Here is a 105,530-nt window from a genome sequence, read left to right as displayed (position 1 = left end):
CAGCTCCGACAGCTCCGACAGCTCCGACAGCTCCGACAGCTCCGACAGCTCCGACAGCTCCGACAGCTCCGACAGCTCCGACAGCTCCGACAGCTCCGACAGCTCCGACAGCTCCGACAGCTCCGACAGCTCCGACAGCTCCGACAGCTCCGACAGCTCCGACAGCTCCAGCACCTCAGCCAGTGGCAACGCAGTCAGCCGCAGAATATTTGGCAAACCCACTTTAAGATTTCCGTTTAACAATAAAAAAGACGCCTTGGCGTCTTTTTTCATTTTAGGAAAATTAGGGCTTTTGCAGTTGTGTTAAGGTTTTACGCGCCAGTCCCGGATCATCTGCAAATACACCATCTACACCAGCTTTATAGAAGTTTTCAAATTCTTTGGCCGCCCCCGTATCACAGCGTTCTGTCGCCACAGAGCTACATTTTAAATAGTCAGGTAAAAAACCATTTTCAGGTCTGAGCGTATAAGGATGGACTTTCAAACCAGCAGCATGGGCATCTTTGACAAAAGTGGTTTGTTTAAATTCAGTGTTTGAAAAAATATAGGTTTTACTTGGACCTACACCATCTGCATATTTTGCCACTGATTTTAGGCCTTCTGCAGTGGCTAAACTTGCATAATTTTGAGGTGAGCTTTGTTGCTGTAAGTCACCCGGTATGGCAGTTGGGCTATCTAATAATTGAATAATTTTGCCATGTTTGAGGGTTTTCTTTTGCGTGAGTTGATCACGTAAGTACTTCAGATTGGTGGTTTCAAAGGACTGTAAATATACAGGCGCGATATCACGTGTATAACTGTATTTGGCAAGCGTTGTGAGTAAGCGATCTTCCATGGCTAGATTTTGCTGTTGGAAAAATGTTGGATGCTTGGTTTCAATATATAAACCAACAATTTTTCCAGTTTTTTTATAATGAGCTTCGGCAAGTTCAATGATTTGTTCGAGCGTTGGGATGCTGTATTGATCATTATATTGAGTGTTATTAGGGCGATATTGAGCAATACGCTCACGTGCTTTTACATTTTGAGTCAGTTCATTCAAATTAAAGTCTTCCGTAAACCATCCTGTATAGTCGATACCATCGATTTTTTTGGTGGTTTTTCGATCCTCAAATTGTGACAGCGTACTAATATTGGTTGTCCCTGAAATTTCACTTTCATGGCGCGCAACCAGATAGCCATCCTTGGTTGGCACTAAATCGGGTTCGATAAAATCCGCACCATCGTCAATCGCTTTTTGATATGCGGCAAGGGTATGCTCGGGTCGCAAAGCACTGGCACCACGATGCCCAACAATGACAAAACCTGTATCAGGCAAAATAGGGGGCTTTGTGACATGGGTTTTATCGTCATCCGAATTACATGCAGATAAACCAAAAACGCTAAAAAGGAGCAGTGAAGACACGCCCCATGAGGATTTCACTTTGCTTGTTATGGCTAGATTTAACTGCTTTGTTAATTGTTTTTGCATGGCTGCCTCTGCATCTTTTTATATAAATGAATGATGTTGCAGGCATACATTGCAGGGCAGTGGCTAAGGCTTCATGACAGAGGCGGTTTTGTCACATAAATTTACTAAAATAGCTGAAGTGGAGGCTCTCCATATTTTCTACATATTTCGCTTCAAGCAAGGTTTTTATGTAGTCTAGGCTTGTAATCAAGCACATTGTGATTGATTATCAATAAGATTTTTTGAAAAAATCAATCAACACATTTTATTTCATTAATTGAAAAGTGACATGGACTGATGCTGTCTAAGTTTTTTATTTATCGACCGATTTTTGCAGGTGTCTTGGCGATCATCGTCATGGCGCTCGGGCTATTTGCTGTGCTCAATTTACCGGTAGAGCGCTATCCAGATATTGCACCACCACGAATTACGGTCAGTGCAAGTTATAGCGGTGCGTCAGCAGAAACAGTCGAGGAAAGTGTCACACAAGTTCTTGAGCAACAAATTAAAGGAATTGATCATCTTTTATATTTTAGTTCAAGCAGCGACTCTTCAGGTCGAAGCCGGATCAGCATCAGTTTTGAAAATGGCACTGACCCAGATACCGCTCAAGTGCAAGTACAAAATGCCATAAATGGAGTAATCAATCGGCTGCCTGAAGATGTGCAGCGCCAAGGGGTAAATGTCTATAAATCTTTGGGTGATACCCATATGGTTATCGGCCTCTATGATGAGACTGGCAAGAGTTCGAATATCGAACTTGGTGACTATATGATGACTCATCTAGAGCAGGACATTGCTCGAATTGAGGGTATCGGTGAAGTCGATGTTTTTGGTTCGCAATTTGCCATGCGCATTTGGCTCAACCCACTGAAGTTAAAGCAATATAGCCTTATGCCCAGTGATATCCGTGCGGCTGTTGAATCACAAAATACGCAGGTTGCAGCCGGAGCCGTAGGTGAATTGCCGAGTGTATCGGATCAATATCTCAATGCAAAAGTCACTTCAGGTTCACGTTTAAAGTCAGTTGAAGAATTTGAAAATATTATTGTCAAATCTGCACGAGACGGCAGTTTTGTCTATTTAAAAGACGTTGCACGTGTTGAATTGGGTGCGGAAAATTATTCAGGGGTCAATACCATTAACGGATATCCATCTTCAGGGATGGGGATCTCATTGGCATCTGGGGCGAATGCACTTGAAACCTCAGCCTTAATTAAGCAAGAAATTGAACAATTAGCGAAGCAATTACCTGCCGGTTATAAAATTGTTTATCCTCGGGATAACACGCCATTTGTACAAGAATCGATTAAAGAAGTGGTGAAAACATTATTCGAAGCCGTTTTATTAGTGGTTTTGGTGATGTTTATCTTCTTACAAAATTGGCGAGCAACGCTGATACCTGCGATTACCGTGCCTGTGGTGATTCTAGGGACTTTAGCGATTTTATATGCTTTGGGCATGACCATTAACACGCTCACCTTGTTTGCATTGGTATTGGCCATCGGTCTGTTGGTCGATGATGCGATTGTTGTGGTGGAAAATGTCGAACGTTTAATGCATGAACAACAGTTAACAGCAAAACAAGCGGCTATAGAGTCGATGCATGAAATTAGTGGGGCATTAATCGGGATTACTTTGGTATTAACCGCTGTATTTATTCCCATGGCGTTCTTTGGTGGCTCAACGGGCGTGATCTATAGACAATTTTCCATCACACTTGTGGCTGCCATGGGCTTGTCACTGATGGTTGCGCTGATTTTAACTCCTGCATTATGTGCCTTAATTTTAAAACCCAATCCGAAACCACAGCGCTGGGCGATTTGGTTTAACGCCAAATTAGAGATTTTAAAAACCAAATATCTAGCACTTGCACAAGCCACGGTTCGTTATCGCTTATGGACGGTGGTTTTGTTTGCGGGGCTCATTACGGTATTTGCTTTGTTTTATCGTGCTTTGCCGACCAGTTTTATTCCTAGTGAAGACCAAGGTATTTTGAGTGTGCAACTTAAATTACAAGAAGGTGCACCGATGTCGAAAAGTCGTGAGGTCGGTGAACAAATTCGGCAGTACTTTTTAACTGAAGAAAAGCAAAATGTTGATTTGGTGATGATTCGTTATGGACGAAATTTTTCTGGTACGGGTCAAAACTTAGGGCAAGGATTTATTGCACTGAAGCATTGGGATGAACGTTCAGGACAACACAATTCAGCGCAAGCGATTCGTGAACGTGCTATGAAACATTTTAAAAAATTTAACAATGCACAAATCAATGTCAGCATGCCGTCCTCTGTCAGTGGCCTTGGGCAAACCGATGGTCTGGAATTTTGGCTGCGAGATATGAATGGTGAAGGCCGTGCTTATCTCGATGCGCAATTTAAAAGCTTACAAGAAAAATCTTCACAATTCAGCAGTTTCGAAAATTTAGACAAACGCTCAAACCCCGATAAAGCTGAACTAAAAGTAGATATTGATCAAAAACAAGCAATGGCCTTGGGGTTAACTCAAAATGCGATTAATAGCACCATGAGTAGCGCATGGGGCGGTAGCTATATCAACGATTTTATCGACCGTGGGCGCATTAAACGCGTCATGATGCAGGCAGATGCCGAATTCCGTTCTAAACCAGAAGATTTAGCCTATTGGCATGTACGTAATGACCAAAATGAAATGATTCCATTTAGTAATTTTTCAACCATTGGCTGGAGTGGCGGCCCTGAAGTCGTCAATCGCTTTATGGGATACACCGCATTACAAATGGAAGCGGATACAGCCAAAAATGTCTCAAGTGGACAAGCCATGCAGGATGTGAAAGCCTTAGTCGATCAGGTGCCTGGCGTGGATGTGGCATGGAGTGGTTTATCTTTTGAAGAGCAAAAATCAAGTCATCAAGCGATTTGGCTATATTTGGTCTCGATTGGATTTATTTTCCTCTGTCTTGCCGCCCTATATGAAAGTTGGAGCATTCCGACCGCAGTCATGAGTGCGATTCCACTCGGGATAGGCGGTAATATTTTGTTTAGCTACATGACCGGTTTTCCAAATGACATCTATTTCCAAATTGCCTTGCTGACGACCATCGGTCTGTCCTGTAAAAATGCGATCTTGCTTGTAGAGTTTGCAGCGATGGCACAAGAAAAAGGCAAACATGTAATCGAGGCTGCAATGGAAGGCGCAGCACTACGTTTACGTCCTATTTTGATGACCTCTTTGGCTTTTGGTGCAGGGGTGGTTCCTTTAGTTCTTGCTTTTGGCGCAGGTGCAGCCAGTCGTCAAGAGATTGGGGTAAGCGTACTCGGTGGGGTAATATTCGGTACGGTCTTGGTGCTGATTTTTATTCCGTTTATGTATGTGATGGTCCGCTCTATTTTTAAAATCAAACCGGTGTCTGAAACTTAGAAATAATTCACGCACAGTGTATAGCTCTAGTAAAAGCCACCGTGAAAGCTTGAGTACATCGCGGTGGCTTTTTATGTCGCCAAATTTATGTCACCAAACTTTCGACAGGGAATGTTCACAGAGAATTTTCGCAAAGAACGTTCACCGAGAACATATTGAAGAGATTTGAAACTCTTTAGTTTATCCTTCAAAATGTGCTCTACATAGAAAGATTAAAATAAGAGTGAGTTGAATGGCGGATTTAATACAAAGACAGCGTGAAATTTCCGCTTTGCTGCAACAACAAAATTATGCAGCAGCAGTTTTCGCTTTACAGCCTCTGAACTACGCTGATCAGGCTCGTTTAATTCAGCAATTTCCAATCGAAGATCAAATCGAGTTACTTTCAGGTTTAGACCATCAAGGCTTGGTATTTGAGTTTTTCCCTTTTGAGTCACAGCGACAGCTGATTTCACGTTATCCACTGCGTCTACAAATTGAACTATTTGATGATATGCATTCTGATGATGCAACGGACTTATATAAAAGTTTAACTGATGCAGAACAAGATCGGATTTATCAACAACTTGATCAAGATACCCAAGAGCATCTAAAGGCGTTATCTGCATATGCAGAAGAGTCTGCAGGTGCAATCATGAGTTCAGACTATGTCAGTATGCCTGCTGACTTTACCATGCAACAAGCTATAGAGGCCTTACGCCATGAACCGCATGACCGTGAAACCCTGTATTTAATTTATGTCACCAATGATCAGTCTCAATTAGAAGGGGTGATTTCACTGCGGCAAATTTTGCAGGCCGATCGTGATGCACGGATTCAACAGGTGATGACCAAAGATGTGGTGACCGGCTGGATAGATGAAGATCAAGAAAGCATTGCGCGAAAATTGGCAGAATATGATTTTATGGCCTTGCCGATTGTGGATCATGCCCAGCGTTTGATGGGGATTGTCACCTATGATGATGCGATGGATGTGGTACAGGCTGAAACCACTGAAGACTTTTTAAAAGCCAGTGCGGTGAGTACCGAACCAGGTATGAGCATTAATAAAGCACCGATTTTAAAGTTGTATCAAAAGCGGGTGTTCTGGTTGGTGATATTGGTCTTTGGCAGCTTATTGTCCGGATTAGGCATTTCATATTATGAAGACATCATTGCCGCACATATCGTCTTGGTTTTTTTCTTACCCTTATTGGTCGGAAGTGGAGGCAATGCAGGTTCACAGTCTGCAACCTTAATGGTGCGAGCGCTTGCCACTGGGGATGTAAAAATTCGTGATTGGTTTTATTTATTGGGTCGGGAGACGCTCGTCGCGCTTTGCCTCGGTGGAACCATGGCCATTGCTGTATCGATTTTAGGCTACTACCGTGGTGATGCAACCGTCGCTTTGGTCTTGGCTTTAAGTATGATGGGTATCGTATTGCTCGGTTGTTTAATTGGCATGAGTTTGCCCTTTGTACTCAATAAGTTGAAGCTCGATCCTGCAAGTGCATCTGCACCCTTGGTGACCTCGATTTGTGATGCGACAGGCGTGGTGGTGTATTTGATGATTGCTTCACAATTGCTCAATTTATAGAGATTAGCATTTTGCTACAGATTGAAGACTTCTAATATGTTTTAATCTCAGTGATTTACACGGTTTTTATTGGATAAAACATGACTGAACCATTAAAACAAAAAATGTCAAAGCAAGAAGTCATTCGTCTTGAACGCGATCTCGCAAAGTTTGCCAATATGATGGACTCCGTGGTTCGGATTCCATTTACTCGACAAGGGGTAGGTGCGGACGCAGCGTTGAGTACCATTCCCGTAGCTGGTGATATCGCAGGATTTGTCTTGACCTGTTATGCCGTCTATAAAGCCAAACAGATTGGCGTACCACAAGCCAAATTAAATGGTGTGATGAAACTCGCAGTTATAGATGCTGTCGTGGGGTTTATTCCTGTTGCAGGGACGATCTTTGATGTGTTTATTCGACCGAGCCGTAAAGCTTTAGATGTCGTACATACGCACATTCGTGAAGAATATCAAATCAGTACAGATCAACATGTGGTACATCCGTTTTTACATGAAAAATTAGAACAGAAACAACAGCAATCTGCTTTTTGGCGCAACCCTGTGGTTGCATGGATATGGATCCATATCCCAGATATATTCGGGATGATTTTCTTATTAGTCTTTATCTTTGCAATTTATATGGGTGGTTCATTGCTTTGGCAATGGTTAAAGGCCAATGGAGTATTGTAGATAGAAATGCCTTGTTGCTTGAGCGCGATCAATGAGAGGCTATTCAATTGAAAGATCGTTCAACTGAAAGATTATTGATAAGACAGTAAATGTTCGGAAAAAATTAGACTTAAAAAAGCCTCCATAGGGAGGCTTTTTTACGACTTACATCAGATGCTGAATTATGGGCAATCTAATTGTTGTAAAGCCGCAACACGTTGTTCAATCGTTGGGTGTGTTTGGAACAATGCAGCTAAGCTGAAACCTTGTTCTTGACCCGCAGAAATAGCAAAGGCTTTCATTTCTTTTGGCATTTGATCTGGCATTTCAGATTCTGCTTGTAAACGTAATAGGGCAGAAATCATCGCTTGTTTACCTGCTAGACGCGCACCAGCTTCATCGGCACGGTATTCACGGTAGCGAGAGAACCACATCACAATGGCAGACGCTGCGATACCAAAGACAATATCTAATACAATCGTAATGACGAAGTATGCGATACCCGGTGCTTCACCATCTTCACGACCGAAGACATTACGGTCGATAAAGTCACCTGCTACACGTGCAAAGAACATGACAAAGGCGTTGACTACACCTTGCACCAAAGCAAGGGTCACCATGTCACCATTGGCTACGTGACCAATTTCGTGAGCGAGTACGGCACGGAGTTCATCTTTGTTCATACGCTCCAGTAGACCGGTAGAAACCGCCACTAAAGCATCATTTTTGTTCCAGCCTGTTGCAAAGGCATTTGACTGGTACGATGGGAAAATACCCACTTCTGGCATTTTGATACCAGAACGTTGTGCCAGTTGCGCAACTTCGTTGAGTAACCATGCTTCAGCTTGGCTACGTGGTGCATTAGGGTCAATCAGCTCTGTACCCGTGGTTTTTTTCGCCATCCATTTTGACATGAATAGTGAGATCATCGAACCCACCATACCGAACACAAAACAGATAACGAGCAAGTTGCCTAAGTTTAAGCCGCCTGCACCGTGGTAACTACCGACACCGAAGAGTGACAAGATTATGCCAGCTACAACCAGTACCGCGAGGTTGGTCAGCAAGAACAAACCAATCCGCATCATTGGGTAAATCCTCTTATTATAGAAAAATGATCTGATTTACAAATAAAAATCATTAAACTCAATATGAGGTGAAAGTCTTAAAATTTCAAGGAAAAATTAGTAAAACAGATGCAATTTTACAAAATCAGTGATTTTATTCATTGAGATAAATGCGCGCTGAGGCAGAAGCATTTGCTGTCGCAAATGAACCTGAAGGTGCATCGGTAAAACTACCATTGTCCGTTTGAATAATTTGACGTGCCGGTGACTTGGCAACAGCAGGGGCAGCGGCATGGTAATTGTCCGAACTGGCAATAATCCGACCACTATTAGAAGTGCTATTTGAACTGCTCGAACCCGAGACACTTAAACTACCAGCATATAGGTTGCTGTAGCGGCTAGTGACACGGCGGACATAGTCTTGAGTTTCACGAAAAGGTGGGATGCCACCATATTTTGCGACATTGCCTTCACCTGCGTTATAACCAGCTAAGGCAAGTGAGGTGTTGCCATTAAAACGTTTCAGTAGCCAAGATAAATAGCGCGCACCAGCCATAATGTTCTGATGTGGATCGTAGGCATTCGATACATTGAAGCGACGTGCTGTGGCAGGCATGAGTTGCATTAAACCTTGCGCACCGACTGGTGAGCGTGCATTGGTGTTAAAACCAGATTCGGTATGCATCACCGCTTTGATCAGACCTTCGGAAACACCATGTTGGGCCGCGGCTTGTTTAATAATATTGTCAAAGGCATTTTTATTACGGCTATAGCTTGGCAACACAGACGCTTCATTTGAGCCCCAGTTACTATAAATATGGATATTACTGTCCGGATAGTAGGTTTTTTTCTCGACTTTCAGATTGCTATAGCGGCCTTGTTTATTGGTTAGTAGCGTTGTGCCGTTACTTTCACGTAATTGATAGATCGTTTGGCCGGCAAAAATGCTCGGTGCAGCTAAACTGATAGCCACACTTCCACTTAATAACAGCCCCAAAGTCCAAGTATTGTTTTTCATTTTATTGTGAAGAAAAAAATTCTGTCCCCAAACAGTTAAAATAGAGTTTATCAAAAAAAAATCAGATGAAAAGGCTTCGAGGGCTGATTTCTTCTTTACTTTGTAAAAATCAAGTCATTTTGATGATTCAATAATCAAAAAAAATATTTATTTTTTTTAATGAGCATAACTTGACACATCTAAAGCATTGATAAGTAAGGGATAATAAATTGATCAAAAAATGATCAATTTAAATAGAAGCCTTAAAATAAGGGCAGCTCACCTTGTCAAGTCATTTAAAATCCACAAAGTTATCCACAGCTTTTGTGGACAACTGTGGAAAAGTCCAAAAGATAAGCGTTTCGCCTAAAAAATGAACTCGACCGTATAAAATAATGCGCTGAGGATGACGTGATCATGACAGTATTTTTAGTTTTTTCGGAAATTACATTCTTTTGATGCGAGAAGTCTGCGAATCGGATAAAATTGCGCGGTATTTTTTTTTAGGTTTAACTCGTCTATGTTCTCGCCAGTTGAGTCCGAACAAGGATTTAATTTCAAACCAGAACTACCAACTAGCTCTGCGTATTATCGTTTATTGAAAAAGCTACGCCGTCAGGTCGGTCATGCCATTCGTGATTTTAAAATGATCGAAGAGGGCGACAAGGTGATGGTCTGTATTTCAGGCGGTAAAGACAGTTATACCTTGCTCGACATTTTGTTGCAGTTTAAGCGTATTGCACCGATTAATTTTGATGTGGTTGCGGTCAACCTTGACCAAAAACAACCGGGTTTCCCTGAAGACGTATTGCCACGTTATTTAGAAGAAAACAAAATTCCGTACTACATCTTAGAAAAAGATACCTACAGCATTACTAAACGTTTAACCCCAGAAGGTAAAACGTATTGTGCAGTGTGCTCACGTTTACGTCGTGGTTCGTTATACGGCTTTGCTCAAGAAATTGGGGCGACGAAAGTGGCTTTAGGTCATCATCGTGATGATATTTTGGCGACGTTCTTCTTGAACTTGTTCCATGGCGGTAGCTTAAAAGCCATGCCACCGAAATTATTGTCTTCTGATAAAAAGAACATTTTGATTCGTCCACTGGCTTATGTGGAAGAAAAAGACATCATCAAGTATGCAGAAATGCGTAAGTTCCCAATTATCCCATGTAACTTGTGTGGTTCACAGGAAAACTTACAACGTGCAATGTTAAATGACATGCTGCGTACTTGGGATAAAGAATTTCCAAAACGTTTACACAGTATTTTTGGCGCATTGCAAAATGTATCGCCTTCACAACTGGCTGACCGTGAGTTATTCGACTTTGAAGCCCTAGATGAACAACGCGAATTTGACTTTAAAAATAGCGAAAGTTGTTCAACTGAAGAAGGTGATTCAGAAAGCAAACGCATTAATATGGTGAACTTAGGGTTTATGGCAGATTAAGCCGAAAACCTTATCATGCAAAAGGCATTCTACGGAATGCCTTTTTTATGCTTATGATTTTTCTCATTTTGTTATTAAACAGTTAAATATTGAACGGTGCGTACAAAAAACTTTAGCCTTTTCACAAATGATCATGCTATAACAAACCTCAAGCAAAATATGCTTGTACTGATGTTGTCCGGAACGGCAACACACACGAACAAAATAAATTGAGGAAAGATCATGCCTGCTTTTTTAACTGATGATTGGTTTTCAACTGTAGAAACTCTGACAGCTCAAGCTGGTGATTTAAACTTACCACCTGCATTGGCTAATCTTGCAATTAACCTTGTGGTTGCTGACGCTGCAGGCAATACTGAATTGTCATTAGACGGTGGTGCAATTAAAAAAGGTTTATCTTCAAACGCGAAAACAACTTTGAACATGGATGCTGAAACTTTACGTAAAGTATTCCTTGAGTTTGATATGGCTGCAGCGATGCAAGCGTTTATGACGGGCAAAATAAAAGTACAAGGTGATATGTCACAATTGATGGCATTGCAAACAGCAAAACCAAGTGCTGAGCAAAAAGATTTGTTCAAAAAAGTACTTGAGCAAACTGCTTAAGTCTAAAACGAAAAAAGCTTACCCGAAGGTAAGCTTTTTTTTGTGCGCTCACATGTAAATGTTAGGTGGACGCATATTAGATATTCACCAGTTGTGGTGTGGTTTTAATATGTTCCAAATACGCACGAATACGCGTGACATATTGCACAGCTTGACGATAACGACCATTGCTGGCCTTGTTACGGTCTAGATAAGCATATAAATTCACCCACTTATTTGGGTTTTTACCCTGAGATTGGATGCGCTTTTGAATCTGACTTACAGCACCAGGACCCATGTTATAAGCCACTAAGGCATACCAATTACGATCAGGGTACGGAATGTTACTATAACGGTTTAACATTTGGTCATAGTACTTTGCACCACCTTGAATGCTTTGAGTCGCATCTGTACGGTTGCTCACACCCATGGCTTTTGCTGTACTGTTGGTCAGCATCATAATGCCACGAACACCCGTTGGGGATACCGAGTCAGGTTTGAGGTAAGACTCTTGATAACCAATTGCTGCCAATAAATGCCAGTCTAGGTCGTATTGCTTGGCCGTGTTTTTAAAACTTGCCTTATAGATCGGCATACGTTTACTTAAATCACGTTGAATCACATTCCAAGAATCTTGTTTGACCACATTACGGTTGTAGAATGATGCCAACTGTCCAATTGCGCCATTTTGTTTGGCACGGCAAATAAAGCCACTCGCGGTTTGGCTGAGTGGATCGTCTGCATTTTTAAATACCCAGTTTAAGTTGCTGTTTAAACCATTCTTTTTCAAAGAAACGGTATCACCACAACTGGCTGAAAATGACGTCAAATGCTTGGCTTCAATGGTACTCATTTCGGCAGTGGTCATCGCAAAATTGGCTTGACCTTTGGCAACCATTTTTAAAGCAGTGGCATTGTCATTCACTGTTTTAAAATCTAATTGGACATTTAAACTTTCTGCATAGTTACGTGCAAGGTCGTAACCAAAACCATGTCGATGTTTACCATCCTGAAAAACAATGTCAGGATTGGCAACGGCAACAACAGTGAGTTTATTACTGTTGACGACAGCATCATATTGATGAGCTGTTTTGCTGGCATTAATACTGTGAAAAGGAATTAAGACAGTACTAAGTGCAAGCGCTTTAAATGGGAGAGAGTTAAAAGAGTTAAGGCAAAGCCTCGACCCAGAAGTTGAACTACTGTGCATGTTGTCTCCGCTACAAGTAATTTATGCCCTAAAAAGCAAAGGCAAACACGCCTCAGACTTTTTCAAGTTTGATAAATTCAATAAGGGTTGGGCAGTCATGACGTCATTCAAAAATGACTAGGGGTTTTCGGGAAATGTGTAGAAAATCTACACTGGATAAAAATTAAACAAGCCTAAAAGATGTGCGCATAATAATAAGCAAAAAAATACTTGTCAAATTTTGTACGAAAAAATATTAAAATATGTAACATAAATAATTGATTTTGTTTACGAATAAATTTTATATACTTTGCCTGTGTAGAAATGGAGGATAAAATAGGCATGTTTTGTAAAAATCAGCGCTTGCTCAAGGCCGAAAAATCATCATGAAATCTAACTTAATTACCCGTGGTGGACACGATTTATTGGTCGCTGAACTTCAACATTTATGGCATGAAGAACGACCTGAAATTACCAAAAAAGTGAACTGGGCGGCCAGTCTTGGCGACCGTTCGGAAAACGCGGATTATCAATATAATAAGCAATTGTTACGCAAAATTGACCGACGTGTACGCTATTTGGGAAAACGTTTGGAAGAGCTTCGTATTATCGATTATTCACCCGAACAAAAAGGGAAAGTCTATTTTGGGGCGTGGGTCGATATTGAAAATGATGAAGGCGAACAAAAAACGTTAAGGATCGTGGGGGTAGATGAAATTTATGATCATCATCCACAGCATATCTCAATTGATTCACCTATGGCTCGAGCACTCCTGTCCAAGCAAGTGGATGATGAGGTCGAAGTCCTGACCCCACTGGGAAAAAAATGTTGGTATATCAATTCAATTCGTTATGAAATGGGCGAAAGTACTGAAAAATAACAAACTGCTCTTATTTTGTTCAATTGGACGTGTTTTTTACAAAATAATTTGCCATTGCTGAAATTTATTTATATGATGGCGGCCATGGAAGCGTGGCAGAGCGGTTTAATGCACCGGTCTTGAAAACCGACGAGGGCGCGAGTCCTCCGTGAGTTCGAATCTCACCGCTTCCGCCAAATTCAAAAACCCTGATGTTTTTAACATCAGGGTTTTTTTATGTGCGTAAATTTAGGCAATGCAATTTGCCTTGATCTCAATTCAATACATATTGATTGAGCATCTATTTTTCAGCTCGAAGCCAAAATTTTACAATCGCCTAAATTTTGTCTGAACGATTCGCCAAGTGTTCAAAATAAGGCAAAATAATTTGCCAATCTGAATTTTTATTTATATGATAGCGGCCATGGAAGCGTGGCAGAGCGGTTTAATGCACCGGTCTTGAAAACCGACGAGGGTGTGAGTCCTCCGTGAGTTCGAATCTCACCGCTTCCGCCATATTCAAAAAACCCCAATGTTTTACATTGGGGTTTTTTTATTGCCTAAATTTTTTGAATAGTTTTTTTCTACAGGCGAAGCTGATATACAGCATGGATATGACATGCTATTAATTATTCACAATAAACAGAAAACAAGATCAATCGATTTGGAAAAGGAATTCACCCATGCAAAAATCAGAGCTTATTCATGAACTGGAATGGCAAGCGCGTTGTCAATTGGCGGCACTGTATCGCTTGGTGGCTTATTATAAAATGACCGACTTAATTGATACCCATATCAGCCAGCGTTTAAGTCATGAACCTGAGCATTTTCTGATTAATCGCTATGGTGTGACCTTTGACAAAATGACGGCTTCGGATTTGGTCAAAATTGATCATGAAGGTAAAATTGTTGAAACCTATGATGCGGGGAAGATGGTGAATGTCGCAGGTTTTGTGATTCATTCTGCCTTACATCATGCACGTACAAATATTAATTGCGTGATTCATACGCATACTGCCGATGGCGTGGCAGTTTCTGCGCAGGAACATGGTTTATTGCCAATTTCGCAACATGCGTTAAAGTTCTATCAGAACATTGCTTATCATGAATATGAGGGCATAGCCTTTTCAACTGAAGAGCGTGAAAGGTTGGTGCAGGATATGGGTGATTATCGCTGCATGATTTTACGCAATCACGGTTTGCTTGCGACTGGGGATAGTGTGGCACGGGTATTTCATGAAATTTACTTTTTAGAACGAGCTTGTCAAATTCAAGTAAAAGCATTGTCGAGTGCTACATTGCATTATCCAAGTCCGAAGGTTTGTGAACATACGTTGCAGCAGTTTGAAAATCCGATGGCCGAGCCCATTATTCAAGCGGCTTGGCAGGCGGCCTTGTCTTTAATTGAAGATCAGCGGTCAGATTATTGTCGCTAATATAATTTTCAATCATCAAGATTGTAGATTGAAGGCACTGTGCCTTATGTGCAGAGGAATAGTCATGGCTTGGGCAACGCGTTATCATGTTTATAGTGGAACTATGAGATGAACTATGAAAATCGTTGCAGATGAAAATCTGGCATTTACTGAGTATTTTTTTGCCGAATTTGGTGAAATAAAGCAAGCAGCAGGTCGAACACTGACCCATGAAGATGTCAAAGAAGCCGATGCATTATTGGTGCGATCGGTGACTCAGGTAAATGCAGACTTAATTCAACAGACCGCACTCAAATTTGTCGGTAGTGCTACGATTGGAACAGATCATTTAGAGATTACTGCTTTAGAAAAGCAGGGGATTGCTTGGTCAAATGCCGCAGGTTGTAATGCACAAGCGGTTGCAGAATATGTGATTACGGCATTGCTTTACGTTAAACCTGAATTGTTGAATGCAAATGAACAATTTACCTTGGGCATCGTTGGTTTAGGTAATGTTGGTTCACGTTTGGCCGTCATGGCAGAATTATTCGGTTGGAATGTCATTGGCTATGATCCATTTGTGCAATCTGATCAGGTGAAACAAGTTGAATTTGCAGAACTGTTAAAAAATGCAGATGCGATTAGTGCCCATGTCCCACTGACTAAAGAGGGTGAACATCCTACCTATCATTTAATCAACGCTGCTGCACTTTCTACTATGAAGCCAACTGCGATATTGATTAATTCCGCGCGTGGGCCAGTGGTCGAAGAAGCTGCCTTAATTGCCGATATTCAACAGACTCAGCGTAAAGTGGTCTTAGACGTTTTTGAACATGAGCCAGAGATTTCAGCAGCGTTGTTAGATTTAATTTACCTGGTGACACCGCATATTGCCGGCTATAGCTTGGAAGGTAAAGCGCGTGGCACACAGATGATCTATGAAGCATTCTGTCAAACTTTCAATCAACCGATAAATAAGGCTTTTGAAAGCCAGTTGCCTGTCTGTGAACAATATTTTACGGGTGCTGACTTTAAGACGGTATTACAGCGTTACTTAAAAGATATTTATGATATCGCTCGTGATGATGCCAACTTACGTGCTTGCCTAAAAGACGGTAAGGTGGATCAAAAAGCCTTTGATTATTTACGTAAAACCTATCCTTTACGCCGTGAATGGGCTGCACATGGAGGCCCAGCAGCATGAGTCAAATGAACTTTCAACCGAGTTGTGAACTCACTGCACTTCGTGCACGTGCCACGATGTATGCTCAAATTCGCCAGTTTTTTGCGGCACGTGATGTACTAGAAGTGGAAACACCTGTGCTTTCTCAAGCGGGTGTCACCGATGTGCATTTAGCATCGGTACAGGCTCAGCGCCATGTGAATGGTCAAAAGCAAACGCATTATTTGCAAACTTCACCTGAATTTGCCATGAAACGTCTGTTGGCAAGTGGCAGTGGATCTATTTACCAAATCTGTAAAGTTTTCCGTGATGATGAACATGGACGTAAACACAACAGTGAATTCACCATGTTGGAATGGTACCGTCCGGGTTTTAGCTTAAAAGACTTGATGTTTGAAGTGACGGACTTATTGAATGAAACTTTGAAACAGCGCTTTGGTGAAGTTCGTCCAACTATTTTGAGCTATAAGCATGCCTTTATGGATCGTTTGGATTTGAACCCGTTACAAGCTTCTTTACAAGATCTGAAAGATTGCTGTCGTCGTGTGGGACTAAGCTTAGATCTGGGTGAAGACCGTTTAGGCTATATCGATTTATTGTTCTCGCATTATGTTGAGCCGAGCCTCGGTTTTGATACGCCAGTGTTCCTTACAGATTTTCCACCGGAAATGGCTTCTTTGGCGAAAACCCGTGTGGACGAAGATGGTGAATTGGTTGCAGCACGATTTGAGCTATATATCGAAGGTTTAGAGTTAGCAAATGCTTATGATGAACTGATTGATGCAGACGTTTTACGCCGTCGTTTTGAGGCGGATAATGCAGAGCGCGCTAAACTTGGCTTGCATGTGATGCCGATTGATGAATATTTGCTTGCTGCATTACCGTATATGAGTGAGTGTGCAGGTATAGCCTTAGGCATTGATCGATTGCTAATGGTGGCAACGAATCAGTTAAAACTTGAAAAAGTCATTAGTTTCCCAGCTGATATTTCTTAAAAAATGTCTTGATCGGCTGATGGTAAAATTGGCCGATCAATTTAAATGTTTAGTAAAACCCAAACTATAGGCTTCAAACCCTAAATTTTGATAAAAAGCATGTGCGGCATAGCGTTCAGGACGATTACCACTGTTGAGTAAAATACGTTTTAGACCTTGTCGCCGAGCGCTTTGCTCAATGGCTTGCATGAAGCGTCGCCCTAAACCTTGACCGCGATAACTGGCATCAATGACAAAAGCCTGAATCCGAATAAATCCTTCCTCAAACTCCCAACTGTATTGTTGGATAAAACCTGCATAACCAATGACGCGGTCATCAGCCATCATCACCAAGGTTTGATAATGCTTATCCAAATGAATCAACTGCCAATGCTGTTGGAGTCGCTCTGGTGGTATTTCATAACCCAATTGGAGTGTGAGTTGATGAATGTCGAGGAGATCTTTTGGGAGGTGTAGTGGACGAATTTGGGGATGCATATTGTCAGCTCGATGGTTTGTTTTCCTTAGAGCATAGATGAATGAGCCTTGATGTGAATGCAGATATTTTTCAAAGCTTATCTATATCTGAAAGGGCAAGGTGAAATATTGCAAAAGTTAAAGTTTTAAAAATATAGAAAAGGAAAATATAGAAAAGGTAAATTAAAAAAGCACCCGAAGGTGCTCTAATTATGCTTCAACTGCATATTGACTGGTTTTTAGTTCTGCAATGGCTTGGATACGTCGTTCAATCAGCATTTCACCAATATCCGGCCCTGATACATCAGGTGGAAGATCGGCAGCCTTAATATTACGAACCACCTGCATGGCATCTAAAACGTATTGAGCTTGCGGATAGGCACGATCCTCTAAACCTAAGCGACCACGTGAATCACATTCACAGGCTTGTACAAAGGCCTCTACGCGTTCAGGACGGCGTAGTACATCCATACGTTGTAACAGACGCCATAATGTCCCCGGTTTTAAACTCAAGGCTTGATGGCATTTTAAATGCTCTTTACATACTGAAATGGCCAATTGCTTGGTATTGGTGGGTACACGCATACGGTCACAGACTTCGGTAACCGGTTTTACCCCACGTTCTTCATGCATGATATGGCGTGGTAACTCATCTACTGGAGTGAGTGCTTTGCCCAAGTCGTGTACCAGTACAGCAAAACGAACATCCAAAGAATAATTGGCACGACAGGCTTGCTGCAATGACATCATGGTATGAATACCACAGTCTATTTCAGGATGATATTCAGGACGCTGTGGAATACCGTATAACGCATCAATTTCAGGGAATAAGACTTTTAAAGCGCCACAGGCTCTTAAGACTTCAAAATATTCATCTGCATGGTCTTCCATTAATGCACGGGATGTTTCCTTCCATACGCGTTCAGGTGTGAGGGCTTCAAGCTCGCCAGATTTGGCAAGCTCTTGCATCAGCGCAAGTGTTTCTTCAGCCACTTTAAAACCTAAAGCTTTATAACGTGCTGCAAAACGTGCAATCCGCAGAACTCGCAAAGGATCTTCGACGAAGGCATCAGACACATGGCGAAGGATGCGTCGCTCTAAATCTTGTTGACCATGGTAGGGATCATAAATTTGGCCAGCATCATCCATGGCAATCGCATTGATCGTGAGGTCACGTCGAATGAGATCTTGTTCGAGTGTGACATTGACGTCGGTATAAAATTCAAAGCCATGATACCCATGTCCAGACTTACGTTCTGTACGGGCTAAGGCATATTCGTCTTTGGTCTCTGGATGAAGAAAAACAGGGAAATCTTTACCCACAGGTTGATAACCTTGAGCAAGTAATTGTTCCGGCGTTGCACCGACAACGACATAATCTTTTTCGTGATAGGGGTGCCCGAGCAAGTGATCTCGAACTGCACCGCCTACTAAATAAACTTGCATGAAAAAACCTCTATTCTTAGAGCAATCATGCTACAGAACAGAGGTTTTCTCAAGTCACAAAGTGTGTTCAGGTCAACTAAATTAGAGTGCTAGTTTTTCGTTTTCTTGAATCTCTGCAACTGTTAATGCAGTCATATTCACTAAACGGCGAGTTGTCGCTGTTGGCGTTAATATATGAACAGGTTTTGCAGCACCCAAAAGAATTGGGCCAATTGTCACGTTACTACCTGAAGTTGATTTCAACAAGTTGAACGAAATGTTCGCTGCATCTAGATTAGGCATAATCAGCAAGTTCGCAGAACCTTTAAAACGTGAGTTCGGGTATGCGAAATGACGAATATTTTCATCCAGTGCGGCATCACCATGCATTTCACCTTCAACTTCAAGTTCAGGTGCAATTTCTGACAAAATATCATAAACCTTACGCATTTTTTGTGCGCTAGGATCATTTTGGTCAGAACCGAAACTTGAGTGAGAAAGCAATGCTACACGCGGCGTAATACCAAAACGGCGTACTTCTTCAGCCGCTAAAATAGTCATTTCAGCAAGCTGTTCAGCTGTTGGATTACGGTTAATGTAAGTATCGGCAATAAACAAGTTACGGTCTTCAAGCATCAATGCATTCAGCGTGAAGAAATTATTGCGGCCTTCTTTTAGACCAATCACATTGCTGACGAAGTCTAAGTGAATGTCGTAGCTAGAATAAGTACCACATAGCATACCGTCAGCCACACCATGACGAACCAGCATTGCAGCGATCAGGGTAGAGCGACGACGTGCTTCACGCTGAGCGTATTCAGGTGTTACACCTTTACGTTGCATGATGCTGTAGTAATCGTCAGCAAACTTATCGTAATCAGGGTTTTTCTCTTGATCGACGATAGTGATGTTCACGCCGTCTTCAAGACGTAGACCTAATTTTTTGATGTTTGCTTCAATGACTGCAGGACGACCGACAAGAATTGGTTTTGCTAAACCTTCATCAACAGCAATTTGCACCGCGCGAAGTACACGCAAATCTTCACCTTCAGCATATGCAATGCGTTTCGGATCAGTTTTCGCTTGCGCAAAAATTGGTTTCATCATAAACGCAGAGTTGTAGACGAATTCAGATAAACGTTGACGATATGCAGAGAAGTCTTGAATCGGACGAGTTGCAACACCAGAATCCATCGCTGCTTGTGCAATTGCAGGTGCAATTTCAAGAATCAAACGTTGATCTAATGGGCGCGGAATCAGGTAATCACGACCAAATGAAGCAGATTTTTCACCATACGATGCAGCATCAGCTTCGACATGCGCCATGCGAGCAATCGCATGTACACAAGCAATCTTCATCTCTTCATTAATCGTAGTTGCACCAACATCTAGTGCGCCACGGAAGATATAAGGGAAGCAAAGCGCATTGTTCACTTGGTTTGGATAGTCTGAACGACCAGTTGCCATAATCACGTCTGGACGTGCTTCATGTGCATGTTCAGGAAGAATTTCAGGGTCAGGGTTAGCAAGGGCAAAGATGATCGGATCTTTCGCCATGACTTTAACCATTTCTTTGGTCAAAATACCTGCTGCTGAAAGACCGAGGAACATGTCCGCACCTTCCATTACATCAGCAAGCTGAGAGCCTTCGATGTCTTGAACGTATGCCTTTTTCGACTCATCCAAGCCTTCACGTTTAGTCGTCAATAAACCGCGTGAATCTGCCACAACGATGTTTTCTTTTTTCACGCCAAGTGCGCAAAGTAAGTTCAAACATGAAAGGGCAGCAGCACCTGCGCCAGAAGCGACAATTTTGATTTCTTCAATTTTTTTGCCATTGAGTTGAAGTGCATTCAGTAATGCAGAACCCACAATGATTGATGTACCGTGTTGGTCATCATGGAACACAGGAATATTCATGCGTTCACGAAGTTTTTGCTCGATGTAGAAACACTCTGGGGCCTTGATGTCTTCAAGGTTGATACCACCGAAAGTTGGTTCCAATGCTGCAACGATATCTACGATTTTGTCTGGATCGTTTTCAGCAATTTCAATGTCAAAAACATCAACACCAGCGAATTTTTTGAATAGAACGCCTTTACCTTCCATAACAGGTTTTGACGCTAAAGGACCAATGTTACCTAAGCCCAGTACGGCTGTACCGTTACTGACTACAGCAACAAGATTACCGCGCGCTGTGTAAAGTGCAGCAGTAGATGGGTCGCGTTCAATTTCTAAACAAGGTGCCGCGACACCTGGCGAGTATGCGAGGGCTAAATCGTGTTGGTTGACCAATTGTTTGCTTGGTGTAACGCTGATTTTCCCCGGAGTTGGAAATTCGTGATAATACAAAGCCTGCTGTTTTAAAGATTGATCGTCCATCTGTATCTCGATTGTGTTTTGTTTATCCAATATAAAGCTGCAATGCTTGCTTTATCCGCTTGAATATAACATTAGTTGCACAGTTGGGACAGTCGAAGTCGCGTCTTTTTCAGACAATCTTATAGCTCAGGCATAGTGACTTATATTAAGTAAGTATAAGCAGGCGAAGAGATATTATTTTCAAGGAACACGGTTGCCTCTTCTTGTGGCAGTGGCTTAGAGAAAAAATAGCCTTGAGCAATGTCACATTCTAAGTCTTGTAGATACTGTAACTGCTGTTCAGTTTCAATCCCTTCAGCGACTACCGTCATGCCCATCGCTTTACCCATGGCAATCATGGCACTAACGATGGCCAATTGTTTATTTTCACCAATTTTAGAGATAAAACTGCGATCTATTTTTAAAATATCAATTGGAAAATCAGCCAGATAGGATAGAGATGAGTAGCCAGTGCCAAAATCATCAAGTGAAATATTGATTTTACGTTTTTTTATTTCGTTTAATAGTTCACGTACTGAATCTAGATTTTCGACCAAAGAAGATTCTGTAATTTCCAGTTCCAGACTGGCACCATCAATTTGATTGGCATCTATCGCTTCATCTAAATCATTTAATAATTGTCCACGGCGCAGTTGCTGTGCAACAATATTGACGGATACACAAATATTTTGATAACCCAAATTATTCCAAAAGCGAATTTGCTGCGCGGTTTTTTGCAGGACAAAACGCCCGATATCGGAAATTAAACTGGTTTGTTCTGCTAAAGGAATAAATAAGCCCGGTGGTATTAAGCCTTTTTCAGGATGATTCCAGCGCACCAAGGCTTCAAAACCGTAAATATTTTTATCACGGAAATTGATCTTCGGTTGGTAATACACCACCAGCTCATTATTTTGAATGGCTTTACGCAAGTCGCGTTCCAAGAAGATCCCTTGCTCTAATAATGCGGTATTTTCATTGGAATAATAACGTGTAGTATTGCCTCCCAAATTTTTAGCTTCGCTCAGCGCTTGTTCTGCACAGTTATTTAGATAATCTAGCTGACGGCCATGCTCAGGATAGAACGCGACGCCCATCGATAAAGTGATGACATGTTCTTGGCCAAAAATATTAAATGGAATGCTAAAGGCTTTATTGATGCGTTCACAATGCTCTTGCACAGAAGGGCGGATATGTGAAATTTCATACACAATCGCAAAATCATCGCCATTTAAATGCGCAACAAATAATGCTTCGGCATTGGTTAGACGTAAACGCTGTGCGACTTGGCGTAACAGTTCGTCACCACCATTGTTGCTGAGATATTCATTTAATGGACGGAAACGGTCGATGTTTAAACGAATGACGGCCAACTGTTTAATCGAATCTTGCTGTGAAACTAAATATTGATGCAGTTGATAGTTGTAATAAAAACGGTTCGGCAAATCCGTTAAGGTGTCATAATTTTCTAAATAAGATAAACGTTGTTCTTGCAATTTACGTTCGGTCAGGTCTGAGACAATCCCGATATAATGGGTAACGCGGTTTTGATCATCAGTAATCGCATTAATATGCATCCATAGCGTCAGTTCTTTACCTGAAAGAAATTTTTCGTGCAACTCACCATCATATTCACCAATTTTCAGCACTTGTTTAATGATCGAGTAGTGCATACTGCGTTGAATTGATTTGTAATTTGCTGTGATATCAAATAGATGTTTGCCAATAATTTGGTCGTAGTTAAAGCCGGTTAATTGTTCGTAAAACGGATTGACTTCGATATAGCACAGCTCTTCATTTAAAATGAAAATCCCTTCAGCAGCTTGTTCGAGTACGCTGGCTGCAAGTTTTAAACGTTCTTGAGACGTCCGTTCTTGATGGATATCACGACGAATACCGACCATGCGCAAGGGCTTGCGGTTATCTGGATCGCGTTGAATGACTCGCCCAATATCATGTACCCAACTCCATTTTCCTTGACTGTTTTGAATCCGATAGGTGGCCTCATAACGGTCTTTAAATCCACGAAGATGTTGAATCATCGCTGATTTAAAATGTGGGATATCATCAGGATGGATCACATGTTGTAACTGTTGCTGATGCTCTTTCGAATGTCTAAGGGTTTTTTCTTGCTTATAGTTGGTGACAACGATTTTACGGTCTTTGATGTTCCAATCCCAAGGACGTAAACCGGCGATTTCATGCGCAAGGACTAAATTGGCTTGTTGGTTTTCTAAATCCTTGTTCATTTGCTCAATGTCGAAGGTCCGCTCTTTAACTTTCTGTTCAAGGATTTGGTTACCCAGTTGTAGCTGTAATTCGATGTCTCGTGATTTGTTGACTTCATCTTGGAGCTGCTGACACAGTTCATCAGTCCATTTGACTTGTTGCTTGGCACTATCGACCAGTAGGTTATTTTTAGCATGTAAAGTCGATACACGACGATGAATGCGATATGACGTCATGGCGCACATTAGAATCACAATGAGCCCAAAATTAATACTCAGGCTAAATAAGTGATTTGAACCATCTAAGAAAAAGAACTGTGCAATCAGATAGGGCACGATAGACGGGATAAAGGCTAAACAGAAATAATTAAGTTTTTGCGTCAAATAGGTCAAACCAAAGGTTTGCGTCACGATCAAGAGTAGGGCAGAGAGTGTCAGGGCTTGAATTGGTTCAAAGCTTTGATTGGTCGCAGGTAAATAATAAAAAATTAAAAAAATACCGCTCGCAATCAGTGTGCCGACAGAAAAACACTGAAATTGTAGCCAACGATGCGCAATCATCAGTGAATATTGTTCAGGTTTAAAATAAACGGTGCTGATCAGCCAGCATAAACTGACAAAAACTTCGGTAAAAATAAACCAAATATTGAAATACAAAGATGGTGATTTATAAAAAATTTGATATATCGAAAAAATATATAAGCAAATAATCAGGATACTGACTAAAAAATAGCGGCTATGGCGAATCGTGTTCGCAATTTGAGCAGTATGATTGTACTGCTTGATATATTCATCTTGTTTATACGTCATGAATATAAAAACCCTGCCTTAACCAAATTTAGATCGTTGTATTTGTATTGTTCCTGAGAGTATTTGTTTATTCTTAGTAACAAATCATTTGTTTTTATTGACTCTAGGGTAATTGCGTTACAAATAAAAAGCAATATCAAGGATGCCATCATTGATGCTTTCAGATGAACTATCGAGTAAAAATTAAATAAATTTATAATTTAAAATTGAAAGTGCAACTACAGGTGCAGTTTCTGTGCGAAGGACACGTTCACCGATACACCAGTTCACAAAACCTTTCTCATTTGCGGCGCTGATCTCGGCTTCGCTCAAGCCACCTTCAGGGCCAATCAGTAAGGCAAAGTACGGGTCAGCATCAGCTAATACATCAACTTCATCTTTATTGGGTGCGAGTACCAACTTGGTTGTCGGCAGATCACTTTCCAACCATTTTTCAAGGGAAAGTGGCGCAAGTACTTTAGGGACAATGTTGAGACCACACTGTTCGCAAGCTGCAATAGCAATGCCTTGCCAATGGTCGAGTTTCTTTTGATCACGATCGTACTTCAAACGCATTTCACAACGTTCTGAAGTGAGTAGTTGAATTTCAGAAACACCGAGTTCCACCGCTTTTTGAATCGCATAATCCATGCGGTCGCCTTTGCTCATCACTTGACCCAAGAGCGCTGTAAAATATGGTGTGCGATTGCTTGGATTGAATTGCAAAACTTGGACGGCAGCTGACTTTTTAGCGACTTCAACCAATTCAACATGGTATTCGCCACCTTGCCCATTGAACAAAGTGGCTGTTTCGCCTACTTGAGCACGTAAAACTTTTACCCAGTGATGAAACACTGTTTCCGTTAATTCAACAGTCGTATCAACAGTTAAATCAGCTTCAATATAAAAACGTGGCATTAAAGTTTTACTCTCAAAAAGGTCGAAATGTCTTATGCAAGACCGAGGTCTTTCACAAGTTGACGTGTAGGGTCAGTGGTATTCATGGTGTAGAAGTGCAGGCTTGGCGCACCACCAGCAATCAGGCGTTCGCAAAGTTTCACAATCACTTCATGACCAAAGGCTTTGATTGACGCTGTGTCGTCGCCATAAGTCGCAAGCTGTTTGCGAATCCAGCGAGGAATTTCTGCACCTGTACCATCAGCAAAACGAATTAAATTGCTTGCATTGGTAATCGGCATAATGCCTGGAGCGACAGGAATGTTCACGCCTTCTTTTTGAATGCGCTCTACAAAGTAGAAATAGGCATCTGGATTAAAGAAGAATTGTGTGAGTGCTGCATTAGCGCCTGCATTGGCTTTATCGCAGAAACGTTTGATGTCGAGATCAAAGCTGTCTGCTTGCGGGTGCATTTCTGGGTATGCTGCAACTTCAATTTTGAAATGATCACCAGTGTGCTCACGAATGAAACGTACCAAGTCCGTTGCATAAGGCAATTCGCCTAAGCCCACTTGACCAGACGGCAAGTCGCCGCGCAGCGCAACAATACGGTCAATACCTTGTGATTTATATAAATCCAGCAATTCAGCAATACGTGCTTTGCTGTCACCAATACAAGACAGGTGAGGGGCAACCGGTGTGCCTTTACCGTTGAAGTCGTTCAATGTAGACAAAGTACGTTCACGGGTAGAACCGCCTGCACCGTATGTTACAGAGAAAAATTCAGGATTTAATAATTGTAGTTCTTGGTGTACAACTTTAAGTTTTTCCGCGCCCGCATCAGTTTTGGTCGGGAAAAACTCAAAGGAAATAGGAATCTGTTTTGACATGTTCAAATCCTTTTTTATAAATACTTTTATTTAAAAAAATCCCCTCATCCTAACCTTCTCCCAGAGGGAGAAGGGACTTCCATTATGAAAGTAATAGTGATTTGGAGTTAACATCAAATTTGCTTTCACAATGAAGAGTTCCCTCTCTTGCGCTGAGCTTCAAAGCAGTGCTTGAAGCACGCTCAGGAGAGGGTTAGGGAGAGGTATTTATAAAACTTAGTATTTATAAGCCTCAGCTTTGAACGGGCCTTCAACTTGAACACCGAGGTAATCCGCTTGTTCTTGAGTCAAAGTCGTTAATACGCCGCCGAAACCAGCAACCATTGCAGCAGCAACTTCTTCGTCTAATTTCTTAGGAATAAGTTCTACGCGGATTGCAGCTTGTTTTTGATCTTCAGGAAGATCAGCAAATTTTTCAGCGAATAGGTGCATTTGACCCAACACTTGGTTGGCAAAAGAACCATCCATAATACGTGAAGGGTGACCGGTTGCATTACCAAGGTTCACCAAACGGCCTTCAGAAAGAAGGATTAAGTAATCGTTTTCATTTTCTGTACGATACACTTGGTGAACTTGTGGCTTCACTTCAACCCACTTGTAACCACGTAAGTAATTTGTGTCGATTTCAGTATCGAAATGACCGATGTTACAAACTACAGCGCCAGCTTTTAATGAATCAAGCATTGCAGCGTCACATACGTGGTAGTTACCAGTTGTTGTTACGATCAAGTCAGTATTTTGAAGAAGATCAAGGTTGATGTCTTCTTTCTTACCCGTTTGAATGCCATTTTTATACGGAGCAACAACTTCGAAACCGTCCATGCATGCTTGCATTGCACAGATAGGGTCAACTTCAGTGACACGTACAATCATGCCTTCTTGACGAAGTGATTGAGCAGAACCTTTACCTACGTCACCATAACCGATTACAAGCGCACGACGACCAGATAAAAGCATATCTGTACCACGTTTGATTGCATCGTTAAGTGAGTGACGGCAGCCGTATTTGTTGTCGTTTTTAGACTTAGTGACAGAGTCATTTACGTTAATCGCTGGAACTTTTAAAGTACCGTCGCGGTGCATTTCGTAAAGACGTTGAACACCTGTAGTGGTTTCTTCTGTAATACCGTGGATTTTTGCAATCACTTCTGGGTATTTTTCGTGAACAAGTGCAGTTAAGTCACCGCCATCGTCCAGAATCATGTTGGCATCCCAAGGTGTACCGTTCACATTGATTTGCTGTTCAAGACACCACATGTATTCTTCTTCAGTTTCGCCTTTCCAAGCAAATACAGGAATACCTGCAGCAGCGATTGCAGCAGCAGCGTGGTCTTGAGTAGAGAAGATGTTGCATGAAGTCCAGCGTACTTCTGCGCCCAATTCAACTAGAGTTTCAATTAAAACTGCAGTTTGAATGGTCATGTGGATACAGCCAAGGATTTTCGCACCAGCAAGCGGTTTAGCCGCTGCATAGCGTTTGCGAAGACCCATTAGGGCTGGCATTTCTGCTTCTGCAAGTTTGATTTCTTTACGGCCGTAGTCAGCTAGTGAAATATCGGCAACTTTATAATCTGTAAATGAAGCATTAACCGCGTTCATCACGATCTCCTTAATAAAAACAATTGATCATTCAGTTCGCGGATGCCGTTGTTGATTGGAACGAGTGTCCAACCGAATCGTCGAGCCTAGCGATCTTATATTTAGTGCCTATAAGAAAGTCGCAGCATCCCTCGACTAGCGGAGTATTGTACTTGGAAATAGAGTGAGTTCCAATCAAAAATTGGTTAATATGTAGATGAATAATCTGATAATAAAAAGATAATAACGTACATATCATGAATATATTAAAATTTAATATTTTCCTAGTTTTACTCGTATCTTCACAAGCTGTCTCAGCAAGGCGAGGCGACTTTTCACCACAAGATATTTTTTTTCTGCCTTTAATTTTGATTGGGGTTTTATCCTTATTTAAATTTTCAGGCTTTATTGAAAATTATACGAAAGGCTTAAATTTAACCCTTAGAGTAGTCATAAAAGCAGTGAGTTTTATTATTTTGATTGGCATCATTGCCCTTATAATTATCGGGATAGGGCTAATTTCTGAGTATATTCCTGAAAAATGGTCGATGATATTCTAGTGCAATTTTAAATATAAAAAATTGGAAGCTAATAATGAAAAAATTAACTGCATTCATATGCTTGTGTTTTTCAGCACTAACATATGCCAACGATTCAACAGGCTATGTGGCAACGGGAGGGGTGCAGTACCTGAAAAATAAAGATATTCAAATGTTCGGTGAAGACCTGTTTATTAGTAAAAAAATTATTAAGGTTGATTACCAGTTCAAAAATTTAAGCAATCAAGATGTGACTGAAACGGTCTTATTTCCGCTGCCAAAAGTTGAAAACTTCTTTGAATCTGATTTTGCCAATACTGAAAAATTGCTAAAAAGTTTTAAAGTTCAGGTGAATGGAAAAACGATTCAGCCTGAAATGCACGTACGCACTTTTATTCAAAAAGATGAGAAAACAGCGCCGATTGATATGACTGAGAGTTTTAAGCAATGCGGATTTACGGAAAAAGACATGCTGAATCCGTGGAGCAGGCAAGATGTTGAATATAAAACTTTTGAGGCAAAGCTTAGAAACTGTAAAAATGCAGCGCTGCAAAAAGTATTGCCCAAAGATTTGAGTGAAGAAATTTCATGGTCATCTCAGGTGATTTATAGCTGGAAGCAAACGTTTAAAGCCAATGCGCTCACACGTGTACAGCATCAATATGCACCGCTAGTGGGTGGGTCTGTGGCTTTATATCCTGATGAATATAATAAAAGTTATTGTATGGATCAAAACTTTAAGGCAGGACTCAGAAAGGCTAAATCACAGCATGCACCATTTCAAGCGCTGGGCTATATCTTAAAAACTGGTGCCAATTGGGCAAAGCCTATTCAAGATTTTAAACTGACTATCGAGCGTGATGCAGGAGAGTTGGTTTCTTTTTGCTGGGCAGGTAAAGTGAAGAAAATCAGCGCTACGCAGTTTCAAATGGTTGAAAAGAATTTTGTGCCCAAACAAGATTTGGACATTATTTTTGTGCATGTGAAATCAGGTCTGGATTAAAACTTGCAGGCAAAACTGCTGCGATTTGTTTATCATCGTCCATAAGCAATTTTGAGTTTTGATATATGTCGATGGAAATACCTGATGAGTTGGCAAATTTAGAAGCCAACGGGGGCATTTATGCGGTGTGGATGCTGCTGCAGCACTTAGGTATAGATGCAGACATTCAGCAACTCATCGAAGTTTGCGCTTATGAAGCTGACCATGGCACAACAACCATTGGTTTAGCCGTTGGGTTAAAGAAGTTTGGCTTCCAAGTAAAGTTTTACACAGAGCATGATCCTGAGCTGCAAGACAGTGAAAAACGCAGCTATGCAGAAGCGGATCAATTGGAACTGCCTATATTACCTGCAATTGGCTATGCACAAATCCAGCAGGCTTTTGAACAAAATCAGTTTGTGATTGTCTATTACGACACCCTAGACGGAGTGGGGAATCATTCCTTGGTGTATGACATTGATGAGACAGAGATCAGTTTCTTTGACAGCTTTGATGCCATGCCAGCAGACGTATTTGAACAGCAGCGTGGTGCGGAAGGCATTTGCCGACAAGTCATTATTGTGGATGTAAATGATTATGTGGCGAGCTGAGCCATATTGTTGAATGAAAAAAGCCCATCATGAGATGGGCTTTATTTTTTAGAAAATAATTGGATTATTGCTCAGCCATATTGGCTTTTTCATTCCAAAAATCTGCTTTTTCTTCATCGGCGTCGATGCCTAATCCATTGGCATAAATAAAAGCCAAATCACGCATGGCCTGAACTTCACCTAATTTTGCAGATTGTTCAACCAGTTCAATGGATTTAGCGACATCTTTTTCCACTACATCGCCGCGACGGTAAAAATTGGCCAATTCTAAAATTGCAGCAGGATGGTCATGCTTCGCCGCTTGTTCTAACCAGCGGTGCGCATGCTCAAAATAGGTTTTAGATTCTTCAGGATCTTCTTCGAGCATATCTTTGGCATAGACTGCATAACCTTCACCCAGCCAATACATCGCTTCTACATGACCTAACTGAGCTGCTTTGAGTGCCCATTCTTCAGCAAGTTCAACATGCTCATCATTTTCACTTTGCATATAAATTTCAGCCAGTTCAAATTGAGCATCTTTATTTCCTGCCATGGCGCGGTTATATAAAGCAGGAGAGATCGAAAGTTCAGACATGTGTAATCCAAAAGAGCAGAATAGGCATAGCCTAATCGGTTGGCATGAAAAAAGCCAATCCGAAGATTGGCTTTCAATGTTTAGAGAATGTTTAGAGATCGTTGTCTAAAGAATTAAAATTTCAATAACACAGCTGACAATACAAAGACGACAACTAATGCACCGATAATTTTCCAAAAATATTCAGCGATATAACTAATACATAGCCCGACAAATAAAGCCGCAATGGTCAGCGCGCCAAACCAATAACTGATGTTATTGCTCGGCGTGCCAAGTGAGAGGCAAATTATCAAGGCAATAATCAATAGCGCCCAGCCGACTAACGTGGCTAACCGTGTTTGGCCCACACTTAACTCTTTGCTGTAAAACTGCTTTTGATGCTTAGACATGCTGCTTGCCAAGGCAAAAAAACCTAAGCTACTCAGTGCCCAAATCAGGAGAAAGAACATCATGCTTCTACCTCCTTTGTGCCACGTGCTTTTTTAACAGGCAGCCCTTTATGCTTTTTCACTTTGTAAAATGAATAGGCAAACAAGATAGCCAAAAGCCACATTGCAAGATCAAAGGATGCAATCATCCATTGGCCATTTGCCATGGTATTCCAAAGCGGTTGACCACCAGTCATGAAGTTTACAATCGGCAGTAAGGCAAAAATTGCTGTGGCAAAAGCTAAAAGTTCTAGCCACGCTTGACGGTGCGTACGGAAAATCGCATAAACGAGCGTCAGTAGCCAAACAATAAAGAAACTACGAATTTCTAATTCCGAACGGTTTTCAAGCTGTGCGGGAATAAAACGGTTGGCATAGAAAAATGCTGCGCAGGCAATCGGCAAACCAATAATCGCTGCAATATTGGTCACTTCAACCGTGCGGTAGCCAAATGATTTAAAGCCTTGTTTTTGCTGTTGCGGCGCACGTTTTACACACCACAGAATGAGACCTGTAGCGACCATCAGTGTGCCTACAATCCCTGAAATAAACAGCAGCCAACGTAGTGCTAAATCTACACCGCGTGCTTCATGCAGCGTAGTCACTACATTGTAAATACCCATCGGTACAGAAGGGTGCTTTAACTTGGCACTTTCATCAGTTAGGTCTTTGCCAGTTACGCCATCAAATTGTTTGCTTGCATAGACATTTCGATACGCGACACTTTCACCATGTAAGGCACGTAGCTCAATTTTAGCTTGGTCTGTATTTGGTGCAATGATGCTAACGGTACTAATCGGACTGGTTTTCCATTCAGCCTGAACCGCAGTCACGATTGGCGCTAAGTTGGTCAACGGCGCAGCAACGATAGGTTGCTCTTCACGTTTAGAGCGACGATCTCCTCGACCTTCACCACGGCCCTCAGCACGATTTTCACCTTGGTTTTGTGCAGAATTGGCACGGGCTTGCTGTGGGCGTTCGCCACGTTCTTCGCGTCCTTGAGCAGATTCACGTCCTTCAGGTTTATTTTCTTGAACCAAGGCACGATTTTGTTCTTGTAAAAATTGTCCCCGGTTTTCATAAATACGTTCAATCCCCCAAGGCATGATCGTAAATAACAGTAGCAACAGGCCACTAAAGGTGATCATGATGTGGAAGGGAAGCGCAAATACTGCGGTTGCATTATGTGCATCGAGCCAAGAACGTTGTCCTTTGCCTGAACGGAAGGTAAAGAAATCTTTAAAGATTTTTTTATGAGTAATCACACCACTAATGATGGCAACTAACATCAACAGTGTGGCTATCCCGATAAACCATCGTGTCCACATACGTGGCATGCCATATAGTTCGAAATGGAAACGATAGAGAAAATTACCACCACGCGTATCGCGCGGCTCAAGCACTTCACCTGTAGCACTATCAATGTAGATTTGTTTACCACCACGGCGTGCGCGAGGGTCTTCACCTTGTTCACGAACGGTAATTAATGTGGCATTTTGACGCGTATTCGGCAGCAAAATATTCCAAGCACCTGCATTCGGATGATTTTGCTGTAAATAATTCAGTGCGACTTCAGTTTGTTGGACTTGTGAACTGGCTGGAACAGATTGATGCAGCTCAGGAGTCATCCAGACATTGATTTCATTTTTAAAGAAGCTCAGGGTTCAGGTCAGGAAAATAGCATACAGCAACCAACCTAAGATTAGGCTAGCCCATGTATGCAGCCAAGACATGGACTGGCGCGGTCCCTCTACTTTTGCATCAACACGCATTTTAGCTTCCCATCATCATGTAAATGGCATACAAACACACCGCAGGGATCACAATGCCTAAAGTTGCTTTGAGGGTTTTATTCACCATAAAGACCCAAATAAATGCACAGCTCCACAGGATAAACGCAATTAAAGTTGCACTCATGGCTGCAGTTCCACGGTCTTCGCTAAACACATCTGCGATCACCATGGCAGATAGCATCGCGACAACATATCCGCCCACTAAAGCGAGGGCAAAGCGATAGAAAATCATCAAGCGATAGGTCAATAGAGAGGGGGTGTCTTTACGCGCTTTAGGCAGCGCAGATGTGAGGGGGGCACGAGTGCCTCAGGTGGTGAGCTATTCATAAAATACTTAAGCGCTTGGAAATTGTATTAAAGCTAATCTAAATGATAACAATTATTATTAATAATTAAAATAATGTATTCACAAAATTATTGATTTTTCAGCATGCTGAGTTGAAGTTGAATTAAAAAAGAGGGAAATAAAGGCAAAAAAATAGCGACCGAAGTCGCTATTTTAGAATGCAAGAATGCTTAAATGTCTACATTATTGCTCTTGTTGAATGCCTGCAACTAACCAGTCTTGATCAGAACCCGCAGGTTTAACAAAATGCCATACTTCAGCAAATGGCTGTGGCAGGCTATTTAAGTCTTCACTAACAGTACCTGTAAAACGCACACTTACAACGTATTGACCATTTTCGTTCGCAGAATCGACCACCATAGCATTTAAGTTAGAAAACTCAGCAACGTCTTCATCTTTATTCGCCATAATGTCGTTATACATAGACTGGTAAAGGTCAGGCGTTAAGTAACGCTGAATTTCAGAAATGTTGCTTGCCGTATTCATCGATTGAATGTGGTTAAAACGCTGACGTGCAACACGTAAGAATGTTGCTGGTTCTGTACCATCAGGCAATTGATTGCCGCTGTTGGTATAGGCAGAACCAAAAGGCGCGTTCGTTGCAGCAGCAGCACCAAATGGAGCATTTGAAGCTGAATTGCCGCCTACAGAATTACCAAAAATATTCGTATTGTCATTGCCTGCACGAGGTGCAGCATTTTGCTGGCCAAACGGTGCATTGTTTGCACCGCTGTTTGGCGCATACGGATTGTTAGCGGCTAGTTTTTTTTTTGCGCCCATCTTACGGAAAATGAAGAAGGCAACAGCAGCGGCAAGTAAAATCCAGATCCAGCCTGGAATACCACCTTTCTCTTCCTGTTGTTGAGCTTGCGCTTCAGAAGCTGCTTGACCATTGTTGTCATCGGCCATCGCATTTGCAGCGACTGCACCAATTGCAGCACCAGCCACACCAGCTGCAACCATTCCGCCCACATTCGAGCCAGATTTTGCTGGAGCGCCAGCAGTTGCAGGCTGTTGAACAGGAGCAGATTGACGAGGTTGCTGATAAGACTGAGTTGGAGCAGCTTGACGGCTCATACCATGGCTTTTACCACCACCGGCACGTTTCGCTTCTGCAATCGGCGCTACCAAAAGGGCTGCTGTTAAAAGAGCAGTCATCAAACCACGCTGTCGAACTTCCATCAAATTTTCCTATATCTATATAAAGTTAAAATAGCCATCTAGTTATGCCGCCATTTGTACTGAATTTCAATAGAACATCGGTAAAAAATTGAAAATTCATTCAAAATAAACTATTCAACGTGACTAAGACTCATCGGTCAGCGTAATTGCCTGACTCAATGCCTCATGTAAACGTGCGACAGAAATAATCTCTACACCTGAAATTGGTTTTTGCGGTGCATTCCCACGCGGTAAAATAATGGTTTTGAAGCCATGCTTAATGGCTTCTTTGAGTCGTTCCTGTCCATTGGGTACAGGACGGATTTCGCCTGAAAGTCCAACTTCGCCAAATACCGCCAAATGCTGTGGCAGGGCTTTAGCTCTTAAGCTAGAGGCGCAGGCTAAAAGTACCGCAAGGTCAGAACCGGTTTCTGTGATTTTTAAACCACCCACGACATTGACATAGACATCTTGTCCTGCAGTTTGTACGCCACCATGACGGTGCATAACGGCTAAAAGCATGTTTAAACGGTTTTGTTCTAAACCTAAGGCCACGCGTCGAGGTTGTCCGTGCGCATCATCTACCAAAGCCTGAACTTCAACCAAAAGTGGACGTGTACCTTCACGGCTAATCATGACAATGGAACCCGGAATGGCTTCATCATAACGACTCAGGAAAATAGCGGATGGGTTTGATACCTCGCGCAGACCTTTATCAGTCATGCCAAATACACCAAGCTCGTTGACCGCACCAAAACGGTTTTTCACCGCCCGAATCATACGGAAGCGCGAGTCAGACTGACCTTCAAAATACAAAACACAATCGACCATGTGCTCAAGCACACGAGGGCCTGCCAAAGAGCCTTCTTTTGTTACGTGACCGACAATAAACAATGCTGTGCCACTATTTTTGGCAAAGCGGGTCAGGAGTGCAGCCGATTCACGAATTTGGGAAACACCGCCCGGCGCAGACTGGAGTGTTTCGGTGTATAAGGTTTGGATCGAATCTAAAATGGCCACGGCAGGGCGTTCATGTGCCAATACTTCGCAAATACGCTCGACACAGGTTTCTGCCATGACTTTGAGTTGATCGGTCGGCAAATCTAGGCGTTGGGCACGTAGCGCCACCTGAGACAAAGATTCCTCACCTGTGACATATAAGGCAGAACTTTTACTCGCCGCCATATAGGTTGCGGTTTGTAGCAAAATAGTGGATTTACCAATGCCGGGGTCACCACCAATCAGCACAACTGAACCTGTGACCAGTCCACCGCCAAGCACACGGTCAAATTCACCAATACCTGTTGCCATTCGGGTTTCATGCGAAACAGAAACTTGATTTAAGGTGGTCACAGCAGCGGCTTGACCTGCATAGCCACCGCCCATTTTAGGCTGTGCACGGTGTGTAACGGCGGGTGCAATACTGACTTCGACTAATGAATTCCATTCACCACATTCGGTACATTGACCGGCCCATTTGGGATGATCAGCACCACATTGTTCACATCGATAGACACTTTTTGCTTTCGCCATAATATTTACTGTGCACAAACTCAAATTGAGTCACAGCATAGCGGTGAATACATCGAAAAACCAAGTTTTTATCGCATGAAATGACTGTTGAAGGTCAATTGATGTCGTTTTATTTTCAAGAGCTGCACTTTTACATAGTAAGCACTTTATAATAGCGCATTATATTTTTTGAAATGGGTCACCACATGACTGAACTATTACGACATATCGATGCCATCGCACGTGAAAAAAATCGTGATGTGTTATTTGTGCATTTTGAAGAATATGATCATCAACATCCTGAAAAAAATACGGTGCGTAATGATGTTATGCACTGGTTTGACCTGCAAAATATCGACTATTTCCCTTGTATGGGGCTAGAAGGTGAGTCTTTAATCGATAGCTATACAGGTGATTTATACCTTGACGTGCCTTTTGATGAAAGCAGCCCTGCATATAAAACCCTCAGTGAATACCTTGAAGATGAACAAGGGAACATGAAAATTCAGGGGGTATTGTTCTTTTCTTTATCTTTGGAAATTGCCCTAGAAATCGAAGCTGATCTGATGGAAGCCAGTGCTGTAGATTCTGAATATGCTGAAAATGAGTTTGGTGACCAATTTGGTGAAGGCTTTATTGAAGATACTGAATCAGATCCAAAAGATGAAGCAGCCAATGAAAGCAACACGAAAAACGACAAATTTGATGATGGTCAAATTGGTACGATTCAATAAGTAAATATTGATTTTCAGTCCGAAAAAAAAAGCCACGTGAATTCACGTGGCTTTTTGTTTAGCAGGGGATTAGTACAATTCACCTGATTTACGACGTTCAATAAAATCTTTCGATTCTTTTACAATGATGCCTGAGAGCAATAACAGTGCAATACAGTTTGGTGCAGCCATCAAACCGTTAAAGGTATCGGCAAATAACCAAACGAGATCGAGTGTTACGACACAGCCGACAAAGACTGATGCGATGTAAATTAAGCGATAAATCAGTACTGACTTTTCACCTAAGAGGTATGTACAGCATTTTTCACCATAATAGCTCCAACCCAGAATGGTTGAATAAGCGAAGAAAATAATACCGAAAGTCACGACCCAACCACCGAAGCCAGGAAGTAGTTTGTCAAAAACACTAATCGTCAGTACGGCACCCGTTTGATCACCAAAGCTTTGTCCCGCCATGATGAAGCCCATCACCAGTACGATACCTGTAATTGAGCAAACAATGATGGTGTCTAAGAACGTACCTGTCATAGAGACAAGACCTTGACGTGCTGGGTGGTCAGTTTTTGCAGCCGCAGCGGCAATGGGTGCAGAGCCCATACCTGCTTCATTAGAGAATACACCACGTGCCACACCATAACGAATCGCAGCACCAATCGCACCACCCGCAGCAGCTTCGCCCGTAAATGCATAGCTAAAGATCATTTTTAGTGCAGGGATCACCAATTCAAGGTTGGTGAAAATAATGATTAAGCCACCCAATACATAACCTACCGCCATAATTGGAACAATAAATGAAGAGGCTTTAGAAATGGATTTGATGCCGCCTAAAATAACGAGGGCAGAGAATATGGTGATGACGATTGCAGTGGTGAGTGTGCTGATCCCTAAGCTGTTTTGCACAGCAAGCGCGACAGTATTGGACTGTACTGAGCTACCAATACCAAAGGATGCCAAAGTACCAAATAGGGCAAATACCACTGCCAACCATTTCCACTTAGGCCCAAGTCCACGTTCGATGTAATACATCGGACCACCGTTCATTTCGCCATTTTCATTTTTATGACGAAACTTTACAGCGAGTACACCTTCACCATATTTGGTTGCCATACCAAAGAGCGCGGTCATCCACATCCAAAACACTGCGCCCGGACCACCGAGCACACAAGCGGTGGCTACACCGGCAATATTACCTGTACCAATGGTGGCAGAAAGTGCGGTCATAAGTGAGGCGAAATGAGAAATATCGCCATCATGTTGATCTGCTTTAGGATGCTTGCCAAAGACTTGTTTGAATGCGAAAGGCAACATGCGAAATTGCCAGAAAAGTAGTCGGAAGGTGAGGAATACACCTGTTCCGACAATGAGGACCAACATGTATGGGCCCCAGACCCATCCACTGAGTGTTTCCATGATATTTTGAATTTCTTGCATAGTATCTTCTTCTTATCGGCCCTGAGTGAGTGAATGCTACATTTTTGATATCTGTAGCAATTGATATGCCATTGTTTGAAACTTCCATGATTTTTGGCATATTTTTTTTTCGTTGGTAAAATATTTTTTGCATAAAATTTAAGTTATTACAAGTAAATTGTTGTTTTATTGGTCGCTTTAAAATGTGAACTGGCGCTAAGATTTTTATATATAAGAAAAATAAATTAACTTTGTCACTTAATCCGAAAATATAGATGATGAAAAATAATTTTGTATTTTCTGAAATTTTTACGTTAATTTGTCGCAATTGGAACGCGAAGTTGAATTAAATAATGTCAAATGAAATTCATGGATCGCACGCTGATAGTGGCGATTTGAAACGAAGCTTGTCCAACCGACACCTGCAATTGATTGCGATTGGTGGTGCGATTGGTACAGGTTTATTTATGGGGTCAGGAAAGACCATCAGTTTAGCTGGTCCGTCCATCCTTATTATCTATATGATTATTGGTTTTATGGTTTTCCTCGTCATGCGTGCATTAGGCGAGTTATTACTATCAAATCTTGAATATAAATCTTTTATCGATTTTGCAACTGACTTAATCGGCCCGTGGGCAGGTTATTTTGTGGGTTGGACCTATTGGCTGTGCTGGATCACTATAGGGATTGCAGATTTATCGGCCATTATTTATTACCTGCAATTCTTTAATGGAGGTAACCCGTTCTCGCCCGAAGAAGGGGTGATGATCAGTGTTGCCGCCATTGTATTTATCATGGGTTTAAACCTTGTTACGGTTAAACTTTTTGGTGAGTTAGAGTTTTGGTTTGCACTGATTAAGATTATTGCAATCGTGGTGCTCATTGGTGTCGGTCTTTGGATGATCTTTACCGGTTTTACCTCATCGACAGGTGAAATCGCATCATTCACACATTTATGGTCACATGGTGGTCTATTCCCAACAGGAGTAACTGGCTTCTTGGCAGGTTTCCAGATCGCCATTTTTGCCTTTGTCGGCGTAGAACTCGTGGGTACTACGGCAGCAGAAACCAAAGATCCAGAACACAACTTGCCTAAAGCTGTGAACTCGATTCCGATTCGTATCATTATTTTCTATGTGCTTGCACTTGTGATTGTGATGTCCGTTACGCCATGGAATGCCATTGACCCAAGCATTTCACCATTCGTGAACTTGTTTAGCCAAGCCGGTATTGCTGCTGCTGCGATTATTATGAACTTGGTGGTGTTGTCATCAGTTATGTCATCGATGAATAGTGGTGTGTTCTCGACTTCACGTATGTTGTTTGGTTTATCTCGTGAAGAGCAAGGTCCAAAAGCGTTTGGCCGTCTAAACTCACGTGCAGTTCCGGCAAATGCGTTATATTTCTCGGCAGTTTGTTTGTTGTTAGGTGCTGCATTACAGTATTTCGTTCCGAACACGGTTGAAGCCTTCACTTTAGCAACCACACTTTCGACGATTTTATTTATCTGCGTATGGCTCATGATTATCTGGAGCTATATCGTTTACTATAAAACTCGTCCTGAGCTGCATGCGAAATCAACCTTTAAATTGCCGGGCGGCTTATATACTTGCTGGCTCGTGATTATCTTCTTCATCGGCATGATTTATGTTTTGTCATTAGAAGCAGATACCATGAAAGCGCTCATGGTGAGCCCGATTTGGTTCATCATATTGATTATTGGCTATTTCGGTTTTTATAAGAAAAAGCACCATTAATTTACATTTTTGATCTGATGTAAAAACATAAAAAGCTGCTCCTGAGGGGGCAGCTTTTTTATTTGGATATGGACTTATTTTAAGTTAAAACAGACTGTTTATTAGCGTTTCGATTTGTATTAAACAGCATTCAAATTGATAAGCTATTTCAGAGAAATCAATAGCCTGATCGAGCTAGAAATAAAGACAAATAAGGGTTGAAAACAGCACCATCAAATTTTGCTTAAATTTAGTGCAGAATGGCAAAAAGCTCACTTGGAATTACAGGGCTTTTCTTTTATCCGCGGGTTGATCACGTTATACTCGGAAAAATCTTTTCATTAGGTACGTTTATGTATCGTTTTATGAATTATAAAATTATTGTATTAGCAAGTGCTGTGCTGTTGACAGCTTGTGGTCAGTCTGGTGCATTGCATTTACCTTCTGATGCAAATGCAGATAAACGCGCAAAATATCTGATTTATCCAGATACGCCTGCACAGCAAAAGCAGGAAAAACAAGCGGCTCCTGTTACAACTGAGTCGGAATCTTCAAATTCTAACCCTACACCTTAATGCTTTTATAGAAAGGATACTTTCATGAGTTTCACCCGTACGAATGGGGTATTGCATGCAGAGCAATGTTCTTTACAACAGCTTGCACAGCAATATGGCACACCGCTTTATGTTTATTCAAAAGCTACTTTTGAAAAGCATTATTCAGATATGGATCGTGCATTTAGCTTTATCGACCATCAAATTTGTTTTGCGGTAAAGTCAAACTCTAATCTTGCGGTGTTAAACGTACTTGCCAAGCAGGGCGCTGGTTTTGATATCGTGACGGGTGGTGAACTCGCACGTGTATTAAAAGCCGGTGGTGAAGCTTCTAAAATTGTATTCTCAGGTTTGGGTAAAACTGAAGCCGATATCCAAAAAGCATTGGACGTGGGTATTGCATGTTTTAACGTTGAATCACATGCAGAGTTGGATCGAATCCAAAAAGTTGCTGCGGCAATGGGTAAGAAAGCACCGATTTCATTGCGCGTAAATCCAGATGTGGATGCTAAAACGCATCCTTATATCTCTACGGGTTTAAAAGAAAATAAATTCGGTATTCCTTCAGACAGCGTTTTTGACACTTATGCGTATGCGGCATCATTGCCAAATCTTGAGATAATCGGGATTGATTGCCATATCGGTTCACAGTTGACTGAAACTCAGCCTTTTGTTGATGCACTTGATCGTATCATTGTGATGATCAATCAATTGAAAGAGATGGGGATTCACCTAAAACACATCGATATCGGTGGTGGTTTAGGCGTGACCTACAAAGACGAAGTTCCACCAACTGTTGAAGAATATGCTCAGGCAATGCGTCCTGCATTAGAAAAATTAGGCCTTAAGGTGTATATGGAACCGGGGCGTAGTATTTCTGCAAATGCAGGCGTGTTGTTAACCAAAGTTGATTTACTCAAACCGACCAATCATCGTAATTTTGCCATTATTGATGCTGCAATGAACGACTTAATCCGTCCCGCTTTATATGAAGCATGGATGGATATTCAGGAAGTAACACCTCGTACAGATACTGAAAAGAAAGACTGGGATGTTGTTGGCGCGATTTGCGAAACTGGCGATTTCCTCGGTAAGCAACGTCAGTTGGCGATTCAAGAAAATGACGTGCTTGCAGTATTGGGTGCGGGTGCTTATGGTTTTGTCATGAGTTCAAACTACAACAGCCGTGGACGTGCTGCTGAAGTGATGGTTGATGGTGATCAGTCTCATTTGATTCGTGAGCGTGAAACCATCGAATCATTATGGGAACGTGAACGTTTATTGCCTTAAGGAGAAATTCGAGATGTTATTAGAATTTACCAAAATGCATGGCCTTGGCAATGACTTTATGGTGGTCGATCTGATTAGCCAACGGGCTTATTTAGATACAGTGACGATTCAACGTTTGGCCGATCGTCATTTTGGTATTGGTTTTGATCAGCTTTTGATTGTAGAACCACCTGATTTACCCAATGTCGATTTTAAATATCGTATTTTTAATGCAGATGGTTCGGAAGTTGAACAATGCGGAAATGGCGTACGTTGTTTTGCGCGCTTTGTGCATGAACGTAAGTTGACCAGCAAAACCAAAATCAAAGTACAAACCAAGTCAGGTATCGTAGAGCCTGAATTAGGTGTAAATGGTTGGGTGCGCGTCAATATGGGTTATCCACGCTTTTTGCCGCATGAAATTCCATTTATTGCGGAAGAGCCTGAAAACTTATACGACATTGCATTGGCGAATAATGAACAGCTCACCATTGATGTAGTGAGTATGGGTAATCCGCATGCAGTGACGATCGTTCCTGATGTCATTACTGCAGACGTCGCTAAAATTGGTCCACAAGTCGAATCGCATGAGCGTTTTCCACAGCGTGTAAATGCTGGTTTTATGCAAATTGTGGATGAGAAACATGCACGCTTACGTGTATTTGAACGTGGTGTCGGTGAGACTATGGCCTGTGGTACAGGTGCTTGTGCAGCGGCAGTATCAGGTATGCGTCGTGGTTTATTAGCCAATTCAGTCGAAATTGAGTTGGCAGGTGGTAAGCTACAGATTGAGTGGCAAGAAGGTGGTGTAGTCTGGATGACTGGACCAACTGCAACAGTTTACGAAGGACGCTTAGATTTAAGTTACTTCCAAGGTTAAAATCAAAGCCCTGATTCATTCAGGGCTTTTTTCATAAAATAAAAAGTGAATAAAAAATTATAATTCAATTGGATTGGAATCAACATGGAACAAATAAACGAAGAAATAAAAGAAGAAATCTTAGAACAACTTTTTCATAAAGCCTTACATGAACCCGCGTATCGACCCGAATTTTTAGCTCAGTTATTGGCAGCCAATGTGTATTGTGTGGGAACAACAGGGGGACGTGATTCACGTATTGCCGAAGATTTGATCTTGGATGAAGGCGACCGTATTCAATTGAAATCATGGGAAGATGAAACATATGATTGCGTCATTCCATTTTTTACGTCCTTGGAAAAAATGCGTTTAGCAATATCTGAAGAGGAGTCGTATATCCGGCTACCAACCAAGGCATTATTTGAAATGACTTTAGGAGCAAGGCTTGTATTGAATCCACAATCACCTGATGCGACGAAGGACTTTGTACCAGAAGAAATTCAACATTTGCTGAACGGGCAGTATATTCAGCCCTCAGAAAACTATGAAGTTACGGAAGATACGGAAGTTTTAATTGGTCAGCCGGCGGAATATCCGCAGTTTATGATTGATCAATTAAGCATTTTTTTCGGCACAGAGCGTGTGGTAAAAGCTGCTTATTTAGCGCAAATGCTGAATCAAGCTCGAGATGATTCACCGACTTTGTTGATCGGATTAGATTTAGAAGCAGGATTATCTGAACAACAAATTCAAGAATTGCACAGTAAAATTGGTCGTATCACACAGGATAGTTTAAAAGAGCAATGCCCAGTGGATTTAATCCATGTCAATCCGCACAGTGTCGATGGTGTAGAAGGGTATTTGCTTAATGAAACGCAAGCTTTTTACCAACGTGTTGATGGTAAGCCTAAGGGGTTCTTTGCTAGACTCTTTTCATAAAACAGATATGTAAGATCGCTTTAGAGAACGTACCACAACGCTAAAGCACATGTTGAAATGGGAGAAGACAGGTGACGATGGATCAGAGTCAACTACTGGCTATGTGGTTGAAGGAACGTGAAATTCAAAATCAGTCTAAACATACCTTGCAAGCGTATGAGCGCGATGTCAGTGATTTTCTCCAATTTTGTACAATACGCAACTTGCCACTGCATGATGTTGAAAAGTCAGATCTGCGTGAATTTGTTGCTCATAAAGTGGAACAGTTTCAGCTCAGTCCAAGTAGTTTGCAGCGCATGTTATCTTCGATACGCCAATTTATGAAATGGGCAGAACAAGGGGATTATCTTAGTTTCAACCCCGCAGATGATTTTCAGCTCAAACGCCAATCACGTCCTTTACCTGGATTGGTCGATATTGAAACCATTAAACAAATCATGGAACAGCCTGAGCCAGAAAGTGAAACTCAACGGCAGCTTTGGATACGTGATAAAGCGATTTTGGAGCTGCTATATTCAAGTGGTTTACGTTTGGCTGAAGTGCAGGGCTTAACCATTCGAGATATTGATTTTAATCGCCAACTGTTACGTATTACGGGTAAAGGGAATAAAACGCGCATTGTACCTTTTGGTTCTAAAGCCAAAGAGGCTGTGATGCATTGGTTGCAATTATATCCTGCATGGCATGGTGATTTTGTCCCAGAAGCCCAAGTTTTTATCACTCAAAAAGGTAATCCACTGGGGGTAAGACAAATAGAAAATCGAGTTAAATTTCAAGCTCGACGTGCAGGTGTAAATGTCGATTTACATCCGCATTTATTACGACATTGCTTCGCTAGCCATATGTTGTCCAATAGCGGTGACTTGCGTGCTGTACAAGAAATGTTGGGTCATAGTAATTTAACCACTACACAAATTTATACCCATGTGGATTTTGATCGATTGGCACAAGTGTATGATCAGGCCCATCCAAGGGCACAGCATAAAGATTCGTAACAATTGCAAAAACGACTTTGGTACTCAGTGGTCTAAATTTTGCTTAAATTCACAGGCTAGATTTCACATTTTGCATCCTAAAGTGGTCTACTTCATGAAAATTAAATAAGGATGTGAAAAAATATTGGTAAAATTGACCGACATTTTGAACTATTGTCGCATTATAAAAATTCAAATTATCGGGTATAAAAATTGTCCATTATTGAATTGACGTAAGTGCTGAAGTGAAATTCGCCATTTACTAAATTGCTGTACCGTTAAAAATATATAGGCCATACCATGATTTCAGATATTCAAGAAAAATATGACCAGTTAAATGGTCAGCAAAAAGAAATTTTTGCAGGATACGGCTTACGCCAAATCAAACACTTTGTTGAAATTGGTTTGCCTGAAATAGAAGCTGTATTACCAGAAGGTTCACAGCTTCAAGGGATTAATGCCGATGGTAAAGTTCAGGCGTTTAATGCGGCGACGGGCCAATATTTTATTTGGATTTCGGATAAACAGTGGCAGCTTAGCAATAAAGCAACTGTAAAATTTGACAGCAAAGAAGATGCCCTCACCATTTGGCGTATTTTTGATTTGGCACAATATGAACTTATTGACCTAAGCCACATCCATCGTGACTTTTTGGAAAATCAGCCAGCCTAAACCATAGGGCAAATAAACTACTCATGGGCTATCTTCATTGGTTTTTGGATGTTTAGCCCTTATATCACTCGCTCCATGACATTTTGAGATGCTTGTGAGCAGAGCGTTAGAGTGTTGATCTTCTTTGCATAGCTTAGTTGCCTAAACAAAAATCTCTAAATGCCAATCCGTTTCGCTGCTCTTGATTCAATTTGTTCAGTTTTGATAGCGAGAGCCTGTCAATCCAATCAATGGTTTTCCTACTTGAGCAATTGAGCTCAAAGACCTCCTAGATATTTCCTATTCAATTGCCGCAAATCATTATTTTTCTTTGCTTAAAATATAATGAAATACCGCATAGCTAAGTATTTGCATTCGAGGCTGTGAAGGTAATCCGTCACTACATTGGCAAGCTTGTAGTATCAGCCTCGTCGTTTCTGATGCTTGAGTTGTTCCTTGGCAGACCAATTTCTGTTTATAAATCTTCTAACGGTAACTGGAAGCTTTGTTTGATGATTTGGCTTGGTAAATCAGTCTTTACACTAGTGATGCCATTTTTCTTGGTTAAGTGAGTAGACTGAAATTTACGGTAACTTTCTAGGTCAGGAACTACAACTTTGAGCATTGCATCGCACTCACCCAAAATAATGTAGCACTCCATGACTTGAGGAAGTTCTTTCATCGCTTCGATAAAAGTATCGATGGTTTCAGCATCTTGCCCAGTCAACCAAATACGAGAGAATAAAATCAATTGAAAGCCAATCTTTTGTGGATCGACCACGGTGGTGTAATTCTGAATCACACCTGCTTCTTCGAGTAATTTGACCCGACGTAAACAAGAAGAAGGAGAGAGTCCAATTTCCTTGGCTAAGTCATTATTTTGCATACGACCATTATTTTGAAGTGCGCGAATGATATTTTTATCAATACGATCCAGTTTAACTAGAATTGACTTAGAAGATGTCTTCATGAAATAGAATATAATTCTAAAAATAATATCTATTATAGAATATTTGATATCCTATTTTAAAGCGATTCAAACATACTAATTTCACTTTCAGGACATAGAAAGGGAAAATTGAAATGTCTGTATTTGCTTTATTTGCCTTAACGGTAATTCCCCTTATTTTCACACCAGGACCCGATATGCTTTTTATCCTGTCACAAGTGATGGGTAAGGATGCAAAAGCAGGCATGATGGCAACAGTGGGGGTATGCTCAGGTTACTTGGTTCACTCGATTTTGGTGGCATTGGGTATTGCTGCGATTATCGTGTCATTTCCACTACTGTTTGAAACAATCCGCTGGTTGGGGATTGCTTATCTTTTATATTTGGCAACGCATTTACTGCGTTCAGTATTTAGCAGTAAAAAATTAAGTATTGAGAAAAAGTCAGCGTCCAACCCGATTAAAAAAGGCTTTTTTACGGCTTTACTGAACCCGAAAGGAATGTTGATATATTTTGCAATTTTGCCGCAATTTATCAATAAATCAGCGAGTACCGTGAGCCAAGGTTTGATTTTGTCCTTCATTTTTATTGGGCTGATTTTTGTGGTGTATTGTAGTTTAAGTGTGGTCTTTGCACGTATTACACAAAAAACTCAAATTGATGAACGCAAACAAAAGTGGATCGATGGTACATCAGGCGGTTTATTGGCTCTTGCTGCGACATGGTTAATTGCCAATTAAAAACAGTAAATGTAAATAGAAATAAATGCCTTAACTAAAACCTTCGTGGAAGCGGAGGTTTTTTTATATGTGCTGAATATCGGCAGATATTAAGAACAAGAAAGAGAGAAAAACCCACCAATTAGCTTCAGAAAAGTGAAATGAACGCTAAATTCATTATGCTTCTATCTTAAATGACAAGTTTAGATATGTTGCCGAATGTGTAGAGGGAAAGCTCTATTTCAGAAAGATTGATCGAAAATTGATATTAAATCAGATCTTTTGATGAGCTAAATCAAGTAAAAAAATAATAAAAATCAATGCTTAAAAAATAACTGAATAATGCGTTTTTTTGGATAACTGAACCATTCTCTAAAAAATGTGAACGATAAGTTCAAGGAAATTACGCTTTTTTACAGGTCTTTCGATAATTGTGACTTGACCGAAATGCCGTACACATTGCAAGATAGGGCACCTAAAAAATTTAAAGTGAAGAGTTAATATAACTTTTCTCAACATTTACATTTGCTAAAACAGCCGAGGATTACATGAAGGCTCTTGTTGCTGTAAAACGTGTGGTTGATGCCAACGTTAAAGTTCGCGTTAAGCCGGACAACAGTGGTGTTGACTTAACGAACGTTAAAATGTCAATTAACCCATTCTGTGAAATCGCAGTGGAAGAAGCGGTTCGTTTAAAAGAAAAAGGAACTGTTTCAGAAATCGTTGTTGTTTCTATTGGTCCTAAAGAAGCTCAAGAACAAATCCGTTCTTCTATGGCGCTTGGTGCAGACCGCGGTATCCTTGTTGAAGCTGACGACAGCCAGTTAGGTGCACTTGAAGTTGCAAAAATCCTAAAAGGTGTTGTAGACGCTGAACAACCTCAATTGATCCTTCTTGGTAAACAAGCAATTGATGACGACTCTAACCAAGTTGGTCAGATGCTTGGCGCGCTTTTAGGTGCTGGCCAAGGTACTTTCGCTTCAGAAGTTAAAGTTGAAGGCGACAAAGTACAAGTGACTCGTGAAATTGACGGTGGTTTACAAACTGTTGAACTTGCACTTCCTGCAATTATCACCACTGACTTGCGTTTGAATGAGCCACGTTATGCTGCTCTTCCAAACATTATGAAAGCGCGTAAAAAACCGCTTGATACTAAGTCACCTGCTGATTATGGCGTTTCACCTGCGACTAAGCTTAAAACTGTTAAAGTTGAAGCTCCTGCAGAACGTAAAGCGGGCGTACAAGTGAAGTCTGTAGACGAGCTTGTAGATAAATTGAAAAACGAAGCGAAAGTGATCTAATACAGAAGGATAAAAATCATGAGTATTTTAGTTATCGCTGAGCACGACAACAAAGCACTAAATGGTGCAACTCTTAACGTTGTTGCTGCAGCGCAAAAAATCGGTGGTGATATCACTGTATTAGTAGCTGGTTCAGGCGCTCAAGCAGTTGCAGACCAAGCAGCTAAAGTTGCGGGTGTAAGCAAAGTATTACTTGCTGACGACGCTGCTTATGCTAATCAATTGGCTGAAAACGTTGCTAAATTAGTTGCTTCTATCGGTGCGGGTTACACTCACATCCTTGCTGCTTCTACGACAACGGGCAAAAACGTACTTCCACGTGCTGCTGCGCTACTTGACGTAAGCATGATCACTGACATCATTGCTGTTGAAGGTCCTAAAACTTTCAAACGTCCAATCTATGCAGGCAACGCGATTGCAACTGTAGAGTCTGGCGAGTCTGTTGTAGTTGCGACTGTTCGTGGTACTGCATTTGATGCTGTTGCAAGCGAAGGCGGCTCTGCTGCAGTTGAAGCTGTTGCATCTACTGGTGATGCTGGTATTTCTAAGTTCGTTTCTGAAGAAATCGTGAAATCTGAACGTCCAGAATTAACAGCTGCGCGTATCGTTGTGTCTGGTGGTCGTGGTGTAGGTTCAGGTGAAAACTATCACACTGTTCTTGATCCATTAGCGGACAAGCTTGGTGCTGCGCAAGGCGCATCTCGTGCAGCAGTTGATGCTGGTTTCGTACCAAACGATATGCAAGTGGGTCAAACAGGTAAAATCGTTGCTCCTGACTTGTACATCGCTGTTGGTATCTCTGGTGCGATTCAGCACTTGGCAGGTATGAAAGAATCTAAAGTGATCGTTGCGATCAACAAAGATGAAGAAGCGCCAATTAACTCAGTAGCTGACTACTGGTTAGTGGGTGATTTGAACACTGTAGTTCCAGAATTAGTATCTAAAATCTAATTTCTGAACGCAGTTCAAAACGCTCCTAAGCTTATGGTTTAGGGGCGTTTTTATTGTTTGAAGAATTAGTAGGTCTTCTTGGTTATGTTTAATCGATTAATTATACGTAAATGTAAATATATAAATTGCATTTAGATGTTTCATGCTTATGGGGGTAGTGGATTCTTAATTTAGTACTTCAATATTCATACGATGTGATTTCTTATTATTGGTATTAGACACTACTGTAGCGTAAGCTAAACGTATGTTGAAACTTAAATGGTAAGTAAGCAGGCGCAATCGCTTGGTAATAGGATGTAAATTAATAAATTATAACAAATACAAAGATTTAAAATAAAATAATAAAAATTTATCTTTCAAGTTTGAATCTTAAACTTAAAGCAAGCTTAAGGGATTGTATATTTTGTGTTAACATTGCTTTTTTATTGAACTTGCCTTTTAGGCGGAGTCTCCCTTTGAAATTTGATTTTCAGTTACCAGTCAGTGTATTGGTGCTGATGATCTGCTGTTTACTTTTTCCTGTTTTACAAAGTATCTCTTTTCCTTTATTTGATGGAATGACTGTTACAGCAGTTGAATCGATCCAAGCATTGTTATTGCTGTTTTTTGCGATTTTTACTTTTTTCTATATTCGACCACTTGAAATGCAAGATGGAAAGAAACAATTTTGGTTGTGGGCTGTCGCATGGTGGTTGTTGCTATTTGGTCGCAGTATTAGTTGGGGACGTGACTTTTTTCCTGATGTGCCTAAACCGTATTTTCGTTTAATTTCGGTATTCATGATTGCACCAGTCGTCTTTATGCTGTTTTCGCCTTATTTGCGTCAAGAAATTGTACATAAACTAAAAACCTTGGCTTTGCCAATTTGGCCATTAGGCTTGGTGATATTGGGCTTACTTATTTCTGATGCAGTTGAGCATAGTCGAAGTCTCAGTTTTTTCTTTTTGTACGATTTGGCTTATAAAGATTTCATCGAAGAAGTTTATGAATTTCCGCTTATTTTAGGTTTGTTTTTAACAGCATACCCATGGATGCAGCAGGATCATGTACCTCAAGAATTAGAGGTCATGCAATATCATAAAGAGTGATTTTTATCACATTTATGCGCCTAAATTTGAAGCTTCGAAAAGATTTTTTTTGAACATTAAATAACCTCTATTCGTAGAGGTTTTTTTCACAGCAAATAAAATCAAAATGCTTAAAATAAATACAAAAAATCATGGTTCTAGTGCAAGATGATTGGCACAAAAATCAGGGTTTTTATGCTATACTGTCCGACTTGATTTTTGATATTGGTTCAGTATTTTTTGAACTAATTTTTACAGATTTACGATATATAAATGCGGGCAGAATTCTGCTTGTATAACAAGGAGTATGCATGAGCGTATCGGAAATTAGACCGATTGCCATTGAGGATGAACTGAAGAGCTCATATCTCGATTATGCAATGAGCGTGATTGTGTCACGTGCGTTGCCAGATGTCCGAGATGGTCTCAAACCTGTTCACCGTCGTGTGCTTTTTGCAATGCACGAATTGGGCAATGACTACAACAAAGCTTACAAAAAGTCTGCCCGTGTAGTCGGTGACGTCATCGGTAAATATCACCCACATGGTGACTTAGCTGTATACGAAACCATTGTTCGTATGGCTCAAGATTTCAGTTTACGCTATCAATTGGTTGATGGTCAGGGTAACTTCGGTTCTGTCGATGGTGACAGTGCAGCAGCAATGCGTTATACCGAAGTTCGTATGCGTAAATTAACCCACGAACTTTTAGCGGATCTTGAGAAAGATACCGTAGAGTGGGAAGACAACTACGACGGTTCTGAACGTATTCCACAAGTCATGCCAACACGTGTGCCTAACTTGTTGATTAACGGTGTAGCTGGTATTGCTGTAGGTATGGCAACCAATATGGCTCCGCATAACATGACAGAAGTCATTAATGCATGTCTTGCTTATGCCAACGATCCGCACATTAGCATTGAAGGGTTAATGGAACATATTTCTGGTCCAGACTTCCCTACAGGCGGCATCATTTACGGTAAATCAGGCATTGTCGATGCGTACCGTACTGGTAAAGGCCGTTTGCATATCCGTGGTAAATATCACATTGAAGAAGACCAAAAATCGGGCCGTAGCACGATTGTCTTCACTGAAATTCCTTATCAAGTTAACAAAGCAAAAACCATTGAACGTATTGCTGAGTTGGTTAAAGAGAAAAAACTTGAAGGTATTTCTGAACTTCGTGATGAATCAGATAAAGAAGGGATGCGTATTGCAATTGACTTGAAGCGTGGTGAAAACGCCGAAGTGATTGTAAATAACCTATTCCAAAATACCCAATTAGAAAATTCATTCAGCATTAACATGGTATGCCTCGATAATGGTCAGCCTAAGTTAATGAACTTGAAGGATATTATTGCAGCGTTTATCCGTCACCGTCAGGAAGTGGTTACACGCCGTACCATGTTCGAATTGCGTAAAGCACGTGAGCGTGGACATATCTTAGAAGGTTTGACGGTTGCTCTGGCAAATATCGATGCGATCATTGAAACCATCAAAACATCTGCAAACCCAAGCGAAGCGCGCGAACGTTTACAAGCGGGCGAGTGGGCAGGTGGTGGTGTTGTTGCCTTGCTTGAAAAAGCAGGCGCGGTATCTGTCCGTCCAGATGAAATTGAAGGCGAAGATCCAGCACGTCCATTTGGTTTAACAGGTGATATTTATCGTCTGTCTCCAACCCAAGTAGGTGCGATCTTAGAACTTCGTTTACATCGCTTAACCGGTCTAGAACAAGACAAGTTACAAGCTGAATATACAGAAATTCTTGGTCAAATTGCTGAATATACTGCAATTTTGAACGATTTCAACTTGTTGATGAACGTGATTAAAGAAGAATTGGCTTTAATCCTTCAACAATATGGCGATGCACGTCGTACCGATATCGTGGAATCACGTATCGACTTCTCTCGTGAAGATTTAATCCCTGAAGAGCAAATGGTACTGACTGTTTCTAAATCAGGTTATGCAAAAACTCAACCATTGTCAGACTACGCTGCACAGCGTCGTGGTGGACGTGGTAAGTCTGCAACTTCAATGAAAGAAGACGATTACATCCAACATTTGATCGTGACTTCAAACCACGCAACAGTGCTTTGCTTTACCAATGTAGGTAAAGTTTATCGTCTGAAAGTGTATGAAGTGCCTCAAGCATCTCGTGGTGCGAAAGGTCGTCCGATGGTGAACTTATTGCCATTAGATGAAAACGAAACCATCACCGCTATTTTACCAGTGGTCGATGCGCCGAAGAAATTTAAAGAACGTTTGGCTGACTTTAAAGTATTTGTAAAAGCCAATAGTGCACAGTTACAAACCAATGAAGTGATTAATAGTCATTTTGCGGGCTTAGAAGCTGCACTTGCTGAGACTGAAGATGGTGCAGATGATTTATCTGACGCACTTCGTATTCAGTTGAAACAATTGGGTCTAGAGTTGTCTACGACTGATCTTGATGATGAAATCATCAATGACTTTGCACAGCAAGCGGAAGCCGTTCGTAAAAACTTCTACGTATTTATGGCAACAGAATACGGTACGATTAAACGTGTTGAGTTAGAACAATTCTCGAATGTTCGTTCAAACGGTCTACGCGCGATTGAACTCAATGGTGATGACACCTTAATCGGTGTTGCCATTACCGACGGCGAACAACAAATCATGTTGTTCTCAAACGAAGGTAAAGCCATTCGTTTTGCAGAAACTGACGTGCGTTCAATGGGTCGTTCTGCCAAAGGTGTTCGTGGTATGCGCGTGACCATTGGTGCAGCAGCTCAAGCTGAAGACGCTGAGGATGCGGATGTAGAGTCGGATGATGAAGATACCTCTGATTCAGCTCTCATTAGCCGTATTGTGTCATTGGTGGTTGTTCCTGAAACGGGTGAAGTACTTTGTGCTTCAGCTAATGGTTATGGTAAACGTACACCAGTAGATGACTTCCCAACCAAGAAACGTGGCGGTAAAGGTGTTATTGCAATCAAAACATCTGAACGTAACGGTGAACTTGTTGGTGCGGTAGCGATTGATGCGTCTAAAGAGCTGATGTTAATTTCAGATGGTGGTACGCTGGTTCGTACACGTGCATCTGAAGTGGCACAAACAGGTCGTAATGCTCAAGGTGTTCGTTTGATCCGTTTAGGTGAAAGCGAAATCTTAGTCGGTGTTGTGGCGATCGAAGCAGTTGAAGAAGACGAAACTTTTGAAGAAGTGGAAGCAATCGAAACTGAGCAGCTTGTCGATGATTCAACGATTATTGATCAAAATGACAATGAATCAGATCTCAATGAGCCTGAAGAAGACTAATTGAAGATTGAGAAAAGAGGGCGCTACGGCGTCCTTTTTTATAGACAGATAATTTTAGATTGATGAGTACAATATGAAATTAAAATATTTTGTAATGGCTTCACTTTTTGGGTTGGGCGGCTGTGACCAAATTGGTCAAAAAGCCTTAAATGCAATTCCAGACCCAAGTGCTGAACAGACTGAAGTTGCCCAAGCTGCCTATGATCAGTTGCGTGTAGGCAATTTTGAAAAGCTGTACACCTACTTTGAACCAGAACTCAAAGCCAAGTTTGAACAGAATGAAAAAGAGCTGCGTAAATTTGCACGGGGTATTCCGAAACAAGATTACTCACGCAAAAATATAGTAGCAAAGCACATTGAAAAATCAACTGAAAAACCGTCTTTATATACAGTTACTTATGAGTATGGTTATACCAATAAAAACCTTGTACAGTATGATGTAAGTTTTGATAAACCCGCAGGAAGTAACAAAATTCGAGATTTTAATATTTCAGTGTTTGGTGAAAAAAATAAATAAAGTTTGGTAAAAAATAAAACAAAGCTGTAAAAAAGGACGCCTAAGCGTCCTTTTTTATGACATAAAATTAAGCGGCATCTTTAAGATTAGCGGCATAATTTTTTTGTTTTTCAGTATCAAATTGGCCTTCCCATTTACTGATCACCAGTACCGCAAGCGCGTTACCAATCACATTCAGTACAGTACGTGCCATATCTAAAATACGGTCAATACCCGCAATGAATGCCAGACCTTCAAGTGGAATACCGACACTGCCAAGAGTCGCCAGCAAGACCACGAAAGAAACGCCTGGTACACCTGCAATCCCTTTAGAGGTAATCATCAAGGTCAGTACCAGAATCACTTGTTGGGTGATTGTCAGATCAATCCCGTAAAGCTGAGCAATAAAGATAGCCGCAATACTTTGATATAGGGTCGAACCATCGAGGTTAAATGAATAGCCAATTGGAATTACGAAACTGGTAATCGGTTTCGGAGCACCATAAGCTTCCATTTTTTCCATAATACGGGGGAGGACAGTTTCAGAACTTGCAGTTGAATACGCGAGAATCAATTCATCTTTTAGAATCTTGATAATGGCCCAAACACTGAAGCCACAGAACTTGGCAACGGCACCTAATACTATAAAAATAAAGAAGAATATTGCACCATAAACTAAAACTGCGAGCTTAAGCAGTGGCACAAGAGAGCTGAAGCCGAAATTCGCAACAGTCGCTGCAATCAGGCCGAATACACCAATAGGTGCAAACATCATGATCATGTGCGTAACTTTAAACATCGTTTCAGAAACAGCGGTCAACACTTTAATTAAAGGTTGTTTTACTTCCTGATCAAGCGCACCTAAACCTACACCAAACATCACAGAGAAAAAGATGATTGGGAGCATTTGACCACTCGTCAAAGCTGCAAAAAAGTTAGATGGAATAAGTGAAAGTATTGTTTGAATCAAACCATGAGAATGTTCACTGACTTCATGTGTTGTTTCTTGATACTTTGAAATATCGACTTGCGTCAATGCAGACATATCAATGCCGGCACCAGGTTGGAATACGTTGGCTGCAACTAAACCGACTAAAATAGCAACGGTGGTAATGATTTCAAAATAAATAATTGTTTTGAAACCTAGTTTACCTAAGTTACTACCGTGACTTGTATTGGCAATACCTAAAATAAGCATCGACACAACAAGCGGAATAACGATCATCTTAATGAGGTTAATAAAAATTGAACCCAAAGGAGTCAAAAAGTTATTAACTAAAGCATCACGATATTCAGGAGAATAGTGTAGGAAAGCACCAACAAGTATACCTAGAATGAGAGCAATCACGATTTGCCAGGCAAGGCTCACCTTAATCTTTTTCATACATCAGCTCTTATGTCAGATTTGGGAGAAAAAAGCCCACAGTCATCCACGAACAAAAGTTGCAGACAGACTGAGTCCGCCATGACAAAAAGTTCTGAATAATTTGGGAGATAAATACGACAATATTTTGCAGTTTATATGAGAATACAGCCAACGATTTTGATCAAAACCAAACTGTTTGATCGATAAATTATCATTTTTAGTTGTATAAACGATTTGATTGTTAAGTTTAATTTATAAAACGAATAAAATTGAGTTATTAATAAACACTTCACAAAATCTCTGATTTACCTAGAAAGATCGAAAAAACTAAATGTGAGCCTGTATTTTTCATTTTTATATAGAAGTTTGCTTTATACTTGTGAAGCAGATAAATCAGTGAAAATTCTATAAATCACACAGATTATCCGAAATAAATTTTAACTTTATATATTTTAATAATAAGCAGAGGGCTTGTACGGTGTTGAAAAAATTAGTCGTCATCATCGCTTTAATCTTACCTATAACGGCTTGTGAAAAAATTGGCGATTTCTTGATTGCAAAATTCGAATCAAGCCTACCAAGTGAGACAAGCTCCCAGCGTACCAAGTCAGAAAAATTATTCGCAGCACTACACCAACCCCATCAAGACAGCTTTTTGGCATTGGTTGAAGAAAATGTTCGTGATGCGATGCTAGCAGATCCAGAGCTGTTTTCACGTATGAAAAAGCTGATTCCTGCAGGTCAACCTAGCGCTGAAGCGCAAGTGATTCAGCGAATGGCAAATACTCGGCTGGGAGAAGGTAAGACCACAACAATTGTGTATAAATATGATTATCCGCAAAAAGAACTGTATATGAGTGTGGTCTTTGCAGGTCATGATGGGGACGATAAAGTGAAAGGATTCTGGCTTGAAAACGCTGCAGAAAAAGAATCAGATGATTTGGTTACTGAGATCACCTCAGATGCAGATGATTTTGATATTCAAGTGGATGAAGCATCGACTGTCACGCCAAATGCATACAGCTAATAGATGACAGCAAGAATTTAAATTTGAGACATGATTAGATACAAAGCGTTCGAGTCTATGATGAATAGGTTTGAACGCATTTCGCTTGAGACCAGACATGTCTTACAGCACAAACAGTTTTATCTTTTGGCAAACTTTAAACGCCAGACAGCAAGACATAAAAAAATCAGTCCAATACTTGTGAGGTAAAGCAGTTTTGGGATGACGATTACTGTAGGCACACCCATCTGATTGAGTTGAAGGAACATTTGAATGCCTTGGGTCGAAGGTAATGCTTGAGCGAGTATTTGCATCCATTTAGGCATAGCTGCATGTGGCCATGCCGTTCCCGAAAGTAGAAATAGCGGAATAGAACTAAAAACGATGACATGTCCTGCACGTTCTGGCAGGTCAAGAAAAGTTGCGAGATAGAGGGTCATCGCAATAATACAACTGAGGAAGATGGGTACAGCAATGAACATGCCCCACAAATTTCCACCCCGTGGATAGTCATTCAGCCAAAAGGTAAAACCAAATAAATAGAAGCACCCCAAAGTTCCAATGGTCAAAATACACAAGAAAATGCCAGCTAATTGTGTATAGCTTGGACGCCATGTGGTGTTTTGTCGATAGGTCGCAATAAGCATGCACAGACCCAATAAAATCGTCTGATGAATAATTAAGGGAGCAACCGCTGGGAAAATATAGCTGCCATAGCCTGAAAGTGGATTAAATAATGGAATCTTATGAATCGACAAAGCGGGGCTAAAATCAGATATGTTCTGGAATTTTTCTGCATATTCGACGAGGGCATTTTCCATAGAACTGGCTAAACCTAAGCCAATTTTTTGAGTCTTTAGAAAGTTTGCAGCACTGAGATATAAACCAATTCCACCGGTTTCACCACGGCGAATGCTATTTGAAAGATTACTCGGCAACAGTAAAATCCCGTCAGCTTGCTGACTTCTGAGCATATTTTCAGCCTCAGCAAAATTACCAGTCACAGCTTGAATTTCTACATTGGGACTATTGGCTACAGCACCAATAATCTTATTAGTGAGTATGCTTTGTTCCTCATCCACCACAATGATAGGGAGCGATTCTGCGTGTTCCGCTTGATAGGCAATGGGATAAAAAAAACTGTAAAGAAAAACAGAAAGCACTAAGGTGGTAAAAATCGAACTGTGCTTCACAATATCTTTAAATGTTTGAATATAGTGTCTGAGCAAAGCTGTTATAAATAACGCGATTTTATTCATATGCTTTGTTCCTTCAGTACTTTACGTAAAAAGAAGCTGGCGAGAACCAAATAGAACAGACAGTAAATGATCAGGGTGATAAGCGGTGTGATTGAAATGGAGATTGGGCTACCAATGACCCATTGTTCTGTTTGTAATTTGGCATAAGGCGTATAGGGAATAATATTGGCCCAGAACTTTGTAAACATTGGCGCGTTATTCAGCGGCAATGTCACCCCTGCAAAACTGAGTGATGAGCCACCATACACAGCGATAAAACCAAATGACTTGGTGAGATCACGTGTCGCCAAAACCACGGTAGAACTGATAAAGGCATAGGCTGTATAAAAAAACAATTGCCCGAGCAAAATGAGCAGTAATGAACCTTGAACAAACCACCCTCTAAACACAATCAGCCAGAACATCCACGCCCAAGTCCAAGCGGTAAAAATGAAAACATAACTGAGATTTTTAGCGATTAAAGCTTGAAAGACAGAACTTGGATTCACCCATTGATTTACAGTGTCATATTTGATTTCTTGACCAACCGAAAATGCGACGCAGCAGCAGAGTAATAAATGCAGAATCGCAGGAATCATGTACGGCTCTAAATAGAACTCATAATTTAAACCTGGATTATATAAAGGTGAAATTTTGACATTGGGCGTCGGTGCATCGAGGTAGGGAATGGTATTTTGTAAATAGTGATGACCACTAAAATCGGCCATGGCTTGCAATGTACTTAGCAGCATGGCTGATGAAATACTATTGCCGACACTAAAATAGCTTTGGTTATAGGCAATGCTGATTTCTGCATCTTTTGCTTGAACCAGTCGTTGCTCTGCGCCAGCAGGAATATGAATATAGCCCCAAATTTGAGTCTGATTTAAAAGCTTTTCAGCATCGTCCATACTAGGTGTAATGGTGGCTACTTTTAAAGTATGGTTGAGCTGCGCAAAATGAGTAATGTTACGGCTTAAACTGCTTTGATCTTGGTCTATGATCGCGATGGGTAAATGATCTGGTTTGCCTTGAGCAAACATATTAGTAAAGAGCAAAATCACAAGGGCAGGGGCAAGTGTGACCATGCACAAGTCCCATTTATGCTGCATCAAATAGCGAAACTCACGCAGAATGCCCCTAAACATTATTTACGCTCTTCAATTTTAAACAAAACGCTCATACCCACTTTTAAGTCAGCAATCGGCTGAGCGGGTTTCAGTTGGACTTTAAAACTACGAATGTCATAGCCGCCCGTTTGCCGCGTGGTTTTAATCGTTGCAAATTCACCTTCGGCTTCGATGTGATCAATTTTAAAATCGGCAGATTTGTTCAGTGCGGGTATAAATCCATGCATGGTCTTGAGTTGATACACTTGAGCATACTGGTCTTCACGGACATTTAAGCTAATCCATAAGCTATCATCTTGAATCAGGCTTACAACGGGCACACCCATCGCAACTAATTCTGAAACTTTGCCATAGGTTTTTGAAATGGTGCCATTGGAGGGTGCAAACAATTTGGTTTCCGCCTCAAGTGCATTGGCTTCAGCTAACGCGGCTTGCGCAATCTTGACTTGGGCATCTGCCGAGCTTTGTTGTTGCGGTGTACTGCCACGTTTTGCACGCGCATATTGTTGATAAGACGCTTCTGTCATTTGCGCAGCAGACACTGCGGCAGCTTGCATTTCATCACGGCGTTGTCGTGAAATCACACCTTCTTTATAGAGGTTTTGACCACGTTGGTAGGTGGTTTGCGCCAATTGTTGCTGTGCTTTTAGACTTTGCCAATTGGCATACAAACTATCAATATTTTCTTGTTGAGAGCCGCGTTCAGCTGTGGATTGCAGTGCTTGCGCAGATTGGAGAGCAGCTAAAGCCTGTTGTTTCTTTGCATCGACTTCGGGGCTGGTTAAACGAACCAGTGCTTGACCTGCTTGTACTTTTTCACCGTCATGCACATATATTTCTTCGATACGACTGGGTACTTTTGTACTAATGTGGATGGTTTCTGCCTCTACTCGACCTTGTAATTCAACCTGTTTAGGCTGATAACTTTTCCATAGACCAAATGCGATCAATGCCAAAAGTAGTATCAATATAATGCCAACGGCAATTTTTATCAGTATAGATTTCTTATGTTGGTCTTTTGATGGGGAGAAAGAGTGGTCTTGCTCTAGAGACGTTGAATTAACAGATTCTGTCGGCTTTTTATCCATCGCGATTTCGTCTTGCGTACTACTGTTTTCCATAACAGGCTTTGGTACAACCGTATCATTTGTTGATGTAACAGATGATTTATCCTCAGTTGAGGTGTCTTTTGGTTGATCAGTTGAATCCTGATTCATGTGCATTTCCCCAGTCTAAGTTTAACGGATGTAATCGGTGTGTGATTGATTGATATAGCTTTGGAACTGGTCAATGCTCCCGTGACTTTGTAGCAATGTTGCAAGTGACATCACGTATTTATAAGCATTGAGTGCCATTTCACTTTGTAGCCCGTTCAATGCATTTTGTGCATCAATGACTTGTGTGGCCGTACCCATATCTTCCTTAAATGAAAGCTGTTGAATTCTTAAATTTTCTTGTGCGGCTTTTAGATTTTGCTGTAACAACAGGTGACTTTGCTGAGCGCTGGTGACTTCATTAAATGAGCTATAAATCAGGCTTTCAATTTCTTGTTTGGTACGCTCAGTCATTAACTCAGATGCATAGCGTTGAAGTTCAGCAGCTTGTACGGATTTGTTTTTATCAATACCTGAAAATAAGTTGTAGCGAGCGGCAACACCAACGATCCAATTTTGTTTATCGTCGAGACTATATTCACCAAAGGCAAAGACGTTGGGTTTTTTTGCTGCGCTTTGGGCTTTCACATTAGCACCAGCCAATTGACTGTCCAATTGCATTTTACGCACCAAACTAGACTGATCCTGATAACTTTTTAGTAAGGCGGTTATATTTTGATTGTGTTGCTGATTGATAAATAATGGCGTTGTAAGATCAGTAATTTGGCTGCTTTGCATTAAGTTGTTTAACTTAAATAAGCTAGAGCGGAGATTCGCTTCAGTATTTTGAAAAGTTCTGAGTGCATTATTCTTCGCCACTTCAAATTGCATACGCTGGCCTTTGCTAATAAAACCCTGTTGTTCCATTTTGAGCGCATTGGCATAGTGTTGTTGCATCGCATTTAAATTGAAGCGGCTGCTTTCGACTAATTTTTTTTGTAATTGAGCATTGAAGTAGGCTTGGATTAATTCAAAACGTTGCACATCTTGTTGTTGTTCACTGCTTATCGCGCTGCGTTTGGCTTGAATATTGGCAATTTCCTTGGCGCTAGACGTTAACCCACCGGTATACAGCGGCATCATTACGGAAACGGTAGGGCGGATCACTTGATCATCTAAGACCACTTGGGAAGAATCTGGAATTAATCCGACACCATCACGGATTGGCTGTTGCAGACTGTCTTTTAATGGGTCTGCCAAATCACTCGGTAAGCTTTCATCAATTTTATTATTAATGCCATTACTCAGCGTTTGTTCTAAGTTGTTTTTTAAGGCGCCGAGAGGAATATCGAGTTCATTATGAAAGGCATAGGCACGGACGTTTAAATCCACACGAGGTAAACCAAGGCCTTTAATGGCCTGAGCTTGAAGTTCGGCAGATTGTTGTAGCGCTTGGTTGGCCTGAGTATTATACGAACTAGTGAGTAGACTTTGTTCTGCTTGGTTATAACTGATACTTTGCGCAAGTACCGTAGGGCTAAAAAAGCCACTGAAACAACCAAGGCCAAGCAGTAAACCTGAACGAAATGTATGTTTAATTTTTATAGAATAATCTGTTCGAGGTAAAGGCATAAAAATACACTCACAGCTAGGATGGGTTCATTATAGTCATTGTGATGAAGTTGGGTAAATTCACTAAGTTGTTGTATTGTTTCATATACATATGTAAATAAATTTTATCTTCGCAGCGCACGTCATTTTCGCACATCAAGACCTTAAATTAGCATCAATTCAAGGGATAAAAAATATCAGTAAATCTAATAATTTGAATTAAGAAGAATTAATTTTGATCTTTATTGAAATTTTGACTTTAAATGTCAGACAGCATTGGAATATTTTCAGCTTTAACTACTGCAAGCACGCGTCAGATATGGTTAAATGCCATCATTTTATTGTGTTTCACTTTGAAAGGAAAACTCATGCGCGCGTACAACTTCTGTGCTGGTCCTGCTGCATTACCCACTGCCGTTTTAGAAAAAGCTCAAGCTGAAATGCTTGACTGGCAAGGCAAAGGCCTTTCGATCATGGAAATGAGCCACCGTAGTAAAGACTATGTCGCTGTGGCAGAGAAAGCAGAAGCTGATCTTCGTAAGCTGATGAATATTCCAGACAACTATAAAGTGTTATTCCTTCAAGGTGGCGCATCACTTCAATTCTCTGCGATCCCATTAAACCTATTGGGTAAAAACAGCAAAGCAGACTATATCCACACTGGTATTTGGTCTGAAAAAGCGTTGAAAGAAGCACAGCGTTATGGCGACATTAATGTTGTTGAAGCGGGTACCACCATTGACGGTAAACTTGCGATTACTGATCAAAGCACTTGGAACTTATCTGATGATGCGGCTTATGTGCATTATGCAGATAATGAAACTATTGGTGGTCTTCAGTTTGCCAACATTCCTGAAACAGACAAGCCATTGGTTGCCGATTTTTCATCAAGCATTTTATCTGCACCATTAGACGTCTCTAAGTTCGGTTTAATTTATGCAGGCGCTCAGAAAAATATTGGTCCGGCTGGTTTAACTTTAGTGATTATTCGTGATGATTTATTGGATCAAGCGAAAGCAGATATTCCAAGTATCTTGAAATATTCAGCTCAAGCGAAAAATGGTTCAATGGTGAATACACCATCAACTTATGCATGGTACTTATCTGGCCTCGTTTTTGAATGGTTACTTGAGCAGGGCGGTGTAGACGCAATTTATAAAGCGAATATGGCAAAAGCTGAATTACTTTATGGTTATATTGATTCAAGCGATTTCTATGCAAATCCAATTGCAAAAGAATTCCGTTCAATCATGAACGTACCATTTACTTTGGCGAATCCAGAATTGGAAAAACAATTCTTGAAAGAAGCTGAAGAAAACCACTTGCTGAATTTAGCTGGTCACCGTTCAGTGGGTGGTATGCGTGCAAGTATTTATAATGCTGTTCCGCTAGAAGGCGTTCAAGCACTGGTTAACTTTATGGATGACTTTGCAAAACGCAACGCATAATCCTAAAGGCATAAAAAAACCGGCAAATGCCGGTTTTTTTATTGAATAGATTAAAAAATAAAAGTATGTAACACGTATGCACAAATCAGCATACCTAACATAAAAAATAAGCAGGACATTGGCTCGATTTGATATCGAGATTCCATGTGATGGTCAACTTGTGATAAGTTTTCTTCTTGCACGACTTTCATAGATATTCTTTCCGATCTATTTATCGTTAATTACTATTTCTTAAACGCATTTTTAACATAATTATTTGATTAAATAAAGTACTATCTGCCATAAACTTACTAAACTATTTAGTTCATTTAAAAATAAGCAACCGAATTGCTAAATTTAGTTTCATAAATTTCCTATCTTATTTATTTATATTAGATTTTTATATTTTATCTTTTGCAGATGGATTTATTTTTCGTCATTATTTTGAATTTAATATTGTGGATAAGTTATTTTAATTTGAATTTAAAAATAGAATAAATCGACTATCTTGTGGATAAAAAATATTCAATCATTTAAATATTCAGCGAATACACATGATTAGCGAGAAATAAAAAAAACCGCACTGAGGCGGCTTTTTTTATTTCTAAGTTCCTCAAAAGCAGTAGCTTATAACCATGCCTGGGTATCATCTGCAACAGCAGAACCATGAATGACATGCATAATCATCGAATGGGCGATACTGCCTTTGAAAGGAATTTCAGGTAATGCATCAAATTTAAAGAAAGCTGCATCACTGATTTCTTCTTCTTGTAATTGAAGTTCACCAGCAGCATATTCTGCTTTAAAGGCGATCATTAAATTACTTGGGAAGGGCCAAGGTTGGCTGGCTAAGTATTGAATATTTTTGACCTTTAAACCCACTTCTTCTTCAGTTTCACGACGAACCGCTTCTTCTAAAGTTTCACCGACTTCAACAAAACCCGCGATCAGTCCATACATGGCACGGACATTTTTTGCATTTTTTGCCAATAAGATTTCATCTTCACCACGGGTAATGACGGTAATGACACAAGGATTGACACGAGGGTATTGGTGATAACCGCAAGTGGGACAAACCATGGCGTATTCTGTGGCATGGACTTGAGTTGCTGTGCCGCAGTGGCTACAAAATTTATGATTACGACGCCATTCTAAGAGTTGAATAGCACGGCTGGCTTGTTCAAATTGTTGAACATTCCACAATTGTAGAAGCTGGCGAATAGGGATGAGTTGTAAGCCATCAGGAATAGGCTCATTTTCAAGTAGGTCACGGGCAATCACTCGATCACCCGTGCCAATATTTAAATCACTTGCGAGTTGTTCAACTTCGGGAAGTTGAAAGTTTTCATCGACCAGCAATTGCTGTTGTTTGAAGATATACGCAAGTGATAATTTAGACATTAGGCTGCTGCTGATTTCAGTTTTTCGCTACTGTCCAATGCTACCTTAAACATGCCCTGTAAAACAGGTTGTTTGTTCTTTAAATTGTCAATCAACATATCTGCGCTTGCCAATGAATCTAATGCTTGATTCACTTCATTTGCATCAATCGCTGTTGAAGATTCAACTCGTTTCACAATGAATTGAGCTGTTGAATTCAGCGCATTTTGAGCTGCATCTGCATTGAGGAACAACATTGCACCACCAATTTCACGGAATTGAGTTGCAGTCGCTTCAAGTTGTGTCAAATCTTGGTTTTGTAAATACTGAACCAAAGATTGGCTAGCAGCATCAATTAAAACCTTGGTCTCATTTAACAGAGCAGCGTGTGCTTCATCTAAACGGTCGAGTGAAATATTCATATTATTCACACGAAGTTGTAAGCGGCTAGAAGTGTGATGACGCTCAAGCACACCAATCGAGTTCATGGCAGACAAGATATTGTTCATCAACTGCTGGGCAAAGCTTTCATCTTGTAAAATCTCAGCATTACCTAATGACGCAGCTTGACGCGACAGGTCGTTATACGCTTCATTTAAGTTCAAGACTTTGAAAATATTTGCCAATTCGTTCAATTTCGCTTGAAGTTCTTGGGTTTTTTCAGGCGTCATATTTTGATAGTTAAATTCAATATCATTACGAATTTGTGTCATTTCAGTCGTAACCAATTCACCAATGGTATGCATGGTTTCGAAGTCAGGACCATATAAATGACGACTGAAAACTTGCAATTGGGTGTCGGTAAGAAGGTCTTCACCGATATTTAACTTGCCACGAATATGATGAGAAATGTCATCTTCTTGGCTAATGCTTAGACTTAAGACATTGGCTAAATCAGAAATGGATGCTTTAAAGCGCTCAGTTCCTGCAAAATATTGAGCTATATTGCGTTCAATGCTTACCAAGGTACGTAAACGAGCATCGGTAATTAAGATTTGATCAATTTGATTAAATGCAACAAAAACCAAGTTCCAGTATTGTTTGCTTGGATATTTGTCTGAAAGACCTGCTAAATACGTACCGACCAATTTAATCGCTTGCAAATCCAGCTCAGTTTCTTCTTGTTTAATCAATTTATTCAACGCCAACTTATACAGACGGTGAACGTATTTTGATTTTTCAAGTGCAGGCGCTTGAGGTAGGTCAAAGTCAGGGGTAATACAATCGAGTAGGGACTCAATGTGTTGGCCTTCCGACGTTAAAGGTTTTCCTAAAGACAGCTCTAGACGATTTAGACTGTCCAGCAGGAACTGTGGAATTTTAACTTCACGCAGGCAGATAAATTCGATGTAGCGTTTCAGCATGGTCGTGCCTTCGCTCAGTGCGATGACATCTTGAGTGTTAATTTGCGCAGGGTTCCCCATGATCTTGCGCATTAACTCTGCTGAATATTGAGCGATTTTTGCCAAACTTGGCATATCAACTAAAGCTAGTACTTGAGCACATTGTTCAAATTGAATCAGTGCATCATCAATCCCGAAAGGTAAAGTTTGATCTTCAACTAAGGTGCTGACTGCTGATTCGACTAACTTGATTGAGTTATCAACCTCATTTTTTATTATCAGCAAAGCCGTTGGATCAAAATGGATAGAGGTTTGGTAAGACATGTATCTGCACCTTTCCTAGATGTTTTATCTTGTTTATTAACCGCCCCTTAAGGCGGTCCATGTTTATGGTTTTACTATAGCGTATGTAAGAATTGTTTATATACAAAAAGTAACACGAAATTTAGATTTTATTTCGCAAAAAGGCAAGGTGTACCATGTTTTTCTTCAAATTGTTTGACCCATGTCTCATGGGCTTCAAGTTCATCGGCTGAAGGTAAAATCACGGGTAATTCTATTTCAACAGCGGCGCGGGTTTGCGAACTATCTTCATTTTGCGAGTGGGTCAGGGCATCGATATCAAAGGATACCTGACCACCCGTCATTGCTAGGTATACGTCAGACAGAATTTCCGCATCGAGTAAGGCACCATGGAAGGTACGGTCACGTTGTGGAATTTCGTAACGACGCACTAATGCATCGAGTGAGTTTTTCTGGCCTGGATGCTTGGCTTTGGCCATAGCCAAGGTATCGGTGACTTCGCAAACTTCAGATAAGGCCACAAAACCGGCACGTTTGAACTCCATATCAAGGAAGTTCATATCGAAGGTTGCGTTATGCGCAATGATTTCTGCGCCTTTTAGATAGTCAAATAAGACATCAGCAATTTCAGCATACAGTGGTTTGTCTTTTAGAAAGTCATCACTGATTCCGTGAATATTTTCAGATTCACCGACAGGTTTTTGCGGGTTGATATAAATATGAATTGAGCTACCGGTCAGTTTGCGGTTAATCATTTCCACTGCACCGACTTCAATAATACGGTCGCCATCTTGGAAATAGAAACCTGTGGTTTCCGTATCCAAAATTAATTGTCGTGGGCCAGATACATCGACAGTTGCTGGTGTAATGACAATCATTGGATGGATTTCAGCAGCTTGCTTAGACTGTGTAGAAGCATCTGGATTCAACGTTGATGCCGTGTTTGTTGCTTGTTGTTCTATCGTAATGTCATCAATCTGCTCTGCGTCAATAGCTGACTCGGCTGAGATTTCTTCTGCTTCATCCTCGCTATCAGCAAATTCAAGTCCAAATGGATCATTTAATAGCCAGTCAGGTTCAGCTTTTTTTTTAGGTACTTCAGCTGTAGATGATGCCGCTTGTTTGATGTGTTCGAGGGTTTTTTCAGCGCCTAGATTGGCCAATTGATCAGCCATTTCATTTCCCGGATGGCCTGCATGTCCTTTAATCCAGTTCCATTCAATTTCCCGACCCTGACAAGTTGCATCCAGTAATTTCCACAGATCTGGATTTTTAACATCTTTCCAGTTTTTCTTTTTCCAACCATGAATCCATTCGGTAATGCCTTGTTTGACATAGTTAGAGTCTGTCCAAATGATCAGTTTTGCATCGGTCGGACAGTGTTGAATACCTTCAATTGCCGCAGTCAATTCCATACGGTTATTGGTGGTTTCAGCTTCACCACCGCAGAGTTTTTCTTCTCCAGTTTCACGGATGATATACGCCCCCCAACCCCCTAAGCCAGGGTTGCCTTTACATGCACCATCAACATAAAGCGTGATTGTTTGAGACATAAATCAAATCCGGAGAAAAACAAGCATTCAGAACCGTATATTGTATAACGCAAATGACAGAGAGAAATCCATTTCTGGCGATTTTTTTAATTTCTTGTAACATTTATACTGAAATAGCGTTAAATTAACGCCTTGTGTCTGTGTTCTGCTTCACTACAATGGCATATCTAAAAAATAAATTTTATATGAGTTGTCTGGATTTTTTTATGTATAAATCAACTGCGACTGTCTGGCAGCCTACGTTACCACAAATTTTTAAATTTACAGTCTTGGGTTCTGCGCTCGCAGCTCTTGGTCTGACGGGCTGTTCTTCATCGCAAACGACTAAGCAGAACTCAGCAAGTAAACAAGTTGGCTCAAACTTTCTCGATGCCAATAGTTTAGATTCACTCGAAGATTTACTTTCTGCAACAGACATGCGTGCCGTAGAAGGCGATCGCCTTTTAGTACTGAAGCATGGTGATGTCTGGAAGCGTATGACTGTGGGTTTCAAAATGGATTTGAACCACTGGGATACGCGAATTGAAGCGCAGCGTGGTTGGTTTATTTCACGTCAACCATATATTGATCGTTTAAGTGCGCGTGCGTCCCGTTATTTATATCACACGGTTAAAGAAGCAGAACGTCGTGGTTTGCCGACTGAGTTGGCGTTATTACCAGTGATTGAAAGTTCTTATGACCCAGCAGCAACCTCAAGTGCAGCCGCAGCGGGCTTATGGCAATTTATTCCAAGTACTGGACGTATTTACGGCTTAAAACAAACCTCAATGTATGATGGTCGTCGTGACGTAGTGGAATCAACGCGTGCAGCTTATGAGTTTTTAGGTGCGCTACATAACCAGTTCGGTTCGTGGGAATTGGCTTTGGCTGCATATAATGCAGGGCCGGGCCGCATTCAACAGGCGATTAACCGTAACCGTGCGGCAGGTTTGCCAACGGATTATTGGTCGCTAAAACTGCCCCAAGAAACCATGAACTATGTCCCACGTTTCTTGGCTGTTGCTCAAATTATTAAAAATCCAAGTGCCTATGGCGTAAGTTTGCCACCAATTGCCAACCGTCCACACTTTCGTGAAGTGGCTGTAGGGCCTGCAAATTTAAATGAAATTGCATCTATTACCGGTTTAAGCCGTGCAGAACTCTATGCACTAAACCCTGGTCATCGTGGCGATGTGATTGATAGCAGCAGCCCAATGCGGATTTTAATTCCTGCGGATGTGAGTCCATCAGTTGATGCACGTTTGAAAAAATTACAATCAGGTGGTTCATCAGGTTATTGGGCAAGTAATTCAACTTATAACTTACCAAAAAATAATGTTGAAATAACACCGTCACGTGTTACTCCGCCGGAATTAAATAGTAAAACTATTCAGCCCGCTAAAGTGACGCCACCTACGCTTAAAACACAGCCGACAGTGACAGCTTCTGCCAAACCACCTGTAGTCGCTACAACGGTAACGCCGAGTGTTCCATCAGGAACGAAAGGCAAAACGCCAATAGGATCATCTGCTTTGGCTGCATTTGCATCGAATAGTGATATTCCAAGTGCGCCGCGTATTCCAGTCGCTGTAACACCTTCGACGCCTGTGAAAGCCGTATCTGTCGAGCCACCACTCAGCGCAAATGAGCGTGAGCAAATCATGGCGGCTATTAAAGCTGAAGGTGAGACCAAAACAGTCGATGAGGTATTAAAACCAGTAGCGACTAAAGCAGAACAAGAAGAAGTCGTTCAGGAAATTAAAGCTATTGCGCCGAAAGGCACTGAAATTGTCGATCCTTATGATGGCAAGATTAAGTTGACTGCGATTCAGACCAGTCAGTCAATTGCAGACCAACAAGGTAAAGAACTGACGAAAGGGTTCTCTTACCCGAAAAGCGTGGCTGAAAATACAGGTGCAGATTCCGAAGAAGCCAAACGCAACCAAGGTAAAAATGTCATTCGTACAGATTCTGAAATTGTAGTTGTACCACCTAAAGGTAAACGCAGTACTTATACAGTTTTGGCGGGCGACACATTAGCGTTGATCGCGATGAAAAATGGCGTGAATTGGCGTGATATTGCAGCTTGGAACCAAATTTCGCCAGATTCGACCTTGTATGTCGGTACGACCATCTATTTATATGATGCGAAACCGATTGTGCAAAATAATGAAGAATCGAAAGCTAAGCCTATCGCAGATAGCTATGTGGTGAAAGCAAATGACAGTCTTACAGCTGTTGCGAGTCAATTTGGTTTAAGTACGAAGCAACTCGCCGATTACAATGGTTTAACCACCACGAGTGGTTTATATGTTGGGCAGAAATTATCCTTAAAAGAAACGCCAGCATCTAAAGCAAAATTGGAAGCTGACAAGAAAGCAGCTCAAGTTGTCGAAAAATCTGCAAAAGTTCAAACCAAATCCTACACGGTAAAACGTGGTGAATATCTAAAACTCATTGCAGATCGTTATGCGCTGTCAAATCAAGAGTTGGCAGATTTAACAACTGGTTTAACGGCTGGCAGTAGCTTGATGGTGGGACAAAAAATTAATGTGCCATTACAAGCTGTAGCAGAAGTTGAGAAGCTCGAAAGCAAAGTCGTGAATCGCATTGAAAATGTCAAAGTTGATCCTGCGTATAAAGTTGAAAGCTATAAAGTGCAGCGTGGTGATACCCTTTACAGTATTGCGACGCGGTCAAAAATCAGTTTGTCAGAATTGGCGAGTCTAAATGATATGTCGGTAAATAGTGGGCTGATGGCTGGGCAAAGCATTAAAGTTCCTGCAAGTTCAACTGTTCCGGATACATATGTGGTGCAGTCTGGCGATACACTGACAGGCATTGCTAGTCGCTATGATTTAGGCATGGACTATGTCGCAAATTTAAATGGTATAGAGCGTAGTTCTGGTCTACGCGTTGGGCAGAAATTAAAATTAACAGGTGATGTCGCACCGGTTAAAGTAGAAACCAAAGCTGAGGCGACCAAAATTGAAAGCAAAACCAATACACGAACGAATTCCGTTGATGCGACCGATATTCATGTGGTGAAATCAGGTGAAACATTGGGTGTGATTGCGAAGAAATATCATCTTCAATTACGTTATTTAGCTGAATTAAATGGCCTAAATACCAATAGTGCGATTCGTGTAGGGCAGCGTTTAAAAGTAGATGGTGAACTACCTGCTGATGTAGCTAGTAAAGCAACTGAAACCAAAAAAACGGAAGCTAAATCCTCTACGAGCAATGTGAAACCAACAAATACTGAAAGCTATACTGTGAAATCAGGCGAGTCTTTAAATTCGATTGCTAGTCGGACAGGTTTAACTGTGGCAGCATTGGCTGAATTAAATAACTTGAATCCGCGTGCTGGGCTTCGTGTCGGTCAAAATTTACAAGTCCCTAAAACTATCAGTGAATACCGTATTAAACGCGGCGATACATTGATTGGTTTAGCAAGCCGTTATGGACTTGATACATCAAAACTTGCTGAAATGAATGATATACAACCGTCTGCTCAGTTACGTATTGGTGAAGTCATTAAAGTACCAAACTGAGTCCAAACATTAAGGAGTTAAGTTGAATGTATTCTGCTTCAACTTCGCGTTACGTGTTTGGTGTGACTTTGAGCATACTTTCAACAGGGGCGTGGGCTGCGTTGCAGACCACGCCTTTTCTTGCCATACATAGTAGCCCTCAATATCATCAATTACAGGCAATGCCCTATGCCAATCCTCTTGCCAATAAAGGGGGATATATCACGACCTCGAGTATTGGGAGTTTTGATAATTTAAACAGCATGAATGGAAAAGGGCGTTCTGTTGAAGGTATCAATTATCTTTTTGATAGCTTGATGAGTTCATCTTTAGATGAACCGGGTGTGATGTATCCATTGCTTGCCGAAAAGGTGACATTTGACCCGAAAAAAACTAATTTTGTTATTTTTCATTTAAACCCAAAAGCACGGTTTAGTGATGGTTCTGAACTCACTGCTGAAGACGTTAAATTTAGTTTTGATACCTTTCAAACTAAATCAAATCCCGGTCTACAAATGTACTTAGCGGATTTGGACAAAACAGATGTTTTATCTAAATATCAGGTGAGGATGAGTTTTAAATCTGGACACAACACTGATATGCCCATGATTTTGGCGCAAATGCCGATTTATTCCAAAAAAGATTGGGCAAAAAAAGATTTTACTCAAATTACATTGCAGCCCATATTAGGCTCAGGCCCTTACACAATTGAGACGATCGATGCAGGTAGGAGTATTCGCTACAAGCGCAATCCTGAGTATTGGGGGCAGAACTTAGCTGTTAATCGTGGTCGATATAATTTTAACCATCTGAAATATGTATATTACCGCAGTCCTGACATTGCCTTTGAAGGCTTTAAAGCAGGTCAATTTACGTTATATGAGGAAAAGACTGCACGTAATTGGGTGGGAGCGTACAATTTTCCTGCTTTTAAAGACGGTAAAATTGTCAAATATCGCTTTAAACATGAACGACCGATTCCCACAAAAAGTCTCGTATTTAATACTCGTCGTGCGCCATTTAGTGATATTCGCTTTCGACAAGCTTTAACCTATGCTTATGATTTTGAATGGCAAAATAAAGCATTATTTTATGGGCAGTATCAGCGTTTGCAGAGTTATTTTAGTAATAGTGTGCTAGAAGCGAAGGGGAAACCCTCTACCCAAGAGTTGGATATTTTAAAACCGATGTTATCGCAACTTGATCCTATTCAAAGACAGGGGGTCTTATCCAATTGGCAATATCCCATTTCTGATGGCAGTGGATTTAATCGAAAAAATCTGCTGCATGCACGCCAACTGTTATTGAATGCGGGTTATCGTTATCAAGACGGCAGATTGGTGGATGCAAAATCTCGGCCTGTGAAATTTGAACTTTTGATTCAGCAACAAGATTTGCAGCGAACCTTAATGCCATTTATACGAAATTTGAAACGTTTAGGTATTCAGGTGTTATTACGACAAGTCGATGGGCCGCAATACACCGAGCGTATGCGAAATATTGACTTTGATATGATCGTGGATGAAATGCCTCAATCGCTCACTCCAGCAGGTGAGCAAGCTCAACTTTGGGGCAGTCAAGCAGCCGATCAAGTGGGTAATTATAATTATGCAGGGATTAAAAATCCTGTGATTGATAAGCTCATTCAACAGGTGATCAATGCTCCAAATCGGGAGGAATTGATTGTTCGTACGCGTGTTTTAGACCGCCTGCTTAGAGCGGGTTATTATCAAATTCCAATGTTTGGGCAAAGTGAAAACTGGTTTGCCTATTGGCATATGTATAAGCAACCTTATGTCAAACCTAAACTTTCTGTAGGGATTGACTATTGGTGGAGTGATGCAGCTCAAGCCAAGCAAATAACACAATATTTACGGCAGCAATAAATACACCTGAATGACAAGGAATGTGAAAGCAACATGGGCACATATATTTTAAAAAGATTGCTCCTGATTATTCCAACATTGTTTTTCATTTTACTGATTAACTTTGTCGTGATTCAGATTGCACCGGGAGGACCTGTTGAGCAAGCTATACAGCAAGCAGAATCCTTTCAAGGTATGGGAAACACAGGTGGTGGTGAAGTTGCGACGACAGGCAGTAAATACCAAGGTGCTAAAGGCCTAAGTGAAGAAATGGTGGCAAAAATCGAAGCGCAATATGGTTTCGATAAGCCATTATTCGAACGCTTTTGGCTGATGTTAAAGGGGTATGTGACGCTAGATTTTGGTACCAGTTTTTTTAAAGATAAGCCTGTGACCGAGCTACTTTGGGAAAAGCTGCCTGTATCCTTATCCCTTGGTTTATGGAGTACCTTGCTGATCTATATGGTGTCTATTCCATTAGGTATTAAAAAAGCCCGTCAACATGGTCTGTTATTTGATAAAAGTACGTCTATTTTATTGGCTATCGGCTACGCCATTCCTGCTTTTGCCTTTGCCATTTTACTCATTGTATTTTTTGCAGGTGGTTCATATTTTCAGTGGTTTCCTCTACAAGGTTTAGTTTCAGAGAATTTTACTGAGTTAAGTGTATTTGGCAAAATTGCAGATTATTTTTGGCATATGGCGTTGCCTTTGTTTGCCATGGTGATTGGTGGTTTTGCTGGCTTAACTTATCTGACCAAATACTCTTTTATGGAAGAACTGAATAAGCAATATGTTCTTGCTGCTCGTTCTAAAGGTTTGACTGAATCACGTGTGCTGTATGGGCATGTATTTCGTAATGCAATGCTCATAGTCATTGCGGGTCTACCAGAAGCATTGATTGGGATCTTCTTTGTGGGAAATCTATTTATTGAAATTATTTTCAATTTAGATGGTCTGGGATTGTTGGGATTTGAAGCCATCGTACAGCGTGATTATCCAGTCATTTTTGGCACCTTGTTTATTTTTACCTTGATGGGGCTGATCTTAAGATTGATCAGTGATGTCATGTATCAAATGATTGATCCACGAATTAATTTTGATTCGCAGGTGGCAAAATAATGTCTCCGATCATGCAAGCACGTTTTCAACGTTTTAAAGAAAATAAATTAGGCTTTACATGCTTTATCAGTTTTGCCTTGATTTTTATGTTGTCATTAGCTGTCGAGTTTATTGCCAATGATAAACCGCTCTTGGTCAAATACGATGATTCTTTATACGTTCCCGTATTAAAAAGTTATCCAGAAACTGCTTTCGGTGGCGTATTTGAAACTGAGGCAGATTATAAAGATCCTGTGGTACAGCAACTGATTGATGATAAAGGATGGGCTGTATGGCCACTGATTAAATTTTCCTATCAAACACCGAATTTAGAGTTGGCTGTGCCTGTGCCATCTGCACCGACTGCACAAAATTGGCTCGGTACCGATGACCAAGGACGTGATGTGCTCGCACGTATTTTATATGGATTACGTGTGTCGCTCCTGTTTGGCTTTGCATTAACCTTCGCTTCAGCCATATTGGGCATCATCGTTGGGGCGATACAGGGCTATTATGGTGGCTGGCTGGACCTCATTGGTCAACGAATTTTGGAAGTCTGGGGTGGACTACCGATGCTATTCATGGTGATGATTTTGGTCAGCATGTTTACGCCGAGTGTGTATTGGCTCTTTGTCATTATGCTGTTGTTTGGCTGGCCCACTTTAGTCGGCTTGGTTCGTGCAGAGTTTTTGCGTGCTCGTAATTTTGATTATGTACGTGCAGCACGGAGTCTTGGTGTTACAGATAGCACCATTATGTTTCGGCATATCTTACCAAATGCGATGAGTTCCAGTCTTTCACAGCTACCTTTCATGCTTACGGCAAATATTACTGCACTGACAGCCTTGGATTTCTTAGGGTATGGCTTACCGCCCGATGCAGCATCCTTAGGTGAGTTATTGCTTCAAGGGAAAAACAATCTGAATGCACCATGGCTTGCCTTATCGGGATTCTTTACCTTAGCGATCGTGCTGTCTTTATTGATCTACATTGGGGAGGCGACACGTGATGCATTCGATCCTAGACGTCAATAATCATCAAGTTAATGTACATCCCATCGTGTTAGAGGTGGAACATTTACATATTTCACATGCAGCACAGGTCTTGGTTGAAGACCTGAATTTTAAATTGCATGCAGGTGAAACGTTAGCCATTGTTGGAGAAAGCGGTTCAGGTAAATCGATTAGCAGCCTAGCTATACTCGGTTTGTTGCCAAGTGATCTGCAGGTCACAGGCAGCGTCAGCCTGAATGGACAAAATATTCTTGGACTGAGTCCTGAGCAGCACCGAAACATTCGTGGACAGAAAATTGCCATGATTTTTCAAGAGCCGATGACGGCCTTAAATCCCTTACATCGGGTTGAAAAGATTGTTGGTGAGTCACTGTTGTTACAGGGATGGTCGAAGGCAAAAACTCGGCAGCGGGTTATAGAATTATTAAATGATGTTGGTATTCCTGATGCTGAAGATAAGTTAAGACGATACCCACATGAGTTATCTGGGGGGCAGCGACAACGTGTCATGATTGCCATGGCATTGGCCTTAGATCCTGATATTTTAATCGCTGATGAGCCAACCACGGCTTTAGATGTCACTTTGCAAGCGCAAATCTTAAATTTATTAAAGTCGCTACAACAGCAGCGTAATATGGCCATGATTTTAATTAGCCATGACCTGAATTTGGTCAAGCGCTATGCCGAACATGTGATTGTGATGAATCGTGGACAAGTGGTGGAACAAGGAGATGTTCAGGAAATTTTTGAGCAACCGAAGCAGGCGTATACCCAAAATCTGTTAGACCATGATTTTGGTGTAGCAATACAGGTTTCACAAACGCAGACACTTTTAAAATTACACAAATTAGGAGTGAAGTTCCCAGTCAAACAAGGCTTATTGAACCGCATCAAAGATTATGTCGTTGCGGTAGAGGCTTTGGATTTAACAGTGGCTGAAGGTGAGTCGATCGGTATTGTTGGAGAGAGTGGTTCTGGGAAAAGCTCCCTAGCATTGGCTATTGCTCGGCTCATAAAAAGTGATGGCGAAATTATGTTAAATCAACACGCCATCCATCAACTTTCAGAAAAACAGCTCAGACCTTTACGTCGTGAATTTCAAATTGTCTTTCAAGATCCATTCAGTAGTTTAAATCCACGGCTAAATGTAGAGCAAACCATTGGCGAAGGTTTGGTCTTACAGCATTTATCTGCAAATGAAATTGTACAGCGTATAGATGAAGCTTTGCAGAAAGTCGAATTAGCCAGCTCATTTAAGCAGCGTTATCCACATGAATTATCGGGTGGGCAACGGCAGAGAGTCGCCTTAGCACGTGCGTTGGTATTACGTCCTAAACTGCTGATTCTCGATGAACCCACATCGGCACTAGATCGGACGACACAAAAAGCTATCGTGAAGCTACTACGGCGTTTGCAGCAAGAATTTAATATGAGTTATTTATTTATCAGTCACGATTTACACGTGGTCAAAGCCTTGTGCCAAAAAGTGTTGGTACTGCGACATGCCAAAGTCATGGAATTTCAAGACACCGCAGATCTATTTGCACGACCACAAACGGACTATACCCGTAAATTAATTGAAGCCAGCCAATACTAAAATCAAACTTATGGATATTTTGACAAGTGTCATTGTCAAAATATCCTTGACCTTTAGAAAATAATAATTAGAGTAAATACTCAGGACTTATTATTTCATTTTGGACATTGTCATGAGCCATTTAGCTGAAAGCTTTAAAATTCGTAATACCACATTTAAAAATCGCATCATTAAAGGTGCAATGAGTGAAGCATTGGCCAATACCGCAGGCCAACCCAATCACTTACATTTTGGATTATATGAAGCTTGGGCGAAAGGTGGTTTAGGCTGTGCCATTACGGGTAATGTCATGGTGGATTTTCGTGCTAAAAATGAGCCGGGGGTTGTTGTCGTTGAAACAGAGCGAGATTTGGCGCAGTTAACACAGTGGGCTGAGCTAGGGAAAAAGCACGGCATGGTGCAATTGGTTCAACTTTCACATCCGGGTCGTCAATGTCCTAAAGGTTTAAATAAAGAAACGGTTGCGCCGTCTGCTGTACCATTTAGCCCGATGTTAGCTACAACATTTGGAACACCGCGCGAACTTCGTGAAGATGAAATTTTAGATATCATTCAGCGTTTTGCACGTGCTGCACACATTTGTGAAAAGGCAGGCTTCGAAGGCGTGCAATTGCATGGTGCGCATGGTTATTTAATTAGTCAGTTCTTGTCGCCACTGACCAATAAACGTCAAGATCAGTGGGGCGGTTCAAATGAAAATCGCATGCGCTTTTTGCTTGAAATCTATAAGGCAGTTCGTGCTGCGACGACAGATGATTTTATTATTTCAGTCAAACTAAATTCTGCTGATTTCCAACGCGGCGGAATTAGCGAAGCAGATGTGATTGAGGTCTTTAAGGCAATCGATGCCGCAGGGATTGATATGATTGAAATCTCGGGCGGTTCCTATGAAGCGCCAGCGATGGCGGGTGCTAAAGAAGAAAAACGTAAAGCCAGTACCATTGCTCGTGAAGCGTATTTCCTCGATTTCGCGGACAATATCCGTAAAGAAGTGAAATGCGCATTAATGGTTACCGGCGGGTTTAGAACCGTGCAAGGCATGAATGCTGCACTAGACAGTGGAGCTTGTGATTTTATTGGTATTGCACGTCCTTTCGCTGTAGAAGTCGATTTGGCTGATCGTTTATTGGCGGGGCAGGATGTTCGTTACGGTGTGGACAAAATTAAAACTGGCATACCGATGATTGATAAAATGGCGATTATGGAAATTATTTGGTATGCCGCTCAGTTTAAATCGATTGGTGAAGGCAAACAGCCAAATCCTAAACTTTCACCGTTAAAAGTGTTTTTTAAATATCTTAAAGGAAATTTAACAGCGGTCATTAAAGGGCAAGTCAATTCACGTAAGTCGGCTTAATCAATCATTGAATTTTTAGAATCAGGGCAATCGGCATACATCCATGTTATGGTTGCCTTCATTCATATCAATATTGCTTACAATAAAAATGTCTAAAATTTTAATATTAATAGTCATTCTTTCGGGGCTCAGTTCTGCCCTCTATGCCCAGTCCGTATTTCAGACGGGAGATATTATTTTTCATATCTCAAAGTCACAACAAAGTTTAAGCATTCAAAAGGCCACACATTCGCCCTATAGTCACATGGGCATGATCGTAAATAAAAATAACCAAACCTGGGTGCTTGAAGCTATTCAACCTGTGCAATATACCGCTTTAAATCAATGGATCGCACGTGGGGAGAATGCTCACTATGTGGTGAAAAGGCTCAAACAACCCTTAAATGTGCAGCAGAAAACGAAGCTGGTGCAACATGCGGAAAAGTACTTGGGCAAACCCTATGATATATATTTTGAATGGGATGACCGTGCAATTTACTGTTCTGAAATTGTTTGGAAAGCTTATCAGCATGCTTTAGGAATCGAACTTTCTCCATTACAACAACTGAAACAATTTGATTTAAAACAAAATGAAGTCCAGCGTCTAATGCGGCAGCGCTATGGTCAAAATATTCCGCTGAATGAGCAGGTGATTGCCCCTAAGGCCATTTATGATTCAAAACTTTTAAAAGAAATATTTAGAAATTAAGGCAATAAAAAAGCCCAAGTCGCAATGCTTGAGCTTTTTAATGAGTGATTAAAACCAACTCGAATATGGCGTCCCTACGGGGATTCGAACCCCGGTTACCGCCGTGAAAGGGCGATGTCCTAGGCCTCTAGACGATAGGGACAGTACAGAAAGCAAATTTTAAAACCGTTTATTTCAGTCTAAGTTTTTAGACTAAATAATGGCGTCCCTACGGGGATTCGAACCCCGGTTACCGCCGTGAAAGGGCGATGTCCTAGGCCTCTAGACGATAGGGACTTAATAAAATGTACTTCTGAAAATTGGCGTCCCTACGGGGATTCGAACCCCGGTTACCGCCGTGAAAGGGCGATGTCCTAGGCCTCTAGACGATAGGGACGTTTCAGAGGTGGGCGTATATTAGGGTGAAAATCGGGGGGTGTCAAACGCTTTTCTATAAATAAATTCAGTTTTTGTTGTTGAGTGCATAAAATTAAAACAATTTGCTAAAAATGTTTGAAAAATACATTATTTATGTCGGTTTTTTCAACACTTGTAAGATTGTAGCAATAACTTCTGGATGCGTTAAATATCCAGCAATATCGTGTGGGTGTTCAATCGATGTCTGAATTTGCTGGTTGATAATGGCGGGTTGAAAATCAAATGGTGCCTGACTCAGTGGAAAAGCGCTGAGAAAATCATCATGTGAATAAAAGTTTAACCAATCGCCTGAAATTGCATCAGGTCGCTGTAAAGGCTGAGGTAAGTGGGCTTGGATGACACGAAAAGCCAAAGGTGAGCCCAAGGTGATAAAGCGCTGTATGTTGAGTTCAGGATGTAACAGTAAAAAATGATACGCAATCACGCTACCTAGCGAATGTGCAATCAACAGGGTGGGTTTCGTTTGATGTAATTGCTCATGCAGACGAGTATGAACTGCCTGAATAAAGTGTGGATTGGATAAATAGAGATAAGTTTCGACCAAAAATTTATGCAAAAGTGTGGCATGTAATTTTGGGAAATAATTCATTAAAACTGCAAAATCGCGTAGGACAAGATCTTTGCCAAGTGCAGTGATCGATTTGAATGATTGGCTTAATCCAATAGCATCATTAAGGGTGATGTCAGGTAGATTGTTTTGTACGGCGTGATGCTCAAGTACTTTTGGTGATTTTTCTGGGAGTTCAGTACGATGGATAAACGGAAAATGTGGCCACGTTTGAGGCGTCAAGGTGCTGGCTTGAAGCATATTCTGCAAATGATAACGCGTGAGTAAATCTCCATAAAAAGGCATGCGCATATGGTGCTGTATATATGATAAAAAAGTCTCTTGATGGCTTTGCTTTAAGCCTTGAGACAACAGTGCAAGCCAATGCTGTTCGAGCGAACGTGCAGTTTGTTGCTGTTGATTCATGCCATGGATAAAGATGATCTGCATATTGCACCTCATCGACGGATCGATTTTTATTCTACTTTTATTAAAATATAGCCATAAAAAAGAGCAACCGAAGTTACTCTTTTATCGTGTTTGGTATGACAACGCAGATCAATCTTTGTTGTGATACAAGGTGTAGTAGCTGATATAACACGCCACAATGAAGATCATACAGCAGATAAAGCCAGTTAACATTTCTGGGTCAAATACCATACTAATACAGGTAATAAGACAAAATACAAAACCGAGTATCGGCACGATTGGGAAGAGTGGTGCAGCAAAAGCTAAATCTTTTGCAGTTTTGCCTTCTTTATACCACTGACGGCGGAAGTTGAATTGGCTTAAACAAATACTCATCCACACCACCACCATGGTAAATGCCGCAACACCTAACAAGTTTTTGAAGATGGTTTCTGGTGCAAATTGCTCAGAAAGTAAGCCTGGCATACCACCGATCATGGTCACAATCACCGCAACATAAGGAATACCACGTGAGTTCACTTTAGAGAACACCGCAGGTAATTGCTTACTATAGGACAATGACCACATCATTCGAGATGCAGCAAATAAACCTGAGTTTGCAGCAGAAAGTAGGGCTGTGATAATCACAAAGCGGATGATGTCTTCTGCATAAGGAATACCAATGTGCTGGAATACCGTTACGAAAGGTGAACTACTTACACCTTCGGCAGATAAGCCGGCTTCTTGGTGTGGCAATAATGCAGTAATAACAACAATGGTACCCACAAAGAAAATCAACAAGCGGAAAATCGCCGTATTAATGGCTTTAGGTACATTTTTCGCTGGATCTTTGGTTTCACCCGCAGCAACACCAATCAGCTCAGTACCTGAGAATGCAAAGTTAACAATCAACATTGTAGCGAAAATTGGGAACAAACCTTCAGGGAACCAGCCTTGTGCAGTGAGGTTGCTAAACAGCGGTGCAGCTTCATAGCCTCGATAGCCTAGAACACCAAAAATGGCCAATAGACCTAAAATAATAAAGGCAACAACGGTAATCACTTTGACTAAGGCTAGCCAAAATTCAGACTCGGCAAACCATTTGGTTGAAATCATATTCAGGCAGAATACAAAAGCACCAAAGATTAAAGTCCACATCCACATAGAGCTGTCTGGGAACCATTCCTGCATTAAAAGTGCAGCAGCGGTAAATTCAGTTCCTAGCGTTACTGACCATGTCAGCCAATACAGCCAAGTGATGGTATAACCCGTACCCGGTCCGATATAGCGTTTAGCATAAGCGCCAAATGAACCAGATTCAGGCATATGTACAGCGAGCTCACCTAAGCAAAGCATCACCATATAGGCGATAATACCGCCTAAAAAATACGAAATAATGGCACCTACAGGCCCCGTTTGTGCAATGACTTCACCCGAACCAAGAAATAAACCAGTACCGATTGCGCCGCCAAGCGAAATCATCACCAGATGTCGAGTACTCATAGCGCGTTTTAACGGCGCAGAATTGCCCTGATGCGAAGCATCATTCGGAGAATGAGATGACTGCATAGAGAAAAAGGAGAATCAAATAATGAAGCGAGTAATTGTAGAGAAGAATGCAATGATGATGCAATCAATTAATATAAATTATAGATAAATAAACTTTAAGTTTGTCAGAACTGACAGAAAAATTGGCGTCCCTACGGGGATTCGAACCCCGGTTACCGCCGTGAAAGGGCGATGTCCTAGGCCTCTAGACGATAGGGACGTTTTGAGGTGGGTGTATAGTACATAGCCCATCTATATTTGTCAAAATAGAGTTTCATTGTTATATTCTAAATGTATATAAATGAAACAAAAACAGAATTTTTTTAATGAAAAATAATTTTAATGAGTTTATTTCTGGAATTTTATTTGAAATCAATCAATTTAATGTGGGCAAAGTCCATGAAAGATTCTATATAGTTTTATTGAATTATTTGCATTGGTTTGAAGTTTATCCAAATAATTTTTCTTCGTATATTAGTAAATCAGAGTTTGAAAGAATTATTGATGAACTTTTATTTAGGGATTTAGATGGAGAAAGTAGAATTACGTATAATCACCTCAAATCTTTAGAAGATTCTCATTATTTTTTAGATATCCAGAGCTTTTTTAAATTATATTTAATCTTAAAGGTTCGAAGATATCAGTTGTCTAGTGATGATGTAGAACTTGAAAAATTAGAAAAAAAAATTGGATGTATGTTTTGAGCCAATGTTGTGGAGTAAAGACAAACAAGATTTATTGGTTATTAATCGTGATTTTCCTGAATTTAAAAAACAGATGAATTCAAGTCGGGTGCTTTTGCCACTTTCATTAATAGTTTTTAACTTTACTTTTGTTGAATTAATATCTAATACAAGTTTGAGAGTATCTATCCAAATATTTCTAGCAATAGTAGCTGCGTGTCTTTTAGCTAATTTTTCTAAAGGGGCAAAATCCGAAAAGGACTCATTGGAGTTGAAAGTATGGGATTATATCTTGGTGTTGAGCGAGAATAAAAATTCATTAACGAAAAGCAGTTGAACGATTTCCTTAAATTATAATCTGTACAGTGGTTTTTGTGGATTAAACTGCTCCCACAAATCATTTTTGAATTTATATGGAAACCCTAATTTTTCTCTCATAGGGAAGAGAAATAGTTTCATAAAAAAAGGTGGCTAATGAGCCACCTTAACTATTTTATTTATCGTGATATAACCAATAATAACCTGCATAACACGCCGCCATAAAGATCAGACAGCCAATAAAGCCTGAAAGCATTTCAGGATCTGCAGCCATACTTAAACCTGTTGCGGTACAGCAGACAAAGCCCAGGATTGGAACCAGTGGGAACCATGGTGTACGGAATTTAAGTTCTGACACGCTATGACCTTGTTTCAGCCATTGGCGACGGAAGTTAAATTGACTCCAACAAATACTCATCCACACGATCACCATGGTGAAAGCGGCAACCCCCATCAAGTTCTTGAAGATCACATCTGCGCCAAATTGTTCTGACAATAGACCTGGTAAACCACCGATCATAGTGACCAATACAGCAATATAAGGCACACCTGTTTTGCTTAATTTGCCGAAAGCGCGTGGCAATTGCTTTTGTGCAGACAGTGCCCACATCATACGCGATGCAGCATATAAACCAGAGTTAGCTGTAGACAGTAAAGCTGTAATAATGACGAAACGAATTAAGTCTTCTGCATAGGGAATGCCCATCAGGTTAAATACGGAAACGAATGGGCTACTACTTAAGCCTCCATGTCCACCGACATTTAAACCTGCATCGGTATAGGTCAACAGGGAACTGATGACGATAATAGTGCCGACAAAGAAAATGATTAAGCGCCATACCGCAGCATGAATGGCTTTAGGCACATTCTTTTCAGGGTTTTCAGTTTCACCTGCAGCGATACCAATCATCTCCGTACCATTAAAGGCAAAGTTCACGATCAATAGCGTGGCAAACAGTGGGAACAAACCATTTGGCAGCCAACCATGTTCAGTCAGATTGTGGAACATTGGAGCTGATTCATAGCCTTGGAAAGGGACGAAACCAAAGATGCAGGCAAAACCAAGGATGATGAAAATCAACACTGTTGCAACTTTCACCATGGATAACCAAAATTCTGACTCTGCGAATGCACGTGTAGAGCTTAAATTAGAGATCAGTACGCCAGCTGCAAAGATCAGTGTCCATAGCCAAATAGAGGTTTGTGGAAACCATTCCTGCATCAATATAGCAGCCGCAGTAAATTCTGTACCTAAGGTGGCAGACCAGCCCAACCAGTACATCCAAGACACCATATAACCCGTACCCGGGCCAATATAATTTGTCGCAAAAGCACCAAAAGAGCCAGAAACAGGTAAATGTACGGCAAGCTCACCCAAACAGAGCATGACCATGTAAGCGATCAGACCACCAATAATGTAGGCAAGTACAGCGCCCAAAGGCCCAGCTTGTGAAATAACTTCACCTGAACCCATAAACAAACCAGTACCAATTGCACCACCAAGTGAGAGCATCACAAGGTGTCGAGTCGTCATCGCACGTTTAAGCGATGGACTTTTACCTTCAGCAGACGAGTGTTGCGAAGGTTCAGAGGGAGATTGCATAGTGAAAAGAAAATTGAACGAAAGGTATATTTTATGATTGAATGCAGTGAAATGATTGATAAATCGAATTTTTCTTATAATGTGATAATACTGATCTAAAATTTAAATCTTTAGCGCTGACCATTGGATTAATGGTCAGGAGTTTGATACTCAGCTTCAGAAGTTGCAGGTACTTGAGTTTGTTCAGCTACAGGGGCTTTGTTGTCATCGCGGCTCACAATATACAGATAGAGTGCAGATGGAAATAAGATGGCTAAAACCAAGAGCAACTTTTTAAACATAGGGTATTCTTACATCAAAATAGATCAAGCTGAAGTATAAACAAAACCAGTCAGGCTGTAATTAATTAAAGTTTACGGTTTTTCTGTTCTAGATTGGATAGGATGACTTGGTAAATGTCGGGGTAGTGTTGTTTAAAGTTCCGTTGTTGCATGATTGTGATGGTTGAAGCATTTGGCTCGATACCCAGTTTTAAAATTTTTTGGGTTAAAGCGAGTTGAGGGGAGCGACCATCAAAATGTGTATTTAGTAAGTTACCATCGGTATATTTTACTGTGAGTCCGATATTCAGGAGATAATCAAAAACATCAGGCAAACCAAAACCGGCAGCTTTGTAGAGTAAATTATATGTTTCTGCACGATAGCCACGGCCGTATGTTTGATGTGTTTTTAATAATCCTAATGCATTATAAAATTCTAATTTAGCAATAATTTCTTGTTCATTAATAGAACCATCGCCATTTTTTAAAGTCCTATTGATGGTATTAAAAGTGACATCGTTTGAGCTGGGTTTGCAATTAGCAGCAATCAGTCGCTTGATATCTTGAAGTGGAAGTATAAGATGCGCTGTGTCACACATTTTTTTAACTTCTTTATTTTTCATTTTACTGTTTTGAATATTTTTATTTTCAAATTCCTGCACTATGGCTGACCAACCATATATGTTTATAAATTTATAATAACGAGATGCATCATTTGTCATCCCTTTGATCTTTTTAAAGTCGTGAATGTTTTTCACTGATGGTGCATTGGTAGCGTGATTTTGTGGCACTGGAGCATTTGCAAAGCAATGCATACTCATTAGCAGGCAGCTGGTAATAACGATGTTTTTCATGGTTTGTGTGCTTTTAATAAATTGTAAACGTCAGGATATTTGGTTGAAAAGTCATTCTGTTCCATTTGTTTATAAACGTTACTATTGGGCTCGATTCCTGCATTCAGTAGTTTTTGAACGAAACTCACAGAAGGGTTACGGCCTTTGATATTGTCTAAAATTAAATTACCATCCACGCCCGTGTAATCGACTCCAATACTCAGCAAATAATCAAAAACGTCTTCAAGCCCCCAACCAATTGTTTTAGATTGCAAAGAGCTTTTTTCTTCATACGGGCCAAATTTATACGTAACGTGTGTTTGTAAAACATTTTCCGACTTGTAGAGTTTTAATTTTTCAATGATTTCGTTTTGATCTATTTTGCCTTCTGCATTGGTTAATGCGCCATTAATAATCATAGAGGATGAACGGCCATTGAGTGGTTTGCAATTTGCTTTAAATAAGCGTTTGGTTTTATCGGCAGTGCTTTGACTCAGTGCAATTTCGCAAAGTTTTTCTATTTCCCCTTTAGGCATTTTACTTTTTAGGATGGTTCCATTTTCAAAATCACGAACGATTGACTCCCAACCGTATTTACTTGCTGTTCGGTAATAATGTATTGCTTCTTCGCTCAATTTTTTTGGTTTTTTCGCTTGTATTTGAGTGTCATGATCGTTGGTTTCGGGGATAGAAGATTCTTGGTCATCATTCAATGCTGTTTGATTTGTATGATTGGCATCGTGCTCAACAGTATTTGAAGGATTTATCGGTAGGCTGGCTTCTGGTCTAAAAATGTAGATGAAGATACCGAGACATACTAGGCACAGGCCAAAGATTAAGATTATTTTTTTCATTTTTTCGTCTATTTAAAAATGAATCAAGCGCGTTTTGAGGCGCGCTTGATAGGGGAATATTAAAATTTAAATGTGACATCAGCAATGAACTGTCGCCCAATTTCAGATCTAAGTTTGTTGGTCGACTCACTAATACCTGGGGTGGTATAGATATTATGTCGATTGGTAATATTGTTAATGGTTAAACCGAATATTGCTTTGTAGTCTTTAGAGAAATTCAAATCATAAGTGGTACGCATATCCCAACTAAATCGAGGTCTAATTGTATCTGTGGCATAGGCTTCCAACAGGACACCATCATGCTCAACTTTGTTTTTTAGTTTATACGTATCTTTATATTCAGAGTTGTAGCTTAAAAAGTTATTAATCTTTAATGGTAAATTTGAAAACTCAATGTCCCAACCAAAACGAGCAGTCCAAGGCTGATTGAAATTTTCAACAGGACGTTCATTAAATTGGATGAGGCTGCCGTTAAAGATAATATCGCGATCTTCAGCAGTCGTATTACTGTTAACGTTATATGACTCAGAATAGTCTAAATAATTTTTTTCTGATTCAGTGTAATCAAAGCCAAAGTTAAACCCGTGCAGAGAGTTTTTATAAACGACTGGCAGCGTATTTCTGAGTGTGAGTGTGTAAATGTCAGCTTTTGCTTTACCACTATTGCTATATTCAAAATGATCGATGGTGTTGCTGGTTGTTGGATCAATAAACCGATTTTTTGTGATTTCATCTTTGCTATCACGATTCACCCATTTCAGACCAAGGTTCCAGTTTTTAACTTGGCTATTAATGGCAAACACAATTTCGTCAGCATAAGGGGGCTTTAAATTGGCACGTTGAATATTGGAATTAGCTAATGTTAAATCGGATAAACCTGTTTGAGTCCAATAGTCTTCAGTTTGATTTTTTGTGCGTTTTAAATTGTATTCCAAAAATGCAAGCTGATCTTGCAGTTCAGTGGCTAAGGTATAGTTTGCATAATATCGATTCCATCCCGTAGTGAAGGACAGAAGGTCATTTTTTAGCGGTTTATAGTTAAAGGCAGTACGAGGTGCAATATTTAAATTTTTCGACAAGCTATCATAATCTGCACGTAAACCTAAACGCGCTGAAAAATTATCCCAAGTCGATGTGTTTTCAATAAAGGTATGCACACGTTGTTGGTCAATATTAACTTTACCTTTTTGATAATACTTGCCATTTGTTTGGTATTGGCCTTGATAGTTATTTTCATCCGTTGCTTCATCACAAAGAATATCACCTGCCGTACAGCTAATGCCTGAACTAGCTGTAAAAGTCTTAGGCTGATTATACATATAGGCATCGTTAGGACGTTCCCATGCGACTTTAGAATAGTCATAGCCCATACCAAAGCTTAATTGTTGCATGCTGTTACCGATCTGAACGGTATCAAACGCATTTTTTAGACTATACGAAAATGTATCTTGGCGTAATTCCAGATCACTACTTGCTGAACCTTCACCAGGATTGGAACTCCAATTTTTAGTTGGTGTTTGCTTCCAAATAATACCGGTAGTTGAATCATTTTCACGCGCTTGGCTTAGCGTTTGATAGCTAATATTTTGCTTTAATGTCGAGTTATTGAGTTTGTTTTCTAATTCACCAAAGAATGTCAGTGTTTCAGTATTGCTAATGCTTTTTGAATTTATTCGCTTATCAACGAAATTTAGACTGTCCAAATCCCCTAAATCAAATCCAAACTTCGCTTTGGTTGTGTCCGAAGGTGTGTAAAAAAGGGTAGTCCCTAAGTTGATATTATTACGCTCACTTTTGACTTTACTGCGATCTTCTAAACCACTCATTACTGGTACGATAGATTCACGTTTAGAGGCATAACTATTGATGCCCCATTGTTTAGAGAGTTTGCTGTATAGGTTCAGGCTTAGGCCGTGTTTTTTATATTCTTTATTATTTGATGATGTTGGATCTTCAAACTCTGCAGCTTCTTCTTCATCGGTAAAATGATAACGTGACCAATCACTTTCCGTGTAGTCGTAAGTAACGGAGCCGTGGATTTTGCCAATTTCAGTATTTGGGGCACAAGTTTCAGCATTAACTACACCACCTGTAAATTCGCCGTATGCTGCAGAAACATTACTATCGATCAATTCTAATTTACAAATTAAATCGGTATTTAGGGCCATCCCTTGTGAGCCACCATCAAGCTTGCCTGAATAGGAGTCGCCACTTGCCAGAGGGTCAATGTTATTGGTGGTATTGACGCCGTTAATTACAAATTTATTTCGGTAAGTTTGCGCGCCATTAATAGAAATCTCGGATGGTCGTAGCTCAGCCTGTGAATCTGCAGAACGTTGTTCACGGCTAAACTGCACATTTGGATTAACTTTTAAAAAGTCTGTGATATTTTTCGAGCTATTCGGCGTTTTTTCTAAATCTTCTTTGGTGTATACGGTTTTACCTACTTCTTGCTTGGCTTTGACTTCAACTTCAATCGGCGTCATTTTAAGGTTATTGCTTTGAATAACTTGAGTTGAATCAATTTCATTGGCATAAGCTTGAGATGCTAAAGCAGTCAAAATTGCGATATTAAGAGGAGAATAGGCAAAGCGCATGGCTGTCAATAATTATGCAGATAAAAACGATAGCGATTATCATTAACTTTACAAAAATAATCAATAGAAATGAGAATTATTTGCAATAGGTGTTTTTTTAATACACAGCGATTTCAGTGAATGAAAATTTTAACTAATCAGTAGAGGTGGTGATGTGTATTCAATAGACTTGAATATTCAGCTTGGAGAAAGTCTGAATAAAAATTGGCGTCCCTACGGGGATTCGAACCCCGGTTACCGCCGTGAAAGGGCGATGTCCTAGGCCTCTAGACGATAGGGACGTTTAGAAGATGGCGGTATCTTATTGATCCGCCATCATAGTGTCAAGTAGGTGAGGGCCGAGTTTGTTCAAAATATAACAGAACAGTTCTGCGGTCTTCTGAGTATCGTAAAGTGCAGAGTGTGCTTCTTTACCATCAAACTCAATACCAGCTTGAATACATGATTTTGCCAGCACAGTTTGTCCAAACATTACAGCGCTCAAAGTCACTGTATCGAATACGGAAAAACTATGGAAAGGATTTTGATTTTTTGTTCCTGTACGTGCAATAGCTGCCTGTACAAACCCTAAATCAAAATGGGCATTGTGACCAACTAAAACAGCATGAGTGCAGTTTTGTTGACGACGTACTTCATTCACTGACTTAAAAATACGTTTTAATGCTGATTTCTCATCTTCAGCCATGGCCATACGCATCGGATTAAATGGATCTACACCAATAAAATCCAGTGAGCGACGGTCAAGGTTGGCACCTTCAAACGGATTGATATGTGCATGGTGGGCTTCACCCGGTACAAAATTACCTTCTGCATCATACACAATAGGAATAGCTGCAATTTCCAGTAAGGCATCGGTCTGTGAATTAAAACCTGCTGTTTCGACATCGACAACAACAGGTAGGAATCCACGGAAACGTTGACCAATGACTGGTCGAGTTTCATCTGTCACACTTTTCTCCATTGGATGGTCTTACCCGCATACAACGGAATAATTTTTTCGCCATCCAAATAGTCTAAACTTTCAGGGATCATTTGATCTTCTTTTACCAAGGTAATGGTATTGGTATTTCGAGGGAGTCCGTAGAAGTCTGCACCAAAGTGGCTTGCAAAACCTTCTAAACGGTCGATTTTACCGACTTGATCAAATGCTTGAGCGTATAGCTCAATTGCTGTTGGTGCACTATAACATCCTGCACAGCCACATGCATTTTCTTTAGCATTTTTTGAGTGCGGCGCACTGTCTGTACCTAAGAAAAATTTAGGGTTCGCACTGGTCGCGACTTCGAGCAAAGTTTGCTGATGGGTTTGACGTTTTAAAATCGGTAAGCAATAGAAATGCGGTTTAATACCACCCACCAACATATCATTACGGTTAAACAATAAATGTTGCGGTGTGATTGTCGCAGCGACATTACGGTCTTGTTCTAATACAAAATGCGCAGCTTCACTTGTGGTGATGTGTTCTAGCACCAATTTTAATTTAGGGAACTGTTTTAAAAGTGGAGATAGCACTTCATCTAGGAAACGTTTTTCACGGTCAAAAATATCGACATGGTTGTGGGTCACTTCACCATGTAACAGTAATGGCACTTGGTGCTCTTCGAGTTGCTCAATCACACCATAGACTTTACTAATGTCGCTGACACCACTGTCTGAGTTCGTGGTTGCACCTGCTGGATAAAGTTTGATGGCATTAACATGCTCAGATTCTTTAATTTTTTTAACTTCACTCGCTGGGGTGTTGTCTGTGAAATAGAGCACCATACGCGGGTCAAAGTGAACGCCTTCAGGAACATGTGCCATGATACGTTCACGGTATGCATTTGCTTCTTCAACGGTTTTTACCGGTGGTACGGTGTTTGGCATACAAATCGCGCGAGAGAATTGTTGTGCTAAATCAGGAACTGTACGCTTTAGGGCTAGACCGTCACGTAAATGTGCATGCCAATCATCTGGCTGAAGAAGAGTAATCGTGTTCACAGCGATTCCAAGCTTGGAAATAAAACAAATGATAATGCAAATAATGTGAAAATGGTAACGAGATTTCTGTACAAATGACTGAACAGATATAAATTAAGAATAAAACTGTGGTATTTTTAAATGACTAAAAGAATTAGATAAATGCTTGGAAATGGAATACAAGTATAACCTTGCAAAGTTGCAATACGATAAAGAAAAAATAGAGGAACTGATTACACGGCAAACTCGTCGTGTAGGGGAAATGTTTCCTAAAAAACTGGAAACCCAATTTTGGACTTTAAACCTCGATCGTGCGCAAACCAACATACGTCATTTTTTCTGGATGGGGGTGTTGATCTACTTTGTGCTCACCATGCTGATCATTCCCGGAGATTACTGGATTATTGATCAGCAGCATTTTGTGCATGATTTTGTTCATTGTTTGCTTGGACAGCTCAATGGTGCGCTGTGTCTTCTGACTTTATATGCCTTTGCTCGTTACGACCGTCTGAAGCCTTATTTTTCACATGCTAGTATGTTTGTAGTGTTTTGGGCAGTTATTTCAATGTCTTGGCTCACCATGACCGTGTATACCGAAGCACTTAAACATCAGGCCATGATGATCCTTTGTATGATTTACATCTTGAGCTACATTTTGACGGGGGTGAAACCGGTCCAAATGTTGATGTCTGGCTTGTTGGCTGCTGTGGTCACCATGTTGATGCTTTTTTCATTAGAAGTGAAATTTGATATGATGGTGTTGGGGCGTGTACTGATTGGAAGCTGTGTATTGGGTTTTGCAATCAGTAAGATGCTCTGTGCGCGTGAAAGGATGATTTTTTTGAATATGCTGCGCGCGGATATTAGTGAAAAAATCCATCGTATTCATACCACAGAGCTTTTGCATTTAAGTCAGCATGATGAATTAACCAAGATTTCAAATCGACGTACTTTTGATGAAATGCTCGATACCTTTTATGAGCAATCTCGACGTAATAACACCTCGCTCGCTGTGTTGTTTATCGATGTCGATCATTTTAAAAACTATAACGATTTCTACGGTCATCAAAAAGGCGATGATGTAATTTCAACCATTGCCAAAACCATTAAAAATGCCATTCGACATATGGATTTTGTAGCGCGATATGGTGGTGAAGAGTTTGTGGTTTTATTGCCAGAAACCGATGCACATGGTGCTTATGCAGTTGCCTCGAATATTTATAAAGCAATCGATCGTTTAGAAATTCCACATGCCAAATCACAGGTTTCAAATCACGTCACTATTAGTTTGGGTATTACGGTATATCGTGCTGAAAATATGACGAAGGATGAACTGTTAAATATTGCCGATCAGGCGTTGTATCGTGCGAAACAATTAGGCCGGAATCAAATTTACTATCAGTCGATTCGTTCAGCACATGTGGCTTAATGTTTAATAAAATTGAGAACTTCTCTGAAATCGGCAATAAAAAACCGCGCAAAATGCGCGGTTTTTTATGACTCAACAAATCTTATTTGTTTTTGTCTTTTAATTGAGGCACTGCAGAACCTGTACCTACTGCAAGTAAGCCAGAGTTTGTGTAGATACCTAATTTAGCGCGAGTATCTGTGATATCTAGGTTACGCATAGTCAATTGACCGATACGGTCAGCAGGACTAAACATAGAGTCACCTTTCTCCATAGTTAAACGCTCAGCTTCATAAGTGAGGTTAGGAGATTCAGTGTTTAGAATAGTGTAGTCATTACCACGACGAAGTTCTAAAGTCACAGTACCAGTGATTGCTTTAGCAACCCAACGCTGCGCAGTTTCACGAAGCATTAATGATTGAGAATCGAACCAACGACCTTGGTAAAGAAGACGACCTAAACGCAGACCGTTAATACGGTATTGTTCGATGGTGTCTTCGTTATGAATACCAGTCACTAAACGTTCATAAGCAATATGAAGAAGTGCCATACCTGGAGCTTCGTAGATACCACGAGATTTTGCTTCAATGATACGGTTTTCGATTTGGTCAGACATACCTAGACCATGACGACCACCGATACGGTTAGCTTCAAGAATGAACTCAACAGGGTTTTCGATGCGTTTGCCATTTAATGCAACAGGGAAGCCTTCTTCGAAAGTTACAGAAACTTCTTCAGCTTTTACTTCTACGTCATCTTTCCAGAACGCAACGCCCATGATTGGGTCTACGATTTTGATACCCGCATTAAGGTATTCAAGATCTTTTGCTTCGTGAGTCGCACCTAACATGTTTGAGTCAGTTGAGTACGCTTTCTCTTTTGACATTTTGTAGTCAAAACCATTGTCGATCAGGAACTGTGACATTTCTGCACGGCCACCTAATTCGTCAATAAAGGTTTGGTCTAACCACGGTTTGTAAATTTTAAGTGCTGGGTTAGTCAATAGACCATAACGGTAGAAACGTTCAATGTCGTTACCTTTATAAGTCGAACCGTCACCCCAGATGTTTACATCATCTTCTTTCATTGCGGTTACAAGCATCGTACCTGTAACTGCACGACCAAGAGGAGTCGTGTTGAAGTAAGGCATACCACCAGTTGAAATGTGGAAAGCACCACATTGAATAGCCGCAATACCTTCTAATGCAAGTTGTAAACGACAATCAACTAAGCGAGCTTTAACTGCGCCATACGCTTCCGCTTTTTTTGGAATCGCATCGTAGTCGTCTTCATCAGGTTGACCTAAGTTTGCTGTGTAAGCATAAGGTTCTGCACCTTTTTGTTTCATCCACAAAAGCGCAGCTGAAGTATCTAGACCACCAGAGAAGGCAATACCAACTTTTTTGCCAACTGGGACATTCTGCAAGATAGTTGCATTATCAGTCATTGTTAATCCTAACGATATAAATATAGGCACCGAGAATGGGTGGCCTGAAAGAATACATATATGTGCGCGATTGTAGCACTTTTCTGCAGGGTTTTTCTAAAAAATCATGAGATACAAGCGATGAGGTGGAAAAAAATGATCGTTGAAATCTATTGTTGAATACTTCATCTAGTTTTTGCAGGCGGAAAATGCATTTTCTGAAAGAAATAGGATGCAAATATAAAGAAATCTATTTGATTTAAATTAATGGTCATACCATTATTGGGTTAATTTGGTTTTTATACTTCCCATTGAAATGAGACTGAGGTCAAACAAAGCTTGGTTATTAGACTAAAGTATATTTTATAAAATCTATTCATAAATAATAAATATAAAACAGATATTTAAAAAAGGTTTGTTAAAAATTTAAACTAGAAAATAATGTTTTTATATTAAATATTGGTCATACCAAAAATAATAAATGCTTGAATGATTGAGTTGAAATAATTAAAAATTGCGGAGTATTTCAGCAATAGTATGAGTTTTTATGTCTTTGATTTTTATATTGGTCATACCAATGAGAAAAGACCACATGCTGATATTGCTCAATAATTAAATCTTAGTAAGCATTTCAAGGAGATGACAATGCTTCAATGGCAGCAAATATATGACCCAATGGGGAATATATGGATATCAAGTTTAATTGCGCTCATTCCGATTATCTTTTTTTTCTTGGCGCTTGCTGTATTTCGTTTAAAAGGCAGTGTGGCAGGTACGATCACCGTTGTACTGGCACTGTTGGTGTCTTTATTTGCCTATGACATGCCTGCGCTTATGGCATTGGCTTCGATGGTCTACGGTTTCTTCTACGGTTTATGGCCGATTGCATGGATCATTATTGGTGCGGTATTCCTGTATAAAATCTCTGTCAAAACAGGGCAGTTTGACATCATCCGTTCTTCGATTCTTTCGATTACTGAAGATCAACGTTTACAGATGCTGTTAGTCGGCTTTGCTTTCGGTACTTTCCTAGAAGGTGCGGCGGGATTTGGTGCCCCTGTGGCGATTACCGCAGCACTATTGGTAGGTTTAGGCTTTAAACCTTTATATGCGGCAGGTCTTTGTCTGATCGTCAATACTGCGCCAGTGGCTTTCGGTGCGATGGGTATTCCAATTATCGTTGCTGGGCAAGTGTCTGGTGTTGATACGATGGAAATCAGTCAGATGGTTGGTCGACAGCTGCCATTTATGGTGCCGATTGTACTGTTTTGGATTATGGCGATTATGGATGGCTGGCGCGGTGTGAAGGAAACTTGGCCTGCAGTTGTGGTTGGCGCGAGTAGCTTTGCGATTGCACAGTACCTAACCTCGAACTTTGTCGGTCCTGAATTACCAGATATTACCGCGGCGATTGCCTCTTTAGTGTCATTAACGATTTTATTTAAATATTGGCAGCCTAAACATATTTTCCGCTTTGCAGATCAAGATGCGACGATGAGTGAAGATGTGGCTGCACAAAAACAGCAAAAATATAGCTTGGGTCAAATTGCAAAAGCGTGGTCGCCATTTGCGATCTTAACGGTGATGGTCACGATCTGGAGTATTAAACCGTTTAAGGATTTATTTACCAAAGACGGTGCTTTACATGATTTGGTTATTTCGATCAAAGTGCCATTCTTACACCAATTGGTTCAAAAGATGCCGCCAGTCGTACCTGAAATGAAGGACTACGATGCCATCTATAAATTTGATTGGTTTTCGGCAACAGGTACGGCAATTGTCATTGCTGCGATCATTACCATTATTTTCTTAAAAATGAAGCCGAAAGACGCGATTGTGACCTTTGGTGAAACCATTAATGAATTAAAAATTCCAATTTATTCGATTGGGATGGTGTTGTCTTTTGCTTTTATCGCCAACTATTCAGGTATGTCTTCGACCTTGGCTTTGGCCCTTGCACATACAGGCCAAGCCTTTACCTTCTTCTCGCCATTTTTAGGATGGCTTGGTGTATTCCTCACGGGTTCAGATACGTCAGCCAATGCGCTATTTGCAGCATTGCAGGCGACTACTGCACAACAAATCGGTGTGCCAGAAGTATTACTCGTTGCTGCTAATACCAGTGGCGGTGTGACAGGGAAAATGATTTCACCTCAGTCAATTGCAATTGCATGTGCAGCAGTTGGTTTGGTGGGTAAAGAGTCGGATTTATTCCGTTTTACCGTAAAACACAGTATAACGTTCACAATCATGATGGGGATTTTAATCACCCTACAAGCTTATGTGTTCCCTTGGATGATTCCATAACACGCATTGTGTAACAACGTTAAGGAAAGCAGATGAAAGTCTCTGATAAAACTGTTCAAAGTCTTCGTGTATTGATTGAAGAAAGCAATATGCAAGTTGGAGATCGTCTGCCTGCTGAACGGAAACTGTGTGAACAACTTGGCGTCTCACGCACCTCTTTACGCGAAGCGATTTCTCAATTGACCAGCATGGGCGTGTTGGTCAGTAAAGTGGGTGCGGGGACGTTTTTAAAGCAATTACCATCGACTTGGTCGAGCTATCAAATTGTACAACCCATCAGCAGTTTGATTAATGAAGACCCTGCTTATCGTTTTGATGTGCAAGAGGCGCGCATTATTTTAGAAGGTGGAACAACTTGGTATGCGGCACAACGCGCAACCCAAGAAGATCTGGTGAACATTCGACATCATTATGATCAGATTAACCATTTTCAAGCTTTGGGAAATGATGATGAAGCGGCTCGTGCAGATGCGAAATTTCATTTGGCGATTGCTGAAGCATCTCATAATTTGGTCTTGATTCAGATGATGCGCGGTTTGTTCGATTTGTTACAGTTTAACGTCGCTTTGGGACGCCGAAAAGTTTATAGCGAAGCACACCGATTTGATCAATTGCATGATCAGCACTTTCAAGTCATGAATGCAATTGAACGTCGTGATCCTGAAGCTGCACGTAAAGCAGTCTGTGGACACATTGAGTTTGTAGTACAACAGGTGCGTATGATTGATGAAGAAGAAGCTCGACGTCAGCGTGCCAGTCGATTAAACAGGATATAAGCATGATTATTTCTTCTGCCAATGACTACCGTGAAGCGGCACGTCGTCGTTTACCGCCATTTTTATTTCATTACATCGATGGCGGGGCGTATGCCGAATATACCTTAAAGCGTAATGTAGAAGATTTATCAAAAATAGCGTTGCGTCAACGTGTGCTGAATGACATGTCACAGCTGAGTCTAGAAACCCAACTGTTTAATGAAACCTTATCGATGCCTGTGGCTTTATCACCTGTGGGTTTAACCGGGATGTATGCACGTCGTGGTGAAGTTCAAGCAGCCGTTGCCGCAGATAAAAAGGGCATTCCATTTACGCTGTCTACCGTTTCAGTTTGTCCAATTGAAGAAGTGGCGCCAGCGATTCAGCGTCCCATGTGGTTTCAGTTATATGTGCTACGTGACCGTGGCTTTATGAAAAATGCCTTAGAACGTGCCAAAGCAGCAGGCTGTTCAACTCTGGTGTTTACCGTGGATATGCCTGTTCCGGGCGCGCGTTACCGTGATGCACACTCGGGGATGAGCGGCCCAAATGCTGCTATGCGCCGTTATATGCAGTCGTGTTTCCACCCACACTGGGCGTGGAATGTGGGTTTATTAGGTCGTCCGCATGACTTAGGGAATATTTCTAAATACTTGGGCAAACCAACAGGTTTGGAAGATTATATCGGCTGGTTGGGCAATAATTTTGACCCATCAATTTCATGGAAAGACCTTGAGTGGATTCGTGAATTTTGGGATGGCCCGATGGTCATTAAAGGCATACTTGATCCTGAAGATGCCAAAGATGCAGTGCGTTTTGGTGCAGATGGCATTGTGGTGTCAAACCATGGTGGCCGTCAGCTCGATGGGGTTTTATCATCAGCGCGTGCATTACCGCCAATTGCAGATGCAGTAAAAGGCGATATTAAAATTCTTGCGGACTCAGGTATTCGAAATGGTTTAGATGTGGTGCGTATGCTGGCGCTCGGTGCAGACACCTGTATGCTCGGTCGCGCCTTTGTCTATGCTTTGGGTGCTGCGGGTGGTGAAGGTGTTTCCAATCTTCTAGAACTGATTGATAAAGAAATGCGTGTTGCGATGACCTTAACAGGTGCAAAAACCATTGCGGATATTACATCTGATTGTTTGGTGAAGTTAGAGAAAGAGTTGGCTGGGTGATTTTTTGAATAGATCTCTTGGGAAAGTTATTCGTCATCAAAAAAAAAATTAAAAAATGAAAGTTCCCTCTCCTTGTAGGAGAGGGTTAGGGAGAGGTATTTATTGATTAATTCTCCTAACCCTCTTGCGTAGCATTGCTACTCATCCCTAAGGGAGAAGGGATATTCATTATAGATTTTAACAACAATGACTAAAAACTTTTGATATGTGCAAATAAACCTACATTGTTTAAAATTATTTAAATCAATATTTTTTCATTGCACAACAATGCAATTCCTCTTTAGCGAGGAGAGAAAAAATTGAAAATGGAAAATTCTACGAGCATGCAAACTCAATCATCACAAACCATTCAAAACCTTATCAACATCGTCGGTAAGCAACATGTTCTAACTGAAGATAAAGACACACGTTTATACCGCCAAGGTCGCCGTTACGGTGCAGGAAAAGTATTGGCTGTGGTTACACCGGGCTCTTTGCTTGAGCAATGGCAAGTGCTGCAAGCGGCTGTGGATGCAAATTGTATTGTGATTATGCAAGCCGCCAATACAGGTCTGACAGGTGGTTCAACGCCGTTTGGTGATGACTATGACCGTCCTGTGGTGCTGATCAGCACGCGTCGTTTAGTTGGCATCCAAGTGATTAATGAAGGCAAGCAAGTGATTTGTCTACCGGGTGCGACATTAGACAAACTTGAAAAAGATTTGCTGCCATATAATCGTGAACCTCATTCGGTGATTGGTTCTTCGTGTATTGGGGCATCGGTTTTGGGCGGCGTATGCAATAACTCAGGGGGTGCTTTGGTACGCCGCGGTCCTGCCTATACTGAGCTTGCACTGTATGCACAAGTGAATGAGTCAGGTGAGTTAGAGTTGGTCAATCATCTAGGTGTCAATCTTGGCAATACGCCTGAAGAAATCCTCACAGCGTTGGAAAATAAAAATTATCAAATCAATGACATTGTGAATAATTCAAGTTGCTGTGCATCAGATCAACGCTACTCACATGATGTTAAACAAGTCGATGAAAATACACCTGCACGTTTTAATGCAGATCCGAGTCGACTATTTGAAGCATCAGGTTCAGCGGGTAAAGTGTGTGTCTTTGCCGTACGTTTAGATACCTTTGAAAAGATTCCAAGTCAGGTGTTTTATGTAGGAACCAATTCACATGATGATTTGACGGAAATTCGCCGTTTTTTACTAAAAGATTTGCCGCGCTTGCCGATTGCAGGTGAGTACATTCATCGCGTGGCATACGATATTGGGGCTGAATACGGTAAAGATTCTTTTGTATTTATCGAAAAATTTGGCACCGCAAAAGTTCCTGCTGCTTTTGCCATGAAAGATAAAGTCGATGGCTATTTAGAAAAACTGGGTTTGCAAGGTTTTTCGGATAAGGTTTTACAACTCGTCACTAAATTTATGCCGAATCATCTGCCAAAACGTATGAATGAGTTTCGTGATTTATATGAACATCATTTGATGATTCGTATTGAAAATCAGGATGTTGATCAAGTTGATCAGTATTTGAAAAGGTATTTTTTAGATAGAACGTCAGGCAATTATTTTAAATGTACGGATGAAGAAGGACGCAAGGCATTTTTACATCGTTTTGCGGTGGCTGGTGCTGCCATTCGATATCGTGATACGCATCGTTCAGAAGTGGAAGACATTGTTGCATTGGATATTGCATTACGTCGCAATGATCGAGAATGGGTGGAAACTTTACCGAAAGCCATGGATGAGCAAATTATCCATAAACTCTATTATGGACATTTTCTCTGCCATGTGTTTCATCAAGATTATATTGTGAAAAAAGGTGTAGACCCTTTGGCAATGGAACATGCAATGTGGCATTTACTTGATGATCGTGGCGCTGAATATCCTGCAGAACACAATGTTGGACATTTATATGTGGCGAAGCCTGCATTAAAAAATCATTATCAAAAGCTGGATCCAACCAATAGCTTTAATGTCGGGATTGGACAAACCAGTAAGCTGAAACATTGGAAATAATGCTTTTAAAAACGACACGCCGTGATGTGAAACTTCACGGCTTTTTTTATGGTTCGAGGATTTATATATCAGGAGGTATTGACCATAAAGGCGAAGAATATTTTCTAAATTGTCATCCCAAAATATAAAAAAACCGCTAAAGTGTTATGCAACAAGTTGCAAAGCCAAAATAAGGATTCAGCATGACAACGACTAGCTATGCAAATATTTTAAAGCCTTTACATTTGGGTTTTACCACGATTAAAAACCGTGTCGTGATGGGGTCCATGCATAGTGGGCTGGAAGATCGTTTTTATAACTATCCTAAATTGGCAGCTTATTTTGGTGAGCGTGCTAAAGGTGGTGTCGGCCTGATTATTACAGGCGGTATTTCTCCAAACCGCCAAGGTTGGCTGTTACCTGCTGGCGGTACCATGAATACTTTAGGTGATATTGCTCCACATCGCTTGGTGACCCATGCAGTACATAAGCATGGTGCCAAAATTTTAATGCAAATTTTGCATGCTGGGCGTTATGGCTATCAGCCTTTTGCAGTGTCAGCAAGTCCGATTAAATCTCCGATTTCACCTTTTAAACCACGTCAATTAACGGACAAACAAATTCTTTCAACCATTGATGATTATGTCAAAACGGCAAGTCTTGCACATAAGGCCGGCTATGATGGTGTTGAAATTATGGGTTCAGAAGGCTACTTGTTGAATCAGTTTTTAAGCCGTCATGTCAACCAACGGACAGACCGTTGGGGCGGTGAAATTGAAAATCGTATGCGCCTTGCGGTTGATATTGTGAAATCAATACGTGCTGAAGTGGGTGAGAAATTTATTATCTGCTTCCGTTTGTCATTGCTTGATTTGGTTCATGATGGGAACACCATGGCAGAAGTCATTACTGTTGCTAAAGCATTGGAAGCAGCAGGTGTGACGTTGCTGAACACGGGGATTGGCTGGCATGAAGCACGTATTCCGACAATTGTGACCTCAGTGCCTCGCGCAGCGTTTGTGGACTATACCGCTGAAGTCAAAAAACATGTTGCGATCCCTGTCATTGCGTCCAACCGTATCAATATGCCAGATACAGCTGAAGAAATTTTAGCTTCAGGCAAGGCAGATATGGTGCAAATGGCGCGTCCATTCTTGGCAGATCCATTTTGGGTAAATAAAACGGCGACCAACCGTGTCGATGAAATTAATACCTGTATTGCCTGTAACCAAGCCTGCTTAGATCATACTTTTAAAAATCAGCGTGCGACGTGTTTGGTCAACCCACGAGCGGCATATGAAACTGAATTGGTTTATTTAAAGACCAAAAAACCGAAGCGTATTGCAGTCGTCGGTGGTGGCGTGGCAGGCATGTCTGCAGCTACGGTTGCAGCAAGCCGAGGCCATGCGGTGACTTTATTTGAAGCTGGTGCAGAGGTGGGTGGTCAATTTAATTTGGCGAAAGTCGTTCCCGGCAAAGAAGAATTTCACGAAACGATTCGCTACTTTAAAGTTCAAATCGAAAAAACGGGTGTCGATCTGCGTTTAAACACGCGTGTAAACCGTGAACAGCTTGAACGTGAAGGGTTTGAGGAAGTTGTTATTGCAACAGGTGTGGTTCCTCGCAGCTTGAAAATCGAAGGTAGTGATGCACCGAATGTCTTGTCTTATGCAGAAGTGCTGAAAGGCGCAGCTGTGGGGGGGAAAGTTGCTGTGATTGGTGCAGGCGGCATTGGCTTTGATGTATCTGAATTTTTACTCAAACCACCACATCAGCCACAACCAATGCCTTTAGCGGATTGGCAGCGGGAGTGGGGTGTTGATCCAAATCCAAACTACATAACAGAAGGTGGTATGCAGGCTGCTGAGCTCGAACCTCCTGTTCGTGAAATCTACTTATTACAACGTAAAACAACTGCACTTGGTGCTGGGTTAGGTAAAACATCAGGCTGGGTACATCGTGCACAATTAAAGAAAAATGCGGTTCGTATGCTGCGTGGTGTTCAATACAAAGCCATTACTGATGAAGGGCTTTGGGTTGAATATGAAGGGCATGATCAATTATTACGTGTAGATACGATTGTTGTCTGTGCTGGTCAGGAATCGGTAAAGCATTTGATGCCAGAACAGGGTGAGAAAACCCTTGCTAATTACCATCTTATTGGTGGTGCAAAACTAGCAGCAGAGTTAGATGCGAAACGCGCAATACGTGAAGGTGCGGAGCTTGCGGCTAAACTTTAAGGATTTGGCGAAACAATATTCATTTGAATGGTTTAGTTGTAATTTTTACTTGTCAGATGAATAAAACCTCCGTATTATGGCGCACATGGAAGCGTGGCAGAGCGGTTTAATGCACCGGTCTTGAAAACCGACGAGGGCGCGAGTCCTCCGTGAGTTCGAATCTCACCGCTTCCGCCAAATTCAAAAAAGCCCCTGTAGTGATACAAGGGCTTTTTTTTGTCTTAGATTTTAATTTGAGACGGCAATCTTACTTACTAGTATTTTAAGCAATGCTAAAAATGGATATCAGACTTAAAATTCAAGTCAGAAATTAATGCAAGGGTTGTCAAAGGTTGAATTAAAAGTAAGAGAAAAGAATGTTTATAGATTGATAGTGTTGAATTTATTTTTAATGGCCTATTTATTTAAATCTTTCACAAGCATTGGGCAGAGCTATGATCGCTTATTTTGAAAAAATATCAATTGTATTTTATTTGATCAAATGTTTAGAAATGTCACGCCCCCTTGGCAAGGGGTAAAAAAGTGCTATATTGAAATCACAGTAGGTCATAACCAAGACGCTACTAATAGGTTGGACGGATCAATGACAGCTCGTTGAGTTTAGTAATTTTTAAGATGTTTTTGAATATTACAGACAAGAAATCAGCACTAGCCTTCCAACATAGAGCCCGCAGCAATGCGGGCTTTTTAATGTCTTTCAAAATGTGAAAATATAGTGTTTTTGTCAAACAATAATTAAATAGTCAACCTATGTTATTGATATATAGTTACTAAAGTAAAATAAGTTTACATTGCCATGAAATCTAACATTTACAAAGCAAGTTGTTGTGTAAAGATGTGATATAAAAAATGCAATTATTAAAACAAGTAGAGACATTACCATGACACAGATGATTGACATAAAGGTAAAGGACCAATTTAGTCAGGTTTATGAAGCACAAGCTTTGGTGCGTAATCCTTCAGAAGAAGATTCAAGAGCGCTGTTTCATCGCATTGAGCATATCATTATTGCAGGTGAAATCATCCTACCCAGTATCGAATTACTTTTTGAAAGTCAAAAATCGGACAGTATTTACAAGCTTTTAGAAGCTTAAATTGAATGAATAAAAAACTCACCTTAATGGTGAGTTTTTTATTTTTAGAGATTGAAATTTAAGCTGTTTGATCTGCTTTAAATTGATTCAAAATATAAGACAGTAACTGATAGCGCGTCATCGGATTGCTAGAAGACAGTTCAACGTCTTGTTTACGTACTTGGATTTCTTGAGTTAAAACACCAGCTTGAAAACGTTGTACGATCATATGATCTTTTGATACATCATGGTCGGTCAGCACCAGTTTTGGTCCAAGGTGCAAATGTCCAATCGCATCTAGACATTGTTCAAGGCTGCTATATAGGTTGAAAAGGATGAGTGCCTGATCATTAGAATAATTGGCTAAGTTCATTTTTATTATCCATGGTCAAAAATTATTGAGCAGGAATAGTGTATACGAATTGAGCAACATTAATCTGTATGGATTATTTTTCATTTAATGTCTGTCTAGGTGACTTTGGTTAAATCATTGAGACAGCTTAAATCTTTATGAAAAATAAGTTGGAATTCGCTTTAAATTATAGGGGCTTGAATACCAATGGGACATCATAACGGGCAAATTCCTCAATGATACTGTTTAAAACCAATTGAGCTTGAGGTTCCGCTGCTGTAAAGGTGAGTTCTCGGTTGGTTTGGCTGTTGAAGCATTCGACTTGTTCTATACGCCAAATTGTTTCAATGGCGGTATTTTGAATGACCACACGTCGAGGTTGTAATTCATCACTAATTTTTCGTGGCATGACATAGGTAATGGCCAATTGAACATTAGGCAATTCATCTGGTGAGGTTAAGAATGTAAACACCCAATTGCCAATTTTGCTGAGTTGCATTGGATTATCGAAAGAATCAAATTCTAAACAAAATTGTTGTGACATTGACATGCTCAAACGCTGGGAGGTCGGTTTTATTCTTGCGATTTTTTACTGTTGATTGACATTAGGGGAAGGTCGTATAAAACAGTGGTTAAAACCATAAAAGAAATAAGTGAATCGATAAAGTTAATAAAATTCAATTTCTTATATTGATATGTGTGAAGAATAACTCACCTCATTAAGTTGTTTTTTGAATGAGAAGTGAGGAAAAGTCTCTAATTTAAATCAGTTGTTGCAGATTTTTTAGACTGTAATTAATTTGCTGTAATGCATGTTGTAAGAGTTTAGGTTGAATATTGGATTCATTTAGACAGGTGATCCATTGCATCTGACAGGCTTTTAAGTCTGCAATATCCGTGGCCTGTTGAATACTAAGCATTAATTTTTTTGCCATAAGCCCACAATAAAGCTGTAAGTAACTGCACATAAAACTCTGTAACTCATCAAAATCATGCTCGATGAAATCAATGATTTGTTCTGCTAATACAGGGTTGTTTGATGTTATGTTTTCAGGTATGGCTTGATTAAATTGATGGGGTATAAAGCCAATTGCATCCATTGGCAGGGAGTCAGTTATTTCGTGCTGTGAATGAGTATGAGGAACTTCCATCGTTGGCATTGAAATTTTATCAAGTGTGACATTTTCTTGCGCTATGCGATCGGATGTCTTTGTTGACGCTATTGTAGTTGTATTAAGCGCAGAAAAATCTGTGCTTTGAAGGCGTAGATGATCATGTGCTGTAATTGGCTGAATCAGCCCAAGTTCCATCAGTTGCTCGAGTAATGTCGCTTCAGCAATCCGCTGCTGATAATGCACTGGCATCTGGTTAAAGTCATCACTACCAATTAAGAGTAGCAGACGACGTTGTCTAGCATTTAATGCGAGCTGTCGGTCTTTTAAAGTTTGAAAACCCAGCTCAGTTTTTTGATAGTTGAACATGCCTTAATTCCATAGCTCAAAAGAATTAAGGCAATCCTATGCAGTGATAATGACAGTAATATTAAGAAAATATTAAACAATCAATGATTTATAGAGTAATGACAGCAGAGTTTTCTAAAGCTTTGCGTAAATATGGGTCTAAGTCATCTTGACGTAATAGCCATTGCACATAGTCCGCAGGTAATTCTGCAATTGCGGTACCACGGTGTTTACCAAAATTAATACTGCGTGGAATGCGAGCATCTTCCGAAGCTTCATATAATTCTTCGATGCTGTTGATTTTTAAGTGATGGACGATATGCATCAAAATATTGGCAGTTAAAATAATATCCATATCTGCGCGGTGAGCTTTACGGATCATTTCACGGGCTTTTTCACTGCCTTTGGTGATCATATAAATCAAGGCAGAAATATTATGTGCTTCTGCATCAGGCCAAACTCGACGAGCAAGGGCAAGGGTACAAATGGCTTTGATTTTTGAACCATCTACACCGCATTTTTCAAGCGCGCGAATATCATAGTCAATATTATGCCCAATGATGTATGTCGTCTCAGTTGGGAGCTCAAAACTGCTGTAGTGGGGCTGACCTTCAAGATCTGATTCTAAAATATGATGTACAGCCATTGCTGCAAAAGAAATCGCTTCATCACAACGATAAAGTTGATCAAAAATTTTAGATTTATCTAAAGTAATTTTAGCATCTGCCACCTGAATTGGAGCATAGGCAATCTCGATGGGTTGTCCATTTAGTGTATGGGTTTCTGTGTCGAGAATGATGGCTTGCATGTCCAGTTCCAGCATGTTGAATAATGTTTATGAATGTACATGATCACATCCACACTGACAAACCCATGCTGTGATTATTTGTAGGAATATTATGAAGATGGCTGCGCAGTGTTTAAATAATCTGCTTTTATCGCATCTGCCGAAATAAAACCTTTACAGCGGGATAAAGCTAAACCATCTTCTAAATCGACTTATTTTAAAGGCTTTTGCCCATCGTGATATCCAAAAATGTCGCTAAGTGGATTAAGCACTAGAGTATGTTCACGATCAATGGCATGGTGGTTTTTCGGCTTTACTTTTGTGCATATGATTGTGTAGTTGGCAGGGGGGACAGCATTTTTGTTGATTTTACATTTTGCTTTAACCTCCGAAAAATAGCCCAATCTGTATCCAATGATCAGAAATATAAGTTTATCCATTTTTCTGAGATCGGGGTGGCTGATGTATTTGAATGCTATTAATATATATCGAGCTAAAACAAAGTTTTAGTTCTATATTAACCCGAATCGCGGATAAGAAATAAACTTGAAAATAAGAAGACTAGAGCCATCAGTTGAGTTACCACACAAAACTCACAACTCTAGTCCTAATGTTCAATAGTACCGAATTATTCTGCGTAATTGA

84 protein-coding genes, 8 tRNA genes and 2 pseudogenes are annotated in these 105,530 nt (G+C 40.7%); 48 read left to right on the top strand and 46 right to left on the bottom strand.

Annotation, left to right across the window (positions count from 1 at the left end; all coding sequences use genetic code 11):
* On the top strand, positions 1-227 hold a 227-nt coding region (locus tag FTU79_RS16525), incomplete at its 5' end, for a hypothetical protein (RefSeq protein ID WP_257224254.1).
* A gap of 56 nt (positions 228-283) precedes the next feature.
* Here FTU79_RS16525 and FTU79_RS05095 read toward each other — a convergent pair.
* Positions 284-1,471: a glycerophosphodiester phosphodiesterase family protein gene (locus tag FTU79_RS05095; protein ID WP_180007502.1), complete on the bottom strand. Its 1,188-nt coding sequence runs from the start codon at positions 1,469-1,471 to the stop codon at positions 284-286.
* Positions 1,472-1,747: 276 nt separating this feature from the next.
* Here FTU79_RS05095 and FTU79_RS05090 point away from each other — a divergent pair, with 276 nt between their 5' ends.
* From FTU79_RS05090 to FTU79_RS05080, 3 genes are all read left to right on the top strand, one after another.
* Complete coding sequence (locus FTU79_RS05090) at positions 1,748-4,849, top strand: multidrug efflux RND transporter permease subunit (RefSeq protein ID WP_180007503.1); 3,102 nt, start codon at positions 1,748-1,750, stop codon at positions 4,847-4,849.
* Between the two features lie 232 nt (positions 4,850-5,081).
* Entirely contained in the window at positions 5,082-6,425 is a 1,344-nt protein-coding gene (gene mgtE, locus FTU79_RS05085) for a magnesium transporter (protein ID WP_180007504.1), read from the top strand.
* Between the two features lie 80 nt (positions 6,426-6,505).
* Positions 6,506-7,096, top strand: coding sequence for a DUF4112 domain-containing protein (locus tag FTU79_RS05080; protein WP_180049076.1), 591 nt, complete (start codon positions 6,506-6,508; stop codon positions 7,094-7,096).
* Between the two features lie 161 nt (positions 7,097-7,257).
* Here FTU79_RS05080 and htpX read toward each other — a convergent pair whose 3' ends face one another.
* Both htpX and FTU79_RS05070 read right to left on the bottom strand, forming a co-directional pair.
* On the bottom strand, positions 7,258-8,163 hold the full coding sequence (gene htpX / locus FTU79_RS05075) for a protease HtpX (protein ID WP_078190437.1): 906 nt from the start codon (positions 8,161-8,163) through the stop codon (positions 7,258-7,260).
* Positions 8,164-8,296: 133 nt separating this feature from the next.
* Positions 8,297-9,160 (bottom strand): lytic transglycosylase domain-containing protein, encoded by an 864-nt coding sequence (locus tag FTU79_RS05070; protein ID WP_180049074.1) that lies wholly within the window; start codon positions 9,158-9,160, stop codon positions 8,297-8,299.
* Positions 9,161-9,659: 499 nt separating this feature from the next.
* Between FTU79_RS05070 and ttcA the strand changes: the two genes are divergently transcribed.
* Together ttcA and FTU79_RS05060 are read left to right on the top strand one after the other, a co-directional pair.
* The gene (ttcA, locus tag FTU79_RS05065; protein WP_180049072.1) at positions 9,660-10,589 is read left to right on the top strand and encodes a tRNA 2-thiocytidine(32) synthetase TtcA; all 930 of its coding nucleotides are present in this window, start codon (positions 9,660-9,662) and stop codon (positions 10,587-10,589) included.
* A 222-nt stretch (positions 10,590-10,811) separates the two neighbouring features.
* On the top strand, positions 10,812-11,195 hold the full coding sequence (locus FTU79_RS05060) for an SCP2 sterol-binding domain-containing protein (protein ID WP_180008384.1): 384 nt from the start codon (positions 10,812-10,814) through the stop codon (positions 11,193-11,195).
* 76 nt (positions 11,196-11,271) lie between these two features.
* Here FTU79_RS05060 and FTU79_RS05055 read toward each other — a convergent pair whose 3' ends face one another.
* Positions 11,272-12,384 carry a transglycosylase SLT domain-containing protein gene (locus tag FTU79_RS05055; RefSeq protein WP_180008382.1) on the bottom strand — a complete coding sequence of 371 codons (1,113 nt, stop codon included), beginning with the start codon at positions 12,382-12,384 and terminating at the stop codon, positions 11,272-11,274.
* A gap of 365 nt (positions 12,385-12,749) precedes the next feature.
* Here FTU79_RS05055 and greB point away from each other — a divergent pair, with 365 nt between their 5' ends.
* The 6 genes from greB to epmA all read left to right on the top strand — a co-directional run bounded on the left by greB (position 12,750) and on the right by epmA (position 16,816).
* The gene (gene greB, locus FTU79_RS05050) at positions 12,750-13,244 is read left to right on the top strand and encodes a transcription elongation factor GreB (protein ID WP_180003371.1); all 495 of its coding nucleotides are present in this window, start codon (positions 12,750-12,752) and stop codon (positions 13,242-13,244) included.
* 86 nt (positions 13,245-13,330) lie between these two features.
* Positions 13,331-13,420: transfer RNA gene (locus FTU79_RS05045), tRNA-Ser, on the top strand.
* 229 nt (positions 13,421-13,649) lie between these two features.
* A tRNA-Ser gene (locus tag FTU79_RS05040) sits at positions 13,650-13,739 on the top strand.
* Between the two features lie 167 nt (positions 13,740-13,906).
* Positions 13,907-14,659, top strand: coding sequence for a class II aldolase/adducin family protein (locus FTU79_RS05035; RefSeq protein ID WP_180049070.1), 753 nt, complete (start codon positions 13,907-13,909; stop codon positions 14,657-14,659).
* Positions 14,660-14,774: 115 nt separating this feature from the next.
* Positions 14,775-15,842, top strand: a complete 1,068-nt coding sequence (locus FTU79_RS05030; RefSeq protein ID WP_180049068.1) for a 4-phosphoerythronate dehydrogenase — start codon at positions 14,775-14,777, stop codon at positions 15,840-15,842.
* 5 nt (positions 15,843-15,847) lie between these two features.
* Entirely contained in the window at positions 15,848-16,816 is a 969-nt protein-coding gene (gene epmA, locus FTU79_RS05025) for an EF-P lysine aminoacylase EpmA (protein WP_373683566.1), read from the top strand.
* Positions 16,817-16,852: 36 nt separating this feature from the next.
* On the opposite strand, the gene FTU79_RS05020 is transcribed toward epmA, so the two are convergent.
* From FTU79_RS05020 to ahcY, 7 genes are all read right to left on the bottom strand, one after another.
* Positions 16,853-17,293, bottom strand: coding sequence for a GNAT family N-acetyltransferase (locus FTU79_RS05020; RefSeq protein WP_180049066.1), 441 nt, complete (start codon positions 17,291-17,293; stop codon positions 16,853-16,855).
* Positions 17,294-17,482: 189 nt separating this feature from the next.
* The gene (locus FTU79_RS05015; protein ID WP_180020723.1) at positions 17,483-18,718 is read right to left on the bottom strand and encodes a multifunctional CCA addition/repair protein; all 1,236 of its coding nucleotides are present in this window, start codon (positions 18,716-18,718) and stop codon (positions 17,483-17,485) included.
* 81 nt (positions 18,719-18,799) lie between these two features.
* Positions 18,800-21,079, bottom strand: a complete 2,280-nt coding sequence (locus tag FTU79_RS05010; RefSeq protein WP_078192090.1) for an NADP-dependent malic enzyme — start codon at positions 21,077-21,079, stop codon at positions 18,800-18,802.
* Between the two features lie 140 nt (positions 21,080-21,219).
* Positions 21,220-24,096, bottom strand: coding sequence for an EAL domain-containing protein (locus tag FTU79_RS05005; protein ID WP_180008366.1), 2,877 nt, complete (start codon positions 24,094-24,096; stop codon positions 21,220-21,222).
* A 183-nt stretch (positions 24,097-24,279) separates the two neighbouring features.
* Positions 24,280-24,993 carry a 16S rRNA (uracil(1498)-N(3))-methyltransferase gene (locus FTU79_RS05000; protein WP_180049064.1) on the bottom strand — a complete coding sequence of 238 codons (714 nt, stop codon included), beginning with the start codon at positions 24,991-24,993 and terminating at the stop codon, positions 24,280-24,282.
* Between the two features lie 32 nt (positions 24,994-25,025).
* Positions 25,026-25,862 carry a methylenetetrahydrofolate reductase [NAD(P)H] gene (gene metF / locus FTU79_RS04995; RefSeq protein ID WP_180008362.1) on the bottom strand — a complete coding sequence of 279 codons (837 nt, stop codon included), beginning with the start codon at positions 25,860-25,862 and terminating at the stop codon, positions 25,026-25,028.
* Positions 25,863-26,078: 216 nt separating this feature from the next.
* Entirely contained in the window at positions 26,079-27,461 is a 1,383-nt protein-coding gene (gene ahcY, locus FTU79_RS04990) for an adenosylhomocysteinase (protein WP_180039608.1), read from the bottom strand.
* A gap of 236 nt (positions 27,462-27,697) precedes the next feature.
* On the opposite strand from ahcY, the gene FTU79_RS04985 reads away from it, so the two are divergent.
* The 3 genes from FTU79_RS04985 (at position 27,698) to FTU79_RS04975 (ending at position 29,572) form a co-directional block, all read left to right on the top strand.
* Entirely contained in the window at positions 27,698-28,000 is a 303-nt protein-coding gene (locus FTU79_RS04985; protein ID WP_111883908.1) for a hypothetical protein, read from the top strand.
* A gap of 34 nt (positions 28,001-28,034) precedes the next feature.
* The gene (locus FTU79_RS04980) at positions 28,035-28,982 is read left to right on the top strand and encodes a DUF4424 family protein (RefSeq protein ID WP_180049062.1); all 948 of its coding nucleotides are present in this window, start codon (positions 28,035-28,037) and stop codon (positions 28,980-28,982) included.
* A 65-nt stretch (positions 28,983-29,047) separates the two neighbouring features.
* Entirely contained in the window at positions 29,048-29,572 is a 525-nt protein-coding gene (locus tag FTU79_RS04975) for a cysteine peptidase family C39 domain-containing protein (protein ID WP_180049060.1), read from the top strand.
* Between the two features lie 64 nt (positions 29,573-29,636).
* Here the strand turns inward: FTU79_RS04975 and FTU79_RS04970 are convergent, their stop codons facing one another.
* The 6 genes and pseudogenes from FTU79_RS04970 to radA form a co-directional block, all read right to left on the bottom strand.
* On the bottom strand, positions 29,637-30,149 hold the full coding sequence (locus FTU79_RS04970) for a tetratricopeptide repeat protein (RefSeq protein WP_180008352.1): 513 nt from the start codon (positions 30,147-30,149) through the stop codon (positions 29,637-29,639).
* 113 nt (positions 30,150-30,262) lie between these two features.
* A complete protein-coding gene (locus tag FTU79_RS04965; protein ID WP_180009992.1) occupies positions 30,263-30,601 on the bottom strand; it encodes a DUF3325 domain-containing protein in 339 nt (112 codons plus the stop codon).
* Positions 30,598-32,349, bottom strand: a pseudogene (locus tag FTU79_RS04960) (PepSY-associated TM helix domain-containing protein). Before FTU79_RS04960 ends, FTU79_RS04965 begins: the two are co-directional and overlap by 4 nt.
* A gap of 1 nt (position 32,350) precedes the next feature.
* Positions 32,351-32,650 carry a hypothetical protein gene (locus FTU79_RS04955; RefSeq protein WP_180049084.1) on the bottom strand — a complete coding sequence of 100 codons (300 nt, stop codon included), beginning with the start codon at positions 32,648-32,650 and terminating at the stop codon, positions 32,351-32,353.
* 249 nt (positions 32,651-32,899) lie between these two features.
* Complete coding sequence (locus FTU79_RS04950) at positions 32,900-33,898, bottom strand: Tim44 domain-containing protein (RefSeq protein WP_180049058.1); 999 nt, start codon at positions 33,896-33,898, stop codon at positions 32,900-32,902.
* Positions 33,899-34,021: 123 nt separating this feature from the next.
* On the bottom strand, positions 34,022-35,410 hold the full coding sequence (radA, locus tag FTU79_RS04945; protein WP_180026689.1) for a DNA repair protein RadA: 1,389 nt from the start codon (positions 35,408-35,410) through the stop codon (positions 34,022-34,024).
* 185 nt (positions 35,411-35,595) lie between these two features.
* Here radA and FTU79_RS04940 point away from each other — a divergent pair.
* Positions 35,596-35,952 (top strand): annotated as a pseudogene (locus FTU79_RS04940) (hypothetical protein); the annotation flags it as partial.
* A 240-nt stretch (positions 35,953-36,192) separates the two neighbouring features.
* Here the strand turns inward: FTU79_RS04940 and FTU79_RS04935 are convergent.
* Positions 36,193-37,554, bottom strand: coding sequence for a sodium:alanine symporter family protein (locus tag FTU79_RS04935; protein ID WP_180049055.1), 1,362 nt, complete (start codon positions 37,552-37,554; stop codon positions 36,193-36,195).
* A 332-nt stretch (positions 37,555-37,886) separates the two neighbouring features.
* Here FTU79_RS04935 and FTU79_RS04930 point away from each other — a divergent pair, with 332 nt between their 5' ends.
* The 7 genes from FTU79_RS04930 (at position 37,887) to FTU79_RS04900 (ending at position 44,536) form a co-directional block, all read left to right on the top strand.
* Positions 37,887-39,290, top strand: coding sequence for an amino acid permease (locus FTU79_RS04930; RefSeq protein WP_078192075.1), 1,404 nt, complete (start codon positions 37,887-37,889; stop codon positions 39,288-39,290).
* 344 nt (positions 39,291-39,634) lie between these two features.
* Complete coding sequence (locus FTU79_RS04925; RefSeq protein ID WP_373685129.1) at positions 39,635-39,844, top strand: lipoprotein; 210 nt, start codon at positions 39,635-39,637, stop codon at positions 39,842-39,844.
* Between the two features lie 24 nt (positions 39,845-39,868).
* The gene (gene lysA, locus FTU79_RS04920) at positions 39,869-41,113 is read left to right on the top strand and encodes a diaminopimelate decarboxylase (protein WP_180049053.1); all 1,245 of its coding nucleotides are present in this window, start codon (positions 39,869-39,871) and stop codon (positions 41,111-41,113) included.
* 13 nt (positions 41,114-41,126) lie between these two features.
* Positions 41,127-41,972, top strand: a complete 846-nt coding sequence (gene dapF, locus FTU79_RS04915; RefSeq protein ID WP_180026692.1) for a diaminopimelate epimerase — start codon at positions 41,127-41,129, stop codon at positions 41,970-41,972.
* A gap of 84 nt (positions 41,973-42,056) precedes the next feature.
* On the top strand, positions 42,057-42,890 hold the full coding sequence (locus FTU79_RS04910) for an enhanced serine sensitivity protein SseB C-terminal domain-containing protein (RefSeq protein ID WP_168378269.1): 834 nt from the start codon (positions 42,057-42,059) through the stop codon (positions 42,888-42,890).
* Between the two features lie 77 nt (positions 42,891-42,967).
* On the top strand, positions 42,968-43,885 hold the full coding sequence (locus FTU79_RS04905; protein ID WP_180049082.1) for a tyrosine recombinase XerC: 918 nt from the start codon (positions 42,968-42,970) through the stop codon (positions 43,883-43,885).
* A 279-nt stretch (positions 43,886-44,164) separates the two neighbouring features.
* Positions 44,165-44,536 (top strand): hypothetical protein, encoded by a 372-nt coding sequence (locus FTU79_RS04900; RefSeq protein WP_078190406.1) that lies wholly within the window; start codon positions 44,165-44,167, stop codon positions 44,534-44,536.
* A gap of 454 nt (positions 44,537-44,990) precedes the next feature.
* Here the strand turns inward: FTU79_RS04900 and FTU79_RS04895 are convergent, their stop codons facing one another.
* Positions 44,991-45,485, bottom strand: coding sequence for an Lrp/AsnC family transcriptional regulator (locus FTU79_RS04895; RefSeq protein ID WP_078190405.1), 495 nt, complete (start codon positions 45,483-45,485; stop codon positions 44,991-44,993).
* A 113-nt stretch (positions 45,486-45,598) separates the two neighbouring features.
* Between FTU79_RS04895 and FTU79_RS04890 the strand changes: the two genes are divergently transcribed.
* From FTU79_RS04890 to FTU79_RS04865, 6 genes are all read left to right on the top strand, one after another.
* Positions 45,599-46,204, top strand: a complete 606-nt coding sequence (locus FTU79_RS04890) for a LysE family translocator (protein ID WP_180049051.1) — start codon at positions 45,599-45,601, stop codon at positions 46,202-46,204.
* Positions 46,205-46,731: 527 nt separating this feature from the next.
* Positions 46,732-47,484 (top strand): electron transfer flavoprotein subunit beta/FixA family protein, encoded by a 753-nt coding sequence (locus FTU79_RS04885; protein ID WP_078192067.1) that lies wholly within the window; start codon positions 46,732-46,734, stop codon positions 47,482-47,484.
* 18 nt (positions 47,485-47,502) lie between these two features.
* Positions 47,503-48,435: an FAD-binding protein gene (locus FTU79_RS04880; protein WP_111883923.1), complete on the top strand. Its 933-nt coding sequence runs from the start codon at positions 47,503-47,505 to the stop codon at positions 48,433-48,435.
* Between the two features lie 455 nt (positions 48,436-48,890).
* Positions 48,891-49,523, top strand: coding sequence for a hypothetical protein (locus FTU79_RS04875; RefSeq protein WP_180049050.1), 633 nt, complete (start codon positions 48,891-48,893; stop codon positions 49,521-49,523).
* 290 nt (positions 49,524-49,813) lie between these two features.
* Positions 49,814-52,798 carry a DNA gyrase subunit A gene (gyrA, locus tag FTU79_RS04870; protein ID WP_180049048.1) on the top strand — a complete coding sequence of 995 codons (2,985 nt, stop codon included), beginning with the start codon at positions 49,814-49,816 and terminating at the stop codon, positions 52,796-52,798.
* A 73-nt stretch (positions 52,799-52,871) separates the two neighbouring features.
* Complete coding sequence (locus tag FTU79_RS04865) at positions 52,872-53,315, top strand: DUF3887 domain-containing protein (RefSeq protein ID WP_180008324.1); 444 nt, start codon at positions 52,872-52,874, stop codon at positions 53,313-53,315.
* Between the two features lie 67 nt (positions 53,316-53,382).
* Here the strand turns inward: FTU79_RS04865 and gltP are convergent, their stop codons facing one another.
* A complete protein-coding gene (gltP, locus tag FTU79_RS04860; protein WP_078190399.1) occupies positions 53,383-54,678 on the bottom strand; it encodes a glutamate/aspartate:proton symporter GltP in 1,296 nt (431 codons plus the stop codon).
* 460 nt (positions 54,679-55,138) lie between these two features.
* On the opposite strand from gltP, the gene FTU79_RS04855 reads away from it, so the two are divergent.
* Positions 55,139-55,687, top strand: a complete 549-nt coding sequence (locus FTU79_RS04855) for a hypothetical protein (RefSeq protein ID WP_180049046.1) — start codon at positions 55,139-55,141, stop codon at positions 55,685-55,687.
* Between the two features lie 119 nt (positions 55,688-55,806).
* Here FTU79_RS04855 and FTU79_RS04850 read toward each other — a convergent pair whose 3' ends face one another.
* The 4 genes from FTU79_RS04850 to FTU79_RS04835 are packed head-to-tail and all read right to left on the bottom strand — an operon-like array spanning position 55,807 to position 60,760.
* Complete coding sequence (locus tag FTU79_RS04850; RefSeq protein WP_373685645.1) at positions 55,807-56,904, bottom strand: ABC transporter permease; 1,098 nt, start codon at positions 56,902-56,904, stop codon at positions 55,807-55,809.
* Positions 56,905-56,921: 17 nt separating this feature from the next.
* The gene (locus tag FTU79_RS04845; protein WP_180049042.1) at positions 56,922-58,052 is read right to left on the bottom strand and encodes an ABC transporter permease; all 1,131 of its coding nucleotides are present in this window, start codon (positions 58,050-58,052) and stop codon (positions 56,922-56,924) included.
* Positions 58,052-59,251 carry an HlyD family secretion protein gene (locus tag FTU79_RS04840; RefSeq protein WP_373684050.1) on the bottom strand — a complete coding sequence of 400 codons (1,200 nt, stop codon included), beginning with the start codon at positions 59,249-59,251 and terminating at the stop codon, positions 58,052-58,054. The genes FTU79_RS04845 and FTU79_RS04840 overlap by 1 nt, the downstream gene beginning before the upstream one ends.
* Positions 59,252-59,272: 21 nt before the next feature.
* Positions 59,273-60,760 (bottom strand): TolC family protein, encoded by a 1,488-nt coding sequence (locus FTU79_RS04835; RefSeq protein ID WP_180009977.1) that lies wholly within the window; start codon positions 60,758-60,760, stop codon positions 59,273-59,275.
* 347 nt (positions 60,761-61,107) lie between these two features.
* Here FTU79_RS04835 and serC point away from each other — a divergent pair, with 347 nt between their 5' ends.
* The gene (serC, locus tag FTU79_RS04830; RefSeq protein WP_078192058.1) at positions 61,108-62,187 is read left to right on the top strand and encodes a 3-phosphoserine/phosphohydroxythreonine transaminase; all 1,080 of its coding nucleotides are present in this window, start codon (positions 61,108-61,110) and stop codon (positions 62,185-62,187) included.
* Positions 62,188-62,793: 606 nt separating this feature from the next.
* On the opposite strand, the gene nudC is transcribed toward serC, so the two are convergent.
* The 3 genes from nudC to dnaQ all read right to left on the bottom strand — a co-directional run bounded on the left by nudC (position 62,794) and on the right by dnaQ (position 66,745).
* The gene (gene nudC / locus FTU79_RS04825; RefSeq protein WP_180026822.1) at positions 62,794-63,567 is read right to left on the bottom strand and encodes an NAD(+) diphosphatase; all 774 of its coding nucleotides are present in this window, start codon (positions 63,565-63,567) and stop codon (positions 62,794-62,796) included.
* Entirely contained in the window at positions 63,567-65,213 is a 1,647-nt protein-coding gene (locus tag FTU79_RS04820; RefSeq protein ID WP_180049038.1) for a chemotaxis protein, read from the bottom strand. The genes nudC and FTU79_RS04820 overlap by 1 nt, the downstream gene beginning before the upstream one ends.
* Before the next feature lie 128 nt (positions 65,214-65,341).
* The gene (dnaQ, locus tag FTU79_RS04815; protein ID WP_180049036.1) at positions 65,342-66,745 is read right to left on the bottom strand and encodes a DNA polymerase III subunit epsilon; all 1,404 of its coding nucleotides are present in this window, start codon (positions 66,743-66,745) and stop codon (positions 65,342-65,344) included.
* Between the two features lie 206 nt (positions 66,746-66,951).
* Here dnaQ and FTU79_RS04810 point away from each other — a divergent pair, with 206 nt between their 5' ends.
* The 7 genes from FTU79_RS04810 (at position 66,952) to FTU79_RS04780 (ending at position 77,878) form a co-directional block, all read left to right on the top strand.
* Complete coding sequence (locus tag FTU79_RS04810) at positions 66,952-70,278, top strand: LysM peptidoglycan-binding domain-containing protein (protein ID WP_180008296.1); 3,327 nt, start codon at positions 66,952-66,954, stop codon at positions 70,276-70,278.
* 26 nt (positions 70,279-70,304) lie between these two features.
* Positions 70,305-72,143: an extracellular solute-binding protein gene (locus FTU79_RS04805; protein WP_180049034.1), complete on the top strand. Its 1,839-nt coding sequence runs from the start codon at positions 70,305-70,307 to the stop codon at positions 72,141-72,143.
* A gap of 33 nt (positions 72,144-72,176) precedes the next feature.
* The gene (locus FTU79_RS04800; protein ID WP_180049032.1) at positions 72,177-73,244 is read left to right on the top strand and encodes a microcin C ABC transporter permease YejB; all 1,068 of its coding nucleotides are present in this window, start codon (positions 72,177-72,179) and stop codon (positions 73,242-73,244) included.
* Positions 73,244-74,257, top strand: coding sequence for an ABC transporter permease (locus FTU79_RS04795; protein ID WP_180049029.1), 1,014 nt, complete (start codon positions 73,244-73,246; stop codon positions 74,255-74,257). Before FTU79_RS04800 ends, FTU79_RS04795 begins: the two co-directional genes overlap by 1 nt.
* A complete protein-coding gene (locus FTU79_RS04790; protein ID WP_180049080.1) occupies positions 74,232-75,833 on the top strand; it encodes an ABC transporter ATP-binding protein in 1,602 nt (533 codons plus the stop codon). Before FTU79_RS04795 ends, FTU79_RS04790 begins: the two co-directional genes overlap by 26 nt.
* Positions 75,834-75,945: 112 nt before the next feature.
* Positions 75,946-77,190 (top strand): NADH:flavin oxidoreductase/NADH oxidase family protein, encoded by a 1,245-nt coding sequence (locus FTU79_RS04785; RefSeq protein ID WP_180049028.1) that lies wholly within the window; start codon positions 75,946-75,948, stop codon positions 77,188-77,190.
* Positions 77,191-77,278: 88 nt separating this feature from the next.
* On the top strand, positions 77,279-77,878 hold the full coding sequence (locus FTU79_RS04780) for a YiiX family permuted papain-like enzyme (protein ID WP_180049027.1): 600 nt from the start codon (positions 77,279-77,281) through the stop codon (positions 77,876-77,878).
* Positions 77,879-77,944: 66 nt separating this feature from the next.
* Here FTU79_RS04780 and FTU79_RS04775 read toward each other — a convergent pair.
* The 6 genes from FTU79_RS04775 to FTU79_RS04750 all read right to left on the bottom strand — a co-directional run bounded on the left by FTU79_RS04775 (position 77,945) and on the right by FTU79_RS04750 (position 81,018).
* Positions 77,945-78,020 (bottom strand) — tRNA-Glu (locus tag FTU79_RS04775).
* 58 nt (positions 78,021-78,078) lie between these two features.
* Positions 78,079-78,154 (bottom strand) — tRNA-Glu (locus FTU79_RS04770).
* Positions 78,155-78,178: 24 nt separating this feature from the next.
* Positions 78,179-78,254: transfer RNA gene (locus FTU79_RS04765), tRNA-Glu, on the bottom strand.
* Between the two features lie 132 nt (positions 78,255-78,386).
* Positions 78,387-79,292: an alpha/beta fold hydrolase gene (locus FTU79_RS04760; protein ID WP_180049026.1), complete on the bottom strand. Its 906-nt coding sequence runs from the start codon at positions 79,290-79,292 to the stop codon at positions 78,387-78,389.
* A 108-nt stretch (positions 79,293-79,400) separates the two neighbouring features.
* Entirely contained in the window at positions 79,401-80,819 is a 1,419-nt protein-coding gene (locus tag FTU79_RS04755; protein ID WP_078189154.1) for an amino acid permease, read from the bottom strand.
* Between the two features lie 123 nt (positions 80,820-80,942).
* A tRNA-Glu gene (locus FTU79_RS04750) sits at positions 80,943-81,018 on the bottom strand.
* Between the two features lie 106 nt (positions 81,019-81,124).
* Here FTU79_RS04750 and FTU79_RS04745 point away from each other — a divergent pair.
* Both FTU79_RS04745 and FTU79_RS04740 read left to right on the top strand, forming a co-directional pair.
* Positions 81,125-81,502 (top strand): hypothetical protein, encoded by a 378-nt coding sequence (locus FTU79_RS04745; RefSeq protein WP_180049025.1) that lies wholly within the window; start codon positions 81,125-81,127, stop codon positions 81,500-81,502.
* 4 nt (positions 81,503-81,506) lie between these two features.
* Complete coding sequence (locus FTU79_RS04740) at positions 81,507-81,818, top strand: hypothetical protein (protein WP_180049024.1); 312 nt, start codon at positions 81,507-81,509, stop codon at positions 81,816-81,818.
* A gap of 156 nt (positions 81,819-81,974) precedes the next feature.
* Here the strand turns inward: FTU79_RS04740 and FTU79_RS04735 are convergent, their stop codons facing one another.
* The 8 genes from FTU79_RS04735 to pyrC all read right to left on the bottom strand — a co-directional run bounded on the left by FTU79_RS04735 (position 81,975) and on the right by pyrC (position 89,926).
* Positions 81,975-83,402, bottom strand: coding sequence for an amino acid permease (locus FTU79_RS04735; RefSeq protein WP_078192919.1), 1,428 nt, complete (start codon positions 83,400-83,402; stop codon positions 81,975-81,977).
* Between the two features lie 128 nt (positions 83,403-83,530).
* Entirely contained in the window at positions 83,531-83,683 is a 153-nt protein-coding gene (locus tag FTU79_RS04730) for a hypothetical protein (protein WP_168379378.1), read from the bottom strand.
* A gap of 65 nt (positions 83,684-83,748) precedes the next feature.
* Positions 83,749-84,516, bottom strand: a complete 768-nt coding sequence (locus tag FTU79_RS04725) for a hypothetical protein (RefSeq protein WP_180008279.1) — start codon at positions 84,514-84,516, stop codon at positions 83,749-83,751.
* The gene (locus FTU79_RS04720) at positions 84,513-85,349 is read right to left on the bottom strand and encodes a hypothetical protein (protein ID WP_180049023.1); all 837 of its coding nucleotides are present in this window, start codon (positions 85,347-85,349) and stop codon (positions 84,513-84,515) included. The genes FTU79_RS04725 and FTU79_RS04720 overlap by 4 nt, the downstream gene beginning before the upstream one ends.
* Positions 85,350-85,408: 59 nt before the next feature.
* A complete protein-coding gene (locus FTU79_RS04715) occupies positions 85,409-87,946 on the bottom strand; it encodes a TonB-dependent receptor plug domain-containing protein (protein WP_180049022.1) in 2,538 nt (845 codons plus the stop codon).
* 205 nt (positions 87,947-88,151) lie between these two features.
* Positions 88,152-88,227 (bottom strand) — tRNA-Glu (locus FTU79_RS04710).
* 20 nt (positions 88,228-88,247) lie between these two features.
* Complete coding sequence (gene rnt / locus FTU79_RS04705; protein ID WP_078192915.1) at positions 88,248-88,907, bottom strand: ribonuclease T; 660 nt, start codon at positions 88,905-88,907, stop codon at positions 88,248-88,250.
* Positions 88,892-89,926, bottom strand: a complete 1,035-nt coding sequence (gene pyrC / locus FTU79_RS04700; protein ID WP_180026810.1) for a dihydroorotase — start codon at positions 89,924-89,926, stop codon at positions 88,892-88,894. Before pyrC ends, rnt begins: the two co-directional genes overlap by 16 nt.
* Before the next feature lie 151 nt (positions 89,927-90,077).
* Between pyrC and FTU79_RS04695 the strand changes: the two genes are divergently transcribed.
* Positions 90,078-91,334, top strand: a complete 1,257-nt coding sequence (locus tag FTU79_RS04695) for a diguanylate cyclase (protein WP_180049021.1) — start codon at positions 90,078-90,080, stop codon at positions 91,332-91,334.
* A gap of 82 nt (positions 91,335-91,416) precedes the next feature.
* On the opposite strand, the gene argG is transcribed toward FTU79_RS04695, so the two are convergent.
* A complete protein-coding gene (gene argG / locus FTU79_RS04690) occupies positions 91,417-92,760 on the bottom strand; it encodes an argininosuccinate synthase (RefSeq protein ID WP_078192912.1) in 1,344 nt (447 codons plus the stop codon).
* Positions 92,761-93,378: 618 nt separating this feature from the next.
* Between argG and lldP the strand changes: the two genes are divergently transcribed.
* The 7 genes from lldP to FTU79_RS04655 all read left to right on the top strand — a co-directional run bounded on the left by lldP (position 93,379) and on the right by FTU79_RS04655 (position 102,307).
* On the top strand, positions 93,379-95,046 hold the full coding sequence (gene lldP, locus FTU79_RS04685) for an L-lactate permease (protein WP_180004194.1): 1,668 nt from the start codon (positions 93,379-93,381) through the stop codon (positions 95,044-95,046).
* A gap of 32 nt (positions 95,047-95,078) precedes the next feature.
* Complete coding sequence (gene lldR / locus FTU79_RS04680; RefSeq protein ID WP_180049020.1) at positions 95,079-95,822, top strand: transcriptional regulator LldR; 744 nt, start codon at positions 95,079-95,081, stop codon at positions 95,820-95,822.
* 2 nt (positions 95,823-95,824) lie between these two features.
* On the top strand, positions 95,825-96,979 hold the full coding sequence (lldD, locus tag FTU79_RS04675) for an FMN-dependent L-lactate dehydrogenase LldD (protein WP_078192909.1): 1,155 nt from the start codon (positions 95,825-95,827) through the stop codon (positions 96,977-96,979).
* A 323-nt stretch (positions 96,980-97,302) separates the two neighbouring features.
* Positions 97,303-98,994: a D-lactate dehydrogenase gene (gene dld, locus FTU79_RS04670; protein ID WP_180049078.1), complete on the top strand. Its 1,692-nt coding sequence runs from the start codon at positions 97,303-97,305 to the stop codon at positions 98,992-98,994.
* A 182-nt stretch (positions 98,995-99,176) separates the two neighbouring features.
* Positions 99,177-101,213 (top strand): NADPH-dependent 2,4-dienoyl-CoA reductase, encoded by a 2,037-nt coding sequence (locus FTU79_RS04665; RefSeq protein WP_180049019.1) that lies wholly within the window; start codon positions 99,177-99,179, stop codon positions 101,211-101,213.
* An 87-nt stretch (positions 101,214-101,300) separates the two neighbouring features.
* Positions 101,301-101,390 (top strand) — tRNA-Ser (locus FTU79_RS04660).
* Positions 101,391-102,094: 704 nt separating this feature from the next.
* Positions 102,095-102,307, top strand: a complete 213-nt coding sequence (locus FTU79_RS04655) for a hypothetical protein (protein WP_078189132.1) — start codon at positions 102,095-102,097, stop codon at positions 102,305-102,307.
* A gap of 58 nt (positions 102,308-102,365) precedes the next feature.
* Here FTU79_RS04655 and FTU79_RS04650 read toward each other — a convergent pair whose 3' ends face one another.
* The 4 genes from FTU79_RS04650 to FTU79_RS04635 all read right to left on the bottom strand — a co-directional run bounded on the left by FTU79_RS04650 (position 102,366) and on the right by FTU79_RS04635 (position 104,906).
* On the bottom strand, positions 102,366-102,659 hold the full coding sequence (locus tag FTU79_RS04650; RefSeq protein ID WP_111885765.1) for a hypothetical protein: 294 nt from the start codon (positions 102,657-102,659) through the stop codon (positions 102,366-102,368).
* Between the two features lie 166 nt (positions 102,660-102,825).
* Positions 102,826-103,182, bottom strand: coding sequence for a hypothetical protein (locus FTU79_RS04645; protein WP_180049018.1), 357 nt, complete (start codon positions 103,180-103,182; stop codon positions 102,826-102,828).
* A gap of 217 nt (positions 103,183-103,399) precedes the next feature.
* Positions 103,400-104,119 carry a hypothetical protein gene (locus FTU79_RS04640; RefSeq protein WP_180049017.1) on the bottom strand — a complete coding sequence of 240 codons (720 nt, stop codon included), beginning with the start codon at positions 104,117-104,119 and terminating at the stop codon, positions 103,400-103,402.
* An 88-nt stretch (positions 104,120-104,207) separates the two neighbouring features.
* Positions 104,208-104,906 (bottom strand): 3'-5' exonuclease, encoded by a 699-nt coding sequence (locus tag FTU79_RS04635; protein ID WP_180049016.1) that lies wholly within the window; start codon positions 104,904-104,906, stop codon positions 104,208-104,210.
* Positions 104,907-105,530 lie beyond the last annotated feature (624 nt).

This window comes from Acinetobacter sp. YH12144 (genome assembly GCF_013418345.1).
GTDB lineage: Bacteria > Pseudomonadota > Gammaproteobacteria > Pseudomonadales > Moraxellaceae > Acinetobacter > Acinetobacter amyesii.
Note: the sequence above shows the minus strand (reverse complement) of the source record. Positions and strands in the feature narration are given on the sequence as shown.

Bases quoted from the DNA above. Each gene is read 5' to 3' on its own strand.
- FTU79_RS04900 (WP_078190406.1), top strand. From the start codon at position 44,165: ATGATTTCAGATATTCAAGAAAAATATGACCAGTTAAATGGTCAGCAA.
- FTU79_RS04640 (WP_180049017.1), bottom strand. From the start codon at position 104,119: ATGTTCAACTATCAAAAAACTGAGCTGGGTTTTCAAACTTTAAAAGAC.
- FTU79_RS05035 (WP_180049070.1), top strand. From the start codon at position 13,907: ATGCAAAAATCAGAGCTTATTCATGAACTGGAATGGCAAGCGCGTTGT.
- ttcA (WP_180049072.1), top strand. From the start codon at position 9,660: ATGTTCTCGCCAGTTGAGTCCGAACAAGGATTTAATTTCAAACCAGAA.
- FTU79_RS04725 (WP_180008279.1), bottom strand. From the start codon at position 84,516: ATGAAAAACATCGTTATTACCAGCTGCCTGCTAATGAGTATGCATTGC.
- FTU79_RS04730 (WP_168379378.1), bottom strand. From the start codon at position 83,683: ATGTTTAAAAAGTTGCTCTTGGTTTTAGCCATCTTATTTCCATCTGCA.
- gltP (WP_078190399.1), bottom strand. From the start codon at position 54,678: ATGAAAAAGATTAAGGTGAGCCTTGCCTGGCAAATCGTGATTGCTCTC.
- FTU79_RS04785 (WP_180049028.1), top strand. From the start codon at position 75,946: ATGAGCCATTTAGCTGAAAGCTTTAAAATTCGTAATACCACATTTAAA.
- FTU79_RS04845 (WP_180049042.1), bottom strand. From the start codon at position 58,052: ATGTTTAGGGGCATTCTGCGTGAGTTTCGCTATTTGATGCAGCATAAA.
- FTU79_RS04780 (WP_180049027.1), top strand. From the start codon at position 77,279: ATGTCTAAAATTTTAATATTAATAGTCATTCTTTCGGGGCTCAGTTCT.
- FTU79_RS04835 (WP_180009977.1), bottom strand. From the start codon at position 60,760: ATGCCTTTACCTCGAACAGATTATTCTATAAAAATTAAACATACATTT.
- FTU79_RS04695 (WP_180049021.1), top strand. From the start codon at position 90,078: ATGGAATACAAGTATAACCTTGCAAAGTTGCAATACGATAAAGAAAAA.
- FTU79_RS05090 (WP_180007503.1), top strand. From the start codon at position 1,748: ATGCTGTCTAAGTTTTTTATTTATCGACCGATTTTTGCAGGTGTCTTG.
- FTU79_RS05020 (WP_180049066.1), bottom strand. From the start codon at position 17,293: ATGCATCCCCAAATTCGTCCACTACACCTCCCAAAAGATCTCCTCGAC.
- FTU79_RS04760 (WP_180049026.1), bottom strand. From the start codon at position 79,292: ATGCAGATCATCTTTATCCATGGCATGAATCAACAGCAACAAACTGCA.
- FTU79_RS05070 (WP_180049074.1), bottom strand. From the start codon at position 9,160: ATGAAAAACAATACTTGGACTTTGGGGCTGTTATTAAGTGGAAGTGTG.
- FTU79_RS05055 (WP_180008382.1), bottom strand. From the start codon at position 12,384: ATGCACAGTAGTTCAACTTCTGGGTCGAGGCTTTGCCTTAACTCTTTT.
- FTU79_RS04840 (WP_373684050.1), bottom strand. From the start codon at position 59,251: ATGAATCAGGATTCAACTGATCAACCAAAAGACACCTCAACTGAGGAT.
- FTU79_RS04970 (WP_180008352.1), bottom strand. From the start codon at position 30,149: ATGTCTGAACTTTCGATCTCTCCTGCTTTATATAACCGCGCCATGGCA.
- dnaQ (WP_180049036.1), bottom strand. From the start codon at position 66,745: ATGTCTCAAACAATCACGCTTTATGTTGATGGTGCATGTAAAGGCAAC.
- radA (WP_180026689.1), bottom strand. From the start codon at position 35,410: ATGGCGAAAGCAAAAAGTGTCTATCGATGTGAACAATGTGGTGCTGAT.
- FTU79_RS04930 (WP_078192075.1), top strand. From the start codon at position 37,887: ATGTCAAATGAAATTCATGGATCGCACGCTGATAGTGGCGATTTGAAA.
- FTU79_RS04880 (WP_111883923.1), top strand. From the start codon at position 47,503: ATGAGTATTTTAGTTATCGCTGAGCACGACAACAAAGCACTAAATGGT.
- FTU79_RS04645 (WP_180049018.1), bottom strand. From the start codon at position 103,182: ATGTCACAACAATTTTGTTTAGAATTTGATTCTTTCGATAATCCAATG.
- lldD (WP_078192909.1), top strand. From the start codon at position 95,825: ATGATTATTTCTTCTGCCAATGACTACCGTGAAGCGGCACGTCGTCGT.
- FTU79_RS04740 (WP_180049024.1), top strand. From the start codon at position 81,507: ATGTTGTGGAGTAAAGACAAACAAGATTTATTGGTTATTAATCGTGAT.
- dapF (WP_180026692.1), top strand. From the start codon at position 41,127: ATGTTATTAGAATTTACCAAAATGCATGGCCTTGGCAATGACTTTATG.
- mgtE (WP_180007504.1), top strand. From the start codon at position 5,082: ATGGCGGATTTAATACAAAGACAGCGTGAAATTTCCGCTTTGCTGCAA.
- lysA (WP_180049053.1), top strand. From the start codon at position 39,869: ATGAGTTTCACCCGTACGAATGGGGTATTGCATGCAGAGCAATGTTCT.
- serC (WP_078192058.1), top strand. From the start codon at position 61,108: ATGCGCGCGTACAACTTCTGTGCTGGTCCTGCTGCATTACCCACTGCC.
- FTU79_RS04965 (WP_180009992.1), bottom strand. From the start codon at position 30,601: ATGATGTTCTTTCTCCTGATTTGGGCACTGAGTAGCTTAGGTTTTTTT.
- FTU79_RS05080 (WP_180049076.1), top strand. From the start codon at position 6,506: ATGACTGAACCATTAAAACAAAAAATGTCAAAGCAAGAAGTCATTCGT.
- FTU79_RS04665 (WP_180049019.1), top strand. From the start codon at position 99,177: ATGACAACGACTAGCTATGCAAATATTTTAAAGCCTTTACATTTGGGT.
- nudC (WP_180026822.1), bottom strand. From the start codon at position 63,567: ATGTCTAAATTATCACTTGCGTATATCTTCAAACAACAGCAATTGCTG.
- FTU79_RS04800 (WP_180049032.1), top strand. From the start codon at position 72,177: ATGGGCACATATATTTTAAAAAGATTGCTCCTGATTATTCCAACATTG.
- rnt (WP_078192915.1), bottom strand. From the start codon at position 88,907: ATGGAGAAAAGTGTGACAGATGAAACTCGACCAGTCATTGGTCAACGT.
- FTU79_RS04755 (WP_078189154.1), bottom strand. From the start codon at position 80,819: ATGCAGTCATCTCATTCTCCGAATGATGCTTCGCATCAGGGCAATTCT.
- FTU79_RS04805 (WP_180049034.1), top strand. From the start codon at position 70,305: ATGTATTCTGCTTCAACTTCGCGTTACGTGTTTGGTGTGACTTTGAGC.
- FTU79_RS04980 (WP_180049062.1), top strand. From the start codon at position 28,035: ATGAAAAAATTAACTGCATTCATATGCTTGTGTTTTTCAGCACTAACA.
- FTU79_RS04885 (WP_078192067.1), top strand. From the start codon at position 46,732: ATGAAGGCTCTTGTTGCTGTAAAACGTGTGGTTGATGCCAACGTTAAA.
- FTU79_RS04905 (WP_180049082.1), top strand. From the start codon at position 42,968: ATGGATCAGAGTCAACTACTGGCTATGTGGTTGAAGGAACGTGAAATT.
- FTU79_RS04820 (WP_180049038.1), bottom strand. From the start codon at position 65,213: ATGTCTTACCAAACCTCTATCCATTTTGATCCAACGGCTTTGCTGATA.
- FTU79_RS04890 (WP_180049051.1), top strand. From the start codon at position 45,599: ATGTCTGTATTTGCTTTATTTGCCTTAACGGTAATTCCCCTTATTTTC.
- FTU79_RS04975 (WP_180049060.1), top strand. From the start codon at position 29,048: ATGTCGATGGAAATACCTGATGAGTTGGCAAATTTAGAAGCCAACGGG.
- FTU79_RS05060 (WP_180008384.1), top strand. From the start codon at position 10,812: ATGCCTGCTTTTTTAACTGATGATTGGTTTTCAACTGTAGAAACTCTG.
- FTU79_RS04810 (WP_180008296.1), top strand. From the start codon at position 66,952: ATGTATAAATCAACTGCGACTGTCTGGCAGCCTACGTTACCACAAATT.
- FTU79_RS04910 (WP_168378269.1), top strand. From the start codon at position 42,057: ATGGAACAAATAAACGAAGAAATAAAAGAAGAAATCTTAGAACAACTT.
- FTU79_RS05010 (WP_078192090.1), bottom strand. From the start codon at position 21,079: ATGGACGATCAATCTTTAAAACAGCAGGCTTTGTATTATCACGAATTT.
- lldP (WP_180004194.1), top strand. From the start codon at position 93,379: ATGACAATGCTTCAATGGCAGCAAATATATGACCCAATGGGGAATATA.
- FTU79_RS05000 (WP_180049064.1), bottom strand. From the start codon at position 24,993: ATGCCACGTTTTTATATTGAAGCTGATTTAACTGTTGATACGACTGTT.
- ahcY (WP_180039608.1), bottom strand. From the start codon at position 27,461: ATGAACGCGGTTAATGCTTCATTTACAGATTATAAAGTTGCCGATATT.
- FTU79_RS04865 (WP_180008324.1), top strand. From the start codon at position 52,872: ATGAAATTAAAATATTTTGTAATGGCTTCACTTTTTGGGTTGGGCGGC.
- metF (WP_180008362.1), bottom strand. From the start codon at position 25,862: ATGTCAAAACAGATTCCTATTTCCTTTGAGTTTTTCCCGACCAAAACT.
- FTU79_RS04985 (WP_111883908.1), top strand. From the start codon at position 27,698: ATGAATATATTAAAATTTAATATTTTCCTAGTTTTACTCGTATCTTCA.
- FTU79_RS04950 (WP_180049058.1), bottom strand. From the start codon at position 33,898: ATGGAAGTTCGACAGCGTGGTTTGATGACTGCTCTTTTAACAGCAGCC.
- FTU79_RS04745 (WP_180049025.1), top strand. From the start codon at position 81,125: ATGAAAAATAATTTTAATGAGTTTATTTCTGGAATTTTATTTGAAATC.
- greB (WP_180003371.1), top strand. From the start codon at position 12,750: ATGAAATCTAACTTAATTACCCGTGGTGGACACGATTTATTGGTCGCT.
- FTU79_RS05030 (WP_180049068.1), top strand. From the start codon at position 14,775: ATGAAAATCGTTGCAGATGAAAATCTGGCATTTACTGAGTATTTTTTT.
- dld (WP_180049078.1), top strand. From the start codon at position 97,303: ATGCAAACTCAATCATCACAAACCATTCAAAACCTTATCAACATCGTC.
- FTU79_RS04655 (WP_078189132.1), top strand. From the start codon at position 102,095: ATGACACAGATGATTGACATAAAGGTAAAGGACCAATTTAGTCAGGTT.
- FTU79_RS05095 (WP_180007502.1), bottom strand. From the start codon at position 1,471: ATGCAAAAACAATTAACAAAGCAGTTAAATCTAGCCATAACAAGCAAA.
- FTU79_RS04795 (WP_180049029.1), top strand. From the start codon at position 73,244: ATGTCTCCGATCATGCAAGCACGTTTTCAACGTTTTAAAGAAAATAAA.
- FTU79_RS04735 (WP_078192919.1), bottom strand. From the start codon at position 83,402: ATGCAATCTCCCTCTGAACCTTCGCAACACTCGTCTGCTGAAGGTAAA.
- FTU79_RS04925 (WP_373685129.1), top strand. From the start codon at position 39,635: ATGAATTATAAAATTATTGTATTAGCAAGTGCTGTGCTGTTGACAGCT.
- FTU79_RS04790 (WP_180049080.1), top strand. From the start codon at position 74,232: ATGCATTCGATCCTAGACGTCAATAATCATCAAGTTAATGTACATCCC.
- gyrA (WP_180049048.1), top strand. From the start codon at position 49,814: ATGAGCGTATCGGAAATTAGACCGATTGCCATTGAGGATGAACTGAAG.
- FTU79_RS04720 (WP_180049023.1), bottom strand. From the start codon at position 85,349: ATGAAAAAAATAATCTTAATCTTTGGCCTGTGCCTAGTATGTCTCGGT.
- htpX (WP_078190437.1), bottom strand. From the start codon at position 8,163: ATGATGCGGATTGGTTTGTTCTTGCTGACCAACCTCGCGGTACTGGTT.
- FTU79_RS04635 (WP_180049016.1), bottom strand. From the start codon at position 104,906: ATGCAAGCCATCATTCTCGACACAGAAACCCATACACTAAATGGACAA.
- FTU79_RS04715 (WP_180049022.1), bottom strand. From the start codon at position 87,946: ATGCGCTTTGCCTATTCTCCTCTTAATATCGCAATTTTGACTGCTTTA.
- FTU79_RS05015 (WP_180020723.1), bottom strand. From the start codon at position 18,718: ATGCAAGTTTATTTAGTAGGCGGTGCAGTTCGAGATCACTTGCTCGGG.
- FTU79_RS04895 (WP_078190405.1), bottom strand. From the start codon at position 45,485: ATGAAGACATCTTCTAAGTCAATTCTAGTTAAACTGGATCGTATTGAT.
- epmA (WP_373683566.1), top strand. From the start codon at position 15,848: ATGAACTTTCAACCGAGTTGTGAACTCACTGCACTTCGTGCACGTGCC.
- argG (WP_078192912.1), bottom strand. From the start codon at position 92,760: ATGACTGATAATGCAACTATCTTGCAGAATGTCCCAGTTGGCAAAAAA.
- lldR (WP_180049020.1), top strand. From the start codon at position 95,079: ATGAAAGTCTCTGATAAAACTGTTCAAAGTCTTCGTGTATTGATTGAA.
- FTU79_RS04935 (WP_180049055.1), bottom strand. From the start codon at position 37,554: ATGCAAGAAATTCAAAATATCATGGAAACACTCAGTGGATGGGTCTGG.
- FTU79_RS04650 (WP_111885765.1), bottom strand. From the start codon at position 102,659: ATGAACTTAGCCAATTATTCTAATGATCAGGCACTCATCCTTTTCAAC.
- FTU79_RS05005 (WP_180008366.1), bottom strand. From the start codon at position 24,096: ATGACGTATAAACAAGATGAATATATCAAGCAGTACAATCATACTGCT.